At 48.1% G+C, this 115,343-nt stretch carries 116 protein-coding genes, 1 tRNA gene, 1 other RNA gene and 2 pseudogenes (2 of these 120 only partly in view); 63 read left to right on the forward strand and 57 right to left on the reverse strand.

The features are described from left to right. From NC981_RS03850 to NC981_RS03880, 7 genes are all read left to right on the forward strand, one after another. On the forward strand, positions 1-565 hold the end of the coding sequence (locus NC981_RS03850; protein WP_348241593.1) for a glycosyltransferase family 4 protein. It extends 590 nt beyond the left edge of the window; the window shows 565 of its 1,155 coding nt (coding positions 591-1,155); its start codon lies off the left edge, out of view; it ends in the stop codon at positions 563-565. A gap of 67 nt (positions 566-632) precedes the next feature. Next, entirely contained in the window at positions 633-2,435 is a 1,803-nt protein-coding gene (locus tag NC981_RS03855; RefSeq protein WP_348241594.1) for an ABC transporter ATP-binding protein, read from the forward strand. A 10-nt stretch (positions 2,436-2,445) separates the two neighbouring features. Beyond that, on the forward strand, positions 2,446-3,411 hold the full coding sequence (locus NC981_RS03860; RefSeq protein ID WP_348241595.1) for a glycosyltransferase family 10: 966 nt from the start codon (positions 2,446-2,448) through the stop codon (positions 3,409-3,411). Between the two features lie 2 nt (positions 3,412-3,413). Continuing rightward, on the forward strand, positions 3,414-4,373 hold the full coding sequence (locus tag NC981_RS03865) for an Npun_R2821/Npun_R2822 family protein (RefSeq protein ID WP_348241596.1): 960 nt from the start codon (positions 3,414-3,416) through the stop codon (positions 4,371-4,373). Continuing rightward, positions 4,370-5,245, forward strand: a complete 876-nt coding sequence (locus tag NC981_RS03870; protein WP_348241597.1) for an Npun_R2821/Npun_R2822 family protein — start codon at positions 4,370-4,372, stop codon at positions 5,243-5,245. The genes NC981_RS03865 and NC981_RS03870 overlap by 4 nt, the downstream gene beginning before the upstream one ends. Before the next feature lie 13 nt (positions 5,246-5,258). Beyond that, the gene (locus NC981_RS03875; RefSeq protein ID WP_348241598.1) at positions 5,259-6,296 is read left to right on the forward strand and encodes an Npun_R2821/Npun_R2822 family protein; all 1,038 of its coding nucleotides are present in this window, start codon (positions 5,259-5,261) and stop codon (positions 6,294-6,296) included. A gap of 71 nt (positions 6,297-6,367) precedes the next feature. Beyond that, positions 6,368-7,318: an NAD-dependent epimerase/dehydratase family protein gene (locus tag NC981_RS03880; protein WP_348241599.1), complete on the forward strand. Its 951-nt coding sequence runs from the start codon at positions 6,368-6,370 to the stop codon at positions 7,316-7,318. 39 nt (positions 7,319-7,357) lie between these two features. Here the strand turns inward: NC981_RS03880 and NC981_RS03885 are convergent, their stop codons facing one another. Next, on the reverse strand, positions 7,358-8,416 hold the full coding sequence (locus NC981_RS03885) for an ABC transporter ATP-binding protein (protein WP_348242039.1): 1,059 nt from the start codon (positions 8,414-8,416) through the stop codon (positions 7,358-7,360). Positions 8,417-8,540: 124 nt separating this feature from the next. Between NC981_RS03885 and NC981_RS03890 the strand changes: the two genes are divergently transcribed. Further along, on the forward strand, positions 8,541-8,945 hold the full coding sequence (locus NC981_RS03890; RefSeq protein ID WP_347272900.1) for a response regulator: 405 nt from the start codon (positions 8,541-8,543) through the stop codon (positions 8,943-8,945). A gap of 108 nt (positions 8,946-9,053) precedes the next feature. Here the strand turns inward: NC981_RS03890 and NC981_RS03895 are convergent, their stop codons facing one another. Further along, positions 9,054-12,569 (reverse strand): DNA polymerase III subunit alpha, encoded by a 3,516-nt coding sequence (locus NC981_RS03895; protein ID WP_348241600.1) that lies wholly within the window; start codon positions 12,567-12,569, stop codon positions 9,054-9,056. Between the two features lie 142 nt (positions 12,570-12,711). On the opposite strand from NC981_RS03895, the gene NC981_RS03900 reads away from it, so the two are divergent. After that, a complete protein-coding gene (locus NC981_RS03900) occupies positions 12,712-13,065 on the forward strand; it encodes a hypothetical protein (protein WP_348241601.1) in 354 nt (117 codons plus the stop codon). On the opposite strand, the gene NC981_RS03905 is transcribed toward NC981_RS03900, so the two are convergent. The 4 genes from NC981_RS03905 to map all read right to left on the reverse strand — a co-directional run bounded on the left by NC981_RS03905 (position 13,062) and on the right by map (position 15,138). After that, the gene (locus NC981_RS03905; protein ID WP_348241602.1) at positions 13,062-13,583 is read right to left on the reverse strand and encodes a DUF2721 domain-containing protein; all 522 of its coding nucleotides are present in this window, start codon (positions 13,581-13,583) and stop codon (positions 13,062-13,064) included. The genes NC981_RS03900 and NC981_RS03905 overlap by 4 nt on opposite strands. A gap of 90 nt (positions 13,584-13,673) precedes the next feature. Continuing rightward, on the reverse strand, positions 13,674-13,931 hold the full coding sequence (locus NC981_RS03910; protein ID WP_348241603.1) for a hypothetical protein: 258 nt from the start codon (positions 13,929-13,931) through the stop codon (positions 13,674-13,676). An 8-nt stretch (positions 13,932-13,939) separates the two neighbouring features. Next, the gene (locus NC981_RS03915; protein ID WP_348241604.1) at positions 13,940-14,260 is read right to left on the reverse strand and encodes a hypothetical protein; all 321 of its coding nucleotides are present in this window, start codon (positions 14,258-14,260) and stop codon (positions 13,940-13,942) included. Between the two features lie 62 nt (positions 14,261-14,322). Further along, complete coding sequence (map, locus tag NC981_RS03920; protein ID WP_348241605.1) at positions 14,323-15,138, reverse strand: type I methionyl aminopeptidase; 816 nt, start codon at positions 15,136-15,138, stop codon at positions 14,323-14,325. A gap of 87 nt (positions 15,139-15,225) precedes the next feature. Between map and NC981_RS03925 the strand changes: the two genes are divergently transcribed. After that, a complete protein-coding gene (locus NC981_RS03925) occupies positions 15,226-15,411 on the forward strand; it encodes a CopG family transcriptional regulator (protein ID WP_348241606.1) in 186 nt (61 codons plus the stop codon). A gap of 20 nt (positions 15,412-15,431) precedes the next feature. Then, positions 15,432-16,919 carry an apolipoprotein N-acyltransferase gene (gene lnt / locus NC981_RS03930; protein WP_348241607.1) on the forward strand — a complete coding sequence of 496 codons (1,488 nt, stop codon included), beginning with the start codon at positions 15,432-15,434 and terminating at the stop codon, positions 16,917-16,919. On the opposite strand, the gene NC981_RS03935 is transcribed toward lnt, so the two are convergent. Then, the gene (locus NC981_RS03935) at positions 16,869-17,813 is read right to left on the reverse strand and encodes a bestrophin family ion channel (RefSeq protein WP_348242040.1); all 945 of its coding nucleotides are present in this window, start codon (positions 17,811-17,813) and stop codon (positions 16,869-16,871) included. The genes lnt and NC981_RS03935 overlap by 51 nt on opposite strands. Before the next feature lie 157 nt (positions 17,814-17,970). Here NC981_RS03935 and NC981_RS03940 point away from each other — a divergent pair, with 157 nt between their 5' ends. Together NC981_RS03940 and NC981_RS03945 are read left to right on the forward strand one after the other, a co-directional pair. After that, positions 17,971-18,186 (forward strand): NAD(P)H-quinone oxidoreductase subunit O, encoded by a 216-nt coding sequence (locus tag NC981_RS03940; RefSeq protein WP_190378646.1) that lies wholly within the window; start codon positions 17,971-17,973, stop codon positions 18,184-18,186. A 218-nt stretch (positions 18,187-18,404) separates the two neighbouring features. Beyond that, a complete protein-coding gene (locus tag NC981_RS03945; protein ID WP_348241608.1) occupies positions 18,405-19,058 on the forward strand; it encodes a hypothetical protein in 654 nt (217 codons plus the stop codon). A gap of 140 nt (positions 19,059-19,198) precedes the next feature. Here the strand turns inward: NC981_RS03945 and NC981_RS03950 are convergent. Further along, positions 19,199-19,282 (reverse strand) — tRNA-Leu (locus NC981_RS03950). Between the two features lie 235 nt (positions 19,283-19,517). Here NC981_RS03950 and murA point away from each other — a divergent pair. The 6 genes from murA to NC981_RS03980 all read left to right on the forward strand — a co-directional run bounded on the left by murA (position 19,518) and on the right by NC981_RS03980 (position 26,562). Further along, entirely contained in the window at positions 19,518-20,858 is a 1,341-nt protein-coding gene (murA, locus tag NC981_RS03955; RefSeq protein WP_348241609.1) for a UDP-N-acetylglucosamine 1-carboxyvinyltransferase, read from the forward strand. A 166-nt stretch (positions 20,859-21,024) separates the two neighbouring features. Further along, the gene (locus NC981_RS03960) at positions 21,025-22,635 is read left to right on the forward strand and encodes a hypothetical protein (RefSeq protein ID WP_348241610.1); all 1,611 of its coding nucleotides are present in this window, start codon (positions 21,025-21,027) and stop codon (positions 22,633-22,635) included. Between the two features lie 3 nt (positions 22,636-22,638). Next, positions 22,639-23,346, forward strand: a complete 708-nt coding sequence (locus NC981_RS03965) for a Uma2 family endonuclease (protein WP_190378643.1) — start codon at positions 22,639-22,641, stop codon at positions 23,344-23,346. A gap of 492 nt (positions 23,347-23,838) precedes the next feature. Beyond that, a complete protein-coding gene (locus NC981_RS03970) occupies positions 23,839-24,126 on the forward strand; it encodes an HU family DNA-binding protein (RefSeq protein ID WP_190378642.1) in 288 nt (95 codons plus the stop codon). Positions 24,127-24,160: 34 nt separating this feature from the next. Further along, positions 24,161-25,207, forward strand: coding sequence for a threonine-phosphate decarboxylase CobD (gene cobD, locus NC981_RS03975; RefSeq protein ID WP_348241611.1), 1,047 nt, complete (start codon positions 24,161-24,163; stop codon positions 25,205-25,207). Continuing rightward, complete coding sequence (locus tag NC981_RS03980) at positions 25,183-26,562, forward strand: NAD(P)/FAD-dependent oxidoreductase (protein WP_348241612.1); 1,380 nt, start codon at positions 25,183-25,185, stop codon at positions 26,560-26,562. The genes cobD and NC981_RS03980 overlap by 25 nt, the downstream gene beginning before the upstream one ends. A gap of 1 nt (position 26,563) precedes the next feature. Here the strand turns inward: NC981_RS03980 and NC981_RS03985 are convergent, their stop codons facing one another. From NC981_RS03985 to NC981_RS04005, 5 genes and pseudogenes are all read right to left on the reverse strand, one after another. After that, positions 26,564-26,905, reverse strand: a complete 342-nt coding sequence (locus NC981_RS03985) for a XisI protein (protein WP_348241613.1) — start codon at positions 26,903-26,905, stop codon at positions 26,564-26,566. Continuing rightward, a pseudogene (locus NC981_RS03990) lies at positions 26,893-27,305 on the reverse strand (XisH family protein). Before NC981_RS03990 ends, NC981_RS03985 begins: the two are co-directional and overlap by 13 nt. 52 nt (positions 27,306-27,357) lie before the next feature. Continuing rightward, the gene (gene dcd, locus NC981_RS03995) at positions 27,358-27,939 is read right to left on the reverse strand and encodes a dCTP deaminase (protein WP_190378639.1); all 582 of its coding nucleotides are present in this window, start codon (positions 27,937-27,939) and stop codon (positions 27,358-27,360) included. Between the two features lie 12 nt (positions 27,940-27,951). Then, a complete protein-coding gene (locus NC981_RS04000; protein ID WP_348241614.1) occupies positions 27,952-28,500 on the reverse strand; it encodes a P-loop NTPase family protein in 549 nt (182 codons plus the stop codon). Between the two features lie 213 nt (positions 28,501-28,713). Continuing rightward, on the reverse strand, positions 28,714-29,514 hold the full coding sequence (locus tag NC981_RS04005) for an MlaE family lipid ABC transporter permease subunit (protein ID WP_348241615.1): 801 nt from the start codon (positions 29,512-29,514) through the stop codon (positions 28,714-28,716). A gap of 108 nt (positions 29,515-29,622) precedes the next feature. Here NC981_RS04005 and corA point away from each other — a divergent pair, with 108 nt between their 5' ends. After that, a complete protein-coding gene (gene corA, locus NC981_RS04010; RefSeq protein ID WP_348241616.1) occupies positions 29,623-30,780 on the forward strand; it encodes a magnesium/cobalt transporter CorA in 1,158 nt (385 codons plus the stop codon). 31 nt (positions 30,781-30,811) lie between these two features. Here the strand turns inward: corA and NC981_RS04015 are convergent, their stop codons facing one another. From NC981_RS04015 to NC981_RS04025, 3 genes are all read right to left on the reverse strand, one after another. After that, positions 30,812-31,174 carry a hypothetical protein gene (locus NC981_RS04015; protein WP_348241617.1) on the reverse strand — a complete coding sequence of 121 codons (363 nt, stop codon included), beginning with the start codon at positions 31,172-31,174 and terminating at the stop codon, positions 30,812-30,814. A gap of 127 nt (positions 31,175-31,301) precedes the next feature. After that, positions 31,302-31,398, reverse strand: an RNA gene (ffs, locus tag NC981_RS04020) — signal recognition particle sRNA small type. Positions 31,399-31,447: 49 nt separating this feature from the next. After that, positions 31,448-31,714: a hypothetical protein gene (locus NC981_RS04025; protein WP_348241618.1), complete on the reverse strand. Its 267-nt coding sequence runs from the start codon at positions 31,712-31,714 to the stop codon at positions 31,448-31,450. Between the two features lie 115 nt (positions 31,715-31,829). Between NC981_RS04025 and NC981_RS04030 the strand changes: the two genes are divergently transcribed. From NC981_RS04030 to NC981_RS04040, 3 genes are read left to right on the forward strand one after another with little or no spacing between them, the layout of a single operon-like run. Further along, the gene (locus NC981_RS04030; protein WP_348241619.1) at positions 31,830-32,387 is read left to right on the forward strand and encodes a 2'-5' RNA ligase family protein; all 558 of its coding nucleotides are present in this window, start codon (positions 31,830-31,832) and stop codon (positions 32,385-32,387) included. Positions 32,388-32,389: 2 nt separating this feature from the next. After that, on the forward strand, positions 32,390-33,262 hold the full coding sequence (locus NC981_RS04035) for an alpha/beta fold hydrolase (RefSeq protein WP_348241620.1): 873 nt from the start codon (positions 32,390-32,392) through the stop codon (positions 33,260-33,262). Between the two features lie 48 nt (positions 33,263-33,310). Next, positions 33,311-33,766 (forward strand): DUF29 domain-containing protein, encoded by a 456-nt coding sequence (locus tag NC981_RS04040; RefSeq protein ID WP_348241621.1) that lies wholly within the window; start codon positions 33,311-33,313, stop codon positions 33,764-33,766. A gap of 33 nt (positions 33,767-33,799) precedes the next feature. On the opposite strand, the gene NC981_RS04045 is transcribed toward NC981_RS04040, so the two are convergent. The 5 genes from NC981_RS04045 to NC981_RS04065 all read right to left on the reverse strand — a co-directional run bounded on the left by NC981_RS04045 (position 33,800) and on the right by NC981_RS04065 (position 38,048). Then, on the reverse strand, positions 33,800-35,047 hold the full coding sequence (locus NC981_RS04045; RefSeq protein ID WP_348241622.1) for an AAA family ATPase: 1,248 nt from the start codon (positions 35,045-35,047) through the stop codon (positions 33,800-33,802). A gap of 75 nt (positions 35,048-35,122) precedes the next feature. After that, entirely contained in the window at positions 35,123-35,443 is a 321-nt protein-coding gene (locus NC981_RS04050; RefSeq protein ID WP_348241623.1) for a hypothetical protein, read from the reverse strand. Positions 35,444-35,576: 133 nt separating this feature from the next. Further along, entirely contained in the window at positions 35,577-36,347 is a 771-nt protein-coding gene (hisF, locus tag NC981_RS04055; protein WP_348241624.1) for an imidazole glycerol phosphate synthase subunit HisF, read from the reverse strand. A gap of 95 nt (positions 36,348-36,442) precedes the next feature. Further along, positions 36,443-36,826: a DUF4346 domain-containing protein gene (locus NC981_RS04060; RefSeq protein ID WP_348241625.1), complete on the reverse strand. Its 384-nt coding sequence runs from the start codon at positions 36,824-36,826 to the stop codon at positions 36,443-36,445. A 31-nt stretch (positions 36,827-36,857) separates the two neighbouring features. Then, entirely contained in the window at positions 36,858-38,048 is a 1,191-nt protein-coding gene (locus NC981_RS04065; protein WP_348241626.1) for a GNAT family N-acetyltransferase, read from the reverse strand. A gap of 349 nt (positions 38,049-38,397) precedes the next feature. On the opposite strand from NC981_RS04065, the gene NC981_RS04070 reads away from it, so the two are divergent. Beyond that, positions 38,398-40,470, forward strand: a complete 2,073-nt coding sequence (locus tag NC981_RS04070) for a sensor histidine kinase (protein ID WP_348241627.1) — start codon at positions 38,398-38,400, stop codon at positions 40,468-40,470. A 157-nt stretch (positions 40,471-40,627) separates the two neighbouring features. Then, the gene (locus NC981_RS04075) at positions 40,628-41,329 is read left to right on the forward strand and encodes a hypothetical protein (protein WP_348241628.1); all 702 of its coding nucleotides are present in this window, start codon (positions 40,628-40,630) and stop codon (positions 41,327-41,329) included. A 12-nt stretch (positions 41,330-41,341) separates the two neighbouring features. Here NC981_RS04075 and NC981_RS04080 read toward each other — a convergent pair whose 3' ends face one another. Then, positions 41,342-43,261: an acetate--CoA ligase family protein gene (locus NC981_RS04080; RefSeq protein WP_348242041.1), complete on the reverse strand. Its 1,920-nt coding sequence runs from the start codon at positions 43,259-43,261 to the stop codon at positions 41,342-41,344. 165 nt (positions 43,262-43,426) lie between these two features. Between NC981_RS04080 and NC981_RS04085 the strand changes: the two are divergent. The 3 genes and pseudogenes from NC981_RS04085 to NC981_RS04095 form a co-directional block, all read left to right on the forward strand. Beyond that, positions 43,427-43,609 (forward strand): annotated as a pseudogene (locus NC981_RS04085) (hypothetical protein); the annotation flags it as partial. Positions 43,610-43,860: 251 nt separating this feature from the next. Then, positions 43,861-44,703 carry a cyanophycinase gene (locus tag NC981_RS04090; RefSeq protein ID WP_348241629.1) on the forward strand — a complete coding sequence of 281 codons (843 nt, stop codon included), beginning with the start codon at positions 43,861-43,863 and terminating at the stop codon, positions 44,701-44,703. A gap of 258 nt (positions 44,704-44,961) precedes the next feature. Continuing rightward, on the forward strand, positions 44,962-46,323 hold the full coding sequence (locus NC981_RS04095; protein ID WP_348241630.1) for an 8-oxoguanine deaminase: 1,362 nt from the start codon (positions 44,962-44,964) through the stop codon (positions 46,321-46,323). Between the two features lie 144 nt (positions 46,324-46,467). On the opposite strand, the gene NC981_RS04100 is transcribed toward NC981_RS04095, so the two are convergent. From NC981_RS04100 to fmdA, 9 genes are all read right to left on the reverse strand, one after another. Continuing rightward, complete coding sequence (locus NC981_RS04100; RefSeq protein WP_348241631.1) at positions 46,468-46,605, reverse strand: hypothetical protein; 138 nt, start codon at positions 46,603-46,605, stop codon at positions 46,468-46,470. A 113-nt stretch (positions 46,606-46,718) separates the two neighbouring features. Continuing rightward, positions 46,719-47,330, reverse strand: a complete 612-nt coding sequence (locus NC981_RS04105) for a HupE/UreJ family protein (protein ID WP_348241632.1) — start codon at positions 47,328-47,330, stop codon at positions 46,719-46,721. Positions 47,331-47,450: 120 nt separating this feature from the next. Then, complete coding sequence (locus NC981_RS04110) at positions 47,451-47,795, reverse strand: nitrile hydratase accessory protein (protein ID WP_190378782.1); 345 nt, start codon at positions 47,793-47,795, stop codon at positions 47,451-47,453. A gap of 17 nt (positions 47,796-47,812) precedes the next feature. Further along, entirely contained in the window at positions 47,813-48,421 is a 609-nt protein-coding gene (gene nthA, locus NC981_RS04115) for a nitrile hydratase subunit alpha (RefSeq protein WP_348241633.1), read from the reverse strand. Between the two features lie 30 nt (positions 48,422-48,451). After that, positions 48,452-49,171 carry a nitrile hydratase subunit beta gene (gene nthB / locus NC981_RS04120; RefSeq protein ID WP_348241634.1) on the reverse strand — a complete coding sequence of 240 codons (720 nt, stop codon included), beginning with the start codon at positions 49,169-49,171 and terminating at the stop codon, positions 48,452-48,454. Between the two features lie 36 nt (positions 49,172-49,207). Next, positions 49,208-49,723, reverse strand: a complete 516-nt coding sequence (locus NC981_RS04125) for a DUF1097 domain-containing protein (protein ID WP_348241635.1) — start codon at positions 49,721-49,723, stop codon at positions 49,208-49,210. A 46-nt stretch (positions 49,724-49,769) separates the two neighbouring features. Further along, on the reverse strand, positions 49,770-50,729 hold the full coding sequence (locus NC981_RS04130) for a GTP-binding protein (RefSeq protein ID WP_348241636.1): 960 nt from the start codon (positions 50,727-50,729) through the stop codon (positions 49,770-49,772). 202 nt (positions 50,730-50,931) lie between these two features. After that, complete coding sequence (locus NC981_RS04135; RefSeq protein ID WP_348241637.1) at positions 50,932-51,192, reverse strand: zinc ribbon domain-containing protein; 261 nt, start codon at positions 51,190-51,192, stop codon at positions 50,932-50,934. Between the two features lie 67 nt (positions 51,193-51,259). Beyond that, positions 51,260-52,465, reverse strand: a complete 1,206-nt coding sequence (fmdA, locus tag NC981_RS04140; protein ID WP_348241638.1) for a formamidase — start codon at positions 52,463-52,465, stop codon at positions 51,260-51,262. Between the two features lie 351 nt (positions 52,466-52,816). On the opposite strand from fmdA, the gene NC981_RS04145 reads away from it, so the two are divergent. The 9 genes from NC981_RS04145 to NC981_RS04185 all read left to right on the forward strand — a co-directional run bounded on the left by NC981_RS04145 (position 52,817) and on the right by NC981_RS04185 (position 60,135). Beyond that, positions 52,817-53,062 carry a hypothetical protein gene (locus tag NC981_RS04145; protein ID WP_348241639.1) on the forward strand — a complete coding sequence of 82 codons (246 nt, stop codon included), beginning with the start codon at positions 52,817-52,819 and terminating at the stop codon, positions 53,060-53,062. A gap of 88 nt (positions 53,063-53,150) precedes the next feature. Further along, on the forward strand, positions 53,151-53,693 hold the full coding sequence (locus NC981_RS04150; RefSeq protein WP_348241640.1) for an OsmC family protein: 543 nt from the start codon (positions 53,151-53,153) through the stop codon (positions 53,691-53,693). Positions 53,694-53,899: 206 nt separating this feature from the next. Next, positions 53,900-55,030, forward strand: coding sequence for an acyl-CoA dehydrogenase family protein (locus NC981_RS04155; protein WP_348241641.1), 1,131 nt, complete (start codon positions 53,900-53,902; stop codon positions 55,028-55,030). A gap of 35 nt (positions 55,031-55,065) precedes the next feature. Continuing rightward, a complete protein-coding gene (locus NC981_RS04160; protein ID WP_348241642.1) occupies positions 55,066-56,649 on the forward strand; it encodes an ABC transporter substrate-binding protein in 1,584 nt (527 codons plus the stop codon). Between the two features lie 2 nt (positions 56,650-56,651). Further along, positions 56,652-57,482 (forward strand): nitrate ABC transporter permease, encoded by an 831-nt coding sequence (ntrB, locus tag NC981_RS04165; protein ID WP_348241643.1) that lies wholly within the window; start codon positions 56,652-56,654, stop codon positions 57,480-57,482. Beyond that, positions 57,483-58,352 (forward strand): ABC transporter ATP-binding protein, encoded by an 870-nt coding sequence (locus NC981_RS04170; protein ID WP_348241644.1) that lies wholly within the window; start codon positions 57,483-57,485, stop codon positions 58,350-58,352. Positions 58,353-58,612: 260 nt separating this feature from the next. Further along, on the forward strand, positions 58,613-59,197 hold the full coding sequence (locus tag NC981_RS04175; protein WP_348241645.1) for a TetR/AcrR family transcriptional regulator: 585 nt from the start codon (positions 58,613-58,615) through the stop codon (positions 59,195-59,197). 54 nt (positions 59,198-59,251) lie between these two features. Beyond that, a complete protein-coding gene (locus tag NC981_RS04180) occupies positions 59,252-59,887 on the forward strand; it encodes a methyltransferase domain-containing protein (RefSeq protein ID WP_348241646.1) in 636 nt (211 codons plus the stop codon). Positions 59,888-59,889: 2 nt separating this feature from the next. Further along, positions 59,890-60,135: a hypothetical protein gene (locus NC981_RS04185; protein ID WP_348241647.1), complete on the forward strand. Its 246-nt coding sequence runs from the start codon at positions 59,890-59,892 to the stop codon at positions 60,133-60,135. Positions 60,136-60,173: 38 nt separating this feature from the next. Here the strand turns inward: NC981_RS04185 and NC981_RS04190 are convergent, their stop codons facing one another. Both NC981_RS04190 and NC981_RS04195 read right to left on the reverse strand, forming a co-directional pair. Next, the gene (locus NC981_RS04190; protein ID WP_348241648.1) at positions 60,174-60,797 is read right to left on the reverse strand and encodes a class I SAM-dependent methyltransferase; all 624 of its coding nucleotides are present in this window, start codon (positions 60,795-60,797) and stop codon (positions 60,174-60,176) included. A gap of 27 nt (positions 60,798-60,824) precedes the next feature. Next, entirely contained in the window at positions 60,825-62,180 is a 1,356-nt protein-coding gene (locus NC981_RS04195; protein WP_348241649.1) for an amino acid permease, read from the reverse strand. A 310-nt stretch (positions 62,181-62,490) separates the two neighbouring features. Here NC981_RS04195 and NC981_RS04200 point away from each other — a divergent pair, with 310 nt between their 5' ends. Continuing rightward, complete coding sequence (locus NC981_RS04200) at positions 62,491-63,492, forward strand: peptidoglycan-binding protein (RefSeq protein ID WP_348241650.1); 1,002 nt, start codon at positions 62,491-62,493, stop codon at positions 63,490-63,492. A gap of 11 nt (positions 63,493-63,503) precedes the next feature. Here the strand turns inward: NC981_RS04200 and NC981_RS04205 are convergent, their stop codons facing one another. The 10 genes from NC981_RS04205 to NC981_RS04250 all read right to left on the reverse strand — a co-directional run bounded on the left by NC981_RS04205 (position 63,504) and on the right by NC981_RS04250 (position 74,880). Beyond that, positions 63,504-63,968, reverse strand: a complete 465-nt coding sequence (locus NC981_RS04205; RefSeq protein WP_348241651.1) for a transcriptional repressor — start codon at positions 63,966-63,968, stop codon at positions 63,504-63,506. A 109-nt stretch (positions 63,969-64,077) separates the two neighbouring features. Beyond that, on the reverse strand, positions 64,078-65,313 hold the full coding sequence (sigC, locus tag NC981_RS04210) for an RNA polymerase sigma factor SigC (RefSeq protein WP_348241652.1): 1,236 nt from the start codon (positions 65,311-65,313) through the stop codon (positions 64,078-64,080). Between the two features lie 342 nt (positions 65,314-65,655). Beyond that, positions 65,656-67,494 (reverse strand): DNA/RNA helicase domain-containing protein, encoded by a 1,839-nt coding sequence (locus tag NC981_RS04215; protein WP_348241653.1) that lies wholly within the window; start codon positions 67,492-67,494, stop codon positions 65,656-65,658. Positions 67,495-67,536: 42 nt separating this feature from the next. Next, positions 67,537-68,355: a RodZ domain-containing protein gene (locus tag NC981_RS04220; RefSeq protein WP_348241654.1), complete on the reverse strand. Its 819-nt coding sequence runs from the start codon at positions 68,353-68,355 to the stop codon at positions 67,537-67,539. A 5-nt stretch (positions 68,356-68,360) separates the two neighbouring features. Next, positions 68,361-69,143 (reverse strand): pseudouridine synthase, encoded by a 783-nt coding sequence (locus tag NC981_RS04225; RefSeq protein WP_348241655.1) that lies wholly within the window; start codon positions 69,141-69,143, stop codon positions 68,361-68,363. 176 nt (positions 69,144-69,319) lie between these two features. Continuing rightward, positions 69,320-70,624, reverse strand: coding sequence for a PAS domain-containing sensor histidine kinase (locus NC981_RS04230; RefSeq protein ID WP_348241656.1), 1,305 nt, complete (start codon positions 70,622-70,624; stop codon positions 69,320-69,322). 52 nt (positions 70,625-70,676) lie between these two features. Further along, positions 70,677-71,438 carry a response regulator transcription factor gene (locus tag NC981_RS04235; protein WP_348241657.1) on the reverse strand — a complete coding sequence of 254 codons (762 nt, stop codon included), beginning with the start codon at positions 71,436-71,438 and terminating at the stop codon, positions 70,677-70,679. A 79-nt stretch (positions 71,439-71,517) separates the two neighbouring features. Next, positions 71,518-72,555, reverse strand: coding sequence for an AEC family transporter (locus NC981_RS04240; RefSeq protein ID WP_348241658.1), 1,038 nt, complete (start codon positions 72,553-72,555; stop codon positions 71,518-71,520). A gap of 30 nt (positions 72,556-72,585) precedes the next feature. Continuing rightward, complete coding sequence (locus NC981_RS04245; RefSeq protein ID WP_348241659.1) at positions 72,586-74,688, reverse strand: IMS domain-containing protein; 2,103 nt, start codon at positions 74,686-74,688, stop codon at positions 72,586-72,588. A gap of 3 nt (positions 74,689-74,691) precedes the next feature. Then, positions 74,692-74,880, reverse strand: a complete 189-nt coding sequence (locus NC981_RS04250; protein ID WP_348241660.1) for a hypothetical protein — start codon at positions 74,878-74,880, stop codon at positions 74,692-74,694. 165 nt (positions 74,881-75,045) lie between these two features. Between NC981_RS04250 and pdhA the strand changes: the two genes are divergently transcribed. Further along, positions 75,046-76,077, forward strand: a complete 1,032-nt coding sequence (gene pdhA, locus NC981_RS04255; protein WP_190378808.1) for a pyruvate dehydrogenase (acetyl-transferring) E1 component subunit alpha — start codon at positions 75,046-75,048, stop codon at positions 76,075-76,077. 106 nt (positions 76,078-76,183) lie between these two features. Here the strand turns inward: pdhA and NC981_RS04260 are convergent, their stop codons facing one another. Both NC981_RS04260 and NC981_RS04265 read right to left on the reverse strand, forming a co-directional pair. Further along, positions 76,184-77,506 (reverse strand): ATP-binding protein, encoded by a 1,323-nt coding sequence (locus NC981_RS04260; protein WP_348241661.1) that lies wholly within the window; start codon positions 77,504-77,506, stop codon positions 76,184-76,186. Positions 77,507-77,805: 299 nt separating this feature from the next. Further along, a complete protein-coding gene (locus tag NC981_RS04265) occupies positions 77,806-78,333 on the reverse strand; it encodes a LuxR C-terminal-related transcriptional regulator (RefSeq protein ID WP_348241662.1) in 528 nt (175 codons plus the stop codon). A gap of 296 nt (positions 78,334-78,629) precedes the next feature. Here NC981_RS04265 and NC981_RS04270 point away from each other — a divergent pair, with 296 nt between their 5' ends. Further along, complete coding sequence (locus NC981_RS04270; protein ID WP_348241663.1) at positions 78,630-82,163, forward strand: NB-ARC domain-containing protein; 3,534 nt, start codon at positions 78,630-78,632, stop codon at positions 82,161-82,163. A 9-nt stretch (positions 82,164-82,172) separates the two neighbouring features. Then, complete coding sequence (locus NC981_RS04275; protein WP_348241664.1) at positions 82,173-82,799, forward strand: DUF938 domain-containing protein; 627 nt, start codon at positions 82,173-82,175, stop codon at positions 82,797-82,799. Between the two features lie 12 nt (positions 82,800-82,811). Here the strand turns inward: NC981_RS04275 and NC981_RS04280 are convergent, their stop codons facing one another. Continuing rightward, complete coding sequence (locus NC981_RS04280; protein WP_348241665.1) at positions 82,812-83,069, reverse strand: DUF2442 domain-containing protein; 258 nt, start codon at positions 83,067-83,069, stop codon at positions 82,812-82,814. 14 nt (positions 83,070-83,083) lie between these two features. Then, on the reverse strand, positions 83,084-83,293 hold the full coding sequence (locus NC981_RS04285) for a DUF4160 domain-containing protein (RefSeq protein WP_348242042.1): 210 nt from the start codon (positions 83,291-83,293) through the stop codon (positions 83,084-83,086). A gap of 61 nt (positions 83,294-83,354) precedes the next feature. Here NC981_RS04285 and NC981_RS04290 point away from each other — a divergent pair, with 61 nt between their 5' ends. Then, positions 83,355-84,290, forward strand: a complete 936-nt coding sequence (locus NC981_RS04290) for an IS5 family transposase (protein WP_348241666.1) — start codon at positions 83,355-83,357, stop codon at positions 84,288-84,290. A 126-nt stretch (positions 84,291-84,416) separates the two neighbouring features. Here NC981_RS04290 and ileS read toward each other — a convergent pair whose 3' ends face one another. Beyond that, positions 84,417-87,299, reverse strand: coding sequence for an isoleucine--tRNA ligase (ileS, locus tag NC981_RS04295; protein WP_348241667.1), 2,883 nt, complete (start codon positions 87,297-87,299; stop codon positions 84,417-84,419). A 187-nt stretch (positions 87,300-87,486) separates the two neighbouring features. Further along, positions 87,487-87,678 carry a hypothetical protein gene (locus NC981_RS04300; RefSeq protein WP_348241668.1) on the reverse strand — a complete coding sequence of 64 codons (192 nt, stop codon included), beginning with the start codon at positions 87,676-87,678 and terminating at the stop codon, positions 87,487-87,489. A 187-nt stretch (positions 87,679-87,865) separates the two neighbouring features. Between NC981_RS04300 and lpdA the strand changes: the two genes are divergently transcribed. The 4 genes from lpdA to NC981_RS04320 all read left to right on the forward strand — a co-directional run bounded on the left by lpdA (position 87,866) and on the right by NC981_RS04320 (position 91,652). After that, positions 87,866-89,290, forward strand: coding sequence for a dihydrolipoyl dehydrogenase (gene lpdA / locus NC981_RS04305; RefSeq protein WP_348241669.1), 1,425 nt, complete (start codon positions 87,866-87,868; stop codon positions 89,288-89,290). Positions 89,291-89,403: 113 nt separating this feature from the next. Next, positions 89,404-90,294 (forward strand): indole-3-glycerol phosphate synthase TrpC, encoded by an 891-nt coding sequence (gene trpC / locus NC981_RS04310; protein WP_348241670.1) that lies wholly within the window; start codon positions 89,404-89,406, stop codon positions 90,292-90,294. A 120-nt stretch (positions 90,295-90,414) separates the two neighbouring features. After that, positions 90,415-90,672, forward strand: a complete 258-nt coding sequence (locus NC981_RS04315) for a DUF5340 family protein (protein ID WP_190378817.1) — start codon at positions 90,415-90,417, stop codon at positions 90,670-90,672. Positions 90,673-90,737: 65 nt separating this feature from the next. Next, entirely contained in the window at positions 90,738-91,652 is a 915-nt protein-coding gene (locus NC981_RS04320) for a hypothetical protein (protein ID WP_348241671.1), read from the forward strand. Here NC981_RS04320 and leuB read toward each other — a convergent pair. Continuing rightward, entirely contained in the window at positions 91,649-92,728 is a 1,080-nt protein-coding gene (gene leuB, locus NC981_RS04325; RefSeq protein WP_348241672.1) for a 3-isopropylmalate dehydrogenase, read from the reverse strand. The two genes, NC981_RS04320 and leuB, sit on opposite strands and share 4 nt — an antisense overlap. Before the next feature lie 93 nt (positions 92,729-92,821). On the opposite strand from leuB, the gene NC981_RS04330 reads away from it, so the two are divergent. Beyond that, the gene (locus NC981_RS04330; RefSeq protein ID WP_277881526.1) at positions 92,822-92,950 is read left to right on the forward strand and encodes a hypothetical protein; all 129 of its coding nucleotides are present in this window, start codon (positions 92,822-92,824) and stop codon (positions 92,948-92,950) included. A gap of 86 nt (positions 92,951-93,036) precedes the next feature. On the opposite strand, the gene codA is transcribed toward NC981_RS04330, so the two are convergent. Next, positions 93,037-94,299, reverse strand: coding sequence for a cytosine deaminase (codA, locus tag NC981_RS04335; RefSeq protein ID WP_348241673.1), 1,263 nt, complete (start codon positions 94,297-94,299; stop codon positions 93,037-93,039). A 187-nt stretch (positions 94,300-94,486) separates the two neighbouring features. After that, positions 94,487-94,801, reverse strand: coding sequence for a hypothetical protein (locus tag NC981_RS04340; protein WP_190378820.1), 315 nt, complete (start codon positions 94,799-94,801; stop codon positions 94,487-94,489). A gap of 346 nt (positions 94,802-95,147) precedes the next feature. Between NC981_RS04340 and NC981_RS04345 the strand changes: the two genes are divergently transcribed. From NC981_RS04345 to NC981_RS04370, 6 genes are all read left to right on the forward strand, one after another. Next, positions 95,148-96,290, forward strand: coding sequence for a citrate synthase (locus tag NC981_RS04345; RefSeq protein WP_348241674.1), 1,143 nt, complete (start codon positions 95,148-95,150; stop codon positions 96,288-96,290). Between the two features lie 452 nt (positions 96,291-96,742). Further along, on the forward strand, positions 96,743-97,861 hold the full coding sequence (gene nuoH / locus NC981_RS04350; protein ID WP_190378911.1) for an NADH-quinone oxidoreductase subunit NuoH: 1,119 nt from the start codon (positions 96,743-96,745) through the stop codon (positions 97,859-97,861). A 24-nt stretch (positions 97,862-97,885) separates the two neighbouring features. Continuing rightward, a complete protein-coding gene (gene ndhI / locus NC981_RS04355; RefSeq protein WP_190378822.1) occupies positions 97,886-98,467 on the forward strand; it encodes an NAD(P)H-quinone oxidoreductase subunit I in 582 nt (193 codons plus the stop codon). Positions 98,468-98,526: 59 nt separating this feature from the next. Beyond that, positions 98,527-99,132, forward strand: a complete 606-nt coding sequence (locus NC981_RS04360) for an NADH-quinone oxidoreductase subunit J (RefSeq protein ID WP_190378823.1) — start codon at positions 98,527-98,529, stop codon at positions 99,130-99,132. Between the two features lie 11 nt (positions 99,133-99,143). Further along, positions 99,144-99,449 carry an NADH-quinone oxidoreductase subunit NuoK gene (gene nuoK, locus NC981_RS04365; protein WP_348241675.1) on the forward strand — a complete coding sequence of 102 codons (306 nt, stop codon included), beginning with the start codon at positions 99,144-99,146 and terminating at the stop codon, positions 99,447-99,449. 239 nt (positions 99,450-99,688) lie between these two features. Then, complete coding sequence (locus NC981_RS04370; protein WP_348242043.1) at positions 99,689-100,606, forward strand: NAD(+) kinase; 918 nt, start codon at positions 99,689-99,691, stop codon at positions 100,604-100,606. Between the two features lie 23 nt (positions 100,607-100,629). Here the strand turns inward: NC981_RS04370 and NC981_RS04375 are convergent, their stop codons facing one another. Beyond that, positions 100,630-102,414, reverse strand: a complete 1,785-nt coding sequence (locus tag NC981_RS04375) for a glycosyltransferase family A protein (protein ID WP_348241676.1) — start codon at positions 102,412-102,414, stop codon at positions 100,630-100,632. Between the two features lie 59 nt (positions 102,415-102,473). Next, on the reverse strand, positions 102,474-103,385 hold the full coding sequence (hpsE, locus tag NC981_RS04380) for a hormogonium polysaccharide biosynthesis glycosyltransferase HpsE (protein ID WP_348241677.1): 912 nt from the start codon (positions 103,383-103,385) through the stop codon (positions 102,474-102,476). Between the two features lie 163 nt (positions 103,386-103,548). Between hpsE and NC981_RS04385 the strand changes: the two genes are divergently transcribed. The 7 genes from NC981_RS04385 to NC981_RS04415 all read left to right on the forward strand — a co-directional run bounded on the left by NC981_RS04385 (position 103,549) and on the right by NC981_RS04415 (position 109,695). Beyond that, on the forward strand, positions 103,549-103,881 hold the full coding sequence (locus NC981_RS04385; protein ID WP_348242044.1) for a hypothetical protein: 333 nt from the start codon (positions 103,549-103,551) through the stop codon (positions 103,879-103,881). A 64-nt stretch (positions 103,882-103,945) separates the two neighbouring features. Next, positions 103,946-104,545: a TIGR04282 family arsenosugar biosynthesis glycosyltransferase gene (locus tag NC981_RS04390; RefSeq protein WP_348241678.1), complete on the forward strand. Its 600-nt coding sequence runs from the start codon at positions 103,946-103,948 to the stop codon at positions 104,543-104,545. Further along, positions 104,542-105,234 (forward strand): TIGR04283 family arsenosugar biosynthesis glycosyltransferase, encoded by a 693-nt coding sequence (locus NC981_RS04395; RefSeq protein ID WP_348241679.1) that lies wholly within the window; start codon positions 104,542-104,544, stop codon positions 105,232-105,234. Before NC981_RS04390 ends, NC981_RS04395 begins: the two co-directional genes overlap by 4 nt. A 15-nt stretch (positions 105,235-105,249) precedes the next feature. Next, complete coding sequence (locus NC981_RS04400) at positions 105,250-106,101, forward strand: class I SAM-dependent methyltransferase (protein WP_348241680.1); 852 nt, start codon at positions 105,250-105,252, stop codon at positions 106,099-106,101. Positions 106,102-106,178: 77 nt separating this feature from the next. After that, a complete protein-coding gene (locus NC981_RS04405; protein WP_348241681.1) occupies positions 106,179-106,877 on the forward strand; it encodes an HAD family phosphatase in 699 nt (232 codons plus the stop codon). Positions 106,878-106,975: 98 nt separating this feature from the next. Further along, positions 106,976-108,814 (forward strand): DNA repair protein RecN, encoded by a 1,839-nt coding sequence (gene recN / locus NC981_RS04410; RefSeq protein WP_348241682.1) that lies wholly within the window; start codon positions 106,976-106,978, stop codon positions 108,812-108,814. Between the two features lie 65 nt (positions 108,815-108,879). Continuing rightward, positions 108,880-109,695: a TlyA family RNA methyltransferase gene (locus NC981_RS04415; protein WP_348241683.1), complete on the forward strand. Its 816-nt coding sequence runs from the start codon at positions 108,880-108,882 to the stop codon at positions 109,693-109,695. On the opposite strand, the gene NC981_RS04420 is transcribed toward NC981_RS04415, so the two are convergent. Further along, positions 109,684-110,787, reverse strand: a complete 1,104-nt coding sequence (locus NC981_RS04420) for a saccharopine dehydrogenase NADP-binding domain-containing protein (RefSeq protein WP_348241684.1) — start codon at positions 110,785-110,787, stop codon at positions 109,684-109,686. The genes NC981_RS04415 and NC981_RS04420 overlap by 12 nt on opposite strands. Positions 110,788-110,951: 164 nt before the next feature. Continuing rightward, positions 110,952-111,698 carry a tetratricopeptide repeat protein gene (locus NC981_RS04425; protein ID WP_348241685.1) on the reverse strand — a complete coding sequence of 249 codons (747 nt, stop codon included), beginning with the start codon at positions 111,696-111,698 and terminating at the stop codon, positions 110,952-110,954. Between the two features lie 252 nt (positions 111,699-111,950). On the opposite strand from NC981_RS04425, the gene psb27 reads away from it, so the two are divergent. Next, positions 111,951-112,349, forward strand: coding sequence for a photosystem II protein Psb27 (gene psb27, locus NC981_RS04430; RefSeq protein WP_190378837.1), 399 nt, complete (start codon positions 111,951-111,953; stop codon positions 112,347-112,349). A 92-nt stretch (positions 112,350-112,441) separates the two neighbouring features. On the opposite strand, the gene NC981_RS04435 is transcribed toward psb27, so the two are convergent. Next, positions 112,442-113,401 (reverse strand): GDSL-type esterase/lipase family protein, encoded by a 960-nt coding sequence (locus tag NC981_RS04435; RefSeq protein WP_348241686.1) that lies wholly within the window; start codon positions 113,399-113,401, stop codon positions 112,442-112,444. Between the two features lie 346 nt (positions 113,402-113,747). Between NC981_RS04435 and NC981_RS04440 the strand changes: the two genes are divergently transcribed. After that, positions 113,748-114,734, forward strand: a complete 987-nt coding sequence (locus NC981_RS04440; RefSeq protein ID WP_348241687.1) for a PfkB family carbohydrate kinase — start codon at positions 113,748-113,750, stop codon at positions 114,732-114,734. Then, positions 114,715-115,343 carry the 5' portion of a lipopolysaccharide heptosyltransferase II gene (waaF, locus tag NC981_RS04445; protein ID WP_348241688.1) on the forward strand. Its footprint extends 454 nt past the window's final position, so 629 of the gene's 1,083 nt are visible here — the first part of the coding sequence; the start codon lies at positions 114,715-114,717; the stop codon falls past the right edge of the window. Before NC981_RS04440 ends, waaF begins: the two co-directional genes overlap by 20 nt.

Here is a 115,343-nt window from a genome sequence, read left to right on the forward strand (position 1 = left end):
AAGTCGGCGCAAATATGGCTTATCCCAGTACCGGGTGCTGATGTTTCCGGGGGCATCGCGTCCGCATAAAGGATTAGAAGAGGTTTTGATCGCACTCGATCGCTTAAACCAGCCGGATCTTAGACTGGTGATCGTCGGTGGAAGCCCCTATGATGACTACGATCGACAGTTAATCGATCGATGGGGACAATGGGTGGTCAAGCTGCCACCTGCTCCGTTTTGGCAGATGCCGGAGATTGTGGCGGCAGCTCATGTGGTGGTTGTCCCGCAGCGCGATACGGTCACGGCTCAAGCGCAATTTCCGATCAAGCTCACCGAAGGGATGTCGATGGCAAAGCCGATCTTGGCAACTCGTGTAGGAGACATTCCAGAGATTTTGGGGAATTTAGGCTATCTTGTTGAGCCAGAATCTCCGGATCAGTTAGCGGGTGCGATCGCCGAAATCTTTCAGGATTGGCAGGAAGCAGAAAAACGAGGTCAAGCGCTGCGATCGCGCTGTGTCGCGCAGTATAGCGTTGATGCGATGGCTCCAATTCTGGCGGATGTTCTGCAAAGCGTGAGTTAAGTACAGGCATCGGGATAACTAGAAGCAGTTTCTTGCCAAAACTTCAGATTGTTATTCTCTGCCCCGTATGTCCCCAAATCGATTGCTGCTTCAATTTGCCCTCCGTCGTCCGCTCTGGATTGGCTTGACGATCGTGCTTGGATTTTCCGGTGCGTTGTTTAACGGCGTGAGTACGATGCTGATTATCCCGGTTGTGCTGGGGTTATTAGGCGAGGAGGTGAACCTTAAAGGTGCGCCACCGATTTTGCAGAAGGTCTTTTCGAGCATGGCTGCATCAGGCGGAGAGTCGCAGTTTTTGTCGATGTTGGGATTGATTCTGCTGGCGATTTTGCTCAAGAATGTGACGAGCTATGTCAGCACCTTGTCTTCGGGGCATTTATCACGATCGCTAGTCAGTGACATTCGCAAGGAAGGCTTGCGGTTATTGCTCGATGTTGATTTTGATTTCTATATCAAAACCAAAGTTGGAGACTTGATCAATCGGCTAGGGGGTGAGATTGGTTCGACTGCAACAGCGATTCGGACAGCAGTTCAAATGCTGTCTATGGTGATTACTATTTTTGTGTTTCTGATTATTCTTGTATCGATTTCCTGGCAGTTAACTGTAATCTCTACTGTTCTATTAGCAGCAGTCTCTCTTTCCAATAGCTTTTTTGTGAAACGTGCTAAACGATTTGGTCAACAGTTATCTGATCAGTCGCGAGATTATTCGATCGCAGTGTTAGAAATGCTATCGGGAATTCGATTGGTGAAAGCAACCGGAAGCGAATCATACGAGTATCAGAAAATTGAACGATTGATTGATTATCGTGAGAAAGCTGATTTCAGTTCTCAAGCCAATTCTGCGCTGATTCCACCTCTCAATGAGATGGCAGGATTAACCGTTGTGATTGCGATTTTATTGCTAGGACGAATCTTTTTTAGAGGCGAACTAGAATCGCTTTCTGCGGTGTTGTTGACATACCTGCTGGTGTTGTTTCGGATGTTGCCGTTTGTGGGGCAACTGAATAATGCACGTAGTTCATTTGCGAATCTGGCTCCGAGTGTTTCTGTGGTGAATGACTTCTTGCGGCGCGAAGGTAAGCCATTCATGTCTAAAGGGTACATTCCTTATACGGGAATGACTGCGGGAATTCGGTTTGAGCAATTGGCATTCACTTATCCGGGGCACGATCGACAAGTGCTCAATCAAGTTGATCTCTGGCTACCGAAAGGAACAACTTTAGCGCTCGTCGGATCATCGGGGGCGGGAAAATCAACCTTAGCGGATTTGCTGCCGCGATTTTATGATCCAACTGCCGGACGAATTTTGATTGACGATCGCGACCTCAAAGACTTCGAGATCCGTTCTCTTCGTCAAGCAATGGGCATTGTCAGTCAAGATACTTTCTTGTTTAACGATTCCGTTCGGAACAATCTTGCTTATGCTCGCAAAGATGCTACAGATGAGCAAATTATTGAAGCGGCAAAACGTGCCAATGCTTATGAGTTCATTATCAAATTACCCCAAGGGTTCGATACATTGATTGGTGATCGCGGCGTAATGCTTTCAGGCGGACAAAGACAACGATTGGCGATCGCAAGAGCATTGTTACGTGATCCAGAAATTCTCATTCTGGATGAAGCAACTTCTGCACTCGATACAGTCTCGGAGCGGTTGGTACAGAGCGCGATCGATGAATTGAGCCGCGATCGGACAACCCTGGTGATTGCTCACCGACTCTCGACCGTGCAGAAAGCGGATCAGATTGCAGTGTTAGATAAGGGGCGCGTCGTAGAAGTGGGAACCCATGCGGAACTGTTAAAGCAGGGTGGATTGTATGCCCAACTTCATGCAATGCAGTTTTCAGAAGAAGCTCAGACTGTTTAGGAACAAGGCGATGAAAAAGCAAGTAGTTGGAATGGTGAGTAGTTATGTCGGGTTGAAGCCTAGCCCGATCGATTGGTTATGGCAACAGTCGCCTTACCCGTTTGGACATTGGGGCAACATTCAGCTTGAAGCCTCTGCTGCAAATCCAGATTTTTTGTTGTTGTATCAGTTCGATTTTCCTCGTTCTAAACCACCAAAAACATTAATATCAAAGGTTCGCGCTCAATTACGTCCAGCTCCGTTACCGGATGTGACTCCACAGTTTCGAGGTGTTCCGAAAGAGCGAATGATTTATCTATTGCGAGAACCCCCGCTCGATGAGATTTTACATATTGCTAAAGCAAACTACGAGAAAGCACAACAATACTGTGCGTATGTGTCTGGCCCTGATGACTATGCACCTGTTCCCGACTATATGCCTGCGATTTGGTACTTAGGCAATTCGTTTCGGGAGCTAAATGAAATGCCGCCGCCTGAGAAGGTTCGCAAGTGTAGCTGGATTACGTCTGGCATTAGTCGGAGTGAGAATCATCTGAAGCGGTTAGCATTTCTCAAACTGTTGCAGCAGAACGGACTGGAGTTTGACTTATATGGGCGAGATCTACCGGATTGGGCAGTTACAACGGGTCGAATTAATGGGAAATGGTACGGTATGGCTCCTTACTACTACAACTTAGCGATCGAGAACTATGCCGAGAATGATTGGTATGTGACTGAGAAGCTCTGGGATGCTCTGCTCGCGTGGTGCTTACCAATTTACTACGGTGGATCTGCCGCAGATAAATTACTTCCTCCGGGGAGCTTTTTACGATTGCCGAGTATGGATGAAAAAGGCTGGAAATACATTGAGGAAGTGACTGCGACTCCGGATGCTTGGTATGAAGCAAAAGACGCGATCGCAGAAGCTCGGCAAATCATTCTGCACAAACTTAATCTAATGAATTGGCTTTCTGAATACGTTGAGCGGGTTTCTTAGTTATGGATGGCATTTGTACTCTGGCAAACGATCGTGTGTTCGATCAGTTAGTCGCTTTGCTTAATAGCATTGAAGCCAATATTAGCTGCGATATTCCCGTTTGCATTTATCCATTTGATGATCACCTTGATCGGATTCGGGCTGAAATTCGTAATCGTCCGAATGTGATGCTTTACGATGACCAAGATTCGATTGACCGTTGGGATCAGTTTATGCAACGGATTGCACCGGAGCGATTGGATCAGAAGATGCGACTGTATGGGGCACATCGGCGGTTTTGTGCGTTTGATGCACCGTTCGATCGCTTTATTTACATGGATGCAGATACATTGGCGATGAGTTCAATGGATCACATCTTTGAACAATTGAATGATCATGATTGGGTCGTTTACGACTTTCAATTTCTTGATCCCACTAAGATCTACAACATTGATTCTCCAAAGCTGTACGAGGTATTCCCGAAAGAGCGAGTTGATAAAGAAATCTTTTGCTCAGGCTTCTTTGCTGCAAAACGGGGACTCTTTGACGCAGAGCAGCGAGAAACACTGATTGCTCAATTGTTAGAGGGCGATCGAGAGATTCTCTACGGTGGAGCAGGTGAACAACCTGTGATCAATTACATGGTGATGAAATCGGGCATCAAAAGCTGTAATTTAGCGCATCTATTGCCGTTTGGAAAATCGACGGGTTGTTCAATCACCTCAAAGCATTTTGAGAACAAGGAACATATTTTGTACGATCGTGGACTTCGCCTCACATACTTGCACTACATCGGGGTAAAACCACAGCGCATGGAAAAAGCTTGTCACGGTGAGAATGTTGCTTTTCCATATCGTGATTTGTTTTTGCACTATCGATTTCTGCACGAGCCAGAAAAGCGACCTGTTTTCACAGAACCTCCGATGCCAAAGGCACAGCCGAGTTTTGTTCAGAAAGTTCTACAAAAGTTGAGACGAGCATGAAACGAGGAATTTACATTGTTGCAAATGACAAAGTGATCGAAAACGCGATCGCACTGCTCAATAGTATTCGACTGTATGATCCAAATGTTCTAATCTATTTGATTCCGTTTAATGATGAGTATGAGAATGTTTTCTCAACGCTGAATCGATTGCACAATGTTCAATTGTTTCCAGATTTAGAACTACTGGAGCGGTTAACCAGCCGTGTAGGAGAGATTTTCGATCGAGACTTTCTCAAGCTACCAAACAAAATGCGAAAGCTTGCAGTCTGGTTTGGTGTGTTAGATGAATTTCTCTACATTGACACAGATATTGTGGTGTTTGAGCAGATCTCCGAAACGCTGCAACATCTATCAAAGTGTGATTTTTTCTGCTGTGACTATCACTATTCTAGTGAAGGCTTGAGAAACATCTTTTCACCTGTAGTTAAAGACAGCATCTTTATCGATGAACAGCTACAAGATGTGTTTAACAGTGGATTTTGGGGATCTCGCAAAGGAGTGATCACCGAGGATCAACTCTATGATGTGCTGAAAGATTGCGCCCAACATCGCGAATACTTTGACTTTACTCAAGGTGTCACGGATCAGCCGATTCTGAATTATCTGATTCTGAAGTGCTTTGAGAAGCGGATGAATTTAGTCAAACCACCGGAAAATGCTCCGGGAAGTTGGGCAGGATCAAAGCACTTTGAGAATCGACAGTATGTTCTGTACGATCGAGATCAAAGACTCAAATACCTCCACTGGGCAGGAATTTCAATGCGTCCGGGTGCGCCTTATTGGCACTTGTGGGAACACTACCGATGTTTACATGAACCGAGTTCTGCATTCTGGCGGAAACTCTCGCGACTTGTGCCATTCAAAGTCTGAAGGAGCCTGAGCAATGAAAGATGGAATTTACATTCTTGCCAATGATGTCGTATTCGATCAGCTTGTTGCTTTGCTCAATAGTATTGAGGCAAATATCAGCCCTGAAATTCCAGTCTGTATCATTCCTTATAATGACCGTTTAGAAAAAGTACGATCGGAGATTGCCACTCGACCACAGGTTTCTTTATTTGAGAACACTGCATCGCTCCAGAAGTGGGAAGCATTTGCAACTCAGGTTTGGAAATCTCACGTTCGCGCTCAAAAAGTCTGGCGCGAACGGCAGCTTCCTGAGGTTTATCGCATCGAAATGCACCGTAAACTGTGCTGTTTTGATGGTGAGTTCGATCGATTTGTTTATTTTGATGCCGATACTTTAGCGTTTGGTTCAATTGATTCGGTCTTTCAGAAGTTAGACACCTATGATTGGGTATCAAATGACTATCAGTACAGTTCAGACATTAAATATATTTTTGATGCCCCAGAAACAGAACTGATGAAGGTCTTTGATGCTGAAACACTGAAAGCAGATATTTTTTGTGCAGGCTGGTTTGCTTCAAAGAAAAACGTATTTACCGATGAAATTCTACGATCGCTGCTGACTTCGCTCCAAACTGGAGAATCAAATCTGCTTGCTCTGTGGGGAACTGATCAATCGCTGATGAATTACATGGTACTGCGGAGCCAAATTGCTTACTACAATTTCGCAATCACTGGTACTGCACCAGGTTCACACTGGTCATCAAGCTTTGAGCAGCACGATCATGTGCTCTACGACAAAGGGCAGCCGCTTACATACCTCCACTATATGAGCATTCCTTCCTTTGCTTTTACTCGTTTGTGCCAGGGTGAAGATGTGTCGATTCCTTACCGGGACTTGTTTTTGCACTACCGTTATCTCAAGGCTCCTCAAGATCGACCCAAAGAATTTAAGTCGCCCGATCGCTTCACTCAGGCTCGCTCTCTAATCACGAAATTCCGCAAACAGAAAATTAGCAATCTGAATCACCGATTCCGCAAACTCAAGCTTCAACTGAACAAAATGCGCGGTTAAATCGTCATTTCCAACCGAAGCCCACGATCGGGTAAGATGAACCCTTTAGGCGTGAGGAATCGGTTTCCAGTATGACCCTTAGCGTAGTGACCGGAGCGGCAGGATTTATCGGCTCTCATTTAGTCGAGGCATTGCTCGATCGTGGCGATCGGGTCATCGGAGTCGATCAGTTCAATGACTATTACGATTCTGCGCTGAAGTGGAAAAATCTTGCTCGTAGTTTAGCGCATCCCAACTTTGAGCTAATCGAAGCGGACATCCAGAAATTAGACTGGGAGGCGCTTTTAACCGATGTAGAAGTTGTGTATCATCAAGCGGCTCAGGCGGGAGTGCGATCGAGTTGGGGCGCGGGGTTTCGCACTTACACTGAGCAAAACATCAACGCCACGCAAGTTCTCTTAGAAGCGGCAAAATCTGCGAAACGGCTTCAGCGATTGATCTACGCTTCGAGTTCTTCGATCTACGGCAATGCGGAAACCCTTCCCACCGCCGAAACGATCAGTCCGCAGCCCGTTTCACCCTACGGCATTACTAAACTTGCAGCAGAACAACTTTGCGGACTGTATTATCAAAACTTTGGGGTTCCGACTTGTGCGCTGCGCTATTTTACGGTGTACGGTCAGCGACAACGCCCGGATATGGGGTTTCACAAGTTTCTCAAAGCGGCTCTACAGGATGAAGCGATCGTCATTTACGGCGATGGACAGCAAACGCGAGATTTTACCTTTGTTTCAGATGTGATTGCGGCAAATCTCGCAGCAGCAGAGGTTCCAGAGGCAGTCGGAGAAGTGTTTAATATCGGTGGTGGAAGTCGTGTGATGCTAACTGATGTGATTGCCACGATGGAGGCGATTATTGGTCGATCGATTCGCCAGGAAAAAATCGAGACAGCGATCGGCGATGCGCGGCACACTTCGGCTGATGTTTCTAAAGCAAAACGAATTCTCAACTATCAGCCCAAGGTCGCACTCAAAGAAGGACTCACAAATGAATGGGAATGGATTCGATCGCTTTATCAATAACGCAATATCGAAGCCAACTTCTTCTATCGAGCTCCTATATCAATCAGTCGGATAAACTCGATCGCCAGAAATCGAATCAAACAGAAACAACCGATCGAGATCAAATCGCAACGGCAATCGATCGCCCAATCTTAAATTCAAAGCTGGATCAGTCTGCAAATTGATCGATCGACCTTCCAGCGCCGCACGAACCAGCACTTCTCGTCCCAACGGTTCAATTACACTCACTTGAGCAACGCAGTGTGGATCTGTCGCATTCACAGAAAGATGCTCTGGACGAATTCCGAGATCGTATTGTCCGGGTGGGACATCGAGCGCGAGCGCAAACGATTGCCCCCCAATCTGAAAGCTTGACCCGGTGAATGTTGCTGAAATTAAATTCATCGGTGGACTACCAAGAAACGTAGCAACCATACGATTAACGGGCCGATCGTAAATTTCCTGAGGTGTACCAATCTGCTGAATTCTGCCGCGCTCCAATACAACAATGCGATCGGCTAAAGTCATCGCTTCAACTTGATCATGCGTAACGTAGATCGTAGTAATGCCGACCTGTTGATGTAATTGTTTAAGTTCAGTTCGAGTCCCATCACGCAGTTGGGCATCTAGATTCGAGAGCGGCTCATCCAGCAAAAACACTTGCGGCTGACGAGCGATCGCTCTTCCCAAGGCGACTCGCTGCTGCTGCCCGCCCGATAACTGTCTCGGTTTGCGCTCTAGTAAGTGACCGATTTCTAAAATTCTTGCCACTGACTCGACTCGTTCTTGAATCGTTTTCGGCTCTGCCTGTCGCATTTTTAGCCCGAATGCAATGTTCTCAGCCACGGTCATGTGCGGGTAAAGCGCGTAATTTTGAAACACCATTGCCACATCGCGCTGGCGAGCCGGGACTTGATTCACCAGCCGATCGCCAATGTACAAATTCCCAGAAGTCGCCGTTTCTAGCCCTGCGATCGTGCGTAAGACGGTTGATTTACCACAGCCAGAGGGACCCACCAACACCCAGAACTCGCCATCAGGAATCTCAAAGCTAATATCCTCAACGGCTGCGGACTTACTAAAACGTCGAGTGATGCGATCGAGTCGAACGGTTGCCATAAACTTAGTTAAATCTTTAGAAAAACGCATCCGAAGTTAGGGAAACGAGTCTATCTTACGGTGCATCATTTTAATACCATAGTAAATTAATGTTGTTTATCAAAATCTGACTTCTAGCATTTTTGTGATTAAATCTTCTGGGTTACATTCATCACGCGTCTTGATTGTTGAGGATGAAGCAGTGACACGACTGGCCCTAACCGTGCTTCTGGAGCATCAAGGCGCGATCGTGCTGTCAGCCGGTTCGATTCAGGAGGGAATTGAAATCATTCGATTTGGGTTTGAGCCAAATTTATTAGTGAGTAACATTCGGCTACCGGACGGTAATGGAGCACGAGTTTTAGATGTCATTCGACAGCAAGAGACGCATCGAACAGTCGCGATCGCGCTGACTGGAGAGGTGATCGCGATGATTCGGCAGGATTCAGAGTCGGTAGGATTTGATGTGTATCTGCCAAAACCGTATGATTCAGAAATTTTGTTGAACACGATCGAGCAACTGATCGATACGCCCCCTAACGATCTTTAGAGGATGTTTGAGAAAAGTATAGGTAGCCCCTTCGTTTCGTTGCGCTTCCGCCCGAACTTCAGCTCAGAGCGGAGTGCTGCAACGAACGAAGACTCTGCAAATATCCTCTCAAACCAATGATGACACTCTCGCTTTGAAGCCTGCTTGCTCCAAAGCGCTCACGGTTGCCTCTTCATCTTGAACACGGAATTGAGAGCCAAAGCGCACAATCTGGCTTCGAGTCGGAGTCCCGACGATCGCAATCACTGAAACTTTAGCATGGTCTCGATCGCCATTCTCCTGCAACACCGTTTTAAGCCGATGCCGTTCCATTGCATCATCTGCAATCCTGGGTTCAAGTTCAACCATCACCATTCGCACCTGATCGATTGGTTCCGCGTCGTCAACAATGAACTGGAACTGATCTTCATCGCGTTTATCAATCTTGCCCCAGACCATCAGACGCGCATCCGGTTCAATTAGGCTACCGATGCGATCGAAGGATTTGGGAAACACCACCGCTTCTGCTCGTCCGGTCAAATCTTCGATCTGAATCACTGCCATTGCATCCCCTTTCTTGGTTGTAACTCGTTTTACCGCAGTAATCATGACGATCGCGCTGACGGTTGAACCTTCTCGACTGTTCTGTAAGTTGCCTAAGCTAATTGGTGCTAACACTTTTGCCGAGTCTTGCAGTTGCTTTAGGGGATGATCGGAAATGTAGAAGCCGAGGACTTCTTTTTCGAGCCGGAGCTTTTCTTGCGAAGGATAGTCGGCAACCGTTGCACTTCTTGGAGCCGTCTCAAAGCTGCTTTTCTGCGTTACTGCACCGAGTAGATCGAATAAGCTACCTTGTCCACTAGCGCGATCGCGCGCCCTCGATTGTGCCCAGTCCATCACGAGTTCTAGATCGTTGGCGAGTTGGTGACGATTCGGTGCGATCGAGTCAAACGCTCCACAGTGAATCAAGGCTTCTAATGCACGTTTATTGAGTGCGCGGGAATCGACGCGATCGCATAAATCCGCCAGTGATTTGAACGATCCGCCTGCGTCACGGGCTTCGAGAATGGCTTCGATCGCGCTCATTCCTACGTTTCGCACCGCAGAGAGTCCAAACAGGATCGCATCTCCGGTGGGCGTAAAGTCGATGCCCGATCGGTTGATATCCGGGGGCAGCACTTTGATTCCTAAACTATGACAGGTTGCGATGTAGCGCTGAACTTTGTCTTGTTCACCACTGTTAATCGTTAAGATTGCTGCCATATATTCAACGGGATAGTTCGCCTTCAGATAAGCCGTTTGGAAAGTGACATAACCATACGCCATTGAGTGCGATTTATTGAAGCAGTATTCCGCGAACTTCACCATCTGCTCAAACAGTTCTTCGGCAATTTTGGCAGAAACCCCCCGATCTTTTGCACCTTTGACAAACAAGGCTTGGTGCTTTTCCATTTCAGCCTTTTTCTTTTTACCCATTGCTCGACGCAACAGATCCGCTTGACCGAGCGAATAGCCTGCCATATCCTGAGCAATCTTCATGATCTGCTCTTGAAACACCATGATGCCATAGGTTTCTTTCAGAATCGGCTGAAGAATCTCATGAGCATAGTCAATCTTTTCACGACCGTGTTTGCGATTGATGAACTTAGGAATCAGCTTTGCATCCAATGGCCCTGGACGATAAAGCGCAAGCACCGAGGAAATATCATCAATTCCATCGGGTTTCAGGTCACGCACAATCTGACGCATTCCAGAGGATTCAAGCTGGAAGATCCCTTCAAGTTCGCCTCGCGCTAGCAGCTTGTAGACTTCTGGATCATTGAGCGGCAAGCTATCCAAATCGAGTTTGATGTTTTGGCTTTGTTCGATTAGCTCGATCGTTTTCTCGATCATGGTGAGATTCTTCAGGCCTAGGAAGTCCATCTTCAGTAAGCCTAGTAGCTCAATGTCTTCCATTGCATATTGAGTCACAATGCCGCCATCTTTGGTCATTTCTAGTGGCACAATCTCATCCAATGGCTCTGAAGAAATCACGACACCCGCCGCATGAACTCCGGTGGCTTTGTTTGTGCCTTCGATCCGCATTGCCATGTCTAGCCAGCGACGGTAGGTAATGGGCGGATTGGTGTTCGGAATGACTTGATCTTGATGGTATTTCTGGCTGAACTCTTTCGAGGGTGTTTCAGTCGGAGACACCATGATTTTGAGCTTCGTGGATTTACCGCGAAACACTGGAATTTGTTTCGCCATGCGATCGGCTTCACTCAATGGAATGTTCAGCACCCGCGCTACATCTCGCAGAATGGCTTTCGAGTTCATCCGGTTGTAGGTGATGATCTGCGCGACTCGCTCTGTGCCATACTTTTCGGTCACATATTTGATCACTTCATCCCGCCTGTCGATGCAAAAATCCGTGTCCACGTCTGGCATCGATTTACGCTCTGGATTCAAGAATCGCTCAAACAGTAAGCCATGATGTACCGGATCAATGTTCGTGATTCCCAGTGCATAAGCAACCAGTGAACCCGCCGCAGAACCGCGCCCCGGCCCGACCGGAATCTTATTGTCTCTCGCATACTTAATGTAGTCCCAAACCACCAGAAAGTAGGTTGAGAATCCCATCTGCTTGAGCATATTCAACTCATAGATGAGACGATCGCGGTATTCATCACTGATTTCATCTCGCGAGTTCCGTTTCTGACGCTGAATCAATCCTTCCCAAGCAATCTTTTCGATGTAAGTATCCGCAGTAAATCCGGGTGGAATCGGATAGTCTGGCAGTCGAGGTTCACCACCCATTAGGGTGTATTGTTCAATCTTGTCCGCGACTTCTACAGTGTTTGCGATCGCAGCTTCAATGATGTCTTGCGGCAAATGATCTCGAAAGAGCGATCGCATTTCATCTGCTGATTTTAGATACTCGGTTCCGGTGTAGCGCAGTCGTTTCTCTTCAGAAATTAACTTTCCGGTTTGAATACATAACAAAGCATCGTGAGCTTCGACATCATAGCAAGACACATAGTGCGAATCATTGGTCGCAATCAGCTTAATGTCTAGTTCCTGAGCAATCTTGACAATCTCAGGATTAACAATGCGCTCCTCTAACAATCCATGATCCTGAATCTCAAGATAGTAATCATCCCCAAATAGCTCCTTATACCAAGCCGCAATTCTCCGAGCAATTTCGGGCTTTCCTTGCAGAATCGCTTGCGGCACTTCTCCACCGAGACAAGCACTCGTCACGATCAAGCCTTCATGATATTCAGCGAGTAAATCTTTGTTGACACAGGGACGCGAAAAGATTCCTTTACCCTGAACGCCTTTAAGGTGCGAGATTGTGGTGAGCTTAACGAGGTTCTTATAGCCTTGTGTATTCTTCGCTAAAACAACTTGATGATATTTCGGGCGGCGTTCTTGCTTCGTAATGTCGCCGTTGATGATATACATCTCGTTGCCGATGATCGGCTTAATGTCTTTTCCTTGACAGGTCTTAATCAATTCGATCGCACCATACATCACCCCATGATCCGTCAGCGCGATCGCGGGCATTCCAAGTTCCACGGCGCGATCGACCAATTTCGACAACTGCCCCGCACCGTCAAGCAAACTGTAATCACTGTGAATGTGCAGACCGACGAAAGACATAATCACTCAACCCACGCGAAGGAATGAGTTTTACAGTAACCGATCTTGAGCGCTATATCTACAAATTTTTTGAAATAAATTCCCAATTGCCCCCAGATATAGAGTCAAGAGAATTCGCACCCCGATTCATATCCCAATACCAATGTACCAAATTCAGCGACGATCGGGCGTTGCGCCCATTACCGTTTACGCTGAAAATAGCGATTTGCAATTGGGGAATATGTCGCAGTTAATTCAAGTGATGCAAAGTATATTCGATCGTCCTCCTGTGCCCTTTAATCCGGCAAATCAAACGCTTAAAGGTTGGGCGATGTTTTGTTTACGCGATCGTGGCTTCATGGTGCAATCTGCCCAAAATGCCGATTTTGCCGTAACCACCAAAGGCGAAAAAGTTGCCTTTCGCGTCACGCAATCCGAACCGAGTGATGCTGCTACGGGTTGGATCGTGGTCGATGCCTCCGGGAAACAAGCCAGAGTTATCGCCCCCGAACCCTAACGCAAAACCACCTTTCGACGACTCCGGATCTTTTTGATCCGGCGTTTTCTTGGCAGATCCGATGCGAGAATATCCCGCATTTCTTGCCAGAAGGGACGATCGGAATGATGCAGATCAACCAGAACGATCGCCACACTAAACAACAAGATCGCAGTTCCCCCGACAAATAGCGCCATCGATCCCGTGACCAGCCATTGTGCCTCTAGAACCGTGCGAATTGCTAACGCAAACGTACTCGACACAAACAAAGCCAGCGCGTAATACATCACTAAAATGCCGTTATTTGCCGATTTAACGCGCTGTTGCAGATAGCGGATCTGCTTTTGCAGCATAGATAACCGATTGGCTCGATCGAGTTGACCCAGCACTTGAAAATATTCCACATTCGTAATTTGCAGACGATTTTCAATTACGCTTCGCCGCAGCAGTAGCCCACCCAAAACAAACGCACAGGCAAGCAGCATCAGCACCGAATTGAGAATCAGTTGAATCAATTGGGTCGTGTCGTCTATACTCATGCCACCTCTGATACTCTCTAACGACAAAGAGGATAGCACGAATTTTAGTACCAGCGTACTAAATTTATAAAATACCGAAATTGCAAGAATCTAAGCACTGGGCTGATCAATTCCTCGAAATACTCGGACTGCCTCTGCCAGATCCGCTTCTCCGATTAGGATGCAGCGCTTCAGCAGATCTAAATCTAGATCTTCAAGTCCCGGTAGCTCACTACGATCGATCTGCTCATATTCCCCATTTTTTAATCGATAGAGCGTGAGTGTCCCATCCTGCCAAAACCAAACTTCAAGAACGCCTAATATCCGATATCTCGCAAGCTTGGCAGAACTTCCACTCGTAAAAATCACCTCGATCGCTAAATCAGGAAATGGCTTAGGACGCTCAATCCAGTAGGACTGATCCGCTTGCGCCGAAGCCTCTCTCGCTCCAAAGTTTTATCACCAGTGGGTTTAAATGCGATATTTTGATCGATTAAGAAGGTCGTGATTAGATAACCAATAATGTGAACAAAGGTCGCATGATCTTCACCAGGCATAAAAATTTCGATCATTCCTTGGTAGTAAGCCAGCTTTGCGCCCGGAGTTTCATCAAATCCTTGCTGAATCAGTTTGAAGCGCTCCCAGTCTCCATACAGCACAATGCGCTGATCCGTCGTTCTTGTGAGTAGTTGAGCCATAACTTTATTACTCTACGGAATACCTGTGCCTTACCAGATCTTCATGCTATCCCAGCATTGAACTAGGGAAGCGTTAAAATCTCATATCCATTATCAGTCACCGCGATCGTATGCTCGAACTGTGCGGAGAGCTTCTTATCTTTGGTGATCACAGTCCAACGATCGCTTAAAAACTTCAGTTCATACGTGCCTTCGTTCAGCATGGGTTCGATCGTAAACACCATTCCCGGACGCAGCTTCACCCCTGTTCCTCGCTTGCCAAAGTGTGGAATCTGCGGTTCTGTGTGAAACACTCGTCCCACCCCATGACCCACCATATCGCGCACAACTGAGAAACCATTCGCCTCAGCATACTCCTGAATCGCCGCACCAATATCCCCCACCCTTGCACCCGGTTTCACTGCCGCAATGCCGCGCATCATTGCTTCTTTTGTCACTTCGACTAACTTTCGAGCCGCCTCCGAAGGATTCCCAACCAGAAACATTCTCGATGTATCCCCGTGATAACCATCGAGAATCGGAGTGACATCAATATTAATAATGTCGCCGTCTTTAAGAATCTGCTTGGGGCTGGGAATGCCGTGACAAACGACTTCGTTAACGCTAGTGCAAATGGAACCGGGATAAGGCGGATGATTTGGAGGAGCATAGCCGAGTGTGGCGCTGATTGCACCGTGTTCTTTCATCCAGCGATCGGCTTCGTCATTCAATTCTTGAGTGCTAACTCCCGGTTGTACCAAAGGCTCAAGATAATCCAACAACTGTGCTGCAAGCTTGCCCACTGTCCGCATTTTGTCGAGTTCCCGCGCTGAAAGCAGAACAATCCCACGATGTTGAGTTGCAGGTTTGGCAATGGACAATAAATTTTGCAGATTCATAGCGCTTTCTTGCTGGCACAGCATAGCCTAGCGTAACACAGGCGGGACTGATAGGATGCTATAGACCAGCAGAACAAGATCTCGACTATGGGCGGAAAAACAGACTTAGAGCGAGTGGTTGCCTATGTGCCTCCGGAGTGGAAGAAGGATCTAGAAGCATGGGCACAAGCGGACGAACGATCGGTCTCCTGGCTCGTTTCAAAGTTAATTGAACGAGCACTGCAGGAACGACGAGAGCAACAAAGCTCTACAGAGACTGTAAACTTGCGTTGAATCAGCAATTGAGTAATTTTATGAAGGGACGAACAGCGTTGACGATCGCGATTCTCAGCGCTTTTCTGATGGGGCTTGCTGTTGCGCCGATGAGCTTTTGGTGGCTGGCGTGGTTTGCGTTGACTCCAGTTTGGGCGATGACTGTAAGAACACGATCAATTAAACCCGCGATCGTTTGGGGCATTGTCTATCACGGCTTTGCACTGCACTGGATCACAGGATTGCATCCATTGATGTGGTTGGGATTATCCTGGGCTGCAAGCGTGTCGATCGTGGCGTTTGCGTGGGCGTTTATTACCTTGTGGGGCGCATTCTGCACAGGAATTTGGGCGTGGGGATTAGCACGAATTCCCAATCGTTCGATTGTGCGAGTGATTGCAGGAACCGCGCTATGGTGCGGATTAGAATTCGTGCGGCAGTGGAGTGCATTGGATTGGACATCGCTGGCTTATACGCAGAGTCCGCATAACTTAGTGATTCTGCATTTGGGGCGAATTTCTGGAGCATTGACCGTAACAGCCGCGATCGTTGCCGTAAATGGATTAATTGCAGAAGCATGGTTAGCCAAAAGTAAAAAAATTATTGCAAGTGCGATCACGCTATTAATCATTCTGCATCTGATCGGATTTGGATTATATCAAACTGCGATCGTACAATCTTCCGAAGTAAAGTTAACCGCAGGAATTATTCAAGGCAATGTTCCAACTCGACAGAAACTATTTGCCGAAGGATTGAGAAAAGCATTAGATGGATATTCATCGGGATATCGATCGCTTGCAGATCAATCCGTTGATTTTGTTGTAACTCCAGAAGGCGCTTTACCGTTTCTGTGGCAGGGCGAAAACATCCGAAATGCTGTCACGCAAGCGATCGCAGAAAAACGAGTTTTAGCGTTGCTTGGAACTTTTGTGCCAGAAGGAACGCGATACACGCAAAGCTTAATTGCAACTGCACCCGATAGAAGTCCGATCGCTCGCTACAACAAAATCAAATTAGTTCCACTAGGTGAGTATTTGCCATTTGAAAAATTACTGGGTGGATTAATTGGGCGCTTATCTCCGATCGACGCTTTCATGATTCCGGGCGATTTTAACCAACAGTTTGAGACACCCATTGGACGAATTGCGATCGGCATTTGTTTTGATTCTGCATTCTCAGAAGTCTTTCGTCATCAAGTTGCAAACAAGGCGGAGTTTCTCATCACTGCATCAAACTTAGATCCCTACAGCACTGTATTAATGGCACAACATGAAGCTCATGACATTATTCGGGCGATCGAAACCGATCGCTGGGCAGTGCGCGTGACAAATACCGGATATTCGGGCATTGTTGATCCGCATGGTCGCGTCAAATGGCGATCGCAAAACAATCAATACCAAACACACGCAGACACAATCTATCGCCAGCAAACACAGACTTTCTATGTGAAATGGGGTAATTGGCTAACCCCGACATTATTAGGAATAACCGCCGTTTTGCTGTTCTTCGTAAGCCGCAATCAACGGTAGATCCTGAGGATGATTACTCGGTCTAAGTTCCGTTAAATCTTGAATGTTTTTCAACATCGTTTCGCAAATCGCGTCGAGCGGTAAATCATTCGGGTCGCGCCCAAAGGGATTTTCGATCTCAATCCCAATTGCCTCAATTCCAAACAGCGTAAAACTAATTAGCACCACAACCGGAGGAGTCCACCAACCCAGACTCTCCACCATTTGAAACGGCAAAGAGAGACAGTACAGCAGAATTAATTGTTTTAAGTGAATCGCATAAGCGATTGGCATCGGTGTCTTTAAAATTCGCTCACATGCACCCAAGCTATCCACTAACCCATCTAGTAAACGCTGCATTTCGGTGAGCTGATGAATCTTGACGCGATCGCGCTGATACTGAAGTTGCAAGTAATCTGCAATCCAGAATGCAACCCTCAACGGTGGATTTTGAATCCCCTTTAATCGCGCTACGCGATCGAGCGAAATTACAACTTCAATCTCAGAGCCCAATGGCTCTTGTCTCAAGTGAGATTTGACTGCCACAGAAAACGCCACTAGCAAATACAGCGCTTCAATTTTTCCGGCTCTGTCGCCTTCTGTGACTTCCGCCACCGCAACCCAAATCTGCCGCGCCAGATTGCGCGTATCGTTCACCAGTTTTCCCCAAGCCTTCCGCCCTTCCCAAAATCGGTCATAAGCCGTGTTCGTGCGAAACACCAGCAGCAATCCCAGCACAATATTCGGGATCAAACTCGCCAATGCCGGCAGCGAAACAGGTTGCCCCTTTACGAACGCGATCGTAATCAGCAACGCAAACCCACCGCAAAAGAGAGAGCGGGGCAGCACTTGCAGCAACACTGATCCTTTAATTTGCAGTGCGGTTCTCAACCAGTGTTTTTTCTCAAAACTCATCGAACTCGATCGGCTTGCAACCGTTTCATCATATTGCACTGACTGACAATGATTAAGAATCTTGTCGTAATCTATCTATGGAAACGCTTACAAACTTCCATCGAACTCGATACACCTGTGCAACATAATAGAAACTGAAAGACTCGTGAGGTAGGTTATGCCCGTCAAAAAAGGCGACATGGTTCGTGTCATCCGCGAAAAGCTCGAAAACAGCCTCGAAGCCAAAGCCAGTGATCCGCGTTTCCCCAACTACATCTTTGAAACAAAAGGCGAAATCGTTGACCTCAAGGGCGACTATGCTTACGTCAAGTTCGGCACCGTTCCCACACCGAATATTTGGTTGAGACAAGATCAGCTTGAACCCTTCAAATAAATTCTCTAGAAAACAACACACCGCTAGTGGTTGCGATCGCTCTGATGGTGACGATCGCAACCACCAGCGGCTCATCCCACAAAAATTGATCGCGCACTCGCATTGAGCAGCTAGAGTATCAGCAATTCTAAAACTCCCCCGTAGAAAGAGAAGATTTGTCGAGAAAGCAGGCAAACTGAGGTGGAGTTTAACATTTGGGTTGCTTTAGGGAACTGACCATGAATCGACGCTGGCTGGGTGGTTTGGTGGGAATGGTTTGTGTTGCAACAGTTGGCTACACAGTTTCGATCGTGGCTGCGACACCTGAAGAAGTGATCCGCCGTCCTTTCACCTGTCCAGGGCAATCAGAAGCCGAAGCAAAAAATTTTCAGGTGCTTACGGTACGAAAATGGTCGCAAGGATTAGTCGCTCTGTACCGCGGCAATTGCAGCAGCGATCGCTCAACCTTCCAAACTAAGTCTCAACCGATGTTGAGCTACCGAGTCGTAAAGCGCAGCGGCATGGAATGGAACTTGATTGATACCGGGAGCTATGTCAGTCAGCAGAGCAAATCTGCTTCTTCCAAGTCTAAAAAATTGATTGAGTACAGCGTCGGGCGCACGACCACCAAGGGTAAAGAGCGACAAGCAATTTTCTATGGAGAAGTGCTATCGCCAACCGTTGCAGCCGTAGAAGTTACCTTCAACAACGGAAAAGTTTTACGCGACAACAGCTTGGATGGAATGCTGCTACTCGTTGCCCCTGGAGCAACAGCGATTTGCGATGTCAGATCCTTGGGCGTAGACAATCAAATCTTGCAGCGCGACGAACTCATCCCGATCAATACAACCGCCGTGAGCAAAACCTGTCAGCCCATTTCAGGGCAACTGTAACGATTAGACTTTTCCAACTAACCCTGCACGATCGATAAGCAGAATCGCAGAAGCAGGATTGATTGCAGCTCATGATCCTCTTAATCAAAAATGGGCTGCTCTTGATTTTGAGCAGCCCATCAAAGGCATCATTATGAAGATGCGGAACCCGGGACTTGAACCCGGAAGTCCTTGCGAACACTAGAACCTGAATCTAGCGCGTCTACCAATTCCGCCAGTCCCGCAGGGCGAAGCATTTAAGCACCGCGATCTCTGATTGTTACGCACCTGGCTCAAAATGTCAATCTTTTGGGTAATCTGATTTTGCCCAGCGCGATCGCGCTTCTCCTCACCCGCTTCGACAGACGGTTTAGCATAATGCTGGACAATTTTCGACTTTCCGGTAGAATCTAAACCAACTTTAAAGTAATTGTAACGATTGCAATCCAGGAGGATAAGGCCATTACTCTCGCTCCCAGCTTGTCTAACTCCCATTCTTCACCCGAAGAACGCCACTCTGTCCTGCACATCTGGGGTCGCCAGCCCCTGAGTGGACACGTCACCATTAGCGGTGCCAAAAACTCTGCACTCGTCCTGATGGCAGGATCAATCTTATGCTCAGGCACTTGTCGGTTACGCAATGTTCCTTCTCTGTTGGACATCACCCGCATCGGTGAAATCTTGTCCGCATTGGGCGTGAAAGTTTCTCACAGTCAAGGAATTTTAGATCTCGATGCGTCCGAAATTACGCAGTCGAAAGCACCCTATGATTTGGTGAGCCAGCTTAGAGCCAGCTTTTTCGTTGCAGGCCCGCTACTAGCGCGGCTCGGAGTGGCACAGGTTCCCTTACCTGGCGGTTGCTCGATCGGCGATCGACCCGTTGATCTGCACGTCAAAGGATTGCAAGCCCTGGGCGCAGAAGTGATTATCGAACACGGAGTCGTCCATGCTCGTCTTCGTGGCAATCGCAAACGATTAACTGGGGCGCGGATTTATCTCGACTTTCCCAGCGTTGGTGCAACCGAGAACATCATGATGGCGGCAACTCTAGCCGAAGGGGAAACCATCATCGAGAATGCAGCTCAAGAGCCTGAAGTCGTAGATCTAGCAAATTTCTGCCGGGCAATGGGCGCACAAATTCGCGGTGCGGGCACAAATCGCATTGTGATCAATGGGGTGCCGCAACTGCACGAAACCGAGTATTCCGTCGTTCCCGATCGTATCGAAGCTGGAACCTTTTTGCTGGCAGGTGCAATTACACGATCGGAGATTAGCTTATCTCCGGTTGTGCCCGATCATCTGAGTGCTACGATCGCGAAGCTGAGTGAAATTGGGGTGAAAGTTGCGATCGATGCACCCGATCGAATTCGGGTACTTCCGACTGAACAATTCCGAGGAACCGACATCGAAACCCTCCCCTTTCCAGGATTTCCAACGGATCTGCAAGCTCCGTTCATGTCGCTTCTAACCTTAGCGGAAGGCGACAGCATGGTTACGGAGAAGCTGTTTGAGAATCGGCTCCAGCACGTTGCAGAGCTAAATCGCATGGGAGCCGACATCCGCTTGAAAGGCAATATTGCGATCGTGCGGGGTGTGCCCCAATTGTCGGGTGCGCCCGTCCAAGGAACCGACTTACGCGCATCTGCCGCCTTAGTGATTGCAGGCTTAGCAGCAAACGGAATGACCACGGTGCGCGGACTAAATCACCTCGATCGTGGGTATGACAACATCGAGGCAAAGCTGCGCGGTTTGGGTGCGAAAATTCAGCGTGCTCAAGAAGCTGAGATTCCGGCGGCTCCGGCCGAATCAAAGCGCAGTTAATTCAGCCAACTGAGGGAGATGTTTTTTAGGGAGATGCCTTTCTGTCTCCCTAAAGCTTCAATTAAACATTGCAGAACCTTAATCGTTTCGGTGCTGAGATAGGGTGAACAGATTAAGATAAAGTCTACTGCGTGTGCAGCATTCCCCCGTTGTTTCATGGCGCGTTATGACTGGTCTCAATCCTTCTACTCATCGTCGTTTGCTAGAACTCCCCCAAATTTCCTCGGTCTGGGAAGGCGATCGACGAGTCCTCACTTCTGGTGCGCCGATCGATCCGGCTTGGTCTGAGTCTTCTTCAACCGAAGGAGAATGTATTCTCTGGGTGGATGGCTCTCAGGGCGTAGTGCGGGCGATGGATGTCGTACCCGTTGAGACGGGGCATGAAGCGATCGTGAGAACGCTCCTGCGGGCGATGGAGCATCCCCACAATCCCGCGAAACCGGCTCGACCGCAGAAGATTGTGGTGCGCGATCGAGAAACGCTCTTCTACCTTAGAGGCGTACTTCAAGATTTAGAGATTGTGCTGGATTATGTCCCGGAACTGCCGCTGATCGATGAGATCTTTCGGGGATTTCAAGAGACGACGAATACTCGTCCGCCTGCAATACCGCCGCAGTTTGCAGAAGAGTTACTGGCAAAAGCAAGTTCACTCTGGGAGGATGCCCCTTGGTCGCTATTGCCAGATCACAAGATTCTAGAGATCGAGCTAAATCGCTGGGATTTGGGCTGTGTCTACGCCTCGGTCATGGGAATGCTGGGGATGGAGTACGGCATTTTGTTGTATCGATCGCTCGATTCACTCAGGCAGTTTCGGCAGCGAGTGCTTTCTAACGAATCGATGGAACGCATGGAAGAGGCGTTCTTGGCGCAGGATTGCTTGTTTCTGACGTACGAAACCGATGACGACGATGAGGAATTCGACGGCGATTTAGAGGGAATGCCCGACGCTCTGCTCAATCCTGTTTTTGGAAATTTGCATCCGCTGGAAGGGATTCGATCGTTTCTTTACGAAGAAGAAGCGATGGCGTTGATTGTTGTTTTAGAGGCGTTCCATCGATTCCTCAAGTCGCATCGCCGCAAGTTAATGAACGATGAATTCCCTGCAATTAGTAGCCGATTTAAGATTCCTTCTCCTGAAGGGGATACGATTTCGCTCAAAGTTTCAACGCTACCGGAAGTCGCAGAAGAACTGTATGCAATGGTCGAGGATGATGAGGCGGATCTGAGCCAGATGCCGATGATTCGCGATGATCTGGTGCCCGAAAATTCTTTCTTGAGTTTGGGAGTCGTGCCCTGGGAAGTCGTGGAAGAGCTACGATCGAGTGCAACTCATGTTCAACTCGATTCTCCAACGCAAGCAGGCGACGGATTGCCGATTATTTTGATTCAGACCTCACGCCCCAAAGCGAAGCAGATGATTGAAGAAATCGAAGCAGCGGGGGGATTGGGTGGAATTTGCTTTAATCCGGGGGCTGATCCGTTTATGGGCGATCGCTACGATATCGGCTTGCTGCAAACGCAGAATGGGGATTTGCATCTATTCGGGGAGTTTGAAGAAGATGATCCAACTCATGCCCAAGCGCGAAAAAAGTGGGATCAGCGCTGCAAGAAAACCAAAGGAATTTGTGGGTTGTTGATTGCAAAAGGATTGACGGGGGCGAGCCGGGGCAATCCGAGCTTGAAAGATATGATGGCGCTGTATGAGGTGAGATCGCTGACTTCCGACGATTTAGGTTTGGGCTTGCTAGAACGGAAATTTGCAGTCGATTGGATGTAGCTTATGGTTGCTGAAATCAAATCGGACATTATTTACCCGGACAGCGATGGTAAGCCGATGGCGGATAATACCAAGCAGTTTGAATGGATTGTGTTGATCAAGAAGAATCTGGATTTGTTGTTTCAACATCATCCGAACATTTTTGTTGCTGGCGATTTGCTATGGTATCCCGTCGAAGGCAAGCCTGGTATTTGTACTGCTCCGGATGCAATGGTCGTGTTTGGCAGACCGAAAGGCGATCCCCTCGGAGTGAGTGGTGCGGTGCGGGGTTCTTATCTTCAACATCGAGAGGAAAATATTCCGCCTCATGTTGTGTTTGAGATTTTGTCTCCGAGCAATACGCGGCGGGAAATGGAGCAGAAATTGTTGTTTTACGATCGTTACGGGGTTGAGGAGTATTATCTCTACGATCCGGATACAAACCAGTTGCGCGGTTGGCTCCGAACCGATGTCTTTCTCGAAGAAATTGAGGATTTTTCGAGCTATGTCAGCCCTCGTTTGGGCATTTGGTTTGATGTCACGCTGAATCCGATGCAAATTTATCGCCCAAATGGTGAGAAGTTTTTGAGCTATAGCGAACTAAACCAACAATTCCAGCAGGAACGAGCTAGAGCAGAGCACGAACGAGCCAGAGCGGAGCAGGAACGAGCCAGAGCAGAACGATTGGCAGCGCGGCTACGGGAATTAGGAATCGACCCAGATGAGGTTTGAATTGGGGCGATCGACACTTTTAGCTCCCTCTCCTGTGGGAGAGATTTTGGGTGAGAGCGGCTCGGTGGTCTGATGTTTAATTAGGCTTGTCTACCTACTTTAGATACTTTAGATTCGTCGCATTTTATTTTTCTCGATTCTCTCTTCTGTCTTAAATGAGACTGAGTTAGTAAGGCGATCGCCCTCTTCCCGATCGTCTCTCGATCGCTGATGAATATTGCCAAATCGTTAGATTCTGTCTCAATTCGATCAGGAAAACTAATTTTTTGAGTACAAATGCTTACTCAAAACCGGAAAAATCAAAAAATAATTCTCAAATCCATATAACTTAAAGGTTTCAGGCGTTCAGATTTTGGAAACAGCCTATAGAATGAGCAATTGAAATTTCGAGAGAATCGGAGTTTCAGGCGATCTGAACTCTCCAACCTCGGAGTTAGCCAATCCGTCTCATTTGAGACAAAACGCCCTTTCTTTAACTCATGGGAGATTTTTATGAACAAAGGTGAACTCGTTGATGCAGTGGCAGAAAAAGCTAGTGTCACAAAAAAGCAAGCCGATGCAGTCTTGTCAGCCGCGATCGAAACGATCGTCGAAGCAGTATCATCTGGCGATAAAGTAACGTTGGTTGGGTTTGGCTCGTTTGAATCACGCGAACGTCAAGCACGGGAAGGACGTAACCCCAAAACTGGGGATAAGATGGAAATTCCTGCAACTCGCGTTCCGGCATTCTCGGCGGGCAAATTGTTCAAAGAGAAAGTCGCGCCTCAGTCAGAAGATTAATTCGCTCATCGTTAACAACAGGCAGGAAACAATTTTGGTTCGTCCAGCGCACGGGGGAAATTTATCTTGGGCAGCAGGTCTGGTTGGCTGTTCCCCCGCTGCAATTCTTGATTTTTCTGCCAGTATCAATCCTTTGGGAACACCTCGATCGGCAATTGATGCGATTCAAGCGCATTTGCCGCTTCTACGGGACTATCCTGATCCGAATTATCAGCAGGTGCGATCGATGCTAGCTCAGATCCACCAGCTTTCTCCGGATTGGATTTTGCCCGGAAATGGGTCGGCAGAGTTGCTGACTTGGGCGTGTTGGGATTTAGCGGAATTTGATCAGACTGTCCTATTTACACCTGCATTTGGGGATTACTTTCGGGCGCTGAATGCCTTTAGCGCGAAGGTTCAGCGTGTGTCGATCGGTTCAAATCTGCAAGGCTCAAAATCGACTGGACTGCTGTTAAACAATCCGCACAATCCGACTGGGAAACTGTTCGATCGGGCTTGGATTCTCGAACAGCTCAATCAGTTTGGATTGGTCGTCGTGGATGAAGCGTTCATGGACTTCTTGCCGCCCGATCAAGAACAGAGTTTAATCTCGGAGGTGCAGAACTATCCGAATTTGGTGATTTTGCGATCGTTGACTAAGTTCTACGCGTTGCCAGGATTGCGATTTGGATACGCGATCGCGCATCCAAATCGCCTGAAACTTTGGCAGCAACGGCGCGATCCTTGGTCGGTGAATACTTTAGCTGCGGCTGCGGCTGAAGCCGTTTTACAGGATCACGAATTTCAAAAACAGACGTTCGCTTGGCTCAATCTAGCTCGTCCACAGCTTTTTGAAGGCTTGAAGGCGATTCCAGGACTGTCGCCGCTCCCCGGTGCTGCAAACTATTTCTTAGTCCAGTCTGAATGTTCCGTCCCACAGCTACAAAAACAATTGCTGGAACACGATAAGATTCTTATTCGAGATTGTCTCAGTTTCGCGGAACTGGGCGATCGCTATTTCCGAGTGGCAGTTCGCTTAACTTCGGAAAATCAACGTTTGATTGATGGGCTGACTTCATGCCTGCTGACTACGATTTCGTAATCATCGGATATTCTGAGACTGGAATTTATGCGGCAATCCAAGCGGCTCGAAAACGAGCAAGAGTCGCACTGATTACGCAAAATTGTCAGCCGAAAATTCCACGCGCTCGCGTTCTCGCTCATTTTGCCAAAACGATTCATCAAGTTTCTCGATCGCGTCCATTTTTCGATTTCGATGTGCGATCGCTCCGGCTTGATCCGGTGAATCGCTATGTTGATGCGATCGCTCAATCTCATCAGGAGTTCTACGACCCTGCAAAACTGGAGGGATTAGGGATTGAGTTGATTTCAGGTTCAGGTGAGTTTTGCTGCAAGCCACAGACCGGATTTGCCGTCAATGGACGCATTCTTAAAGCGCGTTCTTACCTGATTGCCACAGACTACACATCGGCGATTCCAGCCTTTCTAGAGCCGTCTGCTATTCCATTTCTCACACCAGACTCGATCGTGACGGAAATTCCTAAATCGATCGCGATTATCGGCGATGATCCGATCGGTGTTGAGTTGGCGCAGTTGTATTCACGATTGGGCGCACAGGTAACGATGCTGATTCGGCAGGCGCATCTCCTCGCGATCGCTGATCTTGAAGCAGCGTTTCTCGTCCAAGCCGCACTCGAAGCGGAGGGAATTCGGGTGATTAATACGTTGCACATTCGAGGAATTCAGCAGAACCGAAATCAGAAAATTATTGAGATTGAGAACACAACGATCGAGGCGGATGAAGTTCTCATCGCTGTAGGTTGGCAGCCTATCTTAGCGAACCTAAATCTACCTGCAATGGGGATTCAGGAACCGATTCAACTCAACGATCGCTTACAAACTGTTCATCGGCGCGTGTATTGGGTCGCTCATCCGCTGCAATCGATCGCCCGTTATCAATCAGATGTCGTGATTAAGAATCTCTCGTCGCTGCCGATTTTCAAAGTTGATTACGATCGTGTAGTTCAATCTGTTGCAACTGATCCTGAGTTCGCATGGATCGGACTAACCGAAACTCAAGCAATTCGTCGGTATCGCCGCGATGTCATCGTATTGCGGCAGCCCTTTCACTCGTTGATGCAGGCTCAAATCACTGGAGCAACAACGGGGCTATGTAAATTGATTGTGCGGCGCGATGGTCGAATTGTTGGCGCTCATATTGTTGGCGACGGTGCGATCGAACTCATTCACTTAATCTCGCTTGCAATGTCTGAGAATCTCAGGCTTCAACGCTTCGATCGTTTTTCTTATGCGTCTCCAGCACTGGCGGAAGTCATCAAAAATGCGGTTCATGAATGGCACACTTTAAAGCGAAATAACTTCCTTCAGGATTTACAGGAGAGCTATTTTGCTTGGCAGCGCAAGCGCGTCAAATAGCTCATCCCACTGCAAATTCTGTCAACTTCCGAACTGAGGGCGGGTGAAACCCCAAAACAATGTCTTCCTTTGGAACGCCCTGTTCTACAAGCTCTTGAGCAATTTCGCCTTCAGTTCCATCGTATTGAATCCAGATTTTGCCCTCTTTTAGATCAAGATGAATTAAGCATCCATAATCCCGATCGCCGTTCCGTCTCCAACCTACATAGACAAGCTGATAATGGTCGCGCTCAGTATCAAAAATTGTCTGAGCTTCAACTTGAGAATTAGAACGTTGTGATCGGGCAGCCCGATCGCCTAATACCTTTTGAATAATTTTTCGATATCGCTCTACAGATTCCATTGCACAATCACCTCCTGGTCTGGATCATAGATCAAGAGATCGATTTGACTGCGCTCAATTACAGCTCAAATAAACCGTAATGAGAAAAAGGCTCGATATGCTTTTACCGGAATTGCTAGATAAAGGTGACGATCAGGCTCCTCTTCTTCCAGCGCATAGCGGTAACCAAGAAACTGTCCATGTGCAGCGTGAAACTCTGAAATTGCAGAAGTTTCGATAAAGCTTTTGATTTCGATCGCAATCTTCGTTTGATCTCGTTCGGCTGCAATTAGCTGCTCGGCTCCCAAACAATGTACGTTTCCACACCACCCACACGCAGTTCGTAAGGATCGTGAGTAATTGTCCATCCATCTTCTTGCAATGCACGTTTTACAGCTTCGTGAAATATATCTTTAGCCATTGCTGTGTGAAATTACAGCGATCGCACTTCACAAGCACGATCGCATCTTTTCTTAAACTCGTGCCAGCGTAACCCGTTCGACTTGATCTTGATATTTGCCGCGTCGATCGTTGTAACTCACAGCACAAGGCGCACCCTCAAGGAACAATAACTGCACAATCCCTTCATTGGCATAAATCCGGCAATCTGCACTCGATGAATTCGAGAACTCTAATGTTAAATGTCCTCTCCAACCTGCTTCTGCCGGAGTCAAGTTTGCAATCAGTCCAATCCGCGCATAAGTGGATTTTCCGATACAAATCACTGTCACGTTATCCGGCACTTCCAATCGTTCCAATGCAACGCCTAATCCATAGGAATGAGCAGGCAGAATAAAGAAGCTACCATTATCATCTTGATGTAACGGTGCAGGCTCTAAGTTCGCATCGCTAAAATTCTTCGGATCAACAACCGTGCCAGGAATATGTCTAAAAATCCGAAACTCAGACGGAGACAGGCGCAAATCATAGCCGTAGCTGCTTAACCCATACGAAATCACAGGCAGTCCATGAATTCGTCGTACAAGCTGAGGTTCAAACGGCGCAATCATGCCTTCCTGCGCCATTTGCGTAATCCAGGTATCGTTCTTGATCATGATGCTAGTGTTTTAGGGTTGATGAGTGCGACGCAGTTCCGTAATTTGATCCGCTACATCTAAAAGCGCGTCGGGCATCTCAGGCCCTGTCAAAATCACATCGACATGACGCGGACGAGTTCGCAAGAAATCTAGCACTTCCGCCTCCGGAATAAACCCGAAGCGAAGCGCCAAACTCAACTCATCCAGCACCACAAGATCGTAGCGATTTTGCTCGACGACCCGCCGCGTATGTTGCCAGAGCTCTAACAACGATCGTGCTTCTTCCTCGCTAATCTGCGGTGAATCAATGCAGCGTGGCATATTGCACCGAATCCAATCGAGATTTTGGCTAAGCTGCATCGGTCGATCGTAGCCCTGCCCGATGCCCCCTTTGAGAAACTGCACCACTAGAACTGGGGTTCCCTGTCCTGCAATCCGCATCGCCTGCGCCATCACACCTGTAAAAAAATTGCGATGAAACGAAGTAAACACCTGCACCAATCCTTCCACACTCAGATTGCGCGCCAGAGTTCTTGAATGTGGAGCATCAAACACAGGTGTTTCAACTTGCGAAACCATAGGACTGTCTCAACTGGGGCAATTTACTGTTTTAGATTTAGATGTAGCGTCTCTGTTCGAGCCGCTTCACTATAAAACACCAGATATAGCAAAGCGTCAAGATCATTTTGGTGAATCGATCGCACCGCCGCCTTTGGCCAGAAAATGACTTTTCCCTGATGCCAATACCATACAGAAAAATCAATTAGAAGTACAGACGTTCTGAAAAGAAAATTACAGCCCTTGGTTGAGAGCGCTTCCTGTCCCTCGAAACATCAGCCACGACAAAAAGAAATTCACAATAAAAATTGCTAACAGTGAAGTGACAACCGCCGTTGTCGTCGATTGTCCAACCCCTTTCGCGCCGCCTGTGGTCGTTAGTCCCCAACTCGACCCAATGATCGCAATCATTGACCCAAACACCAACCCCTTGATCGGTGAGCTACAAATATCCCAAACGCTGAGGAAATTCTTGGCTGAATTGAGAAAGATCGTATTCGAGATGCCATACAGTGAATTCGCCACTACCATTCCGCCTGCCATGCCCGTCACCAGCGAGAGTAGCGTCAAAATCGGCAACATCACGCAGCAAGCAATCACGCGGGGGATAACGAGATAGTCGATCGGGTCAGTTCTGAGCATATAAAGCGCATCAATCTGCTCCGTGACTTTCATCGTCCCAATTTCAGCCGCAAACGCTGACCCAACCCGACCCGCCAAAATTACGGCGGTTAATACCGGAGCAAGTTCTCGCGATAGCGAAATTGCCAACACTCCCCCAACCGCTGTTCCCGCACCGAGGTTAATGAACTCACGCGCCACTTGAATCGTGAACACGGCTCCCACAAACATTGCTGTGATCAATGCAATCAGCAGCGATTCTGGTCCAACGGCTGCCATCTGATCAACCGTATTGCGACGATTGATCTTGCCCAACAGTAGATGTACGATGACCTGCCCTCCTAAGAAGATGGCGGCAATTAAACGGCGGCTCCACGCTCCGAGAGCAGAGGGTTGGTGAGGCGATTCAGTCAAAGGGATACTACCTGTTTCAAACTCGGCATTAAGCATATCAAATTCGTTTATAACTGAGTTTGACTGGCTTATCGTAAAATCTTCCGTTAATTGTTAAGAGGACTCTGCATGGTGGGAAAGCACCTTCAGCCTACAAGTTTCATCGTTCAGCCCGACGATGACCGTTCGATCGATTATCACTACCATGCTCCAGGCACAATCCCCGGCACGCTGACTATTCCCAAAAATGCGGAGCCTCCCGTTATTGTCTTGATCGACTACAGCAACGACAAAAGCGTCCGGCTCCAGATCGAAGAGCCAGAACAATGTGCGCCTTATCTCGATACAGAGTCGGTTTCCTGGGTGGATGTGAAGGGATTAGGCAGCGAAGATATTCTCCTGAGGTTGGGGCGCGTTTTTAGTCTACATCCGCTGGTTTTAGAGGATGTGGTGAATGTGCCACAGCGCCCGAAGGTTGAGGAGTACGAAGATCAGATTTTGATCGTCACTCGCATGGTTGTTTTGAAAAAATCAGGTTCAGGGTTTCACTCAGAGCAAGTGAGCTTTATTTTGGGCAAACACTATTTGCTGACGGTGCAGGAAGAACCGGAGCATGATTGTTTTGAGATGGTGCGCGATCGCATTCGGGCAGCAAAGGGCACGATCTGTAAGCGCAAGGCTGACTATCTTGCCTATGCGCTCCTCGATGCCATTATCGATAGCTTCTTTCCCATTCTTGAAGTTTACGGTGAAGAAATCGAAGCCCTCGAAGATGAGGTAGTTTCCAGCCCCACCCGCCAAACTTTAGAAAAGATTCATGGTATTAAGCGAGAATTGCTCACGCTACGCCGATCGATTTGGCCTCTGCGCGATGCCATCAATTCTCTGGTTCGTGATAGTAGCTCTGAGTTAATCAGCGACGATGTGAAAATTTACCTGCGTGATTGCTACGATCACACGGTTCAAGTTCTCGACATGGTGGAAACCTATCGAGAATTAGCGTCTAGCTTGATGGATGTGTATCTCTCGTCGGTGAGCAATCGCATGAACGAGATTATGAAGGTGTTAACGGTGATTTCAACCATCTTTATTCCGCTCACCTTTGTCGCTGGAATTTACGGAATGAATTTCAATACTGAAACATCACCGTTTAATATGCCAGAACTGAATTGGTATTGGGGATATCCGCTTTGTCTAGCGGTGATGATTGCGATCGCGCTTGGCTTGGTCTATTTTTTCAAGCGCAAAGGCTGGTTTGAGGACTTCTCCACGACCGTTAAAAAATAAGAAGGGCAGAGCGCTACCCTTCTTGTGATGATTAGTTCTTTTTCAACCGCCGCAGTTCTTCTTGCAGATCTGCCACTTGTTGACGCATATCATCTACTGCAGTTTGCGTCGGTGCTGGCTCTTCATCGTCTAAAATCTCAATCTTGCGCGGCTCCGTGGGACGCTGTTCGGGGACGGAAGCAGTCGGAGCCGATTGCTGTGCCCGCTTGACCATTTCATCGACAAATCGCCGCGCTTCGTCTGCGTTCATCTCACCGCGATCGACCATTTCATCTGCGACTTTCTGCACCTGTACTCGCAACTCGGAAAGCTTCTCGCCTGCCTTTTCCCCGGCATAAGAGGCAACTCCGATGCCCAGATACATTGCTTTTTGAACTAAATCTCCTAAACCCATAAAACTTGCGCTCCTGGTACTCATTTCCTCCAAGATACGCAGAATTCTAATCGGTTGCCTAGTGCGATACTTCCCGCCTGCGGTGTAGAAAACCGACCCTTTGAACTCTAAAACGCTTTAAAACAAAGGAGACCCGGAGACTACGCCTATCATAAGCATCCCGTATTGCTGCTGCCTTCCGGCCCTGACAAGATTTGGGCGTTACGATCGCGTAGATCCGAGTCGCTTTCTAGCATAGCACTCTCTACGATCGTCTGCTGACAATTTCTTGGTTTATTCGACGACAACTTTCCATTCATAGAGCTTGTAATCGACGCAGTGATTGCGAATCAGCGGATCTTCTTTGACGATTTTTTCGGCTTCGTCCATCGAGTTCGCCTTAAACATCAACATTCCACCCCCAAAACAGCCCCAGTATCCGCTTTTCGCTTCGTACCCTTTGGCGATCAAATCTTTGACAAATGCTTTGTGGGCTGGAACATACTGATCGAAGGTTGCTTTGTCTACAATTCCTTTTTCAATTTTGACGAACCACGGCATTGACCCATTTCCTCTTTATCAACGGAGACTTATGCTGTAGCGTAAATGGATTATTACAGCACCTGAGTAAAGTTTGACAGGATTTAAGGGGCGTGAGTCAGATTTTTAACATTGTATGAACACAGAGTCACTTTTCTTTATCGCGCTACTTCCCACATTAGAGATTCAACAGTATGCCAATGAAGTTAAATCGTATTTTGATCAGCATTATGCGAGTCGCCACGCATTCAAATCACCGCCGCACATTACGCTACAACCTCCGTTTCGATGGCAGCACGATCGCTTCCCAATCCTGAATGAATCGATCGCAACCTTTGGCCGATCTCACGCTGCCATCCCAATCACCCTCAATGGATTTGGAGCTTTTCCGCCGCGCGTCATTTACATCAACGTCGAGCGAACCGAGGCACTCCGGACACTTCATCGGGAATTCATTGAGCATCTAGAAACGTCGATCGCGCTGGTTGATCCGAAAGAAAAATCTCGCCCGTATGCCCCTCATATGACAGTTGCATTTCGGGATTTAACCAAGCAGAATTTTAAGCTGGCGTGGCAAGAATTTAAGGAGCGATCGCTCCATTTCGAGTTCACAGCATCCCATCTCACGCTGCTAAAACACGAGGGGCAGCGCTGGCAAATTCATGCCAAGTACCCTTTGAAAGAGGAGGAATAATCATGCAGCAATTAAACAAAACACAGTTTTATCAATGGAATCAGTTTCGGTGTGCGTATGATTTTCACGAAGGTCAGGGCGTTCCGTTGCTATTGATTCACCCGATTGGAGTTGGACTTTCACGGCAGTTTTGGAACCGATTCATTCAAACTTGGCAACCGAACCCGATCTACAATCCGGATCTACTTGGATGCGGTGAATCTGATATGCCGCGAATTGCTTATGCGCCGATCGATTGGGCGCGTCAACTGCAATACTTTTTGCAAACGGTGATCAAAACGCCTGCGATCGTCATTGCTCAAGGCGCATTGTCTCCGGTTGCGATCGACCTTGCCGCGATTGAGTCGGATTTAGTTAAAGCGATCGTTCTAAGCGGCTCTCCTGCGATGTCGCTGTTGAGCCGAGACACTTCAGAGCGATCGCATCGAATTGCCTGGAATGTGTTCGATTCTCCATTCGGAAATGGATTTTATCGCTATGCCCGTCGGACTGAATTTCTCAAGCGATTTTCGATTCGGCAATTGTTTGCTGATGAAGCTCAGGTTGATTCTGAATGGTTATCAATGTTGAAACAAGGTGCGGAAGATTTAGAAAGTCGTCATGCAGTGTTCGCCTTTTTATCGAGCTTTTGGCGGCAAGATTACACAGAAAGAATTGCGAAAATTCATCAGCCTGTTTTAGCAGTATTTGGGGATCAAGCTTCGAGTATTAGTCGCGAAGGGAAAGGGGAAAAGGTGAGCGATCGACTAGATGATTATTTAGAAAAATTTCCCAATGCTAAGGGAGTAATCATTCCTGGTCGAAATGTTTTGCCTTACGAATCAACAAAGGAATTTGTGGAGAGTATTGAGGGGTTTGTGCGATCGAATACCTAAGTGTTGAGAGCTAAGTAACAATAGAGCAGAGATGCAGGAGACAAGATCATGTCAACTGAATTAAAAACTAGCCAAAAAAGTCTTTACGAAACCGATTTCGTTAAATGGGCTGAGACGACAGCAGAACAATTGCGAACTCAAAATTATGCTTGTGTCGATTGGCAAAACCTGCTCGAAGAAATCGAAGATATGTCCAGATGGGAGCGGAAAAGCCTGAAAAGCAATCTCATCGTGATTCTGCTCCATCTTCTGAAATGGCAATATCAACCAGAGTACCGGAGTGGCAGTTGGCGAGGCAGTATTCGCGAACATCGTCGGCGCGTGAACGATGACTTGAAAGATTCACCGAGCCTAGTTCCCTATCTTCAAGAAGTCTTTGCAGAATTCTATACGAATGCTCGTGAACAGGCAGCAGATGAAACAGGGTTTCCGTTGGAAGCTTTTCCCATGAATTGCCCTTATCTTCCTGAGCAGGTCATGAATTCTGAGTATCTGCCAGATTGAGAATTTTTGGATTGAACGCGATCGCACCACACATCAATGGCTCGGTCGATGCACGATCGTTTCAATTACCCGTTGTCGATCGCGAATTCCCACAATCCGCACGTAATTCTTCTGATTCTCATCTAAACAAGATTCCAACGCAGAAATTGCCGCCGCTCCATCCCCTTCAAACATTCCATAACAGTTCCAAGAATTCGTTCTAAACCGTCGAGCATCGACCACTTCAATTCCGAGCCGTTGTCCTTGTCCCAAAATGCGATTCACTTCGCTCACAATTTCAGGAGTCAATCGATTACTCGAAGGCTGACCGTTGTAACTGCTCACTCGAACAGGTTCTGCAACCGTTGCGCCATTATGAACAGGTTGCGGTGCAATCTTAATTTCACCGAGTCCACGATTGTGAACGGTTTGATTGTACTCCTCAACTAATCGCAATTCTTGAAGTCGTTTCTGTTCGCGTACCATTGCTGTTCCGACTTCGATTAGATGGGACAAACTGAAATCTGGTTTGCGGAATTCTGGTGGACGATCGTTACTGTTGACCACTCGCTGAGAAATGCGATCAATTCCCACGTCTTCAATTAAGCGACGAATTTGCTCATCGTAAAGCCGCGACCGCAGTGCGCCATAGAAATCGATCGCTTGATCCGGAAACTGATCGACTAATTTCTCAATGTCGCTCTTTGCAACCTGATCGACTTCAAAAATTCCGGCCACAATCCCAACCCGATCGGCGCGATCGGGTTCCCAGAAAAACTTATCCATCCGCCCATCGCGTGTCAATGGAGCGTACAACGTCGAGAAATCATTTCCGGTCAGAATAATTGGAATTCGCTGCGTCGGCTCAGAATCATAACTGCCCGGAAGCTGAACATTCGTCGGATTATCCGCAATATTCATCAGCGTTCCATGTACCAATTGCGTATTCACCGTGTACTGAGTGAACTGATCCACTCGTCCCGCACCCGCATCAAAATCATTAATCAGCAAAACCGCCATTTTGCCGCGCACTTTTACATATTCCCCTGCCTCTCGATACCGCAGTCGAATCAATCGCGCCGGATCACCCGCATCTGGACTTTCTAACTCTCCAGCCGACATATAAACGGCTTCGATTCCCATCCGCTCGAACACCAGATCGCACTGAAACGATTTCCCTTCGCCCTTGCGCCCGTGAATTCCCAGAATCAACGGTGCTTTCACATTCGGCAAGGATAGAAAATTCTTGGTGATGTGAACGGATAACTTATCGAGGAAGCGGGGAGAAATGTAGTAACTCATAATGGCTCACTAAAAATGGGGCAAGTCTAACTCACCCCAATTGTTAAAACTTTATAACATTAGATCCTACCGAACTTATGGCGAAATGTTTCGCGCAATTTGCGGAACTGATCGGGACACCGAAACGCCCATGTAAAGCTGATCCTGTTCTTCGAGATATCGCGCCACCGATTCATAAGCCTCTTGATTCATTGCGGTCTCTTGAGGCGAAAGGTGACTCACATAACCCATGACGTTGCCCATCACAAAGTAAACACCAACCAGTGCCGTGGCTGCCATCGAAACCAATGTGCCAGCCAGCATCAGAGAGAACTCTTTCTGCTCGATCGCTTCCTGCATGAGATGAAGCGCCCAAGCCACAAGAGCAATGACAATGAATAAGATTGTTATCACCATAGTTTACACATTGTAACAGACGCTCAGAAAAGAAGCTTCAATCTGAGCGCGATTGCAAAGAAAGATCCTTTAATCCTGGTGGTAGCAAATTCTTATCAGCCGCGACCGGAACACTCCTCTAAGTTCAGTCATTCTATGCGTGTCGCACGGGAACCTGGCGATCGCTTAAGTATGTCTTTATCTGCTCAACGCTTAACTGCCCGTAATGCAGCAACGATGCCAATAACGCAGCTTCCGCTTTCCCCTCGGTTAAGGCTTGATAAATATGTTCACAATTCCCCGCACCGCCAGAGGCAATCACCGGGATCTCAACTTGCTGGGCGATCGTACCTGTCAAGTCCAGGTCATACCCCGCTTGCGTTCCATCTGCGTCCATGCTGGTCACAAGTAATTCTCCTGCACCCCGCGCTGCGACTTCTTTCGCCCAAGCGATCGCATCGATTCCGGTATTCTCCCGACCGCCCCGCACATACACATCCCAACCTGGATTGGTGGGATCTTCCCGACGACGGGCATCGATCGCCACGACAATACACTGAACTCCGAAGCGATCGCTGGCTCGGTTAATCAAATCCGGATCACGCACCGCCGCCGAATTGATGCTGACCTTATCGGCTCCGGCTCTGAGGAGTTTCTTAATCGTGTCTAAATTTTGAATCCCGCCCCCGACCGTCAACGGAATAAACACCTGTTCCGCCGTCCGGTACACCACATCGTAAATAATGTCTCGATCTTCATGCGTTGCGGTGATGTCCAAAAACACAAGCTCATCCGCGCCCGCTTCGTTGTAAACCTGCGCGAGTTCCACCGGATCACCCGCATCCCGTAGATCTACAAAATTAACCCCTTTAACCACGCGCCCCGCTTTCACATCCAAACAGGGCAGAATTCGTTTTGCCAACATATCAAGTTACTTTCTGGTGGGAAAAGGATCGTAGCGCTAACTTGGAGCGGGAGTCTAGAGGAAATTGCTGCAAGTTCAGCCCATCCTACGCTGAACTAATCCTGCACGTATTCCCGATCGCTCAACAAACACTGCTCCGCCCTGACGAACTCGCGCCCCAAATAAGCAGCATGATCTAATCGAGAAACGCAGCAAGTTTCCGGCTTCTCAAACACCTCGATACACAGTTCCTTTGCAGTTCTGCCTTTAAAGGTCTTCGTCGGTCTGCGCTTTAGTTCACCACCGCAAGGGAGCGGCTCCCCCGTTTCGGGATCACACGCTAAACCCTTCTCGTTGATCGTGTTCGTGTAATGCTCTGCACAAATTAAACGCGAGGCACGATCGACATAAATAATAAAGTAGCCACTCGGATCGAGTTCAATGAATCGATTCGACAACTTATCATCAAAGGCAACTGGGTTGAAAACAGCTTGAGTCATGTCAGCAAAAATATGGATCTCCTGATCAATTCTAGATTTTGAAGTCGATCGTTTGTTGCTTAAAGGGCAATTCTTGATTAATTGCATCAATTTCTTGCTGTTCGAGATCGTTAATTTGATCAATGTGCGATCGCAAAATTTGAGACAGGCGACCGTTATAAAACCGATGCAAAGAATGGTTCGGAGTCGCCGGAAATCCGCGCCGCTTCTTGTGTCGTCCTCCTGCTCCCGGATCAAAAATTTGAATCCCGTTGTTGATCCCCCACTCGATCGGCGCGTAATAACACGCATCAAAATGCAAACAATCAATTTCCTGTTTACAGCCCCAATAGCGCCCGTATAAACGATCGCCCTTGCTTAAACAAAACGACATCCCGATCGGGTGGTCATTTCCTTCTGCAAATGCCGCAAAAAACACCACGCGATGCCGATATGTTGGATGAAGCTGCTCGAAGAATTTCTTGGTTAAATACTTACTGCCCCACCAGCCAAACTTATCGCACGTATCGCTGTAAAAGCTGTACATCTGCGAAAAGAGCGATCGAGGAATCTCATCCCCAGTCAGCGCTTTAAACGTCAATCCCGCATTCACTACGGCTTTACGCTCTCGTTTAATATTGCGGCGCTGATTGGCATTAAACGCATTCAAATAATCATCAAAGCTCTCATACCCCTGATTCGACCAGATAAAGTTATGGTGCATCCAGGAGCTAAATCCATGCCGCTCCATCACCGTCCGCCATTCGGGATCAACATAGAGAAAATTACAGCCAGAAATCCGATTGCGGGAGCAAAAATGATTGATCGCGCTCACCATCATTTCTGTGATCTCATCCTCATCTTCTCCGGGCGCAATCAAAAACCGATATCCTTCGGCTGGCGTAAACGGCGACATTCCCAACAGCTTCGGGTAATACTGCACCCCTAACCGTTCCGACAAATCCGCCCACTGATGATCAAACACAAACTCCCCGTAGCTGTGTCCCTTAATATAAAGGGGAGCCGCTGCAATTAGTTCGCGATCGCGCCACACCGTCAGATGATTCGGCATCCAGCCCGATCGAGCCGTTGTACTGCCAGAAGTCTCCATATTATGCAGCCAGTCCCACTCCAGAAACGGCGTTGAGAGCGGCATTGCCAACGCATCCCAAGCCGCCTGCGGCACTTCAGAAATTCGATTAATCCACGCGATCGAGGTACGGGGCTGGAGTTGTTCAACCATGACCAGACTTTAGAATGCTTCATACAGCGTAATAGATTTGCTCAAATCTGGCATAACGCTTTACTGCGTGGAACTTGTTCAATGCCTAGAGACTCGGAAGAAGGCGGATTTGATTGCAGTTCTCTCCACATCCCAGAAGAATTTTATTGAGAATGGCAAAAATCTTTTATCACCGTTAAAGTGAAGAAACGTTTTTCAGCGGAAATTCGTTCAAGATCATGACGCTGATCTTTCCCTTCTCTTTCGAGCGATTCCCCGATCGCGGTAAGCTTTGACTTGTGCGTCACTTTATATCATCGGTGCTGCTCTACTGTGCTGCTGCGTCTCTTACTCCGGTTATAAAGGGCTTATGGCGAAGTCATCCCAATCCTCATTCCGTCGCATCCTGCTGAGACGTTTGTTGCTGCTCAGCATTCCGGTGCTATTGACAGGTGAGGTTGTTGCGTACAAAAAAGCAAGAGCAGGACTGCTCGAAACGGCACGGCATAATCTCACCGCCAGCGCCTCTCGTAAAGCCGAAGCGCTACAAACCTCGATCGCCAGCTTGCGATCAAATCTTGCACTCGCTGCCACCTCTTCAGCGCTACAGCTTAATTCCGCGCAATCCACCTACGATTTTCTAGAGCAGCTTCGACGCTCTTCTCCGATCGCGCTTCAATGTGTCCAACTGATCAACGTGAGCGATGGAACCGTTAGATCCAGCACTTGTGGGAATCAGGCGATCGTTCAGTTTCCGTTTGATCCCTGGCAAAATTACTCCACACCCGCGAATATTGTCGATGTTAAACATATTCAGGTTGCTCTCGCGTCACCGGCGAAAACTGGAGAGCTATCCGTTGATCATCAGCTTAATTTAGTGGTGAGTGCGCCTGTAACGCTGAAATCAGAGAAGCAAGAGGGGCGGTATGCGCTGAGTGTCCAAGCATCTCTCTACTCAAAGCCGGAACCCGCGCTGAACGCGATGACCACGGGTTATACCATCGTGATTGACGATTCTGGAGTCATTTTGGCACACCCGATCGCCGAGCGCATCGGACGCAATATTCGCCAAGGAGCCAACGCAGAACAGCTTCAGCGTGCGTTTGAAACCGCGATCGCCAATAGCACGGTGGGCGATCGTGCCACCAATCAGCAAGAATCGCTTGATCCCGTTCTGTTTGAAGAGAGCGGTGCAGAATGGATGGCAGGCGGCAGCGCGATTCAGGTATCGCTGAAAAGCGGGGAATCTTCGACTTGGGTAGTGTTGGCAGCCACTTCAGTAGATAGCGCGCTCTACGGTTTGACAGACATCAAACAAGTGCTGGTCATCCTGACAGTAGGACTCTTAACGGCAATTTTGCTCGCCACGATCTACCTCACTCGTGATTTAGCGCTTCCGATCGAGCAGTTAAGCGAATACGCGCTGAAAATTCGGCAACGCTTCAACGGCGAACGCGCTCCCAAAAACTTTAAAGTGCGCGAACTCAACTATCTTGCAGAAGCGCTCGATAATATGGTCGAACGGCTAGAAGAGCGAGCCAGTGAGCTAGAAGCCGCATGGCAAGAGGCACAGTCTGCCAATCAGGTGAAAAGCGAGTTTCTAGCCACCACCTCTCACGAATTGCGGACACCGCTGAATGGAATCATCGGCTGTGTGCGATTAGTCCGTGAAGGATTGTGTGATAGCCGCGAAGAAGAACTAGAGTTTCTTCAGCAAGCCGATCGTTCGGCAATGCACCTGCTGCAAATCATTAACGATCTGCTTGATATTGCCAAAATCGAAGCGGGTAAAGCCGAACTGAATCTGCAACCGATCCAGATTCGCGAGTTGTGCCAAGACTGCCTCAAGATGGTGCAGCCGACCGCTGACCTGAAACGATTAAAGCTGATGCTGCATTTTAATGCCGATTGCGATCGCGTTCCCTTAGATGAATTGCGGGTGCGCCAGATGCTGCTGAATCTCTTATCGAATGCAGTGAAATTTACGCCCGAAGGGGGAACGGTTTCGCTGGTGGCGCGAATCGGCTACGGCTATCAACTCGTTCAGGATGTGCGCCCCGATCGCAGCCCGATTAATCAAGAAACCTCTTATCTTTGCCTGGAAGTCGAAGATTCTGGCATTGGCATTCCAAAAGATCGGTGGCACCTGCTATTTAGACCCTTCCAGCAGGTGGATTCATCCATGACTCGTAAGCACGAGGGGACTGGGTTAGGGCTTGCCCTGACGAAACGCTTGGCAGAAATGCACGGGGGAACGCTGTCGTTTTGGTCAGTCCCCGATAAGGGCAGTACATTTCGGATTTGGTTGCCGTGGGTAGCATCTAGTAGCGAAAAGCCTAAAAGTACGATCGATGAAAAGGTGAATGCTCCATGCAGTGAGTCGATCGGAGGATCGATCGAGCAGTCCGGCAGAAAGATTGAGGGGTTAGGAACCCGAAGCTAGGAATTTTGAAAGCCGGATGGTTGCTAGTTAGCGGCTCAGTGTTGATGGAACTCTTTCTATTATTTTTTTGAGCATTGTAAAACTCTATTGACTGCTTCCGTAACGGCAAACCGCGCAGGCGTAGTTTTCAACGAACAATAAATTAGAGGACTGTTTCATGCAATACCGCTATCTTTTAGTGGTGAGTGCGTTGTCGCTTGCCTTTCCGATGGCTGCCTCCGCCGCCGTTTACACTACACAAACCGGACAAACTCGCTTTGTGCTGGATGAAAGCAATGGGAAACCGATCGTTGAGTATGTAACTCGAATTCAGGGTAGAGACTGGATTGGGTCGGCGAATGTCTCCGGAGTCCCAGTGCCAGAAAGTGCCGTGTCGCGCTATCAGGGGACGTTTCGAGACATTCGCTCAGGAGGAGGAGCGGAGCAAGTCTGTACAGGCACGATCGACATTCTCAACAATCGCCCCAGTCAAACGTTTTCGGTCACTTGGAAAGTCACAGGCGGAAAAGCTTGTCCGGCGATCGGGCAGACCACGACGCTGAGGTTAGCCGATGCGCTGCCCCGTCCAGATGCGCGAGGAGACTTTACGCCTGCGATCGTCAATCAGTGGAATGGTGGCACCCAGTCTACCACTTGGCGCAGTTGGCGGGTTGTGTCAGCAGATGGCTTTCTCAACTGTCGCGCAACACCGAATGGTGCACTCAGAAAGACCTATAAAACTGGAACGCCGATTACTGCGTACCGCGATCGTTCTGGGCTGGCAATGACTACCTCAAATGGTGTGCCCTGGCTGAGAACGAGTGATAACTGCTTGGTGCGGGCAAACTCCCGATACATTCAGCCCACCAACTTGTTTTAGTGTGATTGTAGGTTAAGCAGGTAGGATCAGTGCGGCGATCGCTTCTAGATAAACGCGGCTGAATCCTTCTGCTGCACTTAGCGAGAATTGTTCGATCAATCCTTGATGCTGAGTTGAAACCGTACTTCCCCGCTTAATCACCACTCTCGTATCTTCAAAGATGTCCCGCGTCAGCATCATTTCAATGTCAGTGGGATCATTCAAAATCACCAGATTGCTATTGGTGTAGAACATTCCAGCGCGATCGAGAACTGATTCAGGATATTCAGCAATCAGCAAATCTAGCTTCGGATGCCGCAAGAGATTTTGAACATTGGTGTTGTAGTCTGAGTGCAATGGTTTTTCAGAGTGATTGATCAATACTCCATCTTGACAGACGGCTCCAATCGTCCAGTGCGGGTGATGCCGGAGAATGTAAGCGATCGCTTCTTGTAGTTCTGGAAGGGTGACGCGATTGAACGTAATGATCGGAATGCGACCACTATCCCCTGCATGAAAGAATGTTCTGAGAATATGAGTGGTGACATCAACACTTTGACCCACAGAGGGCTTCATGTGCATAAACACACCCGGAGCTGCATTAATCTCAATGATTGCAAAGTTGCCCTCTTTCCAAGAGCGACTCAAATCGCGAGTAATGATATCAATTCCTAAGCAAGTCAAGCGAAAATGTTGAGCGACATCTTGCGCTAAAACAATGTTATCCAGGTGAATGTTTGAAGTGGCATCGATGCTCAGCCCGCCTGAAGAAAGGTTGGCAACTTTGCGGAGATAAACCTCACGATCGCGCTCTAACACACTGTCTAATGAAAAGCCTTGCTCAGTTAAGTACCGCTCCATTGCATCATCAACTTTAATTTTTCCAAGCGGTGAAGTCGGAGTATCACTACGTTCACTAGAGCGATTCGCACGAGCGATAAGTTCTGAAATGGTTAATTTACCGTCTCCAATCACTGAAGCCGGACGGCGCTCAGTTGCGGCAACAAACTTACCATCTACACACAACAATCGAAAATCACTGCCCTCAATGCTCTGCTCAACAATGATTTCCACCGGATGCTCCGGTTCAACGGCATCTACTGCTCGATCGAAGGCGGCTTCTAAGTCTTCATCACTGCGAATATTTGCAGTAACACCAATGCCTTTATGTCCAACCACAGGCTTGACTGCAACCGGATAGCCTAGTCGATCGACTGCACTTTGAGCTTCTTTGAAGGTACTCACAATTCTTCCTTTGGGTACCGGAAAGCCTAGTGTACTCAAGAATGCTTTACAGTCATCTTTGCGCGTTGTGAAATCTGAATCAAGATGACTATCACCATCAAACGTAGTTGCAATCCCTCGAACGTGCTTACGACCATATCCATATTGCATCAAGCCTTCATCCCACAAATAGAAAGCGGGAATTCCCTGGGAATGCGCCGACTTCAGCAGTGCATAAACTGTAGGGCCGCCATAGGTCGATCGACGAAACTGTGCCTGTAGCACCTCAATATGATCACCAATCTCGAAATCTCGCCCTTGTGTAATCGCCTCAAACCAATCCCAGACTGAAAAGATAATTTCTCGACTGGTACGAGCGTGTAGCGTTTCGATCGCAATTCGATCGAACTTTGGATAAGCTTTCAGATTCCAATGCTGTAAATGCAGTTCCATCTCAAGCTGGCTCAGGTGGGCGACCGTTTGAGCGAATAAATCAGCATGAGATTTGAACGAGATCTCGTAGAAATGAGGATAGCGATCGCTGATAGCATTCACGTACTTTTCTAACGGTAGAACACTTTGATTTTCAGTTTGTGCAAAATCAAATATAGTCGCTGCCGTTGATAGATACGGATTTGCACCCATGTAATAGCGAATGTTGAAGATGTCAAACGCATCCGTCTTTCTTGCATTGACTCGGCTAACTTCAGACACGCGATCGAGCACCATAAGATTTCCGTTCATCTCTACGTTGAGACTGTACTTAAGTGAGCGGAACGATCGCGTCTACCTGTAGATATTTCTTCAACATCAGAAGACGTAGAACCCTGGCAGGGTGACAAACCCTACTCAAAATGATTACAACCAAACTAAGTTAAGATAAGGAAACATAGTATGACTATCTCTACAGATCATCTACGGGAAGAAGTTCATGCTTTAGCAGAAGAAGCGTTCCATCTGCACTTAATTTCAGGCTATGGCGATGGCGAATATGAAGGCGAGTATCAAATTGTTTATAAAGGTAAACCGAGACATTTGCCGTTAGAACGCGCCAAAGCATTTTTAATCAACTTAATGCAGCCGGAAATGACGAGCTTTAATCAATTCCGACTGGGGTTGATGTTGATGATGGAAAGCTACCGTCGGCGATCGAATGAGTCTCGACCACAATAGTTCAGCCTCAAAAGTTCAGCCTCAAAAGTTCAGTCTCAAAAAGTTCAGTCTCAGAACTGAGCTTAAGTGTATCTAAATCTACCATTTGGTTGTGATGGCGTTTTGCCTGGATGTGCTTGAGTTGAGTTAATTGATATTGCGACTGGAGCATAGTTATGGTGAGTCAGGTTGACACTCAAGCCCAAGAGAGCGTAGCACTGCCAGAAACACATGGAGAACTTGTGATTATTGGGGGTGCAGAAGACAAAGAAGGAGAATGTAAGATTCTGCGGGAATTTGTGCGCCGTGCGGGCGGGCTTCAGTCACGCATTGTAGTGATGACGGTTGCAACCGGATTACCGGGCGAAGTTGGAGAACAATATATTGGAATTTTTCGCCGCTTGGGCGCGGAAGATGTCAGAGTGGTCGATACTGCACACCGTGATGATGCCGGTGATCCAAAAGCGATCGAGGATGTTACCCAAGCGACCGGAATCTTTTTTACCGGAGGCAATCAAGCCCGGATTACAGAATGCCTCAAAGATACAGAACTCGAAGCAATGCTACACAAACGCTTCTCCGAAGGTGCTGTGATCGCGGGAACCAGCGCAGGTGCAGCAATGATGCCCGATATGATGATTGTGGTCGGTGAAGGTGAAACCAATCCACGACGCGAAGTGGCTGAGATGGATCGCGGCATGGGATTTTTGCCGAATGTGGTGATTGATCAACACTTCGCACAGCGCGGACGTTTAGGACGATTGCTTTCCGCTTTGGCGCAACAGCCTGCCAGTCTGGGCTTTGGAATTGATGAAAATACTGCGATCGTCGTCAACGGCAAGATTGTAGAAGTGATCGGCGAGGGTGCAGTGACGATCGTCGATGAATCTACGGTGGTACACAATAACATTGAAGCATTGTTACCGGACGAGGATTTAGCGTTTTGTGGTGCAACGCTTCATGTGCTGCCGAGTGGCTACAAATTCGATTTGGAGAAGCGATCGCCCATCTTTAATTAATCTATCTTTAGTTAACTACAAAGTGTCTATGGTGTTTGCCAAGCAATCTTTTTCAAAGTTTGGTAAACGCCCGATCGTCCTGGATTAGTATCTTTTTTCGATCTGATGTTAAAGAATTGCTGAAGATTAAAAACCTGCCTGGAAAAGGCTGTAATTCTGGATGACAGCATGATCAAACAGTTTGACACTTAACAACTTAATGTGAGTCTTGAACAGTTAGCGATCGCTCATGGCTGTCAATCAAACGCATCGAATCTTATGCTTACCTTGCTTGTTAAAAACATCCATACCTTAGTCACAATGGATGAAACCCGACGGGAAATTCGCAATGCAGCAATGCTCATTCGAGACAATGTAATCGAGCAAGTTGGAGCCACAGCAGAACTATCGCAAACCGCCGATGAAGTATTAGACCTGAGCGATCGAGCTGTGGTGCTTCCCGGTCTTGTCAACACACATCACCACTTCTATCAAACGCTCACCCGTGCTGTTCCCGCCGCTCAGAACTGTGACTTGTTCAAATGGCTGCAAACTCTTTACCCAATCTGGGCAAAGCTCACTCCAAGAGCCGTGTATATCAGCGCTCAGATGGCAGCCGTTGAGTTAATTCGATCGGGCTGTACAACCGCAAGCGATCATCTCTATATCTATCCGAATGGTAGTACGCTTGATGATGAAATTCAGGGAGTGCAAGCGGTTGGGCTGCGGTTTCATGCCAGTCGGGGCAGCATGAGCGTGGGGGAAAGTCAGGGAGGACTGCCGCCAGATTCGGTAGTAGAAAAAGAAACAGATATTTTGAAAGATAGCCAACGATTGATCGAGCAATATCATGACAACGATCGTCATGCAATGTTACGGATTACGCTTGCACCCTGTTCTCCGTTCTCTGTAACGCAAGACTTAATGCGAGAATCGGCAGCAATGGCACGATCGTACTCCGGTGTTCGATTACATACTCACTTGGCTGAGAACAACTCTGATGTTGAGTACAGCTTAGCGACCTTTGGTATGACCCCCGGAGACTATGCAGCCTCAGTGGGTTGGATTGGTTCTGATGTGTGGCACGCGCATTGTGTGCAGCTAGACGATAAAGCGATTCAACAGTTTGGCAAAACTGGAACCGGAGTGGCGCATTGTCCTTGTAGTAATATGCGACTTGCAAGCGGGCTGGCTCCGATTCGTAAGATGCTTCATCATAATGTTCCCGTGGGCTTAGGGGTTGATGGCTCCGCCTCAAATGACACCTCGAATCTCTTGAATGAAGCCCGGACTGCATTTTTAATGGCGCGAGTCCGAGAGTTAGATGCTGCTGCAATGACGGCACGGGAGGCGCTAGAACTGGCAACGCTTGGAGGCGCAAAGGTTTTAGGGCGTGACGACATTGGTTATCTAGCACCGGGAATGTCAGCCGATTTCATTGCCATCAATCTCGATCGACCGGAGTTTGCAGGGGCGCTTCACGATCCAGTAGCAGCACTGATTTTCTGCCAGGTCAATACTGTAGACTATAGTTTTATCAATGGTCGAAAGATTGTTGATCAAGGACAAATCACTACGATTGATCTTCCGACTTTGATCGAGGAACACAATCGATTAGCACATCAGCTAATCTACCTGTAGAAAGAACCAAAGTTACACTACTGACATCAGGATTAAATCTCTTATTATTTCAGGGAGTCACAACGTTTGAAGATGCGATCGTTGTTGCAACCGTTGATGCTGATTTGATCCAAGCTGCACCCAATGGAACTTTAACGCGCTGGGTTAATACCGATTTTCTCTACCCATCGGGGAACTACCAGCAGGCAATATGTTCAACGCTTTTACTGCCACATTCACAGGCTTCGGGTTTGGATGCGACCCATTCACGGCTGCATTCACTGCAACAAAACCAAGCCGCATTGATCAAGACTCTCAACGCGCTCGACGGTAATGAGTCGGAAACTGGTCAACCTTCTAGATTGGCTTTGTTCTGATCTACCTTCGCAGCGCCTGTGATGTGCCGTCGAATTGAATTACCCTTTTAGGAATGAGACAGAGACATCTACAATCTGAGAGAACAGAAGCGAGATTCCAATCCCACAAACTACAAACCCCATCGATCGTAAGCTGTCGAAAAATTGCGGTTGTCCAGAGCGTGCCAGCAACGCTTTGCCTAGTCTAAAGGCGATCGCCGCGATACCCAACTGAATGCCAGTGAAACCTAATAAATATGCGAATACGGCAGTCATCTGTGCCCCCACGATCGCTTCGCCGTAAGCATATCCATGACACACGCCCGCGATCGCACTCAGGACAGTGATTGCTTTCAAATCGTTCTTTTGAGTCAGCAGAAAGCCAAATAGCAGGATTGTTCCGGAGATCAATAGTTCAATTCCTGCAAAATTGAAACCGAGAAGATGTAACCCGGTTCCGCCCATCGCAGACCCCATAAAAGCGAATAGGATTGCCGCTCCTTGTCGTTTTACGGCTGCTAATAACCCGATCGTCACGATAAAAGCAAAGTGATCGACACCAATCAAGGGATGTGCTAATCCTGACAAAAATCCTTCCCAGAAGTTACTCGGCGTTTTCCCGTCCATTGGATGATGCGCCATTGCTGGAGAAGTCATGAGCAGCACACTCATGGCGCTTAGAACAATGAACCCTTTTGTCTGAATACTTTGGTTGAAAGCAGTGAATCGAGAAGCCTTACAGTGTTGAATCATTCATCCCTCACAGATCATGCGTGTTGTTTAACGGAAGAACTAGAAGCAATCTTTTACCAATTCAGTCGTTCGTTGCTCTAGCTCTTCTAGCGAAATTAAATTCGTGTCCAACGCTAGTCGCTCTAGTGCCAACAACCAACGCTGGTAATAATCCCAGTCTGGATCATCCTTACAATGCGTGGCTTCCCACTCTGCGATCGACGCGATTAATTGCTGGCGAAACTCTTCCCACTCGTAGTGACCTTTCTTCGAGAGCGCGATCGCCATGCCAAAAGCGCGGCCTTCCCAATGCCTTTCAAATAGCAGTTCTCCGTTATTTCGAGGGGGTGCATTCGGATCAACCAGCATACTGGCTGCCGCGAACTGTTCAAACTTGACGTGCATCTGATCCTCCAAGGTTTTTAAGCTGGGACAACTACTTTTGCTGCACCCTGCATTGCTTCGGGAGTGACGATCGCAGCAAGCTGTTCTTCAGTCCAATCCTCGGTTCCTGTGGGACGTTCTGGCAATACAAACCAGCGAATCTGGGCACTCGTATCCCAAACTCGAATTTCAGTGGAGTCAGGAACGTCTAGACCAAACTCTTGCAATACTTTTCGAGGTTCGCGAATGGCTCTGGCGCGGAAGGTTGGATCTTTGAACCAGTAGGGCGGCAATCCTAAAACGGGCCAAGGATAGCAAGAACACATTGTGCAAACAATCAGATTATGAACCTCTGGTGTGTTCTCCACAGCTTTCATGTGTTCGCCTTCTGCTCCTGCCATACCACGTGGGAAATTCATTGATGCGATCGCGGATGGCGTATCCTCTAATAGTTTCTGCTTAAACTCTGGATCAATCCAGGCTTTTGCCACAATTCTCGCGCCGTTAAATGGCCCCATGTCCTTTTCAAAGAACTCAACGACCTTATCAACAGTTTCACTGGTGATAATTCCTTTTTCAATCAGGAGCGACTCCAACGCCCTCACACGAGCAGCACTATAAGTTTCGCGATCAATACTTTCAGTCATGATTCCTGTCCTTTATCAGTTCCACAGAAGTTAAGCTGGATCTTCTAGATAAGCTTCAAAAATTTGCACATAGATCCACGTTTTCGGCTCAGTCAAATTGCCCCAAATTTCATGAGAGTCAAATTTGACGTTATAAATAGGCATCGGATCGCCTACGCCGTCTCCCGTTGGAAAGTAATAGTTGTAAGCGCCTGGATAGACTACATCAATTACGCCTTTTTTGGTTCGTAGATACCCTGGCAGTTTGCAATGCTCCGTTGGCGGCGGGTTTCCGACAGTGACCACATCACCCACTTTGAACTTGGGCTGAATATCAACATCACACTTGGGCGAATCGCCAACCAGCAAATACTCGATCACTTGATTGTCGATCGCGGGTTCTCCCCCTTGTGGCAAGGGCGCGTCTGGCTTTTCTAGATAGGCGGTCGTTTTTGCATCAAGCTCCTCTTTGGAAACATAGCCTGATTCGACAAAAAAGCCAGAAATTCCACCCAACCACTTTTCATAGTAGCGGTACTTGAAATAGTCAAAGGGATTCATCCCTTCAGCACCTTTACGCAGATGCCCCCAAGTCCAAAAGCTCTTAAACCGAGTCGGGACAGTTTTAACTGCGTCTAGATGGTTACTTAATCCCATCATGGCAACGTGAATGCCAAAGATGCGTTTTTCCCAGGGTTGAACAAATACCCGTTTTTCAAAGCTAGAAGGTGCTAATCCTTCAATTCCACCAATGTAGTGCTGTAGTTTCATCTTGATTCTTCTCTGTGTAAATGATCCACGGCTTGCCTAGACGCGAGTTTGCTCTCTCGTGGGAACGCCTTGTGTCGTCATCGCTTCGCCCCAAATCTCTGATAGATAACCGAAAACTCCGCCTAAAATCATCGCTGCTGCTGCAACGAGTGCTGGATTTTCTAGTCCTGGAGTTGTAATTGCTTTGTCGGTCGCGATCGTGGTTCCAACCGTGGAAGCAAACCCCCAAACGATCGCCGGAATTGCTCTCAATAAAGGAACTTTTGAAGCTTGCACCATTGCCGCGCTGCCAAGTCCAACACAGATTGCAACAATTAGAGGGTTACTTCCCAAAGCTGCGATCGCGAGAAGTGTGAGAGAGGCGATCGCGATTCCTGTTAGATTAGACGCAATGCTCTGTTTAAGACCTGAAGTCTTACCTCCCAGGATAAAGAACGATGCCCAAGCAATAAATGTCACCCACACGGGGACAAGAATCAGTGTTGCTGTGAGGTAAGTATCGATCGCGCCTAGAACCCCAATACTGACACTGTACGCATCTAGCTTTTTCATATCATCAAATCCTACTGATAGATGAGGTTATGTTCTGCTGCGAAATCTAGACCAGACACGATTGGAAACCGCTTTTGAGTTCTGCTTCTGGCAACTCTCGCCCGATAAACACCATTTCATTTCTCCGCAGTTCGTTAGATTTCCAAGGTCGCCCCGGCCTGCCGTCTAACAACATATGCACCCCCTGAAGTACAAACCGCCGATCCTCGTCGTCTACATTCAAAATGCCTTTCATCCGAAAAATGTTTTGACCCTGAATCTGAACGAGTTGATTTAACCAGGTTGTAAGTTTGTCGCTGTTTACAACACCAGGTTGAACGATCGAGACTGAGCAAACAGTCTCGTCATGCTCATGTGCCGATTCGTTGAGAAACTCTGGATCGATCGATAAAGCATTCTTGAGGTCAAACGCTTTCACTTCTAGAACCGAACTGATCTCAAGATTGCAGTTGTGAGTCCGGTAGAGTTTAGCAAACGCATTCACTGACCGAATTCGCTGTTCTAACGCTTCGATCCGTTCAGCAGAAACGAGATCAATCTTATTCAAAAGAATGACATCCGCAAACGCAATCTGTTCTTGGGCTTCATTGCTGTCCCAATGCTCCCAAATATATTTCGCATCAACAACCGTGACAACAGCATCTAACTGCGTTTTAGACCGCATTGTTTCATCGACAAAAAAGGATTGAATGACCGGGGCTGGATCGGCTAATCCAGTTGTTTCGATCACAATGTGATCAAACTTCTCGCGCTTTTCCATTAAGTTGCCAACGATCCGAATTAAATCCCCCCGAACCGTACAACAAATGCAGCCATTGTTCATTTCTAAAATTTCTTCATCGGCATCCATCACAAGCTGACTATCAATGCCCACGTCTCCAAATTCATTCACAATCACAGCAACTTTTTTGCCGTGTTCATGATGAAGAAGGTGATTTAGCAGTGTTGTTTTGCCTGACCCAAGATAACCAGTAATGACTGTAACAGGAATAGAGCAACTCAGCATAATTTAGCGCGATTTCTACGATTGGTCAGTGTTGAGCAATGAGATTGCTTTAAGAAAATTCTGTCTATATCTTTGATTCGATCGAGCTTGAGTTTATTAGTCCCACTAATGTCCCTGAAGAAAAGTAGTGATTGAGACAAATTGAAACTCACTTGCTTATAGCCTTGAGAGGCAGACGCAATGATCGATCGAGGGAACTGGATTAATGTCCAATCATCCAGGGTCGCCCTCCTGCGTGGCTTCTGTTTTTTGGAGCTTCCGGCTCTGTTTTGCGTTTAACCAGTTGTGGCTCTGGGTTTTCGCGCTTCAGCCGCAGCCCACCAGACAACACAGCCGGAGCAGAAAAAATTCGTTTGGCGGGAGCTTCGCAGGTGGGACAATGAGCCGAAGACGTTGATTCAGAAATCGATCGCCACACATCAAAAATGCCACAGCTCTCACAGCGAAATTCATATAAGGGCATACCGTTCATCTTTTGCTACATGAACAATTAGGGGATGAGAACCACCCCACTTCATCGAGTCTGTTGGTTACACAGGTAAAATTGGCTGATCAAAAATCTCTGTTGGAATGGCGACTGTACAACAGGCATTTGGAATGTCTACAATGCCGCTGATTCTGCCTTCGACCGGAGCGCAACTGAGCAATAGATAGGCTTGCTCTCCGGTGAAGCCAAATTTCTTCAGGTACTCGATCGCATTGAGACAAGCGCGACGATACGCAATGTGAACATCCATAAAATACTGCTTGCCCGTAAACTCATCGACTGAAATTCCTTCAAATACAAGGTACTCAGAGTAACGCGGTTCAACAGGCCCCGGCTTAAAGATCGGATTGATCATGCCGTACTTGTCCATTCCGCCTTTGATAACGTCTACGTGCAGGTCGATAAAGCCAGACATCTCGATCGCACCACAGAACGAAATCTCTCCATCGCCTTGCGAGAAGTGAATGTCGCCCATCGAAAGCTTTGCTCCTTCTACATAGACCGGGAAGTAAATCCGAGTGCCACGCGACAGATTCTTGATATCACAATTGCCGCCATGTTCGCGAGGCGGAACTGTTCTAGCGCCTTCTGCGGCGATGCGATCGAAGTCAGATGCTGCCACTTGCCCTAAGATCGCATTCTTCGGATTTGGTAAAGCAGCTAACGTTGCCAAATCGCCTTTGATTTCTGCTCCATAAGTGCGGCGATCGGGTTGAGAACTCATTAGCTCTGCTTCCCGCTTGTTCCACGTCGCCAAAAGTTCATGCGATGGCGCACAGCCAATCAAACCGGGGTGAGTAATCCCCGCAAACCGCACACCCGGAATATGCCGTGAACTCGTATAGATGCCCTGGAAGTCCCAGATTGCTTTAGCGGCTTTGGGAAAGTGATCGGTTAGAAAGCCACCGCCATTTTCTTTAGCAAAGATGCCTGTAAAGCCCCACTCATCCCCTTGCAGCGCTCCAATATCGAGCAAATCTACAACAAGAATGTCTCCGGGTTGTGCGCCATTCACCCAGATAGGGCCGCTGAGAACGTGAACGACTGTTAAATCGACCTCTTCAATATCTTTTGGATCATCATTGTTCTTGATCTGCCCATCCGTCCAATCCTTACACTCAATCCGAAACACCTCGCCCGGATTCACCGAAACGACTGCTGGGATATTGGGATGCCAGCGATTATGTCCTGGCAATTCCTGCTGATCCATTGGTTTAGTGAGATCGACCTTAAACAATGTCTTCGGCATAGTTCTCTCCTTGAAATAACAGGATGCAGCAATTTCTATTTCCGCGTCGCATATCGACACCGTGCCAGCCTAACTACTCAAAACACCGATCTACTAAATTCAGGTGCGATCGATTCAAATGGCAATCAGTTCATAGCGTTAAATCTTAGATATAAAGAACACAATTATCGATTGAGAGATTGTGTCGGAAGAGACAATTTTCCAAAATAGATTCTTTAATGCGCCTATCAATCAGCGTACTTCCAGATTGTTTTAATCTCTGAGACTTCAGACCAAAGCGGTCTCTACACAAACGGTTACAACCAATTTTGCTACGCTTACTGCTGCTTATCACTATCAGAAAAACTGATTATGAGTGACTATCGCTTAGTTGACTGTGATTTTTATGACCAACTTGAAGCATTGGCAACTTTGCACCAGGTCTGCTCGATCGTTTATCGCAATGCACTGGGAGAAACGATTGAAGTTTACGATCGCATTGTGGATGTCTATGCAGCAAATAAAGCAGATTTCTTGAGGCTCAACAGTGGAACTGAAATCCGGCTCGACCATCTCATTGCAGTCAATAGCAACCCAATTCGTTTTGCTCAGACGTAAACTTGAACATAGAATTTGTAACCACAAGCACAACATTAATTTAGTGAAGTCTGCTTTTATAGATAGAACGTTCTATTTGAATCGAATCATGACTCAGACAACCTTTACCACGCAAGTCAAAACGCCTCTCCGCCCTGTAAGCAAGGATGGATTGGAGAATCTAGCTGCAACCGCAAAGGCAAATCCTAACGTTGTCAAATCGTTGAAGGTTAAGACGGTCTGTGAAGGACAGTTTCGTAATCTGACTTATGTGCGTGATTTGCCTGCTCATGTGATTGACGAACCACCGAGTTTGTTAGGAGAAGACACAGCCCCCAATCCTTCTGAAGCGGTGTTAGCTTGTTTAGGTTCTTGTTTGTCTGTTGGCATTCATGCTAACGCTACAATGCGCGGAATTGTTCTGACAAAGCTAGAACTAGAATTAGAAGGCGACATCAACATCACAGGAGTTTGGGGCATTGGGGATCTCGCTGAAAAGCGGCTCGGCTTTACCGATATTCGCGTCAAGGTTGATTTAGAAGGCAATGCGAGTCGTGAGGAGCTAGAAGACTTGGTGGCACACTCTAACTACTGGTCGCCTGTTGCAAACACCTTACGCTTACCCGTCAACATGGAAGTTGCTTTGGCATAGACTGAGGCATCGCTCCTACTTAATTTTTGCAGTACAAATCAACGTCTCTTACGCTTCAATCCCTTCTCCTACAGGCTTTAGAAGACATATCCCTTGGCATCTAAGAAGCAAGCAGAAGCTTTCCTAAAAGGGAAGGGATTGGAACGAAGGTTATTTTCGACAGTTAATCATCTCTTTTCAGAACTGTTCACAACCCCGTTTTAGCTATGCAACTAATTTCTAGCTCGGTTGCGGAACCCACCTCGCCTCCCTCGATCGCTGACACATTGATTCAATTGAATACTGCAATTCGCACTGATCTTGCACCGATCGTGTCCGACATCGATCAAGGGAAATATCCTCGTACTTTTATGCACCAAGTTGGTGCTATTGGTGGTTTTGCTCAAGCAGTTTCTCCAGAATTTGGCGGTACGGGGAATGGTTTGTGGGCTGCAATTCAAGTGATCGAAGCAATCTCGGCAGAATGCCTCTGTACTGGGTTTATGACCTGGTGCCAGATTGCTTGTACCTGGTATATGCAGAATAGTGACAATAATTATCTGCAACAGCAGGTTTTACCTCAAGTCGCAACGGGAAAGCGTTTGGGCGGCACTGGGTTGTCAAACCCGATGAAGCACTTTGCTGGAATTGAGAAAATTGCGCTGGTTGCAGAACGTCGATCGGACGGTTATGTGCTGAATGGAATGCTGCCCTGGGTTTCTAACATTGGAGCAGGACATTACTTCGGCATTGCGGCTCAATTGCCGGATTCTGATCAGTATTTGATGGCGATCGTCTCTGACGAATTAGAGGGACTGACGCTGCGACAAAATGCTCACTTCATTGCATTAGAAGGCAGCAATACCTATAGCTGTGTGTTTCGCGATGTGTTTGTCCCGGATGAATTGATTTTGGCGGCTCCCTGTACAAGCTATGTCAACCAAATTCGTCCAGGATTTATTTTGACGCAAGTTGGCATGGGGTTAGGACTCACCGCAAGGTGTCTTGAGATTATGAAGCGTAGCAATCAACGCTATGGGCACGTCAATTGTTTTTTGGATGATCAAGTTGATAACTTGAGTGAAGAGCTAGAAATGGCTCGTCAAAACACGTCTGTACTTGCCCATGCAATCACGGGCAAAACCACAATCGATCGCACTCAACTCAAAGCCGTGATCCAAGCCCGGATTACAGCATCGGAATTGTCATTGAGAGCCGCTAATGCTGCAATGTTGCACACAGGAGCTAGAGGCTATTTACATGGCGCAGAAGTGGAACGCAAGCTACGCGAATCTTACTTTGTGGCGATCGTCACTCCAGCTTTGAAGCAGCTAAAAAAGATGCTGCATGAACTGTAAAAGAACACCGTTGTTATAACCAGAACCATACGATCATGGCAGCACACACGAAATTGTTAGAGACGAGCGGAGTTTATTCTTTATCTGAGTTAGCTTGTGCTTGTGGTGGATCACATCGATCGCAAGATCACTGGAAATTTTTAGAAGGAATGCCTCAAGATCCAGTTGATTTGATTGATGACTTGATCAAGATGGGGCACTATGCAGACACAACATTGGAATTCGCTAAGAACTTGACTTATGCTGAATTTCAGAAAGCATTGCTGCTGCGAATGATTGATCAAGCAGAGCCAGAACAGCGCGACTTGTGCAATGACTTAATCCAACAAGCAGGCGGATTAGAAGAAGCCTTTGCCGCCGCATTTGGTCCGAATGCAGTTGAATTCTTGGGTGATGCGGTGCGGTTGAGCCGATTCCGGCGGCGAGATTTTTTGGTTAAAGTTGCTGCGGCTGCGGCAGTGGTGACGCTCGCAAGTTGCGGCAGCAGGCGCGAAACTCAATCTTCAACCGCTTCAGCCTCCGCTCCCACTAACTTAGAAAAATCGAATCTGACGATCGGCTTTATTCCGATTGCTTGCTCAATTCCGATCGTTGCCGCAGAACCTTTAGAGTTTTACAAAAAGCAAGGGCTGAATGTGACGTTGAAGAAAATGCCGAACTGGGCAGCCGTACGAGAAGCCGCGATCGCAGGAGAGTTAGACGCTTACCATATGCTGTCGCCGATGCCGATCGCGATCTCTATGGGTTTAGGTTCTACTGCTTTTCCAATTAAGCTTGCTAGTATCGAAAACATCAATGGACAGTCGATCGCAGTCGCCAACAAGCACAAAGATCGCGTCAAAACGGCAGCAGACTTCAAGGGAATGTCGATCGGGATTCCTTTTCCTTATTCAATGCACAATCTGTTGTTACGTTACTATCTTGCTTCTGGTGGGCTAAATCCAGACCAGGATGTGAAAATTGAGATTGTGCCGCCGCCAGATTCGGTTGCAAAGATGGCTGCTGGACAAATTGATGCGTTCTTGATGCCAGATAACTTTGGGCAACGGGCAGTCTTCGAGAAAATTGGCTTTATTCATCTATTGACCAAAGACTTGTGGAATGGTCATCCCTGCTGTGCCTTTGCTGCTAGCCAGACTTGGATTGATGCTCATCCGAACACATTCCGAGCTGTGAATAAATCAATTATTGAATCTGCTGCCTACACAGATAACGCAGCAAATCGAGGAGAAATCGCTAGGCTGATGAGCGATCGTAAGTACCTCAACCAGCCAGAACCCGTGTTGCAAGCTGTGTTAACCGGGAAATTCGAGGATGGGCTAGGCAACACGCTGGATGTCCCCACCCGTATTGGCTTTGACACTTATCCCTGGAAAAGTTTCGCGGCTTGGATCTCATCTCAGATGGTGCGCTGGGATTTGATGCCCGAAGCCAAAGCAAACTATGACGAAATTGCGAATCAAACCTTTATGACTGATCTGGCACGAGAGTTAGCACAGGAGGTTGGGCAAAATCCGCCCACTGAACCGACCCGCGTTGAAAAGCTTAAAACGGGTGAATTCAACCCTGCGAATGCTTCTGCGTATGTACAAGAGCAAATTAAGAAGTTTGGAGTTTAGTTATGACAACCTCTCCTGTTGTTAGACCTCGATCGCGTTCTGCTTCACTGCTGCAAAACCAAAACCTGCAAGCGATCGTCCTGTTTCTCGTCCTGCTGACCGCACTGCTCGGCATTTGGGAATTGGGGGTTAATCTGCAAATTTTCTCACCCGTGATGCCGTCTGCAAGTCGCACGATCGCAGATTTTTGGAATTGGATTAGCGATCCTTTCTATGACAATGGTCCGAACGATAAAGGCGTAGGATTGCACTTAATCGCTAGTCTTCAGCGCGTGCTGACTGGATTTCTGCTTGGATCAGCGATCGCGATTCCAATAGGAGTCTTGATTGGTTTATCAGAAGTCATCTCGAAAGCAGTGAATCCATTTATTCAATTGATGCGTCCGGTATCGCCCTTAGCCTGGTTGCCGCTAGGATTAGGGCTGCTGAAAAGCTCCGAAGGCACCGCATTGTTTGTGATTGCAATTTCTAGTATTTGGCCTACGCTCATCAATACTAAATTTGGAGTGAGTAGCGTCTCAAAAGACTATCTGAATGTGGCTCGAACTTTGGGTGCTTCTCGTTGGCGAACGATCTGGAAAATCATTCTTCCGGCTGCGGCTCCAAGCATTGTGGCTGGATTACGAATTAGCATTGGTATCTCTTGGCTTGTAATCGTAGCAGCAGAGATGATTGTCGGCGGAACGGGCATTGGTAGCTTTGTTTGGGCAGAGTGGAATAACTTAAGCATTACCAGCATCATTACCGCGATCGTCATCATTGGGGTCACAGGATTGATTCTCGATCAGCTATTAGCATTGTTGCAAACCTGGGTTTCTTTCGGAGAAAAGTAAATGGTTTCTTCTCGCACCGATCGCATTAAAACAGATACCTCTGTTCAGTTAAGCTTACAAAATGTGTTCAAAGTGTTTCCAGGACGGCAACACTGGCAAGATAAGCTGCTTCGTCGCACTTCTCAAGACTTTGTGGCGATCGCGGATATCAATCTAGACATCACCCCGAATACCTTTGTTTCGATCATTGGACCTTCGGGCTGCGGTAAGTCAACCCTTCTGAATATTATTGCTGGACTGACCACACCGTCTCAGGGTTCAGTGTTGATCAATGGAAAGCAGGTACATCATCCGGGAGCCGATCGCGGTGTTGTGTTTCAGAACTATTCGCTGATGCCCTGGATGACCGTTGCTGAAAACATTCGATTTGCGATCGAAACGGTCTATCCGCAGATGCCGCTTGCGAAACAGAAAGACCTTGTGCGCGAGTACATTGATCTCGTCGGGTTGCAGGGAGCCGATCGCAAGCATCCTCATGAGCTTTCTGGAGGCATGAAGCAACGGGTGGGAATTGCCCGCGCTCTAGCAATTAACCCAGAAATTCTGCTGATGGATGAACCCTTTGGAGCCTTAGATGCGCTGACAAGAGGCTTTCTGCAAGACGAGATTGCTCGCATCCTGGAACAACAGCGCAAAACCGTGATTCTGATTACTCATAGTATCGAGGAAGCACTGCTGCTGTCCGACAAAATTGTGGTGATGAGTCGCGGCCCAGCAGCTCGAATCGTAGAGGTGTTGGATGTGCCCTTTGCTCGTCCCCGCAAGCGCGAAAACCTGGATCAGTATCCGGCTTATCATGAGTTGAAGGCACAGCTAGAGCTACACCTGTCGCGAGAAACGCGAGCGATCGAAGAATCGCGGATACATTAGGCTGTCGTCGGATGAATCGCTTGACTAACCTTGATGGGATTGATGTAACAATTCTGAAAGGTTTGAATCATAGCGATACCTCCAATCTATCTAACTCGTTAAAATGGCTTTCAGTCTTTTAGCATCAACTCTTCCCAAAGATTTGGACTATGCTAGACTTTGCCTGATTGTTCTCAAATCTCTGATTCGAGAGAAATCCAAAGACTGCGAAGCCTTAATCTTGTTTAGTCATGCTTCACTGCTAGCCACATTTCCCCACAATGGTCAATCTTAAGCGCACTCGCGAAGATATTTTATCCTCGGTTATTGAGTTGATCCATCACCAAGGATTTCAATCAACCGGGCTAAAGGAGTTATTTGCCGCAAGCAACACTTCTTCTGGCAGTTTCTACAATTATTTCCAATCGAAAAATGAATTAGCTCATGCGCTAATTGATTACAAATGGAGCCAGATCAAAGCAGTTATCATTGAGCCTGCTCAACAAATTTCTGACCCGATCGCGCAAGTGTTTGACATGATCGATCGTCTGGAGGCAAAACATCAATCTGAACCTGATTGCGGCGGCTGTTTCCTAGGAAATTTGATTGTAGATCTAGCAAAACATGACCCATCGTTTCAAGAACATCTCATTCAGGTGTTTGATGCTTGGCAGGCTGCAATTGCACAGTCTCTACAAGCTGGAAAATCTGCGCTGAAACCAGAAATCAACCCTGTTTTGCTTGCCGAACAAGTGTTAACCCAGATAGAAGGAGTGCTGTTAATGAGCCGCCTCTATAATCAGCCCGCTCGCCTCAAGCGTAGCTTCGACATGGTTCGCCAGACGGTGCAATCGGCATTACGCTAAACTCATTTGTCCTGATAAAATCGCTTCAATCTGCTTAAATCGATTTGCTGATCAATGGGTACAAACAAGAGGGTTGAAACGATCGTTCAACAAGAATATGATCGCCTTGCCAAGATCTACGATCAACGTTGGCATAGTTATATTACAAACACACTCACTTTTCTGAAGCAGTGGGCACAAATTGGCTCCCATGAGATTGTTCTAGACGTGGCTTGTGGAACAGGGGAGTTTGAGCGATTGTTGTTGCAAGACCATCCGAATCAGCAGATCGTTGGAATTGATGTCTCAACAGAAATGCTCACGATCGCTCAAGCAAAGCTTCAACCCTACAGCACCGTAATATTTAAGCCAGGAAATGTGACCGCACTTCCTTTGAAGGATGAATGCTTTGATACTGTAGTTTGTGCCAGTGCTTTTCATTATTTTGACTGTCCACTTGATGCCCTAGCAGAAATGCGACGAGTGCTTAAACCAGGTGGGAAAGTCGTGATTTTGGATTGGTGCAAGGACTTTTTACTCTGTCGCCTCTGCGATGTCGTCTTGAGAATCGTTGATCCAGCCCATAAACAGTGTTACACGCAGAAAGAACTTCAAGATTTTCTGTCCCGATCGCAACTCAGAATTGAAGCTAGCACAAAGCTGCGGTTTGGAGCGTGGGGGTTAATGGCTGCAACAGCGACTAAAGATTAAGCTTGATCATCACTTGGCAGGCTTTTTTTGTCCTCAAAGCAGACGCAGCGCCAATGTGTGCAGGTCACGCCCTGGAAAACTGGGCAATTCTCCGCACCGTGGCGCTGAATGTGTTTCGCTTACACAGCTTTGCCTCTATCACTCAAGGGGTTTGGGGGGCTACCCGCAGATCCAAGCGCAACCGAGACTTGTATCAAACTCACATTGAATTAGACACAGTATTGTTAAATGAAAAATTGTCGAACTGATGAAAGAGCGATCGCCTGATCGCTCTCACAAAGCTCAATCATTTCAAATTCGCGGGAATCGTTTTCGGAACCGTCCAGAAGTACACATTCGTTCCTTTCACGTTCACCACCCGATCGGGCTTCCAATCTCCCATATCAAACGCATGAGATACAATCCGCGTTCCTGGTTTGAGCTTCAACAACTTCGGGCGCAGTTGCAAATTGATGCGCGGTAATAGATAAAGCGTAATCACCGATGCCTTGCTCAAATCTGTCTTAAACAAATCTTGCTGAGCAAACTTCACTCGATCGCTCACTCCCGCTTTTTTCGCGTTCGCATTCGCTTCCTTAATGCGTTCTGGATCAATATCCACTCCAAATCCGCGTGTACCAAATCGCTTAGCCGCAGTGATGGGAATGCGCCCATCCCCGCTTCCTAAATCATAAAGCACATCCTTCTTGCCTACCTTTGCCACCTTCAGCATTGCATCGACTACCTCGGTGGGTGTCGGCACATAGGGCACATCTAACTGTGGTGTTGAAGGTTGATTTTGCTTTTCTGGATTAGCAGTTTGCGTCTGAACTTGATTCTCTGTCTTCGGAATCAGATTAGCGACTTGCGAACAGCCAGCGAACATTAAGCTGAAAACTCCAGCACACACCACTAAAGGACGAACAATCATTCTGATTTCTCCTAAAAACGATCGAACCTACCGACGCTGCCAATATAAAACGGGAATTCCGAGCGCGACCACAATCACACCCGCGATCGCGCCCACTTTCACATACTCCAAACTGGAATACAGCAAATAAACACAGATACTACAAAACAAAATCGGTGTAAGCGGATAAAACGGCACTCGAAACGCACTCGATCGTCCCGGTTCCTTAAAGCGCAGGATGATTAACGAAAAGCCAACCAGCAAGAAAAAGAACCAAAACACCGGAGCCGTATAATCTACCATCGTTTCAAAGCCTTTCCGGGTCAAGCTCCCTAACCCAACCAGCAGAAGCGCGATCGCACCTTGAACCAACAGTGCCGGAATCGGCGTATTCTGCCTCGACTGCCACTGCCCCAGAAATCGAAACGCATTCGAGTCTTGTCCGAGGGCATAGTTTGTCCGCGCTCCGGTCAGCACAGTCGCATTCAATGCACCTAATGCTGAAACCGCAATCAGAAAACTAATAAACACAACTCCCGGCTGCCCAAATGCCTGACGCATCAAATCCGCAGCCACCGCAGGCGAATTCGCCATACCAGCGGCTCCCAAACCATGCAAATAAGCAAAGTTAAGGGCAACATAGATCGCGGCAATAATGCCAATGCTCCAAAAGAGCGATCGAGCAATATTCCGATTCGGATTACGAATCTCGGCTGAAATATAAGCCGCCTCATTCCACCCACCGTAGGACAGCAGCACAAAGATCATTGCCATGCCCCAATCTGTCGAAATTTTCGCGTCTGTTACGGTTTGCGGCACAGCGCCCGAAGTCGTCAAACCTGCAACAATCACCAAAACCAGTCCCAGCACCTTTGCCGCTGTCAGCCAGTTCTGAACGCCTTTCCCCTGGCGCAATCCCAGAATGTTGATCAGCGTGAATAGCACGATCGCGCCTGCCGCATAGATCGATCCAGAGAAAGCACCCAGCGGCAAGATCTCAGACGCATAATCTCCAAACACATAAGCCAACAGCGCGATCGAGCCAGTCTGCACCACCATCATGCGTGCCCAAGCAAATAAAAACGCGATCGCGTTTCCGTAAGCCCGCTGCAAATAGTAATAGTTACCGCCCACATGCGGATAAGTCGTGGCTAATTCGGCATAGCACAATGCCCCAATCAGCGAAACCACTCCCCCAGCAATCCAAGCCAATAGCACAGTTAAATTCGTGCCCGTATTGGATGCAACCAGCGCAGGAGTCTCAAAAATTCCCGCTCCGATCACAATACCGACAATCAGCGCCACTGCATCAATTACGGTTAGAGCGGTTTTTGGGCCGGGCGGCTGTTCAGCGGTCAAAGGTGCGATCGGCTCTGAATAGTCTGAAGAGTTAGGAAACCCCATAGTAATACCTAGTTAAAAACCATCACCAGTCGCGCAAACACTAAATCTTTGGGTGAAATTCTCGAAATTAAGGTTTCAAGGGATTTTAGTTCGCTGACGTGGCAAGTGCGATCTAACGCAAGGCATAGGTCGACAGAGCTAGACGATTTCAGTTTGTCAATCCGTCTTGTAGAATCTCTGCTGGGTAATATATTTTTAAGGAGAAAGATCTATTATCTTATCCCTGTCCAGAAACGTTGCTCAAAAAACTATGGAACCGATCGCACCTCTGCATCTAGCCAGTAAACACAAGATGCTTCATTCCAGGTCTATGAAGAACTCACGCATTGCGAATCTCCAAGTTTTGAGTGCAATCGCTGGATGCACCCTTGCTGGACTCATTGTTAGCTTTGCCTCGGCTGCAACCGCACAGCTTGTTCTTCAAGAAGGAGACTCAGGCACAGCCGTTAGCACCCTACAAGATCGCCTCAGAACCTTAGGCTGTTATGACGGCGAGACGACCGGATTCTTTGGATCTCAAACTCGCGATGCCGTCATTCGCTGTCAAGAGCAACGTAACATCACACCCGATGGCATTGTCGGAGCCGAAACCTATCGTGCTCTCGAATTGGGCAATCCCGAACCGGGAACTGGGTCTAGTCAATATGGTAATCGATTGCAGGTTGGCGATCGCGGTGCAGGAGTCGAAGAGTTACAGCGCCGACTGCAAACACGCGGCTATTACTACGGTGAGATTGATGGCGTTTTTGGTCAAGAGACGCAAAGCGCAGTCATTCAACTTCAGCGAGATTCTGGTCTTTCTCAGACCGGCGAGGTGGATGCTCAGGTTTATGCTGTACTTGATGGTTCGACACCGCCAGCGCCCACGCCCGATGTGGGGAATGGACTCCAATTAGGCGACCAAAACTCGCGAGTAGCAGACCTGCAACAGCAACTGAATCGCATTGGATATTCGCTTCCGGTCACAGGCTATTTTGGCACCCAAACTCAGCAGGCGGTTTTGAGCTTCCAACAATCGCGATCGCTGCCCCCAACAGGGAACGCTGACCCAGAAACCTTGCGGGCGATTCAACAAGCAGCAGGCGGCTCAAGCACTCCTTCAAACAGTCGCCGCTATTCGGTGGTTATTCCCTTTACCGATTCTGCTTCGTTTAATCGAATTCAAGCTGTGATTCCAGATGCCGTTCCAAGACAGAATCGCTTAGGAAATTTCGTTCGTGCAGGCAGCTTCACCACACCAGAAGAGGCAGAGCGTCAAGTGAATATCCTGCGATCGCGGGGCTTAACCGATGCCCGCGTCGTTTTTGAATAACTTTTGAATAGCTAGAGCGGCAGCAGCGATCGCTGACAGGTCGGACAGACCGCATGAATCGTCAACTGGCAGTCTAGAATGTGGTACCCCTCCTTCTGGGCTGCTTTTGTTCCGGTTTTGAGAATCGAATCGCTTTTAAATTCGATCGTCTTATTGCACCGCACACAAATCAAGTGGTGATGATGATGCGGATAGGGCTGATTGATTTCGTAGTGCTTGTGACCTTCTGCCAGTTCGAGTTCACGCAAAACGCCCATCCGGGACATCAATTTGAGAGTGCGATAGATGGTCGATAAACTAATGCCCTCGCCTTGCGTCTGAAGCTCATGATAAAGATCCTCAGCGCTGAGATGTTGACCTTCAGGAAGTTTTTGAAACACTTGAAGAATCGTTTCGCGCTGCGGTGTTAAGCGCCATCCCTTTTCATTCAATTCAGCCTTGAGCGAAGCACTGGTGTAAGTAGGAGCATTCAACATTGTCAACAAAGCCTCCTTTCTTGAGAATCATAGCATACAAAAAAAAGAGGCGACTTGCAATAAGTTCGCCTAATTGAGAATATTCTGCAACTGTTAGGGGTTAAGCCCTTTAGCTGAGCGATTCAAGATAATCACGCACTCGATTGCGGCGCTTCGGTTGCCGAAGTTTTTGCAGCGCTTTTGCTTCAATCTGTCGAACCCGCTCTCTGGACAATTCCAAAGCGCGTCCGATCTCTGCTAACGAGTAGGGTTGCCCATCGCTACCCAAGCCAAACCGCATCTGAATTACATCTCGCTCACGAGTCGTTAGATCCGCTAGAAGTTGCAGCAAATCGCGTCTCAACGATTCGCGCATCAAGGTTTCTTCGGGCGTAACTTCTTCCGTTTCGAGCAGATCGCCTAGTTCGGTATCGCGCTCTTTGCCAACTTTAGTTTCGAGCGATACGGAGCGCGGCACTTTGAGCAGGACTTCTCGCACTTGAGGCGGCGACATTTCTAGCTCCACTGCAATGTCTTCGATCGTCGCAGTACGCCCTTTTTCTTGCGAAATTTTGCGTTGAGCTTTCTTGATTTTGTTGAGCTTTTCAGTGATATGAACGGGGAGCCGGATAGTGCGGCTTTGAGTTGCGATCGCGCGGGTAATTCCTTGACGAATCCACCAATACGCATAGGTGCTGAATCGGTAGCCTTTCGTCGGGTCAAATTTTTCCACCGCTCGCTCTAGCCCCAGTGTACCCTCTTGAATCAGGTCAAGCAGTTCTAAGCCGCGATTTTGATATTTTTTGGCAACAGAGACTACTAGGCGCAAGTTCGCATTAATCATATGCGTCTTGGCTGCAAGCCCCTGGTTGAGTATCTGATCGAGTTCGGCGACCGTGAGATCTACCACTTTTGCCCAGTGCTGCTTGCCTGCCGCTAACATCGGCTTCAAGTCTGCAACGTCGATCTTGGCTTCGGTAGCCCACCGTTCCAGGGAGGGGCGGTGCGTCAGCGTCGAAACCAATCGATCGCGGACATCGATCAACTCCACATATTGACGAATGGGGGCGCTGCCTTTGGCAGCAGCATCGTTGCGCTGTTCCAGAAGTTTCATATAGCGCTGCACTCTCTGCGCTTCAGACACTTCTTCATCGCGTCCGAGCAAGGGATAGCGCCCGATTTCCTGTAGGTAAAGTCTCACCAGGTCGGTCGTCTTCCGTCCAGCGCCGTACAGTCTAGCTTGTCCTGCTAGTTCGGTTTCGAGTTCAGTCAAATCTGCATTCGGATCGAACTCTGGCGAGGTCGGCGAAGGCTCCAGGATGGAGGGATCAAATTCTGCATCAGCGTAGAAAGAAGGTGCTGGCATCATGTTCCTTTGTGCGCTATGTGGAAATCGTTCGGTCGGTTGCTTCACTATTGTTCCCGTAGTCTGGGACTCAGGAACAGGGTCGGGAGTTCCAGGAAACGTTGAAACCACGGAAGCTGAAACGCTAAAGGTATGCGATATCAGAAAGGGCTTCGCGTGAAGCTTCTACTGCCTTAATACAGGGAAGTAGGGCTGGAATTCGGAATTTATGCAGGTAAAGTTTTGTACAAAAGCGATTTCCCTCAGCATAGTCAAGTGTCAAAGCGTCTGCCGTGATAGAGATCAGAGTGTGTTTTGCCTAATATCACTGGCGGTCATTTGTAAAGTTTGAACTCATTGACTTCATGCTTCAGTGTCAAGCGCGACTAATCCGGACGATCGTAGGGCTTCAAACGTGCTGTCCATTTTGGCTTCTTCGGGCACGAAAATAATAAATCCGTCTCGCCCGCGTGTGAGTAAAACTCGATAACTATTGATTCGGAGTTGCAGCGGATTGCGAACGTTTTTTTGGGATTTAGTCATCATCCAAGCGCCATTGCTCCAGATCAGATCGTCACCCCAACCAACAATAGGAAAATCAAGTTCTAAGCCTTGGCAGCTAAATTCTGTAACCACGCGATCGAACGCACAGCAAGATGTTTCCGAGTCGGTCGAATCGATATACCAAGCGCCGAGATTGAGTTTTTGAGTTGAAATGTAGTCGTTTCTAATTCCGTATTTGACTAAGTTGCGCGATCGTGAAGAGGCAACTAAACCATAACGCTTATCTGATTGATCTTTGTAACGCGATCGACAATAGTTTTTTGCGGTTTCAAGATCGCGAGTGAGATAACAATCAAATCCTTCTGAAGCTAACAAAGACATCACTAATTTGGCTTGATTAATTTCGCCATTGAGAACATGAGTAACCCAGGTTTGAAGGTGCTTAGCGAGATGCGATCGCAAAGAAGTGGTGAGATTTAATAAATCATTGGTGTAGGTTGTCGTCTCGAAATATTTCGCTTGCTCAGTAGAACAATGAACCTGCCAAGGCTCGATCGCACTCTTTAAGCCCTGATCCCACTGCTCAATTCCACCCTCCTCGCCCACATGAATCGTTTGCCCTTCACCAATTAAGCCAAGCAACACACACCAATCAGGAACTCGCTCACAGATTCGCAAAACTGCACCCGGAGCCGCACGGGTAATGCCGTATTTTTCGGACATACGATCGGCATCCCAAGCTCGCTGAGCCTCATCAAAAACGACAATATGTTCTCGCGCCGCCGTTTGACGACGCACTTCGTGCTGGAGGTAAAAATTACGAATCTCCCGCACAAGGGCTTTACTTTGAAGCGCATATTGGAGAACTGTAATTAAGGGACGGTTGCCGGATAAAAATATGGCTGGACGATCGCGCTCCGTCTGATACACAAACTGCAATCCTACGAGCGTCTTTCCGGCTCCCGGAACCCCTGTGATCAAAATTAAGTGCCGCTCTTTTTGCCGAGAAGCGCGATCGACAATTTGAGCCAGATAGTCCAAAATTTCGGGAATCTTTGCGCTTTGCGCGCGTTTAATACTAGGCAGCGGTTCTTGCTGAAAGATCCGCCGCGCCGCATCAATCACCGTTGGGAGCGGTTCATAAGATGAATTAACCCAGCGATCCGCATCAATTTCCGGTTGTATTTCGACTAGCGTTTCTAAGTAGGTTGAAATTTGCGTTGGATTTAGAACTTGAACTGCATTGCGAGTTGTATTCTCTTTTGTGTAGCGAGTCGGAATCAGAATTGCAGTGACAGGATTGTTAGCTGATGCTTGATGATACTCGGCAAGATCCCGCCTATAAGCAGCGACTTGATCCAAATCAGCCGTTGAAAGGGCTGATTTCTGTTTGAACTCAAAAACAAGGATCTGCCCCGCTCCCAGCAGCACCAGATCCGGTCGCCGCCCACCTTCTCCAGGCAACTCATACTCGAATATCAATGTCCAAGACTTACTATCAGGACGAGTATTCAGGAGCGGCTCAAGCTGCGATCGCAGAATTTCGCCACATTCGTCCCACGCTTGCCGCTGCGTTCCTGCGGGCTGCTGGTGGTATAACGTTTGATAATTCGTCGCTAGCGTTTCTAGCCAACTGGCGGTAGGACAGGCGAGAAACGCAGCGATCGATCCAAGCCAGCCTGAATGGATACACGACATACAGCACACAAAAACAAAGGGGCGGTTCACGCCCCCAGTTTATTACCGTAATTCATCGATTGTCAGCTTTGCCATTCTTGGCTCAGGAGGAAAAGACATCTCTTCAATTTCTCCAGGTTGACCCAGCGGTTTGGCTTGGCTTTCGTTAAACGTCACAATCACACCGCCCGCATTTCCAGCCCGCACCACGACTTGCCGATCAGCCGTCCAAGTCCGCTGAGCGCCCTTCGGCAGTTGTCCTTCATATTCCACCTTGCTGTCTGCCATCACGCGCACCCAAGACTCCTCGGTGAGCGTTACACCAACACGAACAGGCTTGTTAGCAGTGGAGGTCGGAGCTTCGTGTTTCCAGTCTGTCTTGAAGCTCGGTTGCTGCCTTGGGGGGGTTGGGCCCATTGGCGCAACCAATGCAGGCGGTTGCTGCATTTCAATGGCAGCGATCGAAGTCTGAGCGGAGCGATTGAGAAAATAGGACAACCCATTCACTGCGCCGACAATCAGCGCCATGTAGATTAAGTACAAATGAATGGGGCGCAACTGTGCTCCCGGTAGCGATCGCCAAGATGTCCGCATCGGCTGCACGACAAAACCAGTCGTCGGAAACTCGCTGGCAAACTCTACGCCGTTCAGCCCGATCGCGCCCGCATATTGGCGAATAAAGCTATGGATATAAACGGGCTCTGGCAGTTCTTCAATTTTTCCTTGCTCAATCGCTCTCAACAAGCGCGGCTGAATACAAGTGGTTCCCGCCACGGTTTCGAGTGAGATGCCTTGAGCTTCGCGACGATCGCGGAGTCGATTACCTAACTCTGCCAGCCGCTCTGCTTGCTCTCGATTGGTTGGGAGGGTTTGCTTTTTCATCTGCGCTACTCCTTCGTCTGTGCTGGCAACTTCTCTAAGGGTGGGTTCATTCCCTGCTTCAATACACGAATTTCAAAGTCTTCTAATGGTCGATACTGGCCCGCCGCTAAAGCGGGCTTGCCTGATGGGTGGAGTTGAATGTCTCCGATCGCGCTCCGGTGTAGCTGAAGCACAGGGTGCCCCAACTGTTCGGCGACTCGGCGAATTTGACGATTTCTTCCTTCACGAAGAATTATACGCAATAACGTACTAGACGGAGTACGGCGTAGAACCTCAACAGAAGCAGGTAGGGTTTTTCGGTGATCCAACATAACCCCTTCGCGCCAGTGTTGTAGAACAGAGCGCGAGACTTCTCCATTGACCCAAACCTCGTAAGTTTTAGGAATGTGATGGCGGGGGTGAGTTAAATAGTGGGTTAACTCGCCATCGTTCGTCAACAATATCGCCCCGGTTGATTCTACATCTAATCGCCCGATCGGATGAAGTCCTTGTCCTTGCCGCAATGATTTTGGTAAAAGCTCAAGAACAGTTCGCCGATCGTGAGGATCATCGCAGGTTGAGATGATCCCTGCTGGCTTGTTCAGCAGCAAATAAATCAGTTGCGGACGCTCGGTGGCTTGAATCACCTGTCCATCAACTTCAACGCGATCGCAGGCGGGATCAGCCTTTTGACCCAACTCAGCAACTACGCCATTCAGCTTGACGCGCCCGTCCAAGATCATCTGTTCCGCCTGCCGACGCGAGGCGATTCCCCATTGTGAAAGAATTTTTTGTACTCTTTCGGGCATAGCGCAGCCTAAAGCCTGAAAAACGGTGGGTTTCGGAGGAAACTGTGACAATTGTTTATCTATCAAATTGTCTATCTATCAATATGTACAAATATTACATGAGTCTGGATTCCGTAAAATGTCGGAAAGACTGCCTCATTCGGAATTCATATCCGCTCTCAGGGAGTGATAAGTATTCATGAAGAGTGAGACTTCACCCTTGTCGTAGAGCTTTCACAAGGTAGAACCAGTTGCAGCCATGCACCACCGTCAGGATGATTTTGGGCGCGAACTGTTCCATGATGTGCCTCCACAATTTGACGCACGATTGCTAGACCTAACCCGCTACCACTGGTCAATTGGGTCGCTGCTTGGCTCTGAGTTGGGCGTACCCGCGATGGATCAGCGCGGTAAAAGCGATCAAAGATGTGCGCGATCGCCTCTTCGGGGAATCCTTCGCCTGCATCAATGATATCGACCTGAAGTCGGGGCTTTGACTGCTCTTGCAGCGTTGTCTCAACGCGGACGATGCCCTGAACGGGGCTGTATTTGAGGCTGTTATCAAGCAAGTTGAGAAAGACGCGATACATACGGGCTTCATCGGCTCGGAGCTTCACAGATTCTAAGCCGCTGTAGTGCAGTTGCACTTGTTTTTCGCAGGCAAGCGGTTCTAAGCTTTCCCAGGCAGAATAAATCAGTTTGACCAGATCGATCGAGGTTAATCGCAGCCGTTGAGTCGGATTTAGGTCTAACTGGCTCAGATCAAGGAGATCTTGCACTAATCGACTGAGGCGAATGGTTTCATTCAGTAAGCGATCGATCCAAGCCCGATTCGTAGGATCTAAGCGGGCTTGTAGGGTTTCAGCGACGAGGCGAATCGAGGTCAGGGGCGTTCTGAGTTCGTGGGCAACATCGGATGTCCAGCGGTCACGCTGTTGGACTAAGTTGACTGCTTCTTGACGATTTTCTAGAAAAACGCCGACTTCACCCTTGGAGAGCGGAAAGGCAAGCCCGCGAATCGGCGTGGATCGCGCCTGCGACAGATCTTCTGCATCTGCGGAAATCGGATAAAACATCCATTCGCGCTGATGGAGTTGATTGCGATCGCGGGCCTTTTCAATCAATGAGTCGAGTTCGTAGGATCGCACCAGCTCTAAGAGCAGCCGAGGCGCATAATCATCGCTTTGATGAATGCCTAGCATTTGAACGGCAGCGGGATTGCACCAAGTCAGTTGATTTTCGTCATCAACTTGCAGATAGCCGATCGGCGACAAGCTGAGAATCTGCTTCCATTCTTCGAGCGTGCGTTCTAATTGCTCAATTTGCGCCTGATGATGAGAGATCATCATCGATAAGCGAGAGGTGACCGACAAGTCAATCTCTGCTTCATCGGGAGGTAGATTTTTGGTCAGGCGATGAATACGGGCAGTGAGTTGCCCCCGATACACCGTGAAAGGAAGAATCCCGATCGCGAGTCCAGCCAGAAACCAAAGAACAGACACAGGCAAAACGCGGCTAAAGGGCGGTAGGAGATGGCTTCTCTCTCCTCTAAGCTTAGCCGAATCGATAGCCAAAACCCCGGACAGTCACCAAATACTGAGGATTACTTGGATCAAGCTCTAGCTTTTCCCGTAGCCAGCGAATGTGAACATCCACCGTTTTACTTTCGCCCACAAAATCGTGTCCCCAAATTTTCTCTAACAGTTGATCCCGTGACCAAACGCGCTTCGGATGCCTCAGGAAAAGCTCCAACAGCTTGAATTCTTTCGGTGAGAAGTTCACGACTTCGCCTCGAACCGTCACCCGGCATTCTTGTGAGTAAATCGTGACATCCTGAAATTGCAGAGTGGGACTCGATTGAGCAGGCTGGAACTGCTGATGACGGCGCAGCAAGGCACGGCAGCGAGCAACCAATTCGCGCATCCCAAACGGCTTGGTGAGATAATCATCAGCTCCCACCTCTAGTCCAACGACGCGATCGGTTTCACTCGCCTTGGCGCTGAGTATCAAAATCGGGACGCTGCTTCCTTCGCGCCGCATCCAACGACAAATATCTAATCCATTCACATAGGGCAGCATCAGATCCAGGATGATCAAATCTGGCATAGATGATTTGTCGGAGTCTTGGCTTAGAGCCGTTTGCAGAATTTCTAGGGCTTGGCGACCATCAGTAGCAGTGACCACTTCATATCCTTCGTCGGACAAGGTGAGCGCGATCGTGTCGCGAATCGTCTCTTCATCATCGACAAGCAGAATTCGTCTGATGGAAAGTTTGGGTGCGACAGTTGTAGCGTCAGTCAGGAGCGTTGTCTGCATAAAAAGTGCGTCTCGACTTGTCGGCAAGATTCTACCATTGATCCAGATCACCGTATGGGTTTATACAGTTTCTCAAGATTTAATGACTAATCAGTAACCAAACTGGAATGGTCGCCAAAATCGCGATCGTACTCAAAGCAATACTACTCGCTGCCAAATCGTGGTCTAGATTGTACTCCTCAGCCAGAATCAAGCTCGCAAACGCACTGGGGACTCCTGCCATGATCGTCAAAGACAGACGAGCATCGTAATTTAGTCCCAGAATAGCGACCGCGATCGCGACTAAGCTCGGCAAAATCAGTGCTTTGAGCAGTACCGGAATTGTAGCTGTTTTTAGGCTGGCGATGCCGTTGAGTTGAATCAGGCGCATTCCCATCAGCAGAAATGAGGCGGGAATGACAAAGACAAGCGAGGAATGCACGATCGTTTCACCCCACGCCGGAAAGGCGATCGACTGAGTGAAATACGCAGCAGCAAATGCCCAGAGCGTCGGAACCGTAAGAATATCTCGCAGCAGCGTCCAGATTGTGCTTTGAGCTTCTGCGCGACCATAATGGCTCGCTACTAGAACACCAATACCATACGTCCCAATCAAGTTCTGGGTGACGCTGTAGAACACTGCCCAGCTCAGATCCCCAGTGCTAATCAACGCAGGAATTAACCCTAGACCGACAAAGCCTGTGTTTCCGATCGTCGAAGCAATCACAAACGTTCCTTGAGCAGCCCGATCCATCGGCGGCAACCAGCTTTCGATCGCACCCAACCAAGCTGGCTTTGCTTCAGTTCTGAGCCAAACTAAAAGCTGCAATGTGATCCAGGCAAGCGTCAGTCCTGTCCCCAACGTCGCGATCGTCACCGCAGGCGCAATGCCGACATGTGTCGAGAAGTCAGTTTCTCGTACCAGGGAAAAGATTTGCCACGGTACGCCCACCCAATATAAGCTCCGCCCTAAAAATCGTGGAAACGATAGAGGCAAAAATCGAAATAATAAAGCACCCACCCCAGTCCAGAAGATTAAGGGGGTGTAAGCGTGAACCAAACTTGCGATCATGCCCTTGCCACCATCGGGCGCTACTCCCTGCACTATCGTAACGGATCGATCCCGCAAATAGCGCATTTAATTGGGACGGACATTTTTAACCCAAAATTACTGCCAGTCTTTGATTCGCCACTGATTGTCTTGGCGTACTAAGGTGTAGCGCACCGACATATCTCGATCGGTCTGTACGTCACCAGGGTTATTTCCGGCAAAATATTTCCGCACCTCAGTCACGGTTGCTTTTACGGTCGCCTGATTTGGGTCGGTTGGACTGACTTCAACGCCTTGCACTTTAACTGCGTGGTCGTATTCGATGTATAAGTTCTCACGCTTCGTTTCTTCGATGTTCTGCTGCCATTCTGTAAGCTTCGGATCAACTAGCACCTGAGCCAGTTTTGAGCCGTCGTAGTTTTTTCCCATTGCCGCTTTCTTTGCATCAAGCCAGGTTTCTACCACTCTCTGGGCGAGACTTTGGTCGAGATTGCCTGAAAGGGTGACGGGTTGAGAAGCAGGCTGTAAGTTGACGATCGGTTGATCAAGCTGCACGGGAAGCGCTTCACTTGCCGTTTGAGCCGATGGATTCATTAGCGCTCTGAGTGCCCGAATCATCAAAAAGCCTAGTCCCATCGCAAGCGCGACTCCTAGAAGTAGCACAATCCAGCGCGATCGGCGATTTTCTCTCGGTGCTTTTGCTCTAGGCACATTTTGATCCGGCGCGTGATAGCGAGAGGAGGCAGAGCGGTCGCGCCCGTTGCGACCACTGCGCGACGATCGAGGAAGCGCTGACTCCCCACTATTGGTGCTGCTTCTTGGGGAGCGTTCTGAAACGGAAGCTTCTGCAACACCTGTGGTTAATGTAGCGGTTGCCGAGCGATAGCCACCGATGTTCTCCTCGACTGGAGTCGTGCGTCCATTGCGAGAGGGAGCGATCGTCGAGCCGTAATTTAACTCATGATGCACCAGTCCCTGCTCGGCCATTGACCAGTCTGTAACCCATTCCCCGTCCGCAGGCAGTTCTTCTAAGTAAGCTTGAACCTGCTCATCGGCAAAGTAATCTTTGAGTAATGCTTCTCGTTTCGCCAAATCCCGAAAATGAGGAAAAACTTCTTCTTGTAGCCAGCGCTCAGAATAGAGACACAATCCCGGTAGAAGATCCGGTGCGCCTTGGGAGTTTTCGCGAATAAACGCCAGCGGCTCGTACTCCTGCGATAGTTCAAGCACGCGGCTAGCTTCCTCGGTTTGTCCGAGCAACAGAGCGCAAACCGATTGTTCAAGATGGACATCTTGCCGACTGCCGAGCCGGAATAACAACAATTTTGCTCGACGAATCAGCGCAGGCTGATGATCTGCGAATCCTCGCGCCAACAGAGCGTAGACTGCAAGATAAGTAGCGACGGCTGACGGACGACGAGACTCTTCTTCAAACAAAGCCTGCTGCTCTGCTGCGGTTAAATATCCCCGCAACTGCTGAATAAACCGCAAAAAATCATCAACGCTTAAGCCAGACTGATCATTGCCTGTGCCATCAATGCCACTCCGCTCACGCAGCATATCTTTGAGCAATCGCAAGCCCTGTTGACGATCGCCGCTCTCTTCATTCGGCGCTGCCAGTAGTTCTAGAATTCGGTAAGGACGCAGCTTAAATAAATCCGCTTGAATTTCGCCCCGTACCCCCGCAAACAATCCCTCTCGCAGAAGCAGTTCCTGCCCCGTTTCTAGCGCCTCTGCTGCATTTTCATACTGTCCTTGCTGCCACTGCTCGCGACCGAGTTCTAAACAGGCAAGCGCGATCGTCAGAACAATATCTGACAGCACAATGCGGGGATCACCAAATCGACCATCCCGAATCGAGGAGGTTCCACTACTGAGATAAGGTCGCCCAATCTTCAGAACTAATTCGTATTCGCCTAACTCTTGCAGAATTAATAACGCTCCGATCAAATGCTGATCGTCAAGTTCGATCGTTGCGGCATCTGCATCTTCCTCGTATTGAAGGCTCAGCAGTTTCTCATCAATTGATTTACGTTGAGCTGGGTCAGCGAGCAAAGCATACGCTTGATCGAGCAAATCTCGGCGAGTGGCGATCGCCGCTTCAGAATACTCACGGCGGGGCAACTGTAACGTGCGATCGCGATGAGCTTGCTTCAACTGGTCTGCCGTTGCTTGCATCGGTAGACCTAAAATCCGGTAATAGTCGAGCGGTATACGCACAGTTCACGTCCCCAGCAGTAGATCGAGGTAAGGAAGATCGAGAGTGACGATCGAATTGACAGACATCATACCTTGTCGGTGCGAAGTCAGCAGCGTCGGTGGGCGTAACTTAGAAACTGTAATCCTAACAATAAAAGGATTTGCAAATGGATAGAACCCCAACAAGGTAAATAAATCTTGAAGTTTATCCATCTTGTGCAGTGCATCTGTTGCGGTTTCCGGTTTGCTACATTTGATCTTTGATACGTCAGGAAGGTATTTTAGATTAGATTATTCAGAATAGCGCGCGATTCTTTACGCAGGTTTCGCATTCACTTTTTCGATCTGGGGTTATTGCAGCGAGGTTAATTGATTCTCATGGTTCAAGAAAGAGCATTTCCGGCATTTCAAACCGTCCCCGCGCAAGTGACCCGCGAGGAAGGGTTAATGCTGTATGAGGATATGGTGTTGGGGCGCTTCTTTGAAGATAAGTGTGCCGAAATGTACTATCGCGGCAAAATGTTCGGATTTGTACACTTATATAACGGTCAAGAAGCGGTTTCAACGGGCGTGATTCGGGCGATGCGTCCAGGCGAGGATTATGTCTGTAGCACTTATCGCGACCACGTTCATGCGCTGAGCTGTGGGGTTCCAGCCCGTGAAGTGATGGCGGAATTGTTCGGCAAGGCGACCGGATGCAGCAAGGGTCGCGGCGGGTCGATGCACTTATTCTCAGCAGAGCATCGCTTACTCGGTGGGTTTGCGTTTATCGGGGAAGGGATTCCGGTAGCGACGGGAGCGGCGTTTCAGTCGAAGTATCGTCGCGAAGTGATGGGTGACGAAAGCGCCGATCAGGTAACGGCTTGCTTCTTTGGGGATGGCACTACGAATAATGGACAGTTTTTTGAGTGCTTGAACATGGCGGCACTGTGGAAGCTGCCGATTATTTTCGTGGTTGAGAATAACAAGTGGGCGATCGGCATGGCGCACGATCGAGCAAGTTCTCAAACCGAGATCTACAAGAAAGCGAGCGTTTTCGGGATGCCGGGGTACGAAGTGGACGGAATGGATGTGTTAGCCGTTCGCGGCGTTGCCCAAGAAGCCGTAAAACGAGCGAGAGCAGGTGAAGGCCCGACTTTAATCGAGTGCTTAACCTATCGCTTCCGGGGGCATTCGCTCGCTGATCCCGATGAACTGCGATCGAAAGAAGAAAAAGAAGCATGGCTAGCACGCGATCCCTTGAAGAAATTCTCGTCGTACTTGATTGAGCAAAATCTAGTGAAGCAGAGCGAACTCAAGGATATTGAGAAGAAAGTGCAAGCCTTGGTCGAAGATGCGGTGAAATTTGGATTAGAAAGCCCTGAACCTGATCCGAGTGAACTGTATAAGTACATTTTTGCAGAGGATTAATCGAGGTTTTGTCGCATTCAATCATTAGGTGAATGCGTTTGATTGTCGGTGTTGCACAACGGATAGAGACGCAATCAATTGCGTCTCTATCTTTTTGGGTGAATGCTTAATATTTCAATTGACGCGGTAATTCGATCCGAAAGGTTGTACCCCGACCGACCTGGCTCTCGATCGAAAGACTCCCCTGCATCAGTTCCACCAGGGATCGGACGATCGCAAGCCCCAATCCAGTACCCCCGTTCAGGCGGGTCGAAGTTTGGTTGACTTGCCAAAACTCTTGGAAAATTCGTTCTTGATCCGCCGGATCAATTCCGATGCCTGTATCTTGAACCACGATTAGCACTCGTCCTGCGGGGAGTCCCCACACTCCTAGCGTGACTTGTCCTGCTTCAGTGAATTTAATCGCGTTCGAGAGCAAATTGGTCATAATCTGCCGCAATCGCACGGGATCGCTGACGATCGGTAAAGCCTGTTGAGCGCTGTCCAAATTGAGTGCAATTCCTTTTTGCTCCGCAAAATGGCGTAATTCTTGTGCAGTTTCGTCTGCAACTTTAAGCAGATCAAGCTCAGTCATTCGCAATTGCAGTTTTTTCGCTTTCAGTTTCGAGAAGTCTAAGAGTTCTTCGATCAAAGTAAGCAGGTGCTGACTGTTGCAAACAATGCGATCGGCCATGCAGGCTAGGGTGCTATCCTCCATTGTGGAGACACGCTTCAGCAACAGATGGGAAAAGCCCAAAATCGCATTCATGGGGGTGCGTAACTCGTGCGAAATCGTTGCCATGAACTGGTCTTTTAGGCGATCGATTTCCGTGAGTTCAAGGTTTTGCAGTTGTAATTTGTGCAGTTGTGCTTCGCTCTGTTTGCGGGCAGTAACGTCGCGAATTAGCCAGCGAAGCGCGATCGCTTTTCCTTGAAAATCGCGCACCGTTTCAACAGTAATGGCACTATCGATAGAATGCGTGTCTTGTCCACACATCGTCACTTCCCACTCCTGAACGCGATGAATCGTGAGAAGTTGACTCAGCAGCCCTCGAAAAGCGGATCGCTGCTCTTTGTGGACAAAGGAAACGAGAGAGTTTTGGATCAGATGGCGATAAGGGACATTGAACAATTCGATCGCGGCTCGATTGGCTTCGAGTACAGTGCCGTAGAGATCTGTAACGACGTAAGCATCAGGCGCGAATTCAAATAGTTCTTGATAGCGTTGCCGTTCGGCTTCGATCGTGCGCTGAGCCGATAACAAGGACTTATTTTGCTGTCTGAGTTCTTCTTCCGCAACGTGCAGTTCCTCTAAAGCGGACTGTAACTCCTCTAAGCACCCTAGCATCAAGTGCGGGCTTTCATGAGCGGCAGTCTGTGTAGTTTGATACAACGTCTGGGTGCGTTGCTGCACAGTTTGAATATACTCGCTTGTTAAATCCGTTTCCATAGTTCGACACAGGGGCAAGTTTCAATCAAGGGGGCGGGCAGATGTCAGTAGAATTGTCTGAGGTTTTTAGCAGGCAAGCATCTACCTCTGTTAGGAGTTGAGATTTAAAAATGGAATTATTAGAAAAGATGTCAAGAGCTAAATTTACTAAAACTGTAAGTCAATGATGCAGATTTTCACATTCATCTTTAGACATCTTTGGAATTAAGTCTATAAAAAAGTTCTAAAGAATTAAGCCAATAAAAAAAAAGCCCCGATCGTGTAGAAAATCGGAGCTTTGGTCGTCCTAATCTTGATGTTTAGCACCAGCTTTCCGAGTTTGCCTGACGCTTCAGTTGAATATTTCCTAGGTGTTTTTTCACGGTGTCGATCGTGATAAATAGCTGCGCTGCAATTTCTTTTCGCGATAAGTTGCAGCGTTTGAGAAACCAGACCTCGGCTTCACGCGGCGTGAGACCGAATTTTTTGGCTTCTGTCACCGCGAGACTTTGCAGCGATCGCTGTTGGTCTTCTAAGCGAACCAGCAAGCAAGGCTGTTCTAATTGCAGCCACTGAACGCAGATACGATAGGTTTGGTGATTTTCTGTCTGTAGCTCGGACTCGATCAAGAGTGGACGAGCGCCGTACCATTGACGACTTTCGATTAACGCTTCGCAGGAACGCCAGACCTCAGCAGGATATTGCTGATGGGGACTGAGTTTTTGGCAAATCTCGGCTCCGGGTGTGTTTGCAAAGAGCAATTGACCTTGCTGACTCACAATCAAAATACCGTCTACTAAACCTTCTAATACGGACAACAGGAAATCATTAGGGGTATTAAGAGGCATATTCATCATCTTCAGGGGCGAATGAGTGGTAAGAGACAAAGGAATCAGGCTGGCTGAGTTCCGATAAAGATGAGTACGGTTAGGGCATTCGTTTTATGCACTCAACTTGATACTCCTGAAGATACGCCAGAGAACGGCGAGCGTCCGTATGAAAAGGTTAGGACTTTAAGGTTATAAAACGTTATTTCGGCAAGCCTGAATTCATCAGAAAATGGAAGTATTCGTAATCTCCCTGACTGTGATTGAAGCGCTAAATATCGCTCAGTGTAAAGATTAATCAGAGGGGGTGAACTACCGTGATCACGATCGAGGAGGCGCTTTGCGTATTGGATCGAGTGCTAAAGCAAGATCGCTTGACTCATCTGCAAGAAGTAGTGTTCCGATGTGCTTGGGAGGGTCTGACTTATGAACAGATTGCGACGGCTGAGGACTACGATCCGGATTACATCAAGTTAGTTGGCGCTCAATTGTGGCAGCTTCTATCCGAGCGTTTGGGGCAACGAGTGACCAAAAGCAATTTCCGCGTTGCGCTGCGCCAATGTGCCCAAATGCAGCAAACAGAAATTCGATCGCTGGAGCTTTCCCATGCGTTAGTAGATTGGGGCGAGGCAGTTGATGTTTCGGGATTTTGCGGTCGTGCTCAAGAGCTAGAAGACCTCGATCGTGCCTTAACCGAGGAACAGTGTCGATTCGTGACGATTTTGGGCATGGGCGGCATTGGGAAAACGGCTCTGTCTGTGAAATTGGCGCAGCAGGTACAAGCAAAGTTTGAAGCGGTGATTTGGCGATCGCTGCAAGATGCACCACCCCTCGATGTGATTTTGTCGGATTGGATTCCATTTCTATCGCGGCAACAAGAAACCGAGCTACCCGATACCGTTGATGGAAAACTGGCTCGATTGATGTATTACTTGCGATCGTCGCGCTGTCTCCTCATCCTCGATAACGTTGAATCTATTTTAGAGAGCGGCGATCGGGCTGGACATTACCCGATCGGGTATGAATGTTATGGAGAGTTGTTTCGCCGCATCGGGGAAACGGTGCATCAAAGTTGTCTCGTGTTAACCAGCCGCGAGAGGCCGAAAGAAGTCGCGGCACTCGAAGGGCAGTTTGTGCGATCGTTTCGCTTGGAGGGTTTGAATCCAACAGAAGCAGGAGAATTTCTCAAGCCAAAACAGCTAGAAGCGAGTTCAACCACATTTACACGATTCATCAATCTTTATAGCGGCAATCCATTGGCGCTGAAAATCGCGGCTTCGACGATTCAAGATTTGTTTGATAGCGATGTGAGCGAGTTTCTGACGCAAGGGACAACTGTGTTTGGTGGAATCTCGGACTTGTTAGATGAACAGTTCGATCGCCTATCGCATCTCGAACAGCAGATTATGTACTGGATTGCAATTAATCGCGATGGAACTTCGCTGTCTGAGTTAGCTGAAGATCTAGTTCCGCCGATTCCCAAACGACAGTTAATCGAAGCCTTAGCATCTTTGGCGCGAAGACCCATTGTTGAAAAACGCGGCGCGAAATTTACGCAGCAGCCTGTCGTGATGGAATATGTGATTGATCGATTGATCGATCGCGTGTTTCAAGAACTATGTTCTGAGACGTTTGAACTCTTGATATCTCATGCTTTGGTCAAAGCAACCGTTGAAGATCATATCCGCGATCGTCAAACTCGGATGATCATGCAGCCCTTGGTCGATCGTTTGACTGCTCCGACCCATTGCCCAACAGATTTAGAACAAAAGTTTAGGTCTGTCTTGGTCAAGCTTCAACAACAGCTAGGATGTGCCCCTGGATACGCAGCAGGTAACATTCTCAATTTATTGTGCTGTCTCAGAGCGGATTTGACTGGGTATGACTTTTCGGGTTTGGCAGTGTGGCAAGCGCAGCTACAGGGCGTGAACTTACATCACGTCAATTTTACGAATGCAGAGCTAAAGAAATCCGTCTTTTCAGAAACTTTAGGGAATGTTTGGTCAGTTGCATTTAGTCCCGATGGTACAACCTTAGCTGCAAGCGATACGGCTGGGGCAATTCATCTGTGGAATGTTCTAGAGCGGCAAAAGATACTAACCTGTGATGGGCATCAACATTGGGTCTGTGAGATTGCTTTTAGTCCAGAGGGGGATTTGATTGTCTCAGCAAGTGGAGATAATACCGTCAAAATTTGGAGTACCAAAACAGGCGAATGTTGGCGAACGCTGAGCGATCATCAAGATTGGGTCATTTCGATCGCTGTTTCTCCCACCGCTCCAATTCTTGCGAGCAGCAGCGCCGATCGCACGATTCGGCTTTGGGATCTCTACACCGGAAAACTGATCCGAGTGCTAGAAGGACATCAGCACTGGATTTGTAAGGTTGCGTTTAGTCCAGATGGTCGAATGTTAGCGAGTGGTAGTGACGATCGCACAATTAAACTCTGGAGCGTAGAGACTGGAGAATGCCTAAAAACTATTGAAGGACATACAAACACAGTAAGAGGTGTTACCTTTAGTCCCGATGGAACAATGCTGGCATCGGGCAGTGAGGATGCAACTATCAAGCTTTGGGACATTCAAACTGCAAGCTGTGTTAGAACCTTAACCGGACACTTAGATCAAGTTCGATGTGTGAACTTTAGCCCAGATGGGCAACTGATACTCAGTAGTAGCTTTGATCAAACGATTAAGCTTTGGGATCGATCGACCGGACAATGCTTAAGAACATTGCATCAGCATCGGGGAGTAGTACGATCGGCTGTGTTTAGTCCCACTGGAAACATGATTGCGAGTGGTAGCGCTGATCAGTCTGTTCGACTTTGGCACACGCAAACCGGAGAATGTTGTAAAACCCTCCAAGGCTATACCAACTTTGTCTTATCGGTTGAGTTTAGCTTTGATGATCAATTTCTAGCCAGCACAAGCACAGATCAAACCGTTAATCTTTGGGATGTTGCTTCTGGAGCTTGTATCAGTAGCTTTTACGGACATGAAAACTGGGTTTGGACAGTTAAATTTAGTCCAGATGATCAATTGCTTGCGAGTGGTGGCTTTGATCACACAGTTCGAGTGTGGAGTCGATCGACTAATCAATGCTTGAAAGTGCTACGCGGACATACCAATTGGGTGTGGTCGGTGGCATTCAGTCCGAATGGAACAACGCTTGCCAGTGGTAGCTTTGATCAAACCATTCGCCTCTGGAATCCGCGTACTGGCGAATGCTTACAGATTCTCGCGGCACAGAGTCGAATTTGGTCGATCGCTTATAGTCCTGATGGTGAGTTCCTAGCAAGCGGTGAAGAAAATCATTTGATTCATCTTTGGAATCCGCATACAGGTCAATGTTTGAGAACCTTACAAGGACATACCAGTCGAGTGATGTCTGTTGTTTTTAGTTCGGACGGAAAACGGTTAGTTAGTGGTAGCGAAGATGGAAGCGTGAGGATTTGGGATCTGAAATCGGGACAGTGTGAAATGGTGTTTCGGGATAGCGATCGAATCCTATCTATTGCAGTTTCTCCAAGCGGCGATCGCGTTGTCAGCGCCGGAATTGATCAAACGGTAAAAGTATGGAATCTCCAAACCGGGGAGTGTGAAATTTTACAGGGGCATCGCGATCGGATTTGGTCGGTGAAATTTAACGGAGATGGCTCAAGAATTGCCAGTGGAAGCGAAGACCAAACAGTCCGGTTGTGGAATGTTGAAACCGGAGAATGCGTGAAAGTATTACAGAAACCACAGCCTTACAACGGTGCGAATATCACAAATGTTAGCGGAATTACGAATGCCCAGAAAACTACATTGAAAGCGTTAGGAGCAATAGAGGAGAATATCTGTAGGTTTTGAGGATTTGATATGAATGTCCCCGACGATCGCCAATACGCTCCTGCCACTCAACGAAATCGCGAACCCATTTTAGAAGTTCTACTTGAGGTTTTGCCCCCCTCTGGAACGGTACTAGAAATCTCTAGTGGCACCGGAGAACACGCGGTCTTCTTTGCACCTCGCTTAGCGCCTCGAAAATGGCAACCTTCTGATCCAAACCCGATCGCTCGTGCCAGTATTTCTGCATGGCGTAAGTTTGAGCCTGCCGAGAACTTAGAAGCACCAATTAACATTGATGCTCGTGATGCGGTTTGGAGCGTCGAACAGCAGCAATTATCTGAGCCAGTTCGGGCGATCGTCAATATCAATATGATTCACATTTCACCTTGGTCAGCCTGTTTAGGGCTAATGGCAGGAGCAAATCGAATTCTTCAATCTGGTGGAATCTTGTATTTGTATGGCCCTTACAAGCAAGAAGGGAAACATACTGCACCGAGCAATGAGATGTTTGATGAAAGCTTACAGCTACAAAATCCAGAATGGGGTGTGAGAAATTTAGAAGATGTGGTTAATGTAGCTAAGAGTCAAGATTTAGGATTACTCAAAGTGGTGGCGATGCCTGCCAACAATCTATCAGTCGTGTTTCAGAAACAGTGATTAATTTAATCGCTACTCTGTTGAAGCTTGACTGATGCCGTTCTGCCACAGTTCATGTTCACTAATATCAATTTCATCATTCCACATCAGCCCATACCCATCTATATCAACCTTAAAGTGCTTGAAGAAGTGAGGATTTTTTAATGGCTTGAACATTGGCTTCTCTAACAGCTTAGAGATGTCATAATGCTTGACTTCGTGATTGGAGAATTTAATCGACAAAGTATGATCGTCGATCGCTTGAGCAGAGACAATCTTCGGAGACTTCATTGAGCAAACTCCATCTATTTCAAGGGTGGGAGCTTACGAAACTCCTGGTCATTCCACATCTGTATCAAGTCTTGCTGATAGAGAGTAGCCCATTCGATCGCTAATTTTTCAGCCCGATTTGGCAAGTCTCCTTCAATCACCTCCAAAGATTCAATACTAATCAAAGCATTATATTCTCCATAAATTGCATGAAAATGCGGTGGTGGATGATGGCGTTGTTGCATGAATGAGGGGTTGCGGAAGGGCAAGAGATGGTAAGTTTCAATTACCACACCAAAACTTGCCATGAAGCCTCAATACCGCATCCGCAACTGGTCTGAGTATAACGCTGGTTTGAAGCAGCGAGGAAGCATCACCTTCTGGATTGACGAAACGGTGTTAGCGCAATGGATTGTCCCGACCTTGAGCGGTGAACGAGGAGCATCTGTGTTCTACAGCGACTTAGCCATTGCGACAATGGCGACGGTGAAAGCAGTGTATGGACTGGCAGGACGACAATGCCAAGGCTTTCTGAGTTCGATATTTGGGCTGATGGGCTTCGAGTTTCCGGTGCCCGACCACAGCACCCTATCGCGTCGTATCGGTAAACTGACCATTGCTTTGCCTGTCCTGCCGGCAACCGGAGCGCGTCATGTAGTGGTCGATTCCACCGGAGTCAAAGTCTATGGCGAAGGTGAGTGGAAAACCCGGCAACATGGCATCAGCAAGCGTCGAACTTGGCGCAAGCTGCATTTGGGAGTCGATGAGGCAACGGGCGAAATCCTCGCAGCAGTCGTGACCTCGAACACAGTGCATGATGGCAAAGTCTTGGGCAACCTGCTCGACCAAATTGAGGATGAGATCAAACAAGTCACGACTGATGGCGCGTATGACCATCGCCATTGCTATGACGACATCACCGAACGCCGAGCCAAGCCTGTGATTCCCCCGCGCAAAGATGCCGTAATTTGGCAGCATGGTAACTGCAAAGCACCTCCGCATCCGCGAGATCAGAATCTACGCTCGATTCGCAGGCTTGGTCGGAAAAAATGGAGGTGCATGGCTGGCTATCATCGTTGCTCAATTGCCGAAACCACGATGTTTCGCTTCAAAGCCATCTTTGGGGGCAATCTCAACTCGCGTCGATTGGACAATCAAACCGCAGAGCTACTGGTCAAATGTGTTGTACTCAATCGCATGATTCAGTTGGCTAAACCCGACAGCTATTCCGTTGATGCTTAATTTCAAGCGGGAACGTCCCAATTCTTCTACTAATCTTATTCATGCAACAACGCCGTGGATGATCGCCAAAGAACACCTTAATAATGATTCCATAAAATCTTGTGATCTCTGGCATCAATTCTCACCCTAAAACTGACCTTCGATCGCCGGGACACACCGTTCACACAACAATGGATGTTCTTTCGATTCGCCCACATGAGTGGAATAGTTCCAGCAGCGATCGCACTTTCCACCGTCAGCATTCACAACCCCAATTCCCAAGGCTTCGGTTTGACTGGTGTATTTTGCTTCAGTCAGTCGATCGCTTAAATCCACTAATTCAACCTGCGAAGTAATGAATAGATATCGCAGTTCATCCACGCGATTTCCGCTCAAACTATCGGACGGATTGAATGACTGAAGTTGCGATCGTAAATCTGAATCCGCGACAAACAGCAGTAACTTCGCTTCGAGAGAAGAACCAATTGCTTTAGCGGTTCGCGCTTGTTCCAGCACTTTGTTGGCTTCGGCACGAAGTTCACGTAACTGCTCCCAACGCTGGGCTAACTCTGGATTTCGCCATTGATCCTCAAGCTTCACCCAGCCCGCCTCAAACACCGATTTATAAGATGTTTTGTACGGGAGATACTGCCAGATATCTTCTGCCATGTGTGAGAGAACAGGCGCGATCGCTTTCGCTAAGTTCTCAAGCGCGATCGCTAACACCGTCTGACAACTCCGACGGCGCTCTGCATTGAGTGAACTGATGTACAGCCGATCTTTTGCAATGTCGAGATAGAAGTTAGACAAATCTACAGCACAGAAGTTCTGCACGGTTTGGAAGAATCGGAAGAACTGATAAGTTTCAAACGAGTCTTGGATCTCGTCGAATACTTCAGTAATGCGATGCAGCATATAGCGATCGAGTTCCGGTAATTTCTCATATGCAACTGCATCTTTCTCCGGATCAAAGTCGTGTAAGTTCCCCAATAGAAATCTCGCGGTGTTGCGGATTTTGCGGTACACATCCGACATTTGCTTCAGGATGTTTTTACCGATCGGTACATCATTGGTGTAATCCACAGAAGACACCCACAACCGTAAGATATCCGCACCATAAGGCGGCTCTTGCTGTTGGTTTTTGCCGCCTTCAATCACCACCATCGGATCAACCACATTCCCCAAAGATTTACTTTGTTTGCGCCCTTGTTCATCCAACGTAAAACCATGCGTTAGCACAGTCTTATACGGTGCTTGTCCCTGAGTTGCAACACTGGTCAGCAAGCTCGATTGGAACCAACCGCGATGTTGATCTGATCCTTCAAGATATATATCAGCCGGATAGCGCAACTCTGGACGCTGTTCAACCACTGCTGCCCAAGATGATCCAGAATCAAACCAGACATCCATTGTGTCTGTGCCTTTGCGGTACTTTTTACCGTGATACTTCTCAGGTAAAAGCTCTTCGATCGACAATTCCCACCAAGCATCTGATCCTTTTTCAGCAATGATGGCTTGCACATGAGAAATCGTTTCTTCGTTCAATAACGGCTCTCCGGTTTCTTCGTCGTAAAACACCGGAATCGGAACGCCCCAACTGCGCTGACGGGAGATACACCAGTCCGATCGTTCAGCCACCATTGCCGTAATCCGATTCTCGCCTTGTGCTGGAATCCACTCTACCTCGGCGATCGCTTTTAATGCCTCCTCTCGGAAGCCTTCAACTGACGCAAACCATTGTTCAGTGGCGCGGAAGATTGTCGGCTTTTTCGTGCGCCAATCATACGGATATTTATGTTGATACGGTTCTTCTTTTAGAAGCGATCGTGCTTCTTTTAGGGCTTCGATCACCGCAGGATTTCCATCGACCAATACGTTTAAGCCCTGAAACTGCCCCGCTTCCTCGGTAAAGTCGCCATTGTCATCAACCGGAGACAGAATCGGCAATCCATAGCGCTGTCCCACTAGATAGTCATCTTGACCATGACCGGGAGCCGTATGAACTAAACCTGTACCCGATTCAGTCGTGACATAATCGCCGCCAATCACGATTTCGCTGGTGCGATCGAACAAAGGATGACGATAAGTACAATGCTCTAACAATCGTCCCATCATCGTTGCTTTGACTTCCAGCGTTGTACCGAGAACTTCCGACAAGCGATCGACTAAATCCTTTGCAACAATCAAATACTTAAATCGTCCGGGCGCATCCTCCCCAACTTCCACCACGGCATAAACTAATTCCGGGTTCACACTCACCGCTAAGTTTGCCGGAATTGTCCAAGGAGTCGTTGTCCAGATCGCTACACCTAATTCACCCAAGAACGGATCAAGCGGCATCTGCAACTCTTTCGACAAGTTCAGCACTTCAAATGCTGCATACAAGCTTCTTGAAGTATGACCTTCTGGATATTCGAGTTCCGCTTCTGCCAGTGCCGTTTTAGAACTCGGACTCCAGTGAACAGGCTTCAATCCGCGATAAATATAGCCTTTCAGTACCATTTGCCCAAACACACCGATTTGAGCCGCTTCATATTCAGGCTTTAGCGTTAAATAAGGATGCTCCCAATCGCCCCACACGCCATAGCGCTTAAAGCTGGCGGATTGTTGAGCAACCGTATCCAATGCAAAATCTCGCGCTTTTTGCCGCAAAGTGAGCGGAGTCAGTTGGCGACGTTCTTCGGGCTTGAGAGTTTGCAGGACTTTGAGTTCGATCGGTAAACCATGACAATCCCATCCCGGCACAAATCGAACTTTGCGTCCTTTCAGTAACTGATACTTATTAATCGTATCTTTGAGAATTTTATTCATTGCGTGACCGATATGCAGCGCTCCGTTTGCATAGGGCGGCCCGTCATGCAGAATAAACAATTCGCCTGGATTCTCTTGCGACAGGTGTTCGTAAATTTGCTGCTCTGCCCAGAATTTTTGCAGTTCGGGTTCACGTTTGACGGCGTTCGCACGCATATCGAACTTCGTCTGGGGCAGGTTCACGCTGTTTTTGTAGGAACCGGGTTCTGTCGCAGTCATAAGATAAAGGGCAAAAATCACATATCCGTCTATTCTGTCAGGAATTTTGCCACTGTGGAGATGAAAGCGCGATTTGTTTTACGTCTCTGGGAGTTTGAATACGTCAGAGTTAAGAAGATCCTGAAAAAGAAAATTGCAGGCGGAATTGAGTCAAGGGGAGCGATCGCTCCCCCTCATATCTCACCCCTTAACCCTGTTCCTCTTTCTCGTGCATAAAGCGTTCAATATCTGCCAGCGCTTGCTCAAAATCGATCGCTAAATTCGGCGCTTCTGGAGCGAGATGAGATTCAGGAGTGCAAAGCGTGTTTTCTAGCTTATTCAGCGACTCAGCAAAAGCTTGAGCGGCGGCGCGACGCAATTCTCGCTGTTGACGATCCATAAGGTTCACTCCTAATCAGTATGAGAGATTAGCCCGAAAGCCACATGCACGATTTTTAGGGTAGCTGCGCTCAGATCAGGATGCCCAATTTTAGATGAAAGCGTTTCATGACCGATTTGGCAGTTTATATTGTCGAAGCGACGCTTCACGGATGAGAATAGATAGGCATTGAGAACGGGAGAGAACTGTGGCTTACGATTATGATTTGGTAATTGTCGGCGCGGGCGTTGGAGGTCATGGAGCGGCACTCCACGCCGTCGATTGTGGTTTGAAGACTGCAATTATCGAAGCCGCTGATATGGGCGGAACCTGCGTGAATCGGGGCTGCATTCCTTCTAAAGCGCTACTTGCAGCCTCCGGACGAGTCCGAGAATTGCAAAATGCCCATCATTTGAAATCGTTAGGGATTGAAGTCGGGGGTGTGGCATTCGATCGAGCCGCGATCGCCAATCACGCACAAGCGATCGTCACTAAGCAGCGCGAAGGCTTGATCGGCAGCATGAAGCGTCTAGGCGTTGAAATCATTCACGGACGCGCAAGAGTCGCAGGCAGCCAAAAATTAATCATCTCAACGCCAGAAGGCGAAAAGACGATCACGGCAGAAGACATTATTTTGGCTCCGGGATCAATTCCGTTTGTGCCGCCGGGAGTGCAGACTGACGGCAAAACCGTTTTCACCAGCGACGATGCGATTAAATTAGAATCGTTGCCGCCCTGGGTGGCGATCGTCGGTAGCGGCTATATTGGCTTAGAATTCTCGGATGTTTACACGGCGCTCGGCTGCGAAGTCACGATGATCGAAGGACTCGATCAATTGATGCCAGGATTTGATCCCGATATCGCAAAACTGGCGCAAAGAATTCTAATCACGCCTCGCGATATCGAAACAAAGGTCGGGGTGTTTGCGGCGAAAGTGACTCCGGGATCTCCAGTGACGATCGAGCTAATCGATGCCAAAACAAAAGAATTGGTCGAAGTCCTAGAAGTCGATGCTTGTCTGGTTGCAGCAGGTCGCGTTCCGTTTGCCAAAGAGTTGGGACTCGAAACCGTCAACGTAGAACTCGATCGCGGGTTTATTCCGGTCAACGATCAGATGCAAGTGTTATCTGAAGGTCAACCGGTACCGCATTTGTGGGCGATCGGGGACGCAACCGGAAAAATGATGCTGGCTCATGCAGCTTCGGCTCAGGGTGTGATTGCGATCGAGAATATGTGTGGTCGCAAGCGTGAAATCGATTACCGCAGTATTCCCGCTGCCGCCTTTACTCATCCTGAAATCAGCTTTGTAGGCATGACCGAGCCGCAAGCAAAGGAATTAGGGAAAAAAGAAGGCTTTGAAGTCGCAGTGGTGCGGACTTACTTTAAAGGAAACGCGAAAGCGCTGGCTGAGGCGGAATCCGAAGGAATTGCAAAGATCGTTTACCGTAAAGATACCGGAGAAGTGTTAGGCACACACATTATCGGGATGCACGCGGCAGATTTGATTCAAGAAGCAGCGAATGCGATCGCGAAACGAGAATCAGTGCGATCGTTGGCGTTCTTGGTTCACACGCATCCGACGCTTTCGGAAATTTTGGATGAAGCGTACAAACGGGCAGCGGTGCATTCTTAGTCGGATCGCTTCGTTTCAGTTCGTTGAAGCCCCCTAAATCCCCCATTTGTGGGGGATTTAGGGGGCAAACTCCAGTCAAAGTAAATTCATTCCCTCACCCTATCCGTAACTCAATGGAAATCCGTCGTCGTTGTCCGAATCCTGCTGTTTCTGTTCAAGAACTGCGCTATCAAGCCAAAGTTCCAGACAGCGCCCCTCGAAACATTTTGGAAGAAATCGTCTGGCATAAGGAAACCGAAGTCGATCAACTGCGGGAAAAAATGCCGCTGATCGAACTCCAGAGTAAAGTTAAAGATCTCCCTGCTCCTAAAGATTTCTTAGCCGCACTCAAAAACAGCAAAACTAAGCCTGCTGTGATCGCAGAAGTCAAAAAAGCATCACCGAGTAAAGGCGTGATTCGCGAAGACTTTGACCCGGAGACGATCGGACAAGCCTATCAATCTGGTGGCGCAACCTGTCTTTCTGTCTTAACCGATGCTCAATTCTTTCAAGGTAGTTTTGAGAATCTGGCAAAAATTCGTGCGATCGTCGATCTCCCGTTATTGTGCAAAGACTTTATCGTTTATCCCTATCAGATGTATTGGGCGAGATTACACGGAGCGGATGCCGTTCTGTTGATTGCTGCAATTCTCTCGGATAAGGATTTGCAGTATTTCCTCAAAATTGTGAAAGCGCTGGGGCTGACCGCCTTAATTGAAGTTCACACCCTTGAAGAACTCGATCGCGTTTTAGCATTGGATGGCGTAACGCTCGTTGGCATCAATAATCGCAATCTGAAAAATTTTGAAGTCGATTTGCAAACGACTGAAGACATTTTGCGCGATCGTGCTCCGGTGCTGATAGAAAAGGGGATCACGATCGTCAGCGAGTCTGGACTGTACACTTCAGCGGATTTGGCGCGAGTGGCGAGAGCCGGTGCGAGTGCGGTACTAATCGGAGAATCCATTGTCAAGCAACCCGCTCCCGGAGAGGCGCTAGCACAGCTTCTTGCCGGACTTGCTTAAGCCTTTGGAGGCTAAGGTTTGCTGCATTCAGCTTTTAGGTTAGAATCTGAAATCTCTTCTGATAGAGTTCGTGCAACCTGCCTCCTCTCGCTCTACACCATTATTCTCTGTAGGTTTTTCATGGAACCGATCCCCCTACCATCGCACATTCACTACGAGTTATTGTTGCAACTGTTAGAGCGTCAGACTCTGTTTGCAGTCGGAGGGCGACAACGAGAGCAAGTTCAGCAGCTAATCGTCGCGCTCCGTAAGGCACTCTCGCAGCAAAAACAGCTTGAAGGCGAATTAGAGCGATTAAACCTGCCGATCGAGTATCGCTGGTCACTCAATAGTGTTCAGATGCCGACCGCCCCCCTGCCGCAAGAGCCAAAACTTTAAGCTACGGAGGCGCAAATCTTAGACTGCGTGTAACTTTATGATCGAACTTGTGGGAGGTTCGAGCGGTGTCAGAACCGGAGCAACTCAGTTTGAGCTTCGAGGAGAAGTCGTCTGTTTCGGACTTGATAGAGCAAGTTCAAGCGCAGCAACGGCGAATTCGAGATTTAGAGCAGGCGCTAGATCAGTCGATCGCGAGCCTAGAGGATCTGCGATCGCAGGTCGTCAATCAACATTTTCTAGAACGTCAACTAGCTTCGACCGAGGAAATCGCCAATGTGCAGCAGCAAGCGATTCACCAGTTAAAGCTGCAATTTTCTCAGCAAAAAGCTGAACTCGAACATAAGATTCAACAGGCACAGCAGCGAGAGCGTGATTATCAGAGCCTTCTAGCTGCGGCTGAAGCACGCCAACAAGCAGAGTTAGCAGATGTGCAGCCGTTTGAAATCGAGCAACAACTCCAAGTGCTGCAAACCGATCTGCAACTGCGACGGCAGCAACTCCAAGATCTTGAATCCGAAAAGCAAGAATCCCACACTCGCAGGATTGAGCTAGAAGCGCAAGTCGAAGCACTAGAAGCGCGAATTGCGCGTCACATGACCACACAAGCGCTGCTGCAACAGGTTTGCCAGGAACTCGAAGTCGATCGCGAACAAAGTCAAGGCCGGATCACCGAGCTAGAAAGCCAAGCAGCAGAGATGCAAGAACAAATCCTCAGTCAAGCCCAACAAGCGAGCGAGTACGAAACCGCCATTCAGCACTGGAAAACTCGCTTTCACGGACTACACGAAATTGCGATCGCGCTCAAACAAGCGTTGACCGATCAAGATCTTCCACCGGAGATTAAAGCGGTCTTAGACGAGATCGATACAACACCGCCACCAGATCTTAAATCGACGACGCGAGCGAATTCGTTCAAGCCGGAGAGCGACATTCCCGAATTTCTAGTTCGCCGCCGCACTTATCGCACTCGCAAAAGTTAGAGCGCAGCGACGATCGCATCTCCGATCGCCTGACATCCCACTAACCTTTTGCCCTCGGACATGATATCTCCGGTACGATATCCCTGATCCAGAACCTTGAGAACAGCCTGTTCAATCTGCGTTGCTGCTTCAGCTTGATCGAAACTGTAGCGAAGCATCATTGCTGCGCTTAGAACTTGCGCCAACGGATTGGCTTTGTCTTGTCCCGCAATGTCTGGGGCGGAGCCGTGAACAGGTTCGTAAACGCCGGGATTCGATGCCCCTAAACTCGCAGAAGGCAGCATTCCAATACTTCCGGTTAGCATTGCAGCCGCATCAGAGAGGATATCACCGAAGAGATTGCTGGTGACGATCGTATCAAACTGCTTCGGAGCGCGAACTAACTGCATCGCAGCGTTATCCACATACAAGTGCGTCAGTTCAACATCGGGATATTCTGCCGAAAGTGCAATCATCCGATCGCGCCAAAACTGTGAGACTTCTAGCACGTTTGCTTTATCGACTGAGCAAAGCCGTTTCGATCGTTTCTGGGCAGTTTCAAATGCCACGCGACCGATGCGATCAATTTCTGATTCGGTGTATGCCATCGTATTCACACCACGCTTTTCGCCTGTTTCTGTCGTAAAGATTCCGCGGGGTTGACCGAAATAAATCCCACCCGTTAATTCCCGCACAACCATAATGTCGACTCCTTCCACGACTTCACGCTTGAGCGTTGAGGCATCGACTAATTGAGGCAAAATCGTTGCAGGGCGAAGATTTGCAAAAAGCTGTAGGCCTGATCGCAGTCCCAACAATCCAGTTTCAGGGCGCAAATGACGCGGCAGGGAATCCCATTTGTACCCCCCGATCGCAGCAAGTAAGACCGCATCGCTTTGTTTACAGGTTTCGAGCGTTGCCGCAGGAAGCGGTTCACCCGTCGCATCGATCGCGGCACCCCCAATCAGCGCTTCTTGAAACTCGAAATCGAGCGCAAACTTCTCGCTGACGGTTTTGAGAACGCGAACGGCAACTGCCATAATCTCAGGCCCAATGCCGTCACCGGGAAGAAGTGTGATGCGATACTGTTGGCTCATAGCGCTTTACGATGCTGAAGACTGCGGAAAGTATCATATCGCAATGCTTTCCCTAAAATGAAGGAATTGTTCTGGTTCTGATCAAAATCAGCATTGCCAAAGATTTACGCCCTGATTCGCGAAATGGCGATCGTTAAAGCGATCGTCTTTGTAATCAATCTGGCGGTGTTTGCTTATCTGAAGAAGACTTTTCCGAGGCATCGGTCTTCCATGGATTCTTAGTTCCCATTTCAGTGAATGCAGAAAAGACTAAGTACAGAATCAATAAGCCTGCACTCAGAAGAAATGAAACAATCTCATCATTCATGCTAGATATCCCCGCGCCACTTTGGCTTCGGCGGTTCCGTTTGCGCTAGGAGTTTACCTTGAGAAATGACATACCGCACAGTAGCGCGTCGGCGAATAGCATCGTATCGATCGATCGCATCCAGCACAATCAAATTCGCAGGCTTACCCACTTCAACCCCATAATGATCTTGAACATTCAAGGTTTTCGCCCCGCCCCAAGTCACCATGTTATAACAAGCATCAATCTCAGTTGTTCCAGTCATTTGACACACATGAATCGCCATAGATGCCACATCGAGCATATTGCCTGTACCGAGCGAGTACCAGGGATCTTGAACGCAATCATGCCCTAAGCTCACATTCATTCCTTGCTGCCACAGTTCTTTCACTCGCGTCACGCCGCGCCGCTTGGGATAAGTATCTGTCCGACCTTGCAGCGTAATGTTGATCAAGGGATTCGCGATGAAATTAAGCTGGGTGCGCTTGAGAAATCCCAGCAGCTTGAACGCATAAGCATTGTTATAAGAGCCGAATGCAGTCGTATGACTAGCAGTGACTTTCGACCCCATTTCAGTACGAATGGCACAGGCAGCGACCACTTCTAGAAATCGAGATTGATCGTCATCGATTTCATCACAGTGAATATCGATTAAGCGATCGTACTTCTCTGCCAGTTCAAAGATGCGATTGACCGATCGCACTCCATCCTCGCGTGTCAGTTCATAGTGGGGAATGCCGCCAACCACATCCGCTCCCAACCGCATCGCTTCTTCCATTAATTCATCGTTCTTTGCGCCGCCGTAAATTCCATCCTGCGGAAACGCGACGACTTGCAGCGTCATCCAATCTTTCACTTCTTCACGCACTTCGAGCAACGCTTTCAGCGCGGTTAAGCTTTGCTCACTTACATCCGCGTGACTCCGCACAAAAAGAACCCCCTGCAACGCCTGCTGTTTCAGCGTCTCGATCGCTCTTTGTTTCACGTCTTCCAGCGAGAGATCTTGCTTGCGGTCTCGCCAAATCTCGATACCCTCAAACAGACTCCCGCTCTGGTTCCAGCGCGGTTCCCCTGCCGTGAGTGCAGAGTCCAAGTGAATATGCGATTCGACAAACGGAGGGCTGACTAGATAGCCTTGGATTTCTAGTTCTATCTCCGCTGTTGCATCGAGGTGAGGGGCAATCTCAACAATCTCACCCGCCTGAATCGCAATATCCACCCGTTCAGAAACATCAGGAGCGCGAAGGAGTTGACAGTCACGCAGCAGAAGGTCGTAGTTCGGCATAATCCAGCACCGCAAAGATCTCATCGCCCACTCTAACGGATTCGAGTACGTTTCCGTATGCCGGAGGCATCGCGCTCAAAGGTGCCAAATTGTGCAAATTTTAGAAACTCGGTTGTTAGCTTCTTTTATCGATCCGTAATCTGCGTTCCCAAGCTGATGTAGCGCTAACAACTTGCGTTCTAAATTTTTAACACGCTTGATCCATCAAGGGTTCAAGCCAAGGTTGAAACTGATCTCGTCGGAAAATCTGAGCGCGACGGTGAGAGTCAAACCGGACAAGGCTCGGTAATCCATATTGTCGAACGCATTCTTTAATCCAGGAAGCCACACCTTGATTGGCTTCGGGGGCCATTTCCGCCTGGAAGAATCCGTACATTAGCACCAGTTGACTGTGAGAGAAGAGTGGAGCGTCTTGTTCAATCAACCGAGTCAGGGTCGTTCGGGGTGCGTCTTCGCGGTAGCGGTGATTAGAGCGATAGTCTTTTTGAGGTTTTTGAGACATTTTGTGAGGCATATAACTCCTTACGATCGAATATAAAAAATCGCCAAACGACTCCTTCCGAGCAAAAACCAGGTCGAGAAGAGAGTCAGTTGGCTGATGAGTAGATGCAATTTCGTCAAGATGTAAAACTTTCTAACTTGATAATATTCGCTTTTATAAAAAACTGCAAAGGTTTACAGATCTATATCGATTTTTTTGTCGTTTTGGGTACGAAAGTATGTTATCCAAGAAGATGAGAAGTTCTGTGAAGAATTGCACGATCGCGTCCTCTCTGGTAGTTACACTACAAAGCTTGGCAACGAATCTGATAATTTAACTTGTGAATATATTCAGCCAAGGGTGAACAATGACGGTCGAATTTAGGGCAGGTCTGGAAGGTATTCCTGCAACTCAGTCCAGCATAAGTTTTGTCGATGGGCAGAAAGGGATTCTGGAGTATCGCGGCATTCCGATTCAGGAATTAGCGATGCAGCCTGGAAATACGTTTCTAGAAACCGCCTATCTTCTGATTTGGAACGAACTGCCGAATCGGGAAACCCTGGCAGAGTTTGAACACGAAATTCAGTATCATCGCCGCTTGAAGTACCGCATTCGCGACATGATGAAGTGCTTTCCAGAAAGCGGACACCCGATGGATGCGCTGCAAGCTTGTGCTGCTGCTTTAGGTCTCTTCTACTCAAAGCGGGCGCTCGATAATCCAAGTTATATTCGAGCAGCGGTCGTGCGGATTCTGGCTAAGATTCCGACGATGGTTGCTGCCTTTCAACTGATGCGAAAAGGAAATGATCCGGTACAGCCGCGTGACGACCTGAGCTATGCTGCAAACTTCCTGTATATGTTGAACGAGCAGGAGCCCGATCCCTTTGCAGCGCGGATTTTTGATATCAGCTTGACGCTTCACGCAGAACACACGATCAATGCGTCTACGTTTAGCGCGATGGTAACTGCTTCGACCCTGACTGACCCCTATGCGGTGATCGCCTCGGCAGTAGGAACTCTGGCAGGGCCGCTTCACGGTGGAGCCAGTGAAGAAGTGATCATGATGCTAGAAGAGATCGGTTCAGTTGAGAACGTCCGTCCATTTTTGGAAGATCGCCTAGAGCGCAAGGAAAAGATTATGGGCTTTGGGCATCGGGTTTACAAAGTCAAAGACCCTAGAGCCAACATTCTGCAACACCTAGCCGAGCAACTGTTTGAAAAGTTTGGTCAAGATAAGTATTACGATATTGCGGTCGAACTGGAGAGAGCCGTCGAAGAGCGACTAGGGCACAAGGGAATTTATCCGAACGTCGATTTTTACTCCGGTTTAGTGTATAGAAAGTTAGGCATCCCAACTGACTTATTTACGCCTGTGTTTGCGATTTCACGGGCTGCAGGCTGGTTGGCACACTGGAAAGAACAGTTAGCCGAAAACCGCATTTTCCGACCCACGCAGATTTACACTGGGCTGCACGGATCGCCTTATATTCCGATCGATCAGCGAACATGAAGTTTGTATAAATCGAAATGATGGGTCAGACCCCTCTTGTGGATTTGGCTAACCCTTGCAAGGATATCTACGTGACGATTTTCAGGAACTCCAGCCCTCAGGAATCTTGCTTCTGAGGGTTTCTTTCATGGAAGCTGAATTTATTACGGTCAATTTGGACGACAACAGAAGTAGGGAGTGGGGAGTAGGAAGTAGAGAGAAATACCCCACTTCCTACTCCCCGCAGTTAAGATTGATATAGAAGAATTGCGATCGTTCTTTAGATGAATATTCAGTTGAGTCAATCCGTCTCATTGGATACTTTGATAGCTCAAAACGCCATAAATTCGGGAGTTCGATGCGTTTCGGTTCCATCGAGACCGCTATACTGAAAGACGTTGAGTGCATCAATAATTCTTCATGTATGGAGAGCGATCGACCTGCCTCAACTGCTTTCCTACGAGTCGGGAACCATGAATCCAGGAATTGACCTTCAAGGAACCTTTATTGAAACTGTGCAGAGCCTTGGCATTCCTGCCGGGGCAGCCAAAGCCCTCTGGATGCCATTGCCGATGCTGATCATGCTGGTTGCAGCAACGGTCAGTGTCTTGGTCGTGGTGTGGCTAGAGCGGAAAATCTCAGCCGCCGCTCAACAGCGGATCGGCCCTGAATTTATCGGCCCGCTCGGTGTCCTTGCACCGTTGGCGGACGGATTGAAACTGGTATTCAAAGAAGATGTGGTTCCGTCCAAAGCAGACAAGCTGCTGTTTACGCTGGGGCCTGCGATCGTTGTGATTCCCGTCTTCTTGTCCTACCTCATTCTTCCATTTGGACAAAATTTACAAATTACCGATGTTGGCTTAGGCATCTTTTTGTGGATTGCACTCTCTAGCGTGGCTCCGATCGGGCTTCTGATGTCGGGCTATGCCTCGAATAATAAGTATTCGCTCTTGGGTGGACTACGTGCTGCCGCACAGTCGATTAGTTATGAACTGCCGTTAGCGCTCTCCGTCTTAGCAGTCGTAATGATGTCGAACTCGCTCAGCACCGTCGATATCGTAAATCAGCAAGCGGGTTACGGCATTCTTGGCTGGAATATTTGGCGGCAACCCGTCGGATTTATCATCTTCTGGATTGCAGCATTAGCAGAATGTGAGCGAATCCCCTTTGACTTACCCGAAGCAGAAGAAGAACTCGTTGCAGGCTATCAAACCGAATATTCGGGGATGAAGTTTGCGCTCTTTTACTTGGGATCTTATGTCAACCTGACGCTGTCTGCGCTGCTATTTGCGGTGCTTTACCTCGGTGGTTGGGAATTTCCAGTGTCGCTGCCGTACATTTCGGGTCTGATTGGCATTCCTGAGAATACGCCTTGGCTGCAATTGATCTTTGCCTCGATCGGGATTGGAACCACAATTCTGAAAGCGTACTTCCTCGTGTTCCTCGCGATCTTGATGCGGTGGACTGTGCCCCGTGTGCGGATTGACCAACTGCTTGATCTCGGTTGGAAATTCTTACTTCCTGTTTCGTTGGTAAACCTGCTGGTTACTGCAGGCTTGAAACTTGCATTCCCGGTCGCATTTGGCGGCTAACCTCTAACCCTTGGAGAACACTTCATGCTGAAATTTCTCAAACAAGTCGGTGACTATACAAAAGAGGCGATCCAGGCGGGTAAATACATTGGTCAAGGGTTATCTGTGACCTTCGATCATATGCGCCGTCGCCCGATCACGGTTCAGTACCCTTACGAAAAGCTGATTCTTTCAGAGCGATTCCGAGGACGGATTCACTTTGAATTTGATAAGTGTATTGCTTGCGAAGTCTGCGTCCGGGTATGCCCAATCAACTTACCTGTAGTGGATTGGGAGTTCAACAAAGAAACGAAGAAGAAAAAGCTGAATCACTACAGTATTGATTTCGGCGTTTGTATCTTCTGTGGCAACTGTGTGGAATATTGCCCGACGAACTGTTTGTCAATGACCGAAGAATACGAACTGTCTACCTACGATCGACACGAACTCAACTACGATAATGTTGCGCTCGGTCGTTTGCCTTACAAGGTGACGAACGATCCGATGGTGACTCCGTTGCGCGAGTTTGCTTACCTCCCTAAAGGTGTGAACGAGCCGCACGATCTTCCGGCAGGGTCGCGCCGTGCGGGGTCTCGCCCGGAAGAGATTGTCGAAAAAGGGTCGTAGTTGACCTTACAGAGACGTACTCGATCGCGTCTCTTGTCTGATATTTAGGAGAGAGAACCGTGAATTTAGCGGAAGGTGTTCAAATTGTGTCGTTCGCGATCCTGACAGCAATGATGCTGGGATCTGCAATTGGCGTTGTGCTTCTCGAAAATGTGGTGTATTCCGCCTTCCTGCTGGGTGGAGTATTCATCAGCATTGCTGGATTATATCTGCTGTTGAATGCAGACTTCGTTGCAGCGGCTCAAGTGTTGATTTACGTGGGAGCGGTCAACGTTCTGATTCTGTTTGCGATTATGCTCGTGAACAAGCGGGAAGCCTTTAAGCCGATGGCGAAATCTTGGATTCGTCGGGCTGCGACTGCACTTGTTTGCGCTGGAATTTTTGCCCTGCTGAGTGCGATGGTGGTCACAACTCCCTGGGCGATTTCTACAGCCGTTCCAGTTGAAAGCTCGATTATTACGATCGGCCTTCACTTCTTCAGCGATTTTCTGCTGCCGTTTGAGTTGGCTTCGGTCTTGCTGCTGATGGCGCTGATTGGTGCGATCGTACTGGCTCGTCGCGAGTTCATTCCTGAAGCCGACGAATTGGCTGGAACTACAGCTTTGACTTTGCCAGAGCGTCCGCGTGAACTGACCCCCGCCGGTCAAAGCAATCTTGAAAACTAAGGACTTCCCCGATGCAACTTCAATATTTCTTACTGATTGCGGCGGCGTTATTCTGCGTTGGCATTTATGGTTTGGTGACGAGCCGGAATGCGGTGCGGGTATTGATGTCGATCGAGCTAATGTTAAATGCGGTCAATCTCAATTTGATGGCGTTTTCTAACTATCTTGATCCGCAGCAAATCAAGGGTCAGATTTTTACCGTTTTTGTGATTACGATCGCGGCTGCGGAAGCGGCGGTTGGCTTGGCGATCGTGCTTGCGATTTATCGGAACCGAGACACGGTAGATATGGAGCAATTCAATCTGCTCAAGTGGTAAATTACATTCCGTGTTTTTGAAGAGAGATGTGGTTTAGGCTGCATCTCTTTTTTATTTGAGTTTGCCCAGTTGCAAGCACTGAATTCAGCGACCAACTCTAGAGCTAGAGCAAAATTCTTATGAAGCGTTTTTAGCGCGATCGCTTACGCTCGATCGGTCCGTTAATCCGTCAAAAGCGTAAATCGTTTTCACATTTGAATTAGCATTTAGGGGTGCTTTTTTATCGATTCTCGATCGTTGTGCAGCTAAAACAAGTTCTAATTGTTCACAAATCCGGCGACCCATTGAGTAAGCGATGGGCAGAAAATTGCGCTCAGGCTCTAGAAAAGCGAGGATGTCACGTTTTACTAGGACCAAGCGGACCGAAAGATAATCCGTATCCGGTGTTCTTGGCTTCCGTTGCACCCCCGATCGATCTTGCTGTAATTCTCGGTGGCGATGGGACTGCGCTGTCTGCGGCTCGGAATTTGGCAGCCGATCGTATCCCAATTTTGGCAGTCAATGTCGGTGGTCATTTAGGATTTCTGACCGAATCACCAGATGACTTTAACAGCGAGACGATTTGGGATCGGTTAGAGGCAGATCGATTTGCAGTACAGAAACGGATGATGCTTCAGGCAACCTTGCATGAGGGCAATCGCACGAATTTAGAGCCTGTGAGCGATCGCTATCTTGCTTTGAATGATATGTGTATTAAACCAGCTTCCGCCGATCGCATGATCACTTCGGTTCTAGAAATGGAAATTGATGGCGAAGTGGTTGATCAATATCAGGGGGATGGATTAATTGTGTCTACGCCGACCGGATCAACCTGTTATACAGTTGCGGCAAATGGTCCGATTATTCATCCGGGAATGTCAGCGATCGCAATTACGCCGATTTGTCCGTTGAGCTTATCGAGTCGTCCGATCGTGATTCCACCTGGATCAGTAGTGAGTATTTGGCCCTTGGCTGACTATGATTTAAGTACAAAGCTTTGGATGGATGGCGTGTTAGCAACTCCAATTTGGCCAGGTCAGCGAGTAGACATTCGGATGGCGGAGGAAGAAGCCCACTTCATCGTATTGCGTGAGGACTATTCCTACTACAAAACTCTGCGTGAAAAGCTGCAATGGGCTGGTGCAAGAATCCATTACAACAATAATCACCGAAACTAGGAGAGTCGAAGCAGATTGAGATATCAATGAGCCTGGAAATGCCTGCTGACTGCAAATTTGATTAATCGAAAGGGTGTGCTTGATCGCCGAACGATCGCAGGACGTAAATACTTACCCAGCAACAAGCGAGCCATTCCCTTAAGTCGTGCTTTCGATCGTACGTGGATCAATTTGAGTTGAGGATTCGCCTGATCGACTAGAAACGGTGGTAGAAACGCTAATTTGCCGTAGAGTAAATCAGCGTGATGAATGCCGCTCATTCCATTGCGACGATGTTCGGGATTAGATTTACCCCCATGTTCGCCATAATTGCGAAATGGAATGTAATTTTTGAAGCCTTTTCGTCGCAAGTAATTATCAATTTGAGAATCAAAATTGTGATAGCTTGCACCATATTTTTCGGTGATTTCTTCTACAAAGCTTTCACACAGACTCTTTGCACCTTCAGGAGTAACAACATAGGCAACTAATGCGGTCGAAAAGCCTTCTCCATAGCCTTCGGGTGTTACGGAATAAAGTTGTGGGGCACAGGTATATAACCAAGCTATTCCTACATTTTTCTGATCTAAATTAAAAGGAGCTGAAAGAGATCCCATACCTACCACGGGCACAAAATCTGATTCAACGATTAAAGTCGGATGGGAAGCTTGAGCCGCTTTCTCCCAGGCTTGCCGATGATTCAACATACAGCGATGAATCGAAGCGAAATCTTGGTATTCGGGTTTGTCCTGTTGTCGCACTACTTCACAACAAAATCCTTCTGATGTGAGCGCTTCTTCTAGTTGTTGAGTAGATTCTTTATAAGCAATGATCAAAGCTTTTCCGATCGCCATCTTTAATTGAGTAAGATTACTCGTTTTGTTTGGTCGAAAATTTTGACTAGAATCCCGTTGAGATAGTTTTTTAATCATCATTCTGGAGAGTGGAACGGGGAGTAAAAGAACAATGAAAATCTTAAGCAAAAGCCGCAATATGGTTTGAGGTGCGACAGAGTCATGATGAACTGCGAGCCGCAAATAACGGAAAGCTGAGACTGCATTCGAGCGTTTGGAAGGGTTAGCCAAAACTCGATGCGCGTAATAGGTATAAAGCGCTGCAAGCGTATCTTTTCTCAAATACCGCAAAGAATCGGGTGCTTGTTTAAAGGCACGATCAATAATCTTTAAACAAGCGGCTTCTGATGCCTGAATATTAAACGAGGAGGAGCCGTTATGGGTTCGATAGAGAATTTGATATTTTGGAACACAAACGAATTTGAATTGAGCAGCAAGTCGAATGTAAAAATCCCAATCTTCCGCATTAGGAAGGGATGGATCAAAATGGAAAGACATTTGCGCGATCGCACTACGCCTAACTAAGATATTAGAGCCACTTCCAAAACAGTTTTTGACTAATAATTTGCGATAAATATTCTCTGCATTTCCGTAACGTGCTCCTTGGTATCGGAGATTGCCTGCACCATCAATAAAATTTGTCCAACTATAAGTCACATCTGCTTCTGGATGATTTTGAAGTGCCTTCCACTGTTCTTCTAATTTATCTGGTGTCCACAAATCATCAGCATCCAGAAACGAAAGGTATTCACCTTTTGAGAGTTCAATTCCTCGATTGCGAGCGAGCGATTTACCAGAATTCACATAAGAAAATACTTTAATTCGAGGATCACAAATGCTTTGCACAATCTCTAAAGTTTTATCCGTTGCACCATCATTCACCACAACAACTTCAAAGTCCTTAAAGGTTTGATTCAAAACAGATTCAATTGTTTCTCGAATTGTTTTCTCAGCATTGTATGCTGGAATAATCACAGAAATAATAGGTGAATACTTGCTCGTCTGCATCATTTTCTTAAGCTGTAGTTTGGGAGTTATTTAGAAAGAAACGTACGATGCCACAGATAGAAGGGGCTGATGAAACTACTAATCAGCAACTGTTGTTCGCAAGCTATCGCTAAATCCTCCTGGTGAGGATGCTTGAGTTTATAAGCGACCATTTTCTTGAGATCATTCAAGACATACAGGGGAAGCACAAGGGGACGCTGCCAAGGCTTCCATCGCAACATCCGAATATGATGGCGAACGAGTCCAACCCCTTTGATCAATTTGAGTAAGTACGATCGCTCCGTTCGCCAGTGGGGAATCTGGTGATATAGGTGCATTTCCGGGTTGTACCAAATCTCGCGCCCGGAGTTCTGAATGTGCAGAATCGCTTCGATGTCCTCACTGGCAAGCATTGCAGTGGTCGTCCGTCCCACTAACACTAATCTTTCAGGAACCGCATCGATCCACGCTTGACGCTGCACCACTAAGCCCGCGCCCGGAGGCAACACACGATCGTACCGATGCGGCTTTGATCCACGTTCGACGATCGCTAAGTATGGCGCAAGTTTCTTCACGCTAGGGGGCGGCTCGACTTCGTATTCTGCATGAATTTGTCCACCAAATGCCCCGATTTCTGGATGCGCTTGAGCAAATCGATCAACTTGAGCAACCCAGTTTTGATCCGGCAGTGTGTCATCGTCGAGAAAGGCAACCCAGCGTCCTGCAGCTTCGCGAACAGCCCTCGATCGTGCAAACGCTAATCCTTGCTCTGGCTCGAAAATATATCGAACTTCAGGGTAGTTTGAAACAATCTGCTGAGTATTGTCGCGACTATTGTTATCGATCACTAAAACTTCCCAAGCGATCGCCTGTGTGTGAAGCTGCGATCGCAGTCGGTCTAAGACTTGCCCGATTCGAGCTTCACCGTTGTAGGTGCAGATGACGACACTCAGATCCATAGTTCATGTTCAATCCGTTGTCCCCAGTATGGACAAGCTCGATCGAGCGCTAACAATTGCCTGGAATTCTGATTGCATCTTTTGTAGAGATTAATACAAATCGAGTTTAATCCTGAAAATGAAAGTCCTTTTGACTGGTTTAGCTGCAAGTCTACTCGCATTGATGCCTGCCACGGCTCAAATGAATTCCCGCTCGATCGAATCCTTTAATGTGATTGGAACTGAGCCGTTTTGGAACGTGACGATCGACAAAACAGGAATCACTTACAAAACGCCAGATCCCCAGAAGATAACGTTTCCCTACGTTGCGCCCCTGAGTGCTCAAGGAAAACCCGCAGACTATGTGCGCGTTTATCCCCTACGTGGACGAACAAGCGGAACCTTGGTGATTCGACGGGGTGCGTGTAGCGATGGAATGTCCGATCGCAAATATAACTACACGGCTACGCTGGTCTTGGGCAATACCGTTCGGGACGGTTGCGCGATGAAGAAGTAATTCTTCTTTGCCATCACTGTAGAACTGTGGTAGAAACTCTACTCAGTTCTATTTTTTTGTCTTTGTGCAAGAGCAGTTAATTATTTTCACACGCTATCCTGAACCGGGTAAAGCCAAAACTCGTTTGATTCCAGCTTTGGGAGAAGTTGGGGCGGCGGCACTACATCGACAGATGACGGAAGCAATGATCGCGCAATCCCGCAAGCTGAAAAACGATCGTTCTGTCTCAATTTGTGTTTATTACACAGGTGGAACACTCGTACAAATGCAGGATTGGTTAGGGCATGACCTGGAGTATCGATCGCAGTGTTCCGGCGATTTGGGCGATCGATTAATCAATGCGTTTCATTCCGCGTTTGATTCCGGTGCAAGATCAGTTGTTGCAGTTGGAACAGACTGTCCTGATTTGACTGCTGATGTATTAACGACAGCATTTCTAAAATTAAACTATTATAATTTATCAATTGGTGCTGCAACGGATGGTGGATATTACTTAATTGGATTAAATCAGTTTGTGACTAGTATTTTTCAAGGCATTACCTGGAGTACAAATCTTGTATTTCAGCAAACGTTGGAGATTGCAAAACAGTTAAATTTATCGATCGCGCTCTTACCGACGCTGAATGATATCGATCGCCCTGAAGATTTGCGGCATTTGCCATGAAAATCTCGATCGTCATTCCGGTTCTAAATGAAGCAAACGCACTCCCTAAAATTCTCTCGATTCAAGCGACTGATATCGAAATCATTGTGGTAGACGGTGGAAGCCAAGACGAAACGGTTGAAATTGCGAAATCCTACGGCGTTAAAGTCTTGCACTCGACTCCGGGTCGCGCCGCACAAATGAATGCAGGAGCCGCGATCGCAACCGGAGAGATTCTCTTGTTTCTTCATGCCGATACACGATTGCCCCCAGGATTCGATCGAATGATTCACCAAGCGTTATCGAATTCGATCGCGGGTGCATTTCAGTTAACTATTGATGCGACTTTACCGGGATTGTGTTGGGTGCAATGGGGGGTCAACTTACGATCGCGTTACCTTCAATTTCCTTATGGCGATCAGGCGGTCTTTCTGCATCGCAAAACGTTTGACGCGATCAGTGGATTTCCAGACCTGCCGATTATGGAGGATTTTGAATTTGTCAGAAGATTACGACAAAGGGGAAAAATCACAATCGTTCCTCATGCTGTCCTGACATCTGGACGACGCTGGCAAAAAATGGGCGTTTTCAGAACGACGATCGTCAATCAAATCGTGATATTGGCATACCTGTTAGGAGTTGCACCGGAGCGAATCCAGCGCTGGTATCGCACCGGACTCAAACCAATTCGTTACACTAGGCATCAGTAGTGTTGTGATGAATGTATGGCAACTCGCAAAGATACGATCTTCGAGCAGTATTTAGCTCCGATTGCCCGCTTGCTCGTCGATGAAACCGAGATGCGGCGATTGCACGACAGTATTGACTGGAAAACGGCATGCGATCGTTTGGCTGATCCCGATTTGGTCTATCCGAACTACTACAAAGCTCAGAACTTTCACGGCATCGAAGGTGGCTATTTAACGATCGGCGCTGCGACAACTTACGATCCCATCACTCAGTTGGCGTTACCCCCGAATGAAACCTGGGTACGCCAACAAGTGATCGAAGCAATTCAGGGACAGCCCTTACGAATTCTAGACCTTGGCTGTGGCACCGGATCAACCACGCTATTACTCAAGCAAGCGTTTCCGAATGCAGAAGTGTTCGGCTTAGATTTATCACCGTTTATGTTAGCGGTTGCCGATCGCAAAGCCAATCAAGCCAACTTAAACATTCACTGGATACACGGCAAAGCAGAATCTACAAAATTCTCTGATCATTCATTTGATTTAGTGACCGCTTCGTTGTTATTTCATGAAACACCGTCCATAATCTCCAAGTTAATTCTGCAGGAATGCTATCGTTTACTGCAATCTAGTGGTGAAGTGATCATTCTAGATGGCAATCAGAAAACACTCCGACAAACAGAATGGTTAACACAAATTTTTGAGGAACCTTATATTCGTGAATATGCTCATGACAGCATTGAAGCGTGGATGGGTACAGCCGGATTTTCAACCATTCATAGCGAAGAATTTTGGTGGCTGCATCAAATTACGCATGGAGTGAAAGCACTCGCCAGCACCGATTTTGAGGAGTTTGACGAATTTGGTGGAGCATTTGCGGTGTCGTAGTCTATCTGACATTCGCGATCGCGCTCTGCAAGCTTGAGTGTAAGGTAGAAGACGGAACGATCGCGCTTTATATTCCGATGCTGAAAGCTGTTCTATTTGATTTTAACGGGGTCATTATCAACGATGAGCCACTCCACGACAAACTGCTAGAGCAGATTTTGATCGAGGAGAACCTACGCCCCAAGCCGGGAGAGTTCCGCGAACTTTGTTTAGGACGCAGCGATCGTGTTTGTATTCAAGCTTTACTAGAACGGCGCGGCAGAGTGATTAATCCGGCTTATCTTAATGAATTGGTGATGCGGAAAGCCCACGCCTACGTGCAGCAGATCAGCGCATTAGAAAAGCTGCCGATTTACACCGGAATTGAAGACTTGATGTTTAAGCTGCCTCAGTGCAAGTTTGCGATCGTCAGTGGCGCACTGCGGTCTGAAATTGAACTGGTCTTAGAGCGGACAAATCTGCGATCGCGCTTTTCAGTTATCGTGTCCGGCGACGATCTAACCGTCAGCAAACCTGAACCGGATGGATATTTGTTAGCGATCGATCGACTCAATCAAACTTTCCCGAATCTTCAGCTAACGGCTTCAGAATGTTTAGCGATCGAAGATACCTTCAGCGGCATTGAAGCGGCAAAAGCAGCGAAGATTCCGGTTGTGGGAGTTGCAAATACCTATCCGTTTCATATGCTGCAACGCTGCGCCAATTGGACAGTCGATTATTTAATTGATTTAGAAATCGATCGTCTTCAAGACAGCTTTGCGATCGTTCCAGTCTAAAAAAGTCGAATTCATCATCGCTTATTTTTTAGTCTCTTAGATTTTTGCTACGCAGTAACATGGAACTAGAAGTGCAAATCCTTGTTTTGTGAGTCTTCATGCTATTGTCCCTGCGGATCGAAAATTTTGCGCTGATTGATCACCTCGACTTAACGTTTGGGGCAGGACTGCACGTTCTGACCGGAGAAACGGGTGCGGGTAAATCGATTATTTTGGATGCGATCGATGCGGCGCTCGGCGGAAAGGTGACAGGTCGGGCGGTACGAACCGGAGAAGAACGCGCCACGATCGAAGCGACTTTCCGAGTGAATGATCTACTGAAGTCCTGGTTTGAGCAAGAGCAAATTGATTTACTCGATGACGAAATTGCCGTTTGTAGCCGTGAGATTGTGGCGTTGGGCAGTGGGCAACGCAATCGATCGAGAATTAACGGAGTCCTAGTCAACAAGCAGCAGATGGAAGCGTTGCGCGATCGTTTGGTTGAAATCACCGCGCAAGGGCAAACCGTTCAACTGGGGCAACCTGGACTTCAGCGAGATTGGCTTGATAGTTATGGCGGAATCGTTTTATTAAAGCAGCGCGAAGTCGTCAGTCAGGCATTTTCCAGCTATCAGCAGGCGGCTCAAGCCTTAGAAAAACGCAAACATTCAGAGCAGCAGCGCTTACAGCAGCTTGATCTGTTTGAATATCAGCTACGCGAACTGAATGCAGCAAACCTCGACGATCCAGACGAGTTGGATCAACTAGAGCAGGAACGCAAGCGGCTCGGTCATAGTGTGGAATTACAGCAGCAGAGCTATCAGGTATATCAAGCCCTTTATCAGAATGAAAATGGGGAAGATGCCTGTGCAGACTTGCTGGGTAAGGCAGAAAGCTTGCTGAACGACATGGTGCGCTATGACGATCAGATTCAGCCCATCTTAGAGATTGTGACTTCTGCACTGGCACAAGTCGAAGAAGCAGGACAGCAAATTAATGCTTATGGCGACGATTTAGAAACTGATCCGCAGCGGCTGCAAGAAGTCGAAGAACGCATCGTTGAATTAAAACAAATCTCCCGCAAGTATGGTCCTAATTTGAGTGATGCGATCGCGCTGCGGCAATCGCTCCAAACCGAACTCGAAGAACTTACCGGAGCCGGACAATCGATCGAGGAGCTTGAAAAGCTCACCGCAACTCGAAGAACTGAGCTTGTCGAGGCTTCAACCCTTCTCACTAAATTGCGTCAGTCCACGGCTCAAGGTTTAGAAGCACGCTTGATTGCAGAACTCAAACCGCTGGCGATGGAAAAGGTGCAATTTCAGGTGGGAATTACACCGATCGCACCGACCGCCGCCGGGAGCGACCGCATTAGCTATCTATTTAGCCCGAACCCTGGTGAACCGTTGCAGCCGTTAACCGAGATTGCGTCCGGTGGGGAAATGAGCCGATTTCTACTCGCGCTGCAAGCTTGTTTCTCTCAAGTCGATTCGGCAGAAACGCTGGTCTTTGATGAAATCGATGTTGGGGTTTCCGGTCGAGTCGCGCAGGCGATCGCAGAAAAGCTGTATCAACTGGGTCGGCATCATCAAGTTCTCTGCGTGACGCACCAGCCGATCGTGGCAGCCATGGCAGATCAGCATTTCAATGTGGCAAAGCAAGTGATCGAACTGAGCAACGGATCGCAAAATGGGAACGGAGCCAGCGCAGAGCTTAGAACGATCGTGCGGGTGAGCGCGCTCGATCAGGAGCAACGCCGTCAAGAGTTGGCACAGCTAGCCAGCGGTCAAGTCGGATCGGCTGAAAATACCACGACTGAGGCGGCGGCGATCGCGTTTGCGGATTCGCTGTTAGCGCAAGCGGTAAGTTTGCGAGATGGAGTCAGTCCGGCTGAACCCGCTGCCAAACCTGTGGAAGCAGCCGCGAAGAAAAAGGCACGATCGACCCGGAAACGCTAGTCCGGTTTATCACTTGCAGCAGGGATCGAGCGATAATAGCAGCACACTGCTAGATCTACATTGGAATGCCTAAACAACGGCTCGATACACTTTTAGTCGATCGCGAACTCTGCTCGTCGCGCCAACAGGCACAGCGACTGATTCAGGCAGGCGAAGTGCGAGTGGATCAACAAGTGATTGATAAGCCTGGAACTGAAGTCGCGATCGATGCCGCGATCAACATTCGAGCGAAATCACCGTTTGTCTCGCGGGGGGGTGAAAAACTCAGTAAAGCCTTGCAGGAATTCCAGATTGAAGTGAGCGATCGGGTCTGTCTCGATGGCGGCATCTCAACGGGTGGATTTACCGATTGCTTGCTGCAATCGGGTGCAAAGCAGGTTTATGGAATTGATGTAGGTTACGGACAAGTGGCTTGGAGTTTGCGTCAAGATCCGCGTGTCGTGTTGAGGGAACGGACGAATATTCGACATCTGAAGCCGGAAGAGTTGTACACCAATGATCAACCAATTCCTGATTTGGGGGTTGTTGATGTTTCATTTATTTCGCTGACTAAAGTTCTTCCTGCACTCTGGGAGCTTTTACAGCCGCCAAAAGAGGCAATTTTGCTCGTAAAGCCTCAGTTTGAAGTGGGGCGCGATCGTATTGGTAAAAAAGGCGTAGTGCGCGATATCAAAGATCAAACAGGCGCGATCGTGCAAGTGTTAGAAAGTGCACGATCAATCGGTTGGCAATATCAAGGACTCACTTGGTCGCCGTTGTTAGGCCCTGCGGGAAACATTGAATTTCTGCTCTGGCTTAGAACGGAACCCACAACGACAGCACTAGATTTTGAGCAGATCAAACAGTCGGTGCAATCTGCTCAGAAAGCGCTACTCCATTAATTGCTGATGAATTTCGATTCCCCGGTTTTGCATCGCTCGATCGAACAATTCTGTCGGGAGTGCTTGCTCGATCGCCCAAACTCCCGGTTTTTTCAGCTCACCCGATAACAGCATTTCCGCGACTGTGCCTGTTCCAATTCCGGCGGAAACTGCGGTATCGGGATGCGTCATGGTTGAGACACAGCGCACCGATCGACCATCTTTTTCTCCGGTAACTTCCGATCGAATCGCTACCCCAATTCCGCTAACGCGATCGGTGACATCGGTCATAAAGTGGCTGACATGAGACAAAAACTCAATCACTGCTTTCGTTTGCAGTAATTTTGGATGCCACCAACGCGCCACACTCCAAGTTAGATAGTTATAAAACGTGGGCACCGTTGCAAACTTAGTAATCACCGTTTTCACCGGAAATGTATCCGGCAGCGTGAAAGCTTCGGGCATATCAAACCAGTAAACACCGACCTTACCGTATTGTGGAAACTCGACAACTTCGCGATCGCTATACGGCTTCACCATTTGCCAGTCTCCGCCGATCCACGCTTCAAACGGGCGCTGCAATCCGAGAAACGTCGTTCGCATCACGGTAATACCCGCTCCACCAGAACCTGCAACTACATAGCTTAAATGAATTTTTTCTGCATAATCTAACCGTTCGACATCACGCCGCACCATGCTATTGGAAATACCTGGGAAAATACCTGTGTTAATAATTGCGGTAACGTCAGCGGATTCGGCATTTGATCGAAATGCCAGCGCTTTGCGAGTGAATGAAGGATGATCGCTGACATCAATGTAGTTAACACCTTGATCAATACAAGCTTGCAATACACTTGCATTACGGTAGTGAAACGGGCCAGCACAGTGAATTACTAAGTCTGACTGCGCGATCGCACCCTTTAACACCGCAGTCGCGGATAAATCGATCGCGCTAAATTTGACTCGCTCTCCCAGTTGCTGACTGACCTGTGCACCTGTGAGTAAATTGCGTCCGGCGATCGTAATCTCTGCATCGGTATGAGCAATCAGATCTGCTGCTACCTTACTACCGACTCGACCCGTACCACCGAGAATGAGAACTTGCTTTGTCATGAGCCATCATTCGTTCACGTTAGTTTCTGAAAAACCCAGCGCTGATTCCCAGCAAATAAGGCTTCTCATCCCTAAACGATACCAAACAAAAATCCAAGTCGATCGCTTCTCCAAATAGTGCAACAGTCCGTAAATTGCTGTGATTAGAAATAAACGACTATCATCTAAGCGATTTCAGCTTGAATTGCTTTGTACTGGGCTTGAAATTGAGGGTTCTGCTTAATCGCAGCTTCGCAAGCTTGTAGGGCGGCGTTGAATTGTCCCAACTTTCGGAGGCATTCGATTTGATAGTACCGCGCATAGTTGAGTGAATTTGCATCGCTGAACGCGCGATCGATTGCCTGGTTCAGCGCTCGTAACGCTTCTTCATACCGTCCTAATTGATGCAGGGCATATCCACGATCGGCTAAGACATGAGCGCTATTCGGTTCATATCGCAGATATTGATCGAGTGATACGATCGCTTCTTCGTACCGTTCAAGCTGGAGTAACGTATCGCCTCGTTCGTGCGCTAGATCTCGATAATCTGGGCGCAGAGCGAAGGCACGATCGTAACTTTCAAGGGCTGCTTCAAAGCGCTGATGTTTTGCGAGGGCTAAGCCACGTTCGTGCCACAGTCGAAAATCGTTGGGGTATTGTTTCAAGCCTTGCTCGTAAACCGCGATCGCGCCTTCGAGATTTTTCGCGTTTTCGAGTTGTTTGCCGTAACCGAGCCATTGCATCAGTTGCGTGAAAGGGAGGGGCTGATAAGGATCGAGTGCGGGTTGAGGTTGTTTTTTACGAAGGGATTGACTTGCGATCGCAATTCCAAGCACGATCGCGACGATGCCCCAACCCACGATGGGCGAACTCGGAGAAATTGAGATTGGTGTAGAAGATGGCTCTGAAGTCGTGAAGAGGTTTTTCGACATACGGCAGATGAGTCAACTGTCTCACACTCTAGCATTTTGCTCTGGGAGATTTTTCAGACATGAAGAGTGCGTTTATTAAGATGGCAATGTGCGATCCAGAGGGATGAATCGATCGCACATTGCCATCTTAAGGAATCGTTAAAATTCTCAAAATCCAAACCGCTTGCTTACCCGATTCTGATCCCATCGCTCCTGATCACGGTACGATGAGTAGATTGTTACTTTTGTTCATCTAACTAACGCGAACTGCTTATGAAGCGCTTATTGTCTCGCCTGCTGGCGCTAGTGATCGTTGTGGCGATCGGGCTTGTCGGATGCTCTCCTGCATCGGGCGGTCTGACGGGCAACTACCGCGATGACACGCTCGCCGTGATCAACACCCTCAAAACTGCGATGACGCTCCCCGCCGATGCACCGGACAAAGCGGCAATTCAAGCCGACGCACGAAAATTAATCAACGATTTTGCTGCTCGTTATCGTCGCGATACGTCTTTAGCCAAGCTGAGTTCTTTTACCACGATGCGAACGGCGCTTAATTCTCTTGCTGGGCACTATAGCTCTTACCCGAATCGTCCTGTCCCGCAGAAGATGGTCGATCGCTTAAACATCGAGTTCAACCAAGTCGAAGCTTCGCTAAAACGCGGCAACTAAATATTGATTTCATCTAGAAACCCCAGGCACGAGATAATCTTGTGTCTGGGGTTTTCTCATGTTTTTCAGCACGTGAGAATTTCGTAGATGCCTTAATTTGAGATTGGAAGCGCTGCAATTTTGCTGCCGGATTCTTGGAAGACAGATTGCCAAGCTGCATAACCCTGAGCGCTGAGGTGAATTCCATCTGTTGTGTACTCAGACAAAATCTGTCCATCTTGATCAACAAACTCAGAGTACAAATCCAGATAGCTTGCGCTTGCCCGTTGTGCGATCGCTTTTAACTGGGCATTGATTCCAGCAATTCGATCGTGCGGAATCCGGTGCGATCGCGTGGGCAAAATCGATTCAACAATAATTCTGGCATTCGGGTGCATCTCTTGCAGCTTTGTAATGATTCGCTGAATATTCCAGACAATCTCTGCATCAGTGGCACCCATCTTTAAATCATTCACGCCTGCCATGAGGTAAATCTCCGAGGGGCGCGTCTCTACTAGATCAGACAGTCTCGCCAAAATATTCCAGGTTGTATCGCCAGAAATGCCTTGATTTAGCCAGATTCGCGAAGACTGTAAGCGATCGCAAGGAAACCATAAACTCAAAGAATCGCCAAGTAGAATGGCAAGATCGCGATCGCTGCTCCGCTTGGATACAGCTTTGGATTCTTGCGCCAGCAGATTGCGCCATTGTTGATAAGTGGGCTGTAATGCCGCTCCTCGCCAAATTTCCGCAAAACTGTCGCTCGGCAATCGGGTATAAAGCTTGCCAATTTGCAGGGCGGCTAGACGCTGGACATAAAGCTGTCCACCCGACTGAGGCGCTTGACTCGAATTGGCTGCAATTTTCGTTGAAAACTCCGGCTCGAAGTTGGATGCGATCGGAGCGATCGGAGCCAATGGTAATCCACTCGGTACCGTTGGCACGTTGTCTGAAATGATTTCAGGGGACGCAACTGGAGTCGGGAACATTTCGAGACGCGAAAGAATCAGTGGAGATGAAGCGGAAGCCAACGCAGACAAAAAAGCCAATGCAAACGCTGTAGAGGTTGCCATAAACGAGCGGATAAACGCTAATTATCCTTAACGTGACAAATATCACACAGTCAGGATAGTTTCGCAATCGTAAGGTAGGCTTTTCTCTAAGATTTTTATTCAATTACAATAATCGCGCTTCATCAGAACTCTTGGCCTGTCGCGCTCTATCTGATTGGCTCAGTTTTATAAATAAATTCTGAGCCTTCCATCTGCAAAGGATCAATGTCAAGTTAGTATTCTCCCTAGAATCAGGCTGAACCTTGGGATGAGCCTGAAATTTCGTTGTCTGACAAATCTATCTCAAGAGCGTTTATTTTCTCTTAGATGAAGCTCTATTCATAGTCTTGTCCCTACGGGTTCGAGCATGAGCGACTTTCTTTCGGTGCTGGAGCAGTTTTCTCGATCGCGCATCCTTGTCATTGGAGAAGCGATGCTCGATCGCTATCTTTACGGCGGTGCTACGCGCTTATGTCAAGAAACTCCAGTTCCGGTCGTCACGTTGTCTCACGTGATCGACCAGCCTGGAGGAGCTGCCAATACTGCCATGAATCTGCAAAGCTTAGGAGCAAAGGTGACTCTACTTTCAGTCGCTGGTGGAGATTGGGAGGGAATCAGACTTCGGCAAGTGTTGCAGGGAATTGAAGGAGTTGTTAGCGCTAGCGATCGCACGACGCTCACAAAACAGCGTGTCATGGATGGCGATCGTTTATTGCTGCGGTTCGACCAAGGAAGTACCGAGTCGTTAACGACAGAACTAGAAGATAAGCTCATTACTGAACTCAAAACACAATGGAAAGATTATGATGCTGTAATCATTTCAGATTACGGCTATGGAATTCTGACGAATCGCATCATTGATACAATCGATCAACTTCAGAAGTATCGTCCTAAGAGCTTGATTGTTGATGCTAAGAATTTGCTAAAGTATCAAACTCTAGACGTAACCGCAGTTAAACCAAACTATCAGCAAACATCAGCTTTACTGAATCAGATTGAGAACGTAAACTCCTCCAGAGTTCAGTATGTGAAAAATAACGCAGAGCAAATTCTAGAGAAAACAGGAGCAAAAATCGTAGCGGCAACGCTCGATCGAGACGGCGTGATTCTGCTACAGCGCGATCACGCTCCGTATCAAATCCGCGCAAACCCAGCTTGTTCCACACAAACGATCGGCGCTGGAGATACCTTTACGGCTGCATTTGCGATCGCCTTGGCTTACACCAACAACGCCACGATCGCCGCAGAACTGGCAGCCGCCGCCGCCGCGATTGTCGTGCAAAAACCAGGCACCGCCCGATGTACCTTAGAAGAGCTCAAATCAAGATTTAGTCATGTCCTGGAACCAAGCTAAAAATCTACTTTGCATTCGTCTGGATACGATCGGCGATGTCTTGATGACCACTCCCGCATTTCGGGCACTCAAAACCGCCCTGCCCGATCGCCGATTAACGCTGCTGACTTCTTCTGCGGGAGCCGCGATCGCGCCCCTGATTCCTGAAATTGATCAGACGATCGTTTACGATTCTCCATGGCTAAAAGCAACTGCTCCCCGCGAATCGCCGCGCCCAGAATACGACATGATCGACCTGCTTCGACAACATCAGTTCGACGGCGCAATTATCTTTACGGTCTATAGCCAAAATCCTTTGCCTTCTGCGTTCTTGTGCTACCTGGCAGAAATCCCGCTCCGACTGGCGCACTGCCACGAAAATCCGTACCAACTGCTCACCGATTGGATCAAAGATCCAGAACCCGATCGCGGCATTCGTCACGAAGTCCAGCGCCAACTCGATCTCGTTACTGAAATTGGCGCAACCGCTGAAAATCAGCACCTTTCACTTCGAGTAGACCCCAGAGCGCACGATCGCGTGTCTCATCTGCTGAGTTCATTCAACCTGCCAAAGCGATGGGTTGTCATGCACACCGGCGCAACTGCTCCTTCACGCCGGTATTCGATCGA

The organism is Leptolyngbya sp. DQ-M1 (genome assembly GCF_039962505.1).
Taxonomy (GTDB): Bacteria; Cyanobacteriota; Cyanobacteriia; order Leptolyngbyales; family Leptolyngbyaceae; genus Leptolyngbya.

Coding starts and splice junctions, on each gene's coding strand:
- NC981_RS03855 (WP_348241594.1), top strand. CDS start 633: ATGTCCCCAAATCGATTGCTGCTTCAATTTGCCCTCCGTCGTCCGCTC.
- NC981_RS03860 (WP_348241595.1), top strand. CDS start 2,446: ATGAAAAAGCAAGTAGTTGGAATGGTGAGTAGTTATGTCGGGTTGAAG.
- NC981_RS03865 (WP_348241596.1), top strand. CDS start 3,414: ATGGATGGCATTTGTACTCTGGCAAACGATCGTGTGTTCGATCAGTTA.
- NC981_RS03870 (WP_348241597.1), top strand. CDS start 4,370: ATGAAACGAGGAATTTACATTGTTGCAAATGACAAAGTGATCGAAAAC.
- NC981_RS03875 (WP_348241598.1), top strand. CDS start 5,259: ATGAAAGATGGAATTTACATTCTTGCCAATGATGTCGTATTCGATCAG.
- NC981_RS03880 (WP_348241599.1), top strand. CDS start 6,368: ATGACCCTTAGCGTAGTGACCGGAGCGGCAGGATTTATCGGCTCTCAT.
- NC981_RS03885 (WP_348242039.1), bottom strand. CDS start 8,416: ATGGCAACCGTTCGACTCGATCGCATCACTCGACGTTTTAGTAAGTCC.
- NC981_RS03895 (WP_348241600.1), bottom strand. CDS start 12,569: ATGTCTTTCGTCGGTCTGCACATTCACAGTGATTACAGTTTGCTTGAC.
- NC981_RS03900 (WP_348241601.1), top strand. CDS start 12,712: ATGTACCAAATTCAGCGACGATCGGGCGTTGCGCCCATTACCGTTTAC.
- NC981_RS03905 (WP_348241602.1), bottom strand. CDS start 13,583: ATGAGTATAGACGACACGACCCAATTGATTCAACTGATTCTCAATTCG.
- NC981_RS03915 (WP_348241604.1), bottom strand. CDS start 14,260: ATGGCTCAACTACTCACAAGAACGACGGATCAGCGCATTGTGCTGTAT.
- map (WP_348241605.1), bottom strand. CDS start 15,138: ATGAATCTGCAAAATTTATTGTCCATTGCCAAACCTGCAACTCAACAT.
- NC981_RS03925 (WP_348241606.1), top strand. CDS start 15,226: ATGGGCGGAAAAACAGACTTAGAGCGAGTGGTTGCCTATGTGCCTCCG.
- lnt (WP_348241607.1), top strand. CDS start 15,432: ATGAAGGGACGAACAGCGTTGACGATCGCGATTCTCAGCGCTTTTCTG.
- NC981_RS03935 (WP_348242040.1), bottom strand. CDS start 17,813: ATGAGTTTTGAGAAAAAACACTGGTTGAGAACCGCACTGCAAATTAAA.
- NC981_RS03940 (WP_190378646.1), top strand. CDS start 17,971: ATGCCCGTCAAAAAAGGCGACATGGTTCGTGTCATCCGCGAAAAGCTC.
- NC981_RS03945 (WP_348241608.1), top strand. CDS start 18,405: ATGAATCGACGCTGGCTGGGTGGTTTGGTGGGAATGGTTTGTGTTGCA.
- NC981_RS03960 (WP_348241610.1), top strand. CDS start 21,025: ATGACTGGTCTCAATCCTTCTACTCATCGTCGTTTGCTAGAACTCCCC.
- NC981_RS03965 (WP_190378643.1), top strand. CDS start 22,639: ATGGTTGCTGAAATCAAATCGGACATTATTTACCCGGACAGCGATGGT.
- NC981_RS03970 (WP_190378642.1), top strand. CDS start 23,839: ATGAACAAAGGTGAACTCGTTGATGCAGTGGCAGAAAAAGCTAGTGTC.
- NC981_RS03980 (WP_348241612.1), top strand. CDS start 25,183: ATGCCTGCTGACTACGATTTCGTAATCATCGGATATTCTGAGACTGGA.
- NC981_RS03985 (WP_348241613.1), bottom strand. CDS start 26,905: ATGGAATCTGTAGAGCGATATCGAAAAATTATTCAAAAGGTATTAGGC.
- dcd (WP_190378639.1), bottom strand. CDS start 27,939: ATGATCAAGAACGATACCTGGATTACGCAAATGGCGCAGGAAGGCATG.
- NC981_RS04000 (WP_348241614.1), bottom strand. CDS start 28,500: ATGGTTTCGCAAGTTGAAACACCTGTGTTTGATGCTCCACATTCAAGA.
- corA (WP_348241616.1), top strand. CDS start 29,623: ATGGTGGGAAAGCACCTTCAGCCTACAAGTTTCATCGTTCAGCCCGAC.
- NC981_RS04015 (WP_348241617.1), bottom strand. CDS start 31,174: ATGGGTTTAGGAGATTTAGTTCAAAAAGCAATGTATCTGGGCATCGGA.
- NC981_RS04025 (WP_348241618.1), bottom strand. CDS start 31,714: ATGCCGTGGTTCGTCAAAATTGAAAAAGGAATTGTAGACAAAGCAACC.
- NC981_RS04030 (WP_348241619.1), top strand. CDS start 31,830: ATGAACACAGAGTCACTTTTCTTTATCGCGCTACTTCCCACATTAGAG.
- NC981_RS04035 (WP_348241620.1), top strand. CDS start 32,390: ATGCAGCAATTAAACAAAACACAGTTTTATCAATGGAATCAGTTTCGG.
- NC981_RS04040 (WP_348241621.1), top strand. CDS start 33,311: ATGTCAACTGAATTAAAAACTAGCCAAAAAAGTCTTTACGAAACCGAT.
- NC981_RS04045 (WP_348241622.1), bottom strand. CDS start 35,047: ATGAGTTACTACATTTCTCCCCGCTTCCTCGATAAGTTATCCGTTCAC.
- NC981_RS04050 (WP_348241623.1), bottom strand. CDS start 35,443: ATGGTGATAACAATCTTATTCATTGTCATTGCTCTTGTGGCTTGGGCG.
- hisF (WP_348241624.1), bottom strand. CDS start 36,347: ATGTTGGCAAAACGAATTCTGCCCTGTTTGGATGTGAAAGCGGGGCGC.
- NC981_RS04060 (WP_348241625.1), bottom strand. CDS start 36,826: ATGACTCAAGCTGTTTTCAACCCAGTTGCCTTTGATGATAAGTTGTCG.
- NC981_RS04065 (WP_348241626.1), bottom strand. CDS start 38,048: ATGGTTGAACAACTCCAGCCCCGTACCTCGATCGCGTGGATTAATCGA.
- NC981_RS04070 (WP_348241627.1), top strand. CDS start 38,398: ATGGCGAAGTCATCCCAATCCTCATTCCGTCGCATCCTGCTGAGACGT.
- NC981_RS04075 (WP_348241628.1), top strand. CDS start 40,628: ATGCAATACCGCTATCTTTTAGTGGTGAGTGCGTTGTCGCTTGCCTTT.
- NC981_RS04080 (WP_348242041.1), bottom strand. CDS start 43,261: ATGGTGCTCGATCGCGTGTCTGAAGTTAGCCGAGTCAATGCAAGAAAG.
- NC981_RS04090 (WP_348241629.1), top strand. CDS start 43,861: ATGGTGAGTCAGGTTGACACTCAAGCCCAAGAGAGCGTAGCACTGCCA.
- NC981_RS04095 (WP_348241630.1), top strand. CDS start 44,962: ATGCTTACCTTGCTTGTTAAAAACATCCATACCTTAGTCACAATGGAT.
- NC981_RS04100 (WP_348241631.1), bottom strand. CDS start 46,605: ATGCGGCTTGGTTTTGTTGCAGTGAATGCAGCCGTGAATGGGTCGCAT.
- NC981_RS04105 (WP_348241632.1), bottom strand. CDS start 47,330: ATGAGTGTGCTGCTCATGACTTCTCCAGCAATGGCGCATCATCCAATG.
- NC981_RS04110 (WP_190378782.1), bottom strand. CDS start 47,795: ATGCACGTCAAGTTTGAACAGTTCGCGGCAGCCAGTATGCTGGTTGAT.
- nthA (WP_348241633.1), bottom strand. CDS start 48,421: ATGACTGAAAGTATTGATCGCGAAACTTATAGTGCTGCTCGTGTGAGG.
- nthB (WP_348241634.1), bottom strand. CDS start 49,171: ATGAAACTACAGCACTACATTGGTGGAATTGAAGGATTAGCACCTTCT.
- NC981_RS04125 (WP_348241635.1), bottom strand. CDS start 49,723: ATGAAAAAGCTAGATGCGTACAGTGTCAGTATTGGGGTTCTAGGCGCG.
- NC981_RS04130 (WP_348241636.1), bottom strand. CDS start 50,729: ATGCTGAGTTGCTCTATTCCTGTTACAGTCATTACTGGTTATCTTGGG.
- NC981_RS04135 (WP_348241637.1), bottom strand. CDS start 51,192: ATGCCCTTATATGAATTTCGCTGTGAGAGCTGTGGCATTTTTGATGTG.
- fmdA (WP_348241638.1), bottom strand. CDS start 52,465: ATGCCGAAGACATTGTTTAAGGTCGATCTCACTAAACCAATGGATCAG.
- NC981_RS04145 (WP_348241639.1), top strand. CDS start 52,817: ATGAGTGACTATCGCTTAGTTGACTGTGATTTTTATGACCAACTTGAA.
- NC981_RS04150 (WP_348241640.1), top strand. CDS start 53,151: ATGACTCAGACAACCTTTACCACGCAAGTCAAAACGCCTCTCCGCCCT.
- NC981_RS04155 (WP_348241641.1), top strand. CDS start 53,900: ATGCAACTAATTTCTAGCTCGGTTGCGGAACCCACCTCGCCTCCCTCG.
- NC981_RS04160 (WP_348241642.1), top strand. CDS start 55,066: ATGGCAGCACACACGAAATTGTTAGAGACGAGCGGAGTTTATTCTTTA.
- ntrB (WP_348241643.1), top strand. CDS start 56,652: ATGACAACCTCTCCTGTTGTTAGACCTCGATCGCGTTCTGCTTCACTG.
- NC981_RS04170 (WP_348241644.1), top strand. CDS start 57,483: ATGGTTTCTTCTCGCACCGATCGCATTAAAACAGATACCTCTGTTCAG.
- NC981_RS04175 (WP_348241645.1), top strand. CDS start 58,613: ATGGTCAATCTTAAGCGCACTCGCGAAGATATTTTATCCTCGGTTATT.
- NC981_RS04180 (WP_348241646.1), top strand. CDS start 59,252: ATGGGTACAAACAAGAGGGTTGAAACGATCGTTCAACAAGAATATGAT.
- NC981_RS04190 (WP_348241648.1), bottom strand. CDS start 60,797: ATGATTGTTCGTCCTTTAGTGGTGTGTGCTGGAGTTTTCAGCTTAATG.
- NC981_RS04195 (WP_348241649.1), bottom strand. CDS start 62,180: ATGGGGTTTCCTAACTCTTCAGACTATTCAGAGCCGATCGCACCTTTG.
- NC981_RS04200 (WP_348241650.1), top strand. CDS start 62,491: ATGAAGAACTCACGCATTGCGAATCTCCAAGTTTTGAGTGCAATCGCT.
- NC981_RS04205 (WP_348241651.1), bottom strand. CDS start 63,968: ATGTTGAATGCTCCTACTTACACCAGTGCTTCGCTCAAGGCTGAATTG.
- sigC (WP_348241652.1), bottom strand. CDS start 65,313: ATGCCAGCACCTTCTTTCTACGCTGATGCAGAATTTGATCCCTCCATC.
- NC981_RS04215 (WP_348241653.1), bottom strand. CDS start 67,494: ATGTCGTGTATCCATTCAGGCTGGCTTGGATCGATCGCTGCGTTTCTC.
- NC981_RS04220 (WP_348241654.1), bottom strand. CDS start 68,355: ATGAAAAAGCAAACCCTCCCAACCAATCGAGAGCAAGCAGAGCGGCTG.
- NC981_RS04225 (WP_348241655.1), bottom strand. CDS start 69,143: ATGCCCGAAAGAGTACAAAAAATTCTTTCACAATGGGGAATCGCCTCG.
- NC981_RS04235 (WP_348241657.1), bottom strand. CDS start 71,438: ATGCAGACAACGCTCCTGACTGACGCTACAACTGTCGCACCCAAACTT.
- NC981_RS04240 (WP_348241658.1), bottom strand. CDS start 72,555: ATGCGCTATTTGCGGGATCGATCCGTTACGATAGTGCAGGGAGTAGCG.
- NC981_RS04250 (WP_348241660.1), bottom strand. CDS start 74,880: ATGGATAAACTTCAAGATTTATTTACCTTGTTGGGGTTCTATCCATTT.
- pdhA (WP_190378808.1), top strand. CDS start 75,046: ATGGTTCAAGAAAGAGCATTTCCGGCATTTCAAACCGTCCCCGCGCAA.
- NC981_RS04260 (WP_348241661.1), bottom strand. CDS start 77,506: ATGGAAACGGATTTAACAAGCGAGTATATTCAAACTGTGCAGCAACGC.
- NC981_RS04265 (WP_348241662.1), bottom strand. CDS start 78,333: ATGCCTCTTAATACCCCTAATGATTTCCTGTTGTCCGTATTAGAAGGT.
- NC981_RS04275 (WP_348241664.1), top strand. CDS start 82,173: ATGAATGTCCCCGACGATCGCCAATACGCTCCTGCCACTCAACGAAAT.
- NC981_RS04280 (WP_348241665.1), bottom strand. CDS start 83,069: ATGAAGTCTCCGAAGATTGTCTCTGCTCAAGCGATCGACGATCATACT.
- NC981_RS04285 (WP_348242042.1), bottom strand. CDS start 83,293: ATGCAACAACGCCATCATCCACCACCGCATTTTCATGCAATTTATGGA.
- NC981_RS04290 (WP_348241666.1), top strand. CDS start 83,355: ATGAAGCCTCAATACCGCATCCGCAACTGGTCTGAGTATAACGCTGGT.
- ileS (WP_348241667.1), bottom strand. CDS start 87,299: ATGACTGCGACAGAACCCGGTTCCTACAAAAACAGCGTGAACCTGCCC.
- NC981_RS04300 (WP_348241668.1), bottom strand. CDS start 87,678: ATGGATCGTCAACAGCGAGAATTGCGTCGCGCCGCCGCTCAAGCTTTT.
- trpC (WP_348241670.1), top strand. CDS start 89,404: ATGGAAATCCGTCGTCGTTGTCCGAATCCTGCTGTTTCTGTTCAAGAA.
- NC981_RS04315 (WP_190378817.1), top strand. CDS start 90,415: ATGGAACCGATCCCCCTACCATCGCACATTCACTACGAGTTATTGTTG.
- leuB (WP_348241672.1), bottom strand. CDS start 92,728: ATGAGCCAACAGTATCGCATCACACTTCTTCCCGGTGACGGCATTGGG.
- codA (WP_348241673.1), bottom strand. CDS start 94,299: ATGCCGAACTACGACCTTCTGCTGCGTGACTGTCAACTCCTTCGCGCT.
- NC981_RS04340 (WP_190378820.1), bottom strand. CDS start 94,801: ATGTCTCAAAAACCTCAAAAAGACTATCGCTCTAATCACCGCTACCGC.
- NC981_RS04345 (WP_348241674.1), top strand. CDS start 95,148: ATGACGGTCGAATTTAGGGCAGGTCTGGAAGGTATTCCTGCAACTCAG.
- nuoH (WP_190378911.1), top strand. CDS start 96,743: ATGAATCCAGGAATTGACCTTCAAGGAACCTTTATTGAAACTGTGCAG.
- ndhI (WP_190378822.1), top strand. CDS start 97,886: ATGCTGAAATTTCTCAAACAAGTCGGTGACTATACAAAAGAGGCGATC.
- nuoK (WP_348241675.1), top strand. CDS start 99,144: ATGCAACTTCAATATTTCTTACTGATTGCGGCGGCGTTATTCTGCGTT.
- hpsE (WP_348241677.1), bottom strand. CDS start 103,385: ATGGATCTGAGTGTCGTCATCTGCACCTACAACGGTGAAGCTCGAATC.
- NC981_RS04385 (WP_348242044.1), top strand. CDS start 103,549: ATGCCTGCCACGGCTCAAATGAATTCCCGCTCGATCGAATCCTTTAAT.
- NC981_RS04395 (WP_348241679.1), top strand. CDS start 104,542: ATGAAAATCTCGATCGTCATTCCGGTTCTAAATGAAGCAAACGCACTC.
- NC981_RS04400 (WP_348241680.1), top strand. CDS start 105,250: ATGGCAACTCGCAAAGATACGATCTTCGAGCAGTATTTAGCTCCGATT.
- NC981_RS04405 (WP_348241681.1), top strand. CDS start 106,179: ATGCTGAAAGCTGTTCTATTTGATTTTAACGGGGTCATTATCAACGAT.
- recN (WP_348241682.1), top strand. CDS start 106,976: ATGCTATTGTCCCTGCGGATCGAAAATTTTGCGCTGATTGATCACCTC.
- NC981_RS04415 (WP_348241683.1), top strand. CDS start 108,880: ATGCCTAAACAACGGCTCGATACACTTTTAGTCGATCGCGAACTCTGC.
- NC981_RS04420 (WP_348241684.1), bottom strand. CDS start 110,787: ATGACAAAGCAAGTTCTCATTCTCGGTGGTACGGGTCGAGTCGGTAGT.
- NC981_RS04425 (WP_348241685.1), bottom strand. CDS start 111,698: ATGTCGAAAAACCTCTTCACGACTTCAGAGCCATCTTCTACACCAATC.
- psb27 (WP_190378837.1), top strand. CDS start 111,951: ATGAAGCGCTTATTGTCTCGCCTGCTGGCGCTAGTGATCGTTGTGGCG.
- NC981_RS04435 (WP_348241686.1), bottom strand. CDS start 113,401: ATGGCAACCTCTACAGCGTTTGCATTGGCTTTTTTGTCTGCGTTGGCT.
- NC981_RS04440 (WP_348241687.1), top strand. CDS start 113,748: ATGAGCGACTTTCTTTCGGTGCTGGAGCAGTTTTCTCGATCGCGCATC.